Source organism: Crossiella sp. S99.2, from assembly GCF_023094165.1.
Lineage (GTDB): Bacteria > Actinomycetota > Actinomycetes > Mycobacteriales > Pseudonocardiaceae > Crossiella.
In genome coordinates, this window is the sequence record NZ_JALMDK010000018.1 from 115344 (window position 1) to 223194 (window position 107851).

Here is a 107851-nt window from a genome sequence, read left to right on the forward strand (position 1 = left end):
CTGCACCGCCCCGACGGCGCCGAACTGCCCGGCCTGCCGCTGCCGATCACCGGCATCAGCACCGAGGGCTGGCTGGCCGACCTCTTGGCCGGCAAGCTGTCCCTCGCACTGCGGCCGGTCGAGCTGCCGCCGGAATTCCACGGCGAACTGCGGGACTACCAGCGCCGCGGCGTGGCCTGGCTGGCGCTGATGGCCGAGGCCGGGATCGGCGTGTGCCTGGCCGACGACATGGGCCTGGGCAAGACCATCCAGGTGCTCGCCCTGGAAGCACTCGAACGCGCCAAGGGCGGAGACGGGCCGACGCTGCTGCTCTGCCCGGTCGCGGTGCTCGGCATGTGGCCGCGCGAGGCCGCCCGGTTCGCGCCGGGGCTGCGGGTGCGGGTGCACCACGGCCCGGCCCGCGACCTGGACTCGCTGCTCGGCGAGGCTGACTTGGTCGTCACTACCTACGCCACCGCCGCCCGCGATGTGGACGCGCTGTCCCGCGTCGACTGGGCCCGGCTGGTGCTGGATGAGGCGCAGACCGTGAAGAACCCGCGCACCGGGGCGGCCAGGGCGATCCGCCGGTTCACCGCCCGGCACCGGGTCGCGCTCACCGGCACGCCGATGGAGAACGGCGTCGCCGAGTTGTGGGCGCTGCTGGACGCGCTCAACCCCGGCCGGTTCGGGTCCCGCGAGGACTTCCGCGAACGCTTCGCCGCCCCGATCGAACTGCGCGGCGACCCGGTGGCCGCCGCCGAACTGCGCCGCCTCACCCGGCCCTATGTCCTGCGCAGGCTGAAAACCGATCCGGCCATCGCCCCCGAACTCCCGGCCAAGATCGAACTCACCGAGGAGTACCGCCTCACCAGGGAGCAGGGCACGCTCTACCGGACCATCGTCGAGGAGATGATGACCAAGATCCAGGACAGCCACGGCATCAACCGCCGGGGCAACGTGCTGGCCGCGATCACCAAGCTCAAACAGGTCTGCAACCACCCGGCGCACCTGCTGCACGACGGCTCGCCGCTGGGCCACCGCTCCGGCAAGGTCGCCCGCCTGGAAGAGCTGCTCACCGACGTGCTGGCCGCGGGCGACCGGGTGCTGTGCTTCACCCAGTTCACCGAGTTCGGCCGCCTGCTCACCCCGCATCTGGCCGACCGCCTGCGCACCGGGATCGCGCACCTGCACGGCGGCCAGTCCGCCCGGCACCGGGACGAGACGGTCCAGCGATTCCAGGCCGGCGAGGGCCCGCCGGTGCTGCTGGCCTCGCTCAAGGCGGGCGGTTCCGGGCTGACCCTGACCGCCGCCACGCATGTCTTCCACCTGGACCGCTGGTGGAATCCGGCGGTGGAGGCGCAGGCCACCGACCGGGCGTTCCGGATCGGCCAGCGCCGCACCGTGCAGGTCCGCAAATTCCTCTGCCCAGGCACCATCGAGGAACGCATCGACGCCCTGATGAACCGCAAACGCGACCTGGCCGACCTGGTGTCGGTGCCAGGGGAGAACTGGCTCACCGAGCTGTCCGACACCTCGCTGCGGGAGATGTTCCAGCTGGGCGAGGAGGCCACCGATGACTGACCCCGCGGACTGGGACGAACGACTGCGGCAAGCCCTGGAACCCTTGGGCGTCAACACTTTCCTGGCCGACCCCAGCTCCGGCTTCTGGTGCGACAAGGTCAGCGGCCTGACCGTCGGACCGGGCGTTGTCACCGCCCAGGTGCGCGCCACCCGCACCCGCGGTCACCAGACCCGGATCGCCGTCCCGGTGCACGGCAAACCCGCCTGGGCCGCCCTCACCCAGGCCCTGGCCGCGGACAGCCGACTGGCCACTGCCCTGCTCACCGGCGAGGTCCCGCTGACTGTCGAACCGGCCTGCGCCGGCGCTGGCCACCCGCTGCTGCCGGACTTCACGCAGGAGGCCGCGCTGGACTGCACCTGCCCGGCCCCGGCCACCCCGTGCGGCCACCTGCACGCCACCCTCTCCGTGTTCGCCAGGGCCGTGCAGGCCGACCCGTTCCGCCTGTTCGCCCTGCGTGGCCGGGACCGGGACACCCTGCTGACCGAACTCCGCTCCCGCCTGGGCGTGACCGGCCCACAGCCGCCGAAGGCCGCCGCCCCGCCGCTGACCGCGGTCCTGGACGACTTCTTCGACTGGCCCACCCCCGACGGCGCCGCCCCAGCCCCGACCCGCGGTGATCAACCCGGCCCGGTGCTCGACGAACTCCCGCCCCTGACCACCACGGTGGCCGGCGTCGGCCTGACCGACCTGCTCCGCCCGCTCTACCAGGCCCTGACCAGCGCGGACTGACTCAGTCCCGGCCGTCCAGGGGCAGCGCGAGCTGGTCCACCAGCCGCAGCGGCGGCGCCAGCCGCTGCCCACTGCCGCGCAGGCACCGTCGACAGGTCACCGGACGGGTGCTGGGGTGCATGTCCTCCAGCGCCCACCCGGCGACCCCGACGTGACAGGCCGGCCCGGGTAACTCCACCCCGGCCATCCATTTGCTCGGCGCCACCCCGTGCACCACCCGGGAGCGGCGGATGGTCAGGTTGCGTTCCTCGAACTGCCGCGCGGTGCGCACGGCGACCGCCTGGAGCACGGCGGTCAGCGGATCCAGGGCGGTCGGCGGAAGCTTCCGAGCTGCGGTCATACCCGAATCCTCGCACCCACCCCTGACAATTCCGGCCCTGTCCCACTTGGGCCAACTGGCACGCCCACTTCAGCCAAACCGGCGTACCAGTTGGCCCAACTCGCCGGAAGATCGGCGGGCCGGGCGAACTCAGCCGAGCAGGAGTTTCGCCGCCACCGTCGCCCCGTCCGGGCGGATCTCCCCCGCCACCGCCCGCGCCCGCTCCCGGACCCCGGCGGTCAGGGCCGTGGCCAGCGCGGCCGACAGCGAGTCGACGGTCGGCGCCGGTCCCGGGTGTGCCACCCCGATGCCCAGCTCGGCCACCCGGCTCGCCCAGTACGGCTGGTCCGCGATCTGCGGGACCACCACCTGCGGCGCACCGGCGCGCGCGGCCGTGGTCGTGGTGCCCGCGCCGCCGTGGTGCACGACCGCGGCCATCCGCTGGAAAAGCGCCTGCTGGTTGACCTCGCCGACCACGAAGCAGTCCGCGGCGTCGTCGACCGCGGCCAGGCCGGCCCAGCCACGGGCGAGCACGACCCGGCGCCCCTGCGCGCGGACCGCCGCGATCGCCACCTGGGCCATGTCCTTGGGCACGTAGGCGGCGATGCTGCCGAAGCCCACGTACACCGGCGGCTCACCGGCGTCCAGGAACTCCGTCAGCCCGGCCGGCAGCGGCCGGTCGTCGGGCAGCAGCCACGCCCCGGTCTGCACCAGGTCGAGGTCGGTCAGGCCGGCCGACGGGCACAGCGTCGGATCCGCCGCCAGCACCGGCCGGTCGGTGAAGACGTGGTCGCGCACGTTGTCCACCGGCGGCAGGCCGAGCCCCGCCCGGCGGCGGTTGAGCGCCGGGCCGTACAGGTCGTTCACCCGCTGAGCGTCCTGCTGCCAGAGTGCCCGGTTGTCGGTCTCCGCCGCCGGGGAAGGTGTGCCCGGCCGCACGCCCGGCCGGAAGTGCCGCGACGGCAGGCCGTAGAGCTGGAAGCAGGCGAACACGTAGCGGATGCCCAGCTGCTCGGCCACATCCCGCGCCCCGGCGGGCATCAGACCGCTCGCCAGCAGCACATCACACCCCTGCGCCGCGGTGCTGAGCGTGTCGAACCGGGCGTCGACCAGCTCGGCCGCGAACCGGAACGCGTCCGCCGCGGTCGGCGGCTTGTCCCCGGAGACCACCGGGCGCACCTCCGGACCCAGCGGCACCAGTGGCACCCCGGTCCGCGCCAGCAGCGCCGCGAAATCCGCATCCGGCGGCGCGCACACCCGCACCTCCGCGCCGAGTTCCCGCAACGCCACCGCGAGCCCGGCCAAGGGCTCGACATCCCCGCGCGATCCCACCGTCGTCAACAAGACACGCACTTCGCGATTCCCCATTTCCGCTGGTTCTTCCCTGTCGGCGGGTGAGTGTGCGGCACCCCCGGGGTCTTGCCGCAAGCCCCCCGGTCAGCTATAAGTTGAAAGGGGCAAGGAGAACTATCTCCTTGCCATCGCTGTTTCAGTCCACTGTGGACGGGTTCGCCGCTGCCGGCGACGGAACCACGCCGTCCAGGCCAGCAACGACCCGATCGTGGCCAGTTCGATCACCTGGCTCAGCCCCGCCATCACCTCCACCGGCAGCCGGTAGATCAGCACCGCCCGCAGCGCCGCGGTGGCGAGCAGCCCACCGCCCCCAGACCGCGGTGAGCATCAGGAACAGGCGGCGGAACCCGGGTTCGGTGCTGATCCGCCGGTCCCAGTCCTCGGTTCCGTTGTCCCGCAGGCGTTTGGCCAGGTGGAACAGGGCCGGTCGGGTGGTCAGGCAGGTGGCCAGGAAGACCAGTGCGATCAGCGCCGAGGTCAGTGGGTCGCGCAGCAGCACCAACCGGGGATCGCTGGTCAGCAGCGCGACGGCGAGGCCGAGCAGGCTGGTCGCCAGCATCAGGCCGACCAGCAGGTCGATCCGGCGACGCACGCCCAGCAGGTACCCGGCCCGCAGGGTCACCGCGGTGGCGCCGGCCAGCAGGCACACCAGGTTGTCGAAGCCGAGCAGGCGGCCGGTGTAGAAGGTGAGCGGGGACAGGCCGAGGTCCAGCACCAGTCCCAGCAACCAGGTCAGCCGGTGGCGGGTCATCGGGCGCACCACCGCACCGGCAGGCTGGCCAGGCCGAAGACCTGCGAGTCCGGTTTGCACCGCAACTCAGCCGGATCCACGGCCAGGCGCAGGTTCGGCAGCCGGGTGAGCAGCCGGGTGAAGGCGATCTCCAGTTCGGCGCGGGCCAGGTGCGCGCCAAGGCACTGGTGCGGTCCGTGGCCGAAGGCCAGGTGCTGCCGGGCCGGGCGATCCGGGTCGAACTCGTCCGGGCGGTCCAGGAACTCGAGGTCCCGGTTGGCGGACAGGCCGAGCGTGACCACGCCCTCCCCTGCCTTGATCAGCCTGCCACCCAGTTCGACATCGGCGACGGCGACCCGGGCGGCCACCGCGTCGGCGACCGAGTGGTACCGCAGCAGTTCCTCGACCACCGCGGGCATCCGGCCAGGGTCCCGGCGCAGTTCCGCGCACAACTCCGGTCGGCCGAGCAGGGTGAGCACGCCCAGCGAGATCATGTTCGCGGTGGTCTCGTGCCCGGCGACCAGCAGGATCAGGATCATGCCCACCGCACCCGGCCTGCTCAGCCTGCCCTCGGCCACCGGACCGGCAGCCAGCCTGCTGATCAGGTCCACGGCCGGTTCCCGTTGCCGTTGGGCGAACAGCGCGTCCAGGTACTCGAAGAGCTGCGCCATGGCCGTGCCGGATTCCGCGGCGGTGCTGGCGTTGCTGAGCGCGGTGCGGGTGCGGGACTCGAAGAACTCGTGCTCCGGGTAGGGCACGCCGAGCAACCGGCAGATCACCAGTGACGGCAACGGAAGCGCGAACGCGGGCACCAGATCCGCGGCCGGCTCGCCCGCGAGCAGCTGATCCAGCAGTGCGTCCACCACGCCCTCGATCTCCGGGCGCAGCGCGGCGACCCGGCGCACGGTGAACTCGGCGTTGAGCATCCGGCGATACACCCCGTGCTCGGGCGGATCGGTGTCCAGGAACGGGCGCCGCCGCTCCGGCGGGGCAGCGCCCGCGCGCAGCCGGGGGAAACCGGGCCGGGTGGCGTCGATGCTGAACCGCGGATCGGCCAGCACCGTGCGCATGTCCGCGTGCCTGCTGATCACCCAGACCCGGTCGCCACTGGGCAGGGTGGCCCGGCTGACCGGGTCGGTGGCGCGCAGCCGGGCGTATTCGGGTGGTTCGGCGAACGGGCAGCTGCGCGGGATCGGGAGTGTCATCGGCGCCTCACTCGGTGATGGTGTTGGGCGCCAACGACGTTAGGGACGAGCGGGGTGGAGTCGCCTCGGCGCACGGGTGGGACCCGGGCCCGGCGATCTCCACCCCGGGGTGGAGTCGGTTCCGGCTAGGCGGCGGCGCGGGCGCGCACGATGTACTGACCCATGCCGCCGCACCCGTTGGGGTTGGTGCGCTGGATGACGTAGCCGGGCGGGATCGGCGAGCCCAGGCAGATCCACTGCCCGTCCCGGGGCAGTTCGATGTAGCGGCCCATGCCACCGCAGCCGTTGCCGTTCAGCATGGTGATCACGTAGCCGTCCGGGATGGGCGAGCCCAGGCAGGTCCACTGCCCGTTGCGCGGCAGCTCGATGTACCGGCCCATGCCGCCACAGCCGTTCGGGTTCAGCATGGTGATCACGTACGGCACCGGCAGCGGTGAGCCCAGACAGGTCCACTGCCCGTTGCGAGCCGGTTCCAGGTACCAGGAACCGCCCCGGCTGCACCCGTTGGCGTTGAGCATCGTGATCACGTGCCCGTCCGGGATCGGCGAGCCCGCGCACACCCAGCCGGTGAACGCCGGCGCGGCCGCGGCGACCGGCGCCTTGGCCGGAGCGGCGGCGGCAGGCGCAACGGCAATTATGCCGCCAAAAGCGACCATTCCGGCGATCGAGGCAAGCATTGCAGCCATTCTCGACCAGCTGGACCTGATTTTCATCTAATCCGCTCCTCATGGGTGCCAGATGCGAATGAAAAGAACGACGAGGACGCCTTGAGCTGCACTGACGCTATCGGGAACGACCTCGATCGGGAAATACGCCGAACTGGCTAATCAAACAGCACACACAAGCGCGGCATCCATAAAATGCCCCACCCCGCCAGATGTTTTCGAACACTCCACTATCCGCGTCCCAACAGCGCCACTTGCCGAAGTAGACAGACCTGTCTATGGTCGATCGGGACTGAACAGACCTGTCTACTCAATCGGAGGTTCGGGCATGGCCCACACCTTGCCCCGGAGCGGGCGGCTGCCGGACTCGGCGGCGCTGTACCTGCTGGCCTCGCTGGTCGTGTCGCTGCTGGCCTCCTCCAGCGCACCTACCCCGCTGTACGCCCACTACCAGGAACAATGGGGTTTCTCGCCGATCACCACCACCGTCGTGTTCGGCGTGTACGCGGTGTCCGCGCTGGCCGCGCTGCTGGTGCTGGGCAAGCTGTCCGACCACCTGGGCCGGCGGCCGGTGCTGCTGGTGGCGCTGGTCGTGCAGGCCGCGGCGATGCTGGTCTTCGCCACCGCCGACGGGGTGGGCGCGCTGCTGGTCGCCAGGGTGATGCAGGGGGTGGCCATCGGGGCCTCGCTCGGCGCGCTGGGTGCGGGCATGCTCGACCTGGACGCCCGGCGCGGGCAGCTGGCCAACGCGGTCGCGCCCGGGATCGGCACCGCGGTCGGCGCGTTGTTCTCCGCCCTGCTGGTGCGCTACCTGCCCGCGCCCACCGAACTGGTCTACCTGGTGCTGCTGGCGGTGTTCCTGGTGCAGGGACTGGGAATCGCGCTGATGCGGGAGACGGTCAGCCGGGCGCCGGGCGCGCTGGCCAGCCTGCGCCCGGAGATCACCCTGCCCGCCGCGATGCGGCCGAGGGTGCTCACCGCGGCGCCGGTGCTGTTCGCGGTGTGGGCGCTGGCCGGGCTCTACGGCGCGCTGGGCCCGGCCCTGGTGGCCAAGCTCGGCGGTGGCGGCTCCCCGCTGCTGGGCGGGCTCGCGCTGTTCACCATGGCCGGAGCCGCCGCGCTGGCCACCGTGGTGCTGCGCAACCGCTCCCCCGAATTCACCATGCGCACCGGGGTGTTCGCGCTGATCATCGGCGTGGCGGTGACCCTGATCGCACTGCCGATCGGCACGCTGCCGCTGTTCTTCCTGGGCACCGCGATCGCCGGGGTCGGCTTCGGCGCCGGGCTCCAGGGCAGTCTGCGCACCTCGGTGCCCTTGGCGCGACCGCATGAGCGGGCCGGGGTGCTCTCGCTGCTGTTCGTGGTGTCCTACCTCGGATTCGGGCTGCCCGCGGTGGCCGCCGGGGTGCTGGTGGTGCACGGTCCCGGCCTGGTCGGCGCGACGCTGCTCTACGGCGGGGTGCTGATCGCACTGGGGGTGCTGGCCCTGGTGCGGCTGTTCACCCCGGCACCGACGGTGCCGGCGGGTGATCCCGAACCGGCGCTGTCCCGGTTGTAGCCTGGTTGTCCAGTCCGGAATCGAGGGAAGTGGTGGGAATGACGGCCAAGGTGTCCGCCCGCGAGCGGTTGCTGGCCGCCGCCGACGAGCTGTTCTACGCCGAGGGCGTGCGCTCGGTGGGCATCGACCGGGTGATCGAGCACGCCGGGGTCGCGAAAGCCTCGCTGTACAACACCTTCGGCAGCAAGGACGAGCTGATCCACGCCTACCTCAAGGGCAGGCAGGACAAGATATCCGGGCGCATCCTGGCCGCGGTCGAGGCCGCCGGGACCCCGCGCGAGCGGATCCTGGCGGTCTTCGACGCGCAGGCCAAGGCCTACGCCGACAGCGGTTTCCGCGGCTGCGCCTTCCACCGGGCCAGCGCGGAATCCCACCCCGACGACCGGGTGGAGCAGGCCACCAGGGAGTACCGCGCCTGGGTCCGCGACCTGTTCGCCGACCTCGCCGGGCAAGCGGGCGCCCGGGATCCGGCGGCCCTGGCCCACCAGCTGCACCTGCTCTACGACGGCACCGGCCACGCCACCCGCACCGACCGCGATTCCAGCGCCACCACGGCGGCCAGGGCCGCGGCCGCCGCCCTGCTCACCGCCGCTGTCGCCTGATTCGCCTGCGCGCACAACGCCTGACCGCTACCCTCTCGTGATGATCGAGAAGAAGACCCGGTCCCGGCGGCGCCGGTGGTGGGTGCTGGGCCCGATCCTGGTGCTGCTGGTCCCGATCCTGCTCTACGCGCCGTTCCTGGGCTGGGAGTACACCCGCCCACAGCCCGATCCCATTCCGGGCAGCGCCCAGGTGTCCACTTCGGCCGTGCCGTGGGTGGTGGTGATCGGCAACCCGAAGACCTACGCCGACTCCCCCAGCAACAAGCTCTGCGTCGGCACCCTGGTCGCACCCAAGGCCGTGGTCACCGCCGCGCACTGCCTGGGCCAGGCCACCCCGGCCGAGTTGACCATCACCGTCGGCCGGGACGACCTGCGTGGCACCGCGGGCCGGATCGTGCGGGTCGCCAACACCTGGCTGGATCCGGCCTACCCCAAGGGAATCGCCGAGGAGTCCTTTCTCGGCGGCGCCTTCGGCAAGGTCGCACTGGCCCCCGCCGACATCGGCCTGATCACCCTGGCCGAACCCCTGGACACCCCGGTGCTTCCGTTGGCCGATCCGGGCACCGGGCCGAAGGGCGGGGAAAGCGCCACCGTGTACGGCTGGCGCATGTCCCCCGCCGACGACCCCCTGCTGTGGCAGGCCCCGACCGCGGTGGCCGAGGACGCCGAATGCGTGCGGCGGGCCGCGGACAGCGTCCGCTTCATGCCACCACGCTGGTGGGGCCTGCGCTACGACCCCGATTCCTACCTGTGCGTGGGCGCGGACCGGGCAATCCGGTTGCGCGCCACCGACAGCGGCTCCCCGGTCGTGGTCGGCGGCCGACTGGCCGGGGTGGCCTCCTGGTCGGCCAGCGCCGCGCCGTCATCCCCGGACTACTACACCCGGGTGGCGAATTTCCAGCCCCAGCTGGCCACCCTCATCGCCGCGATCCGCTGAGTCCACAGTGGACGGACACTAAGCAAGCGCCCAGAAGAACCCACCCGCCCCGTGTTGGCCGTTGTGGACGGTGTGTTGGCCGAATGGCGTACCGGTTCGGCCAAGACTACGTACAACAACGGCCAACACGCCGGCGAGGTGTGGACCGGGCTTCTGGCCACTTGTTCAGACGGTGACGGTGGCGACGGGGTCCAGGCCGTTGTTCTTGGCGTAGGCGTTCTCCACCCCCAGCAGGATCTCCACGACCTCGAAGTAGTGATCCCAGAAAGGCGTGTCCCGCAAGGCTTCCACCAGCAGCTGGTACGCCTCGTGGTCCACGGCCTCCCAAGCCCAGATGTCAGTGACCCGTGCCGAGTAGAACTCGGTGTCGTAGAAGCGGGAACGCACGCCGCGCACCTTGTCGTTGACCGCGGGCAGGATCTCGGTGGTGAAGGCCGCCACTCGCTGCTCCACGGTCAGGTCGAGCCAGGCGCGGGTGGTCTTGACCAGCATGAAGGCGGTCAGGGTCGGTTCGAAGGTTTCGGTTGTCATGGCCACGACACTAGGAACTGCCCACCCCTGCGCGCCACGCAACTTTGGCAAGCCAGACTTGCGTATGATGCAATCATGCCCGAGCAGCTCGACCTGAACCTGTTGCGTGTCTTCGACGCGCTGCTCCAGGACGGCAGTGTCACCGCGGCCGCCGAGCGGCTGCACCTGTCCGTGCCCGCGGCCAGCCGGGCGCTGGGCCGGTTGCGGCGGGCCATGGGCGATCCGATCCTGGTGCGGGCCGGCCGTGGGCTGGCGCCGACCCCGTTCGCACTGCGCACCGCGCCGCGGGTGCGCGCACTGCTGGACGAGGCGGCGGCGCTGATCAGCACCGACCGGGAGTTCACGGTCGCCGGACTGCGGCGCACCTTCACCATCCGCGTCAACGACGGCATTGCCGCGGCCCTGATCACCGCGGCCACCTCCGCCGTCGCGCCCGGGGTGACCCTGCGGTTCGTCGCCGAGGGCACCGAGAGCGCCGAGGCGTTGCGGGACGGCTCGGTGGACCTGGACATCGGCGCGGGCGAGGTCACCACACCCGACCTGCGCGCCACCCCGCTCTACACCGAACGCCTGGTCGGCATCGTGCGCGCGGACAGCCCGCTGGGCCGGGCCCGCAAGCCCACCCTGAAACAGCTGTGCCGGCACCCGCATGTCTCGGCCTCCCGCCGCGGCCGGGCCCGCGGCCCGCTCGACGAGGCGCTGACTTCCGTTGGCCTGCAACGACATGTCGCCGCGGTGGTGCCCACCTCCACGGCCGCCGCGCTCCTGGTCGCGGCCAGTGCGCACGTCGGCCTGGTGCCGCAACGGCTGGCCGAGCAGTACGCGCACACCCTCGGCCTGCGCTGGTTCCCCATCCCCGCGGACCTGCCGGAGGTCGAGGTGCGGCTGTGCTGGCACGCCCGGCTGGACGCCGACCCGGCCCAGCACTGGCTACGCGAGACGATCAAGGACGCGCTGCGCTGAACTGCTCGATCGTGTGGTCGCGGAAACGTTGCGCGGCAACGGAAAGGTAGCTGTCCTGCCGCCAGGCCACACTGAGCACCCGGCGGCAGCCCGGATCGGTCACTTCCAGCCAGACCACGTTCGCGGGCAGGCCGATCCGGCGGCCGAAGGCAGGCACCAGCCCAATGCCGAACCCGGCGCCGATTAGGTGGAAGATCCCCTCGGGTTCCTCGCCCTCGCACACCACGTGCAGCTCCGCGCCCGCCTTGGCGAACAGCCGCTCGACCAGTGTGCGCTGCCAGTAGCCGGGCCGGGTGGTGATGAACGGCTCGCCGCTCAGCTCGGCCACGCCGATCCGCCCACGGCCGGCCAACCGGTGTCCGGCAGGCACGCACAGCAGCACCGGTTCATCGAGCAGAACCTGGGTGCGGATGTCCTTGCCGGGCAAGGGTTGCGACCCGAAACACAGATCGGCCTCGCCGGTGCGCAGCTGATCGGCCATGCCCGCGGCCGAGGACTGGAACAGCCGCACGTCCACCAGCGGGTGCCCGGCGACGAAGGTCCGCAGCACCTCGGTCAGCGGCAGCAGGGTTTCGGTGGCCACCGCGACGATGCCGCGGTCCAGCCCGGCCGCGTCGGCGAGTTCCTGCCGGGCGTCGTCCAGCTCGGCCAGCACCCGGTCGACCCGGCGCAGGAACGTGCTGCCGAAGCGGTTGAGCCGGATCCGGCGGCCGTGCCGGTCGAACAGCGGCACGCCGAGTTCCTGCTCCAGCCGGGCCAGGGTCCGGCTCAGCGAGGGCTGCGCGATCCGCAGCTGCTCGGCGGCCCGGCCGACGTGCTCCAGCCGGGCGAGGGTCTGGAAGTAGCGGAGTGCCAGAAGATCCACTGCTGATGCCTCGCCTGTTATGAACAGATAACCGATCTTGTCTTGGACAGCATAAGGCGGCCGATCCTAGGTTCGGTCCCGTGACCACAACCGTGACAACGCCGCCCCGCCGGGCGACCGGAACGCTGCTGGTGTGCCGGGTGCTGGTGAGCGCGCACACCGTCGCGATCATCGGCCAGCCGGTGTTCGCCGGCGGCTATCTGGCCGGGGACTTCGACATGCTCTGGCTGCACCGGTGGGGCGCGGACACGGTGTCCTACCTGGGTTACGCGCAACTGCTGGCCGCGCTGGTGCTCTGGCTGACCCGCGGGCCGCGCTGGCTGTTCTGGGTCAGCCTGCTCATCGCCGCCGGGGAGACCGGGCAGTACTTCGCCGGCCTGGCAGGCGCCCTGGACCTGCACCTGCCGCTGGGCGTCGCCCTGGTCACCGCGATGGCGCTGACCACGATCGCCGTGTGGCGCCCGGACATCCGGGCCACCCGATGAGCGGGCGGCTCCCCCGGCGCACGTTCCTGGGCCTGGCCGGTGGCGCGGGCGCGCTGCTCACCGCCGGGCTGATCGGGCCGAGGCTGCTGCGCGCGGACGCACCCGGCACGGGTGAGGTGTTGCACAGCCGGATTCCGCTGCCGGAGCCATTCCAGGTCCCACTCCCGATCCCGCGCGTGCTCAGTCCACAAAGGACAGCAGAGGCCGATCACCACACCATCACCCAGCGCGCGGCCACCGCCGAGATCCTGCCGGGCGTGCGGACCCCGATCTGGGGCTACGACGGGACTTTCCCCGGCCCGACCATCGAATCCCGCCGGAACCGGACCACGATTGTGCACCACCGCAACGAACTTCCCGTGCCCACCGTGGTCCACCTGCACGGCGGGCACACCCCCGCCGACTTCGACGGCTACCCCACCGATCTGGTGCTGCCGGTCACCGGCTGGTCCGGCGGGCACGGCCACCACATGGTCGACGCCCGAGCCCGGGTCACGCACGGCTCCCGCGACTACGTTTTCCCGCTGCGCCAACGGGCCGCGACGCTCTGGTACCACGACCACCGGATGGATTTCACCGGTCCCGCGGTGTACCGGGGCCTGGCCGGTTTCCACCTGGTCCGCGACGAGGAGGAGGACGCCCTCGGCCTGCCGGCCGGCGAGCGTGAACTGCCGCTGCTGATCGCCGATCGCGCCTTCGACGAGCACGGCGCGTTCGCCTATCCGTCCCTGGATCCGAGCCTGCGCAGCGTGCCCGGCGTCGAACCCGAGTACGTGGAGGGCGTGTTCGGCGACGTCATCCTGGTCAACGGCGCGCCATGGCCGGTGCACGAGGTGACCGCGACCCGCCACCGGCTGCGCCTGCTCAACGGCTCCAACGCCCGCCGCTACGACCTGGCTCTGGACCCACCCCCACCCGGCGGCGCGGGCTTCGTCCAGATCGGCAGCGATCAAGGACTCCTCGACGCGCCCCGCGCACACGACCACCTCCCGATCGCCCCGGCCGAACGCTACGACGTCATCGTGGACTTCGGCCGCTACCCGGTCGGCGCCCAGGTCACCCTGGTGAACCGCCTCGGCGCCGGCTCGACCGCGCTGATCATGCGTTTCGTGGTCACCCGAACCGCGCCGGAGGACAGCCGGATCCCGCCACGGCTCAGCGAAATCGCCCCGCTGCACCGGTCCCAGGCCGTCGCCATCCGCGATTTCTCCTTCACCGCGGGCCAGATCCACGGCAGGACCGGCTGGGTGATCGGCGGCGAACCCTTTGCGCCGGACCGGATGTCCGCCCGGCCGCGCCTCGGCGACGTGGAGATCTGGCGGTTCGTCGCCGATGTGCACCACCCGGTGCACCTGCACCTGGTCGGCTTCCAGATCCTCTCGCGCGGCAGCGGCCCGCCGGGGCCCTTCGACGGCGGCCTCAAGGACACCGTGGACCTGAGCCCCGGCCAGGCGGTGGAGGTGATCACCCGGTTCGAGGGTTATCGCGGGCGCTATGTCTTCCACTGCCACAACGCCGAACACGAGGACATGGCCATGATGGCCAACTTCGAGGTCCTCTAGCCAGGCAGCTCACCGGTGATCAGCAGGAACGGCGCGCGGTCACGTTCGGCGGTCCAGCTGCGCGAGCGCACCAGCCCCGGATCGGCCACCCCCGCCGCGTCCGCCAGCCGAGGCGTGCGCCGGGAGATGACCCGGAAACCCGCGCCGGTCAACAGATCCTGGTAGGTCGACTCCGGCCAGTGCACGTCCACGGTGCCGACCCAGCTGCCGTCGGTGCGGCGCACCTGGACCGGCAACGGCTCGCCAGCCGCGTAACTGTGGCCGGGCACGCCGCGACGGAATCCGCTGAACTCGCCGTTGGCCTGCGCCGGATTCGGGCCGAGCACGGTGAACCGCCCACCGGGCCGCAGCACCCGGCGGACCTCGGCGACCATCCGCTGCAGCCGGTCGAGTTCGGGCACGCAGATGAACATGAAGCAGGACATCGCCGCGTCCACCGAGTCATCCGGCAACGGCAGCAGATCGGCCACCGTGAGCCGGTAGTCGATCCGCGGATGGGGCTGCCGGGCAGCGATCTCCAGCATGGCCGCGGAGTAGTCCGTGGCCACCACCGAGACGCCGTGCCGGTCGGCGAACCACCTGGTCACCGTGCCCGGCCCGCAGCCAAGGTCCAGCAACCGGTTCCCGGCCCGCAGGCCGAGTTCGCCGGGCACGAACGGGTAGCCGAGCAGCCAGCACGCCCCGTCGTCCCAGGTGTCGTAGTCCTCGGCGAGGTCCTGGGTCGCCCAGCTCTGCGCGGCGTGGGTCACAAGGAGGTCAGGGCGGTAGTCACGGTGGTGATTCCCTTCGCGGACAATGTTGACCACTCACCGTGGCATCGATGATCGGCTCAGCGGTACAGCCGATCAGTGAAATCCGGGATCCACGAGCGGGTTTCAGCCGACCGTCACGGGGTGCCGCACCACCGCGCCGAACAGGTAGCCGAACCGGTTGAACGGCACCTCCCGGGGCTGGGTCGCGCCGGTGCTGTCGGTGGCCTCGGCCAGCAGTGTGTACGGGCCCGGCCGCTCCGGCCGCCAGGCGAAGGTCCACGGCAGCCACGCCTGGTCCCGGCTCAGTCGACGGGGATGCGCGGGTCGCCAGCTCGCGCCGCCGTCGGTGCTGATCCGGACCCCGCGCACCCGCCCGGCGCCCGACCAGGAACGCCCGGTCAGCAGGTGCGTCCGCCCCACGGCCAGCCGGGCCTCGCGCGGCAGCTCGAAGGCGCTCTTGGTGACCTGGTTGGTCAGCGGCGCGCTGCCCTCCTCCGGGTAGCTCGGGCCGAACAGGCGGTAGAACTGGGTGTTCCACGGCGAGAACAGCGGCCGGTCCGCCACCTCGATCTCGCCCACCCACTTGATGCTGGAGATCCCGGTCCAGTTCGGCACGATCAGCCGCACCGGGAATCCGTGGTCGGGCGGCAGCGGTTCGCCGTTCATCTCATACGCGAGCAGGGTGTCCTGCAACGCCTTGGCCACCGGCAGCGGTCGGCGCACCCGGCCCAGGTTGACTGGCCCTTCCACGAACTCCGGGTCCAGGCCGCTGGGCAGCACGTCCACCGCGGCCCCGGTCAGTCCGGCCCGTTCCAGCACCGTGGCCAGCCGCACGCCGCGCCAGCGGGCCACGCCGACACCGCCCAGCGTCCACGGGGTGCCGGGGGCGGGGGTGCCCTGCTGGGAGCCGTAGAAGCTACGGCCGTTGCCCGCGCACTCGACGAAGGCGGTGCTCGACTCGGCGGGCATCCCGAGCAGGTCCTCGTAGCTGAACTCGACCGGCCGGTCCCGGCCCGGCGCGCCGTGCAGGCCGGTGCCGAACAGCCGGAGCCGCCAGCTGCGCGCGTCGATCAGCGGGGTGCTGGTGTGGTTGCGCACGAAGAACCGGTCGGTGGGCACCAGGTGGCCCTGACCCCTCATGGCCTCCCAGCGCATCTCGGCATTGGTGCCGTGCGGGATGAACAGCTCGGGCGGCAACGGCTTGACGATGGTGACCCGGCGCTCGGCCGCGGCGGCCAGGGGGCCGGCGGGCGCGGACAACGCCGCGGCGGCACCCAGGCCGGCGGTCAGCCGGAGCAGTCCGCGGCGGGACAGACCCGCCAGCCGCTGCCGGTCGTAGGCCGTCTCGTCCGTCAGGTCGCGATAGGACATTGGCCCAGTATTGGCTGGTCCGGGGCCTGAAAAGGGTAGTTGCCTCCAGGGCTACCCGATCGAGCCGACTCCGGGGAGAAGTGCGAGATCCGTCGTGGCGCACAATCGGTGCACTGTGACGGCGAGGAACGGGGTGCGGGTGCGGCGGGTGGTCGAGGTGGTCGGCATCGGGGCGGGCGATCCCGGGCAGATCACGGTGGAGGCGGTGGACGCGCTGCGGCGCGCCGATGTGGTGTTCTTCCTGGACAAGGCCGGGCAGGCGCGCGAACTCTCGGACCTGCGCCAGGTCATCCTGGACACGCACGTGCCCGGCGGCGGGTACCGGGTGGCGCGGGTGGACGATCCGCAACGGCGGCGCGACGAGGACGGCTACGTCGAAGCGGTGGCGGACTGGCGGGCCCGGCGGATCGAGCTGTGCGCCCGGATGATCGCCGAGCACCTGGGTCCGGAGCAGACCGGGGCGTTCCTGGTCTGGGGCGATCCCGCGCTCTACGACAGCATTATCGCGGTGGTCGAGGGGGTGCTGGCCCACGGCGCGGACTTCGAAGTGCGGGTGCGGCCCGGCATCAGCAGCCTGTCCGCGCTGGCCGCCCGGCACCGGATCACCTTCAACCAGATCGCCGGTGCGGTGCAGATCACCACCGGACGTCGACTGGCCGACGGCTGGCCCGAGGGCGTCGACGACGTGCTGGTGATGCTGGACGCGCACAACACCTTCCTGAAACACCTGGACGAACCGGGCGCGACCATCCACTGGGGCGCCTACGTGGGCACCGCGGACGAGATCCTGATCGCCGGTCCGCTGGCCGAGGTCGCTGAACAGATCGTGGCCAGCAGGCAACGCGCCCGCGACGCCAAGGGTTGGATCATGGACAGCTATCTGCTGCGCCGTTCTGCCGGTGGGTCCTAAGGAAAATCCCAGATCCTGAGCGTTGCTCCCGCGGTGCGCTACGCTCGCGGGGCTGGTGGTTCGCCCGGCCGTGGAACGGCTTGGCGAGGCAAGAGGGAACCCGGTGCGAATCCGGGACTGCCCCGCAGCGGTGAACGGGAACGAAAGCCGTCATCAAGCACTGCGCGCGAGCGTGGGAAGCGACGGCCGGTAGGAGCGAGCACGGCGCCCGTGAGTCCGAAGACCTGCCACTGGTCCGTGAGCCCGCCGGGTTCGCGGTGGTCCGGAAGCCTCTCGGGTGGGCTTGTGCGGACGCGGCTTCGTGCCGCCCGCCGGCGTGCCCTGGGATCAATCCGGACTCCTGCACGCTCGCGAGGAGAGAGCTTGTGACCAGCGGTATCGGCGCCACCGTCCTGGGCTATCCGCGGATCGGTCCGCGCCGGGAACTCAAGCGCGCGGTGGAGCAGTACTGGGCGGGCCGCATCGGCCGCGACGCCCTGCTCGCCACCGCCAAGGAGTTGCGCACTTCCACCTGGCTGGAACTGCATGACGCGGGACTGGATTCGGTCCCCTCCAACACGTTCTCCTTCTACGACCAGGTGCTCGACACCGCCGCCCTGGTCGGCGCGGTCCCGGCACGCTTCCGCCAGGACCACGACCTGGACACCTACTTCGCCGCCGCGCGGGGCACCGACGAGGTGCCGCCGCTGGAGATGACGAAGTGGTTCGACACCAACTACCACTACCTGGTGCCCGAGATCGACCAGGACACCGTGTTCTTCCTGGCCGGCGGCAAGCCGATCGAGGAGTACCGGGAGGCCAAGGCGCTGGGGGTGGACACCCGCCCGGTGCTGCTCGGCCCGGTCACCTTCCTGTTGCTGGCCAAGGGCGCTGACCCGCTGGCCCGGCTGGACGACCTCCTTGCCGTCTACGTCGAGCTGCTCGGCGCGCTGGCCGCCGAGGGCGTGGCCTGGGTGCAGTTCGACGAGCCCGCCTTCGCCGCGGACCGCACCGAGGAGGAGCTGGCCGCGCTCGGCCGCGCCTACGACCGCCTCGCCGCGGTGCCGAACCGGCCGAAGCTGCTGGTCACCGGCTTCTACGGGTCACTGGGCCCGGCGCTGCCGGTGCTGGCCGGGACCGCGGTGGAGGCCATCGCGGTCGACCTGGTGGCCGGGAGCACCGAGGGCATCGCCAGCGTGCCGGCGTTGCAGGGCAAGACCCTGGTCGCCGGGGTGATCGACGGCCGCAACGTGTGGCGGGCGGACCTGCGTCAGGCGCTGGCCAAGGCGGTCTCGCTGGCGGGCGCGGCCAAGGAGGTCGTGGTCGGCACCTCGTCCACGCTGCTGCACGTGCCCTATGACCTGGACGCCGAGACCGGTCTGGAGCCGGCGGTCCGCTCGCGGCTGGCCTTCGCCCGGCAGAAGGTGCGCGAGGTCGTGCTGCTGGGCCGGGCGCTGCGTGAGGGCGCCACCGGCGAGTGGGCCGAGCAGGCCGTGCAGGCCACCGCCGAGCCGCGGCGCGATGACGCGGTGCGGGCCAAGGTGGCGGCCCTGCAGCCCGCGGACCGCCTGCGCGCGCCCTACGCCGAGCGCGCGGCCGCCCAGGACGCGTTGCTGGGCCTGCCGCCGCTGGCCACCACCACCATCGGTTCCTTCCCGCAGACCGGCGAGATCCGCACCGCGCGGGCCGGGCTGCGCACCGGGGACCTCACCCAGGCGCAGTACGACGAGCGGATGCGCGCCGAGATCGCCCGGGTGATCAAGCTCCAGGAGGACATCGGCCTGGACGTGCTGGTGCACGGTGAGCCCGAGCGCAACGACATGGTGCAGTACTTCGCCGAGCACCTGGACGGCTTCGCCACCACCGAACTCGGCTGGGTGCAGTCCTACGGCTCGCGCTGCGTGCGGCCGCCGATCATCCACGGCGACGTCACCCGGCCGAAGCCGATCACCGTGGACTGGGCCACCTACGCGCAGTCGCTGACTGGTAAGCCGGTCAAGGGCATGCTGACCGGCCCGGTGACCATCCTGGCCTGGTCCTTCGTCCGCGACGACCAGCCGCTGGGCCGGACCGCCGACCAGGTGGCGCTGGCGCTGCGGGAGGAGATCGCCGACCTGGAGGCCGCCGGCATCCGGATCATCCAGGTCGACGAGCCCGCGCTGCGCGAGCTGCTGCCGCTGCACGCGGCCGACCAGCCGGAGTACCTGGAGTGGTCGGTGGGCTCCTTCCAGCTCGCCGTCGCCGGGGCCGCGGTGGGCACCCAGATCCACACCCACCTGTGCTACTCGGAGTTCAGCGAGGTCATCGACGCCATCGACGGTCTCGGCGCGGACGTGACCACCATCGAGGCCGCCCGGTCCAAGATGGAGGTGCTGGAAGACCTGCGCGCCACCGGTTTCAGCCGCGGCGTCGGTCCGGGTGTCTACGACATTCACTCCCCGCGGGTGCCCGGCCAGGACGAGGTCACCGACCTGGTCGCGGCCGCGGCCGCCGCGGTGCCGCCCAAGCGGCTGTGGATCAACCCGGACTGCGGGCTGAAGACCCGCGGTTACGCCGAGGTCGAGCCCGCCCTGCGGCACCTGGTCACCGCGGCCCGCAAGGTCCGCGAAACCCTGGCCTGACAAGGAAAAGCGGGTGGTGCGCGGGGGAGACATCCCGCGCACCACCCGCCGCCGTGTTGGCCGTTGTCGTACGGTGTATTGGCCGTTGTGGACGGTGCGTTGGCCGACAGGCGTACCAGTTCGGCCAAGACTGGGTACAACAACGGCCAACACGCTGGTGCGGTGGGGCTAGACGGGTGGGGGCTGCACCGCGGCATCGCGCACGGCGAGGTGCGCGGCGTAGGCCGTGGTGGTGAAGAAGGACGGTGGCCACTCGGCCAGCGCGTTCGCGGTGAACAGCGCGCGCACCGCGTCCCGGCGTTCCGGCCGGATCTCCAGCAATTCCTTGTCCAGCATGGCCTGCACCAGTTCCTCGCTGACCATGCCGCCCTCGGCCAGCGGGGTGATGTGGTACAGCCACTGCCACACCTGGCAGCGCGCGATCTCGGCGGTGGCCGCGTCCTCCATCAGGCCCCCGATCGAGGCCGCCCCTGTCCCGTCCAGCCAGGCCTGGAAGTACTGCGCCGCAACGGAGATGTTGCCGCGCAGCCCGGCCTCGGTGACCCGGCCCGGGGTGTGGTCCACGGCCAGCAACTCGGTCGCGGTGACCGTGACGTCCAGGCGCTGCCGGTCCAGCTGGTCGGGCTGGTCGAACGCCTTCGCGCACACCGGGACCAGGCCGGGGTGGGCCACCCAGGAGCCGTCGAAGCCGTCCCCCGCTTCACGTTCCTTGTCCTCGCGCACCTTCTCCAGCACCATGGTGTTGGATTCGGCGTCCCGGCTGGGGATGAACGCGGCCATGCCGCCGATGGCGTGCGCGCCGCGTTCGTGGCAGGTGCGCACCAGCAGTTCAGTGTAGGCGCGCATGAACGGCACCGTCATGGTCACCTGGCCGCGGTCGGGCAGCACGAACTCCGGGCGGTGGCCGAAGTTCTTGATGACGCTGAAGATGTAGTCCCAGCGGCCCGCGTTGAGCCCGGCGCTGTGCTCGCGCAGCTCGTAGAGGATCTCCGCCATCTCGAAGGCCGCGGTGCTGGTCTCGATCAGCACGGTGGCCCGGATGGTGCCGGCCGGGATGCCGAGTTCCCTTTGGGCGTAAAGGAAAACGTCGTTCCACAGCCGGGCTTCGAGGTGGCTCTCCAGCTTGGGCAGGTAGAAGTACGGGCCGTGCCCGCGCTCGATCTGCCGCTGGCCGCAGTGGAAGAGGTAGAGGCCGAAGTCGAGCAGGCTGGCCGAGATCGGCCTGCCCTCCACCACCACGTGCTTGTCCACCAGGTGCCAGCCACGCGGCCGCACCACAATGGTGGCCACCTCTTCGGCCAGCGCGTAGTGCTTGCCGCCCTCGGCGGTGAAGTCGATCCGCCGCTCGATCGCGTCGATCAGGTTCAGCTGCCCGGTCACGATATTGGACCAGGTGGGCGCGGTGGCGTCCTCGAAATCGGCCATCCACACCTTCGCGCCGGAGTTGAGCGCGTTGATCGCCATCTTCCGCTCCGGCGGCCCGGTGATCTCCACCCGGCGGTCGCGCAGTCCCGGCGCGGGCGGTGCCACCCGCCAGGTCGGGTCCTCGCGGATGGCGCGGGTCTCCGGCAGGAAGTCGGGCAGCCCGCCCTCGGCGAAGAACTCCCGCCGTTCCCGCCGCGCGGCGAGCAGTTCGGCGCGGCGGCCGGCGAACCGGTCGTCCAGCCGCACCACGAACTCGATCGCCTCCGGGGTCAGGACCTCCTCGAACCGCTCGCCGCGCGGGCCGGTGAGCTGGACTCTGCTGGGCACGATGCCTCCTCTGCGGTCGCTGGGACGGGACTCAGGCGAACTGGGCGGCTTCGGTGGACTCGGCCAGCGCGGTGGTCGAGGCTGCCGGGTTGATCGCGGTGCTGACCAGGTCGAAGTAGCCGGTGCCGACCTCGCGCTGGTGCTTGGTCGCGGTGTAGCCCTCGGCCTCGGCGGCGAACTCGCGCTCCTGCAACTCCACGTAGGCGGTCATGCCGGTGGCCGCGTATCCCTTGGCCAGGTCGAACATGGAGTGGTTGAGCGCGTGGAAACCGGCCAGGGTGATGAACTGGAACTTGAAGCCCATGTGGCCGAGTTCGCGCTGGAACTTCGCGATGGTGGCGTCGTCCAGGTGCCGCCGCCAGTTGAAGGAGGGCGAGCAGTTGTAGGCCAGCAGCTGGTCCGGGTACTGCGACTTGATCGCCTCGGCGAAGCGGCGGGCCACCTCCAGGTCCGGAGTGCCGGTCTCCATCCACAGCAGGTCGGCGTGCGGGGCGTAAGCCAGACCGCGGGCGATGCAGGGCTCGATCCCGTTGCGCACCCGGTAAAAGCCCTCCGCGGTGCGCTCGCCGGTGACATAGGGCTGGTCCCGCTCGTCCACGTCACTGGTGATCAGGGTGGCGGCCTCGGCGTCGGTGCGGGCGATCACCAGCGTGGGCACGTCCGCGATGTCGGCGGCCAGCCGGGCGGAGGTCAGCGTGCGCACGTGCTGGCCGGTGGGGATGAGCACCTTGCCACCGAGGTGGCCGCACTTCTTCTCCGAGGCGAGCTGGTCCTCCCAGTGCACACCGGCCGCGCCGGCCGCGATCATGCCCTTCATCAGCTCGAAGGCGTTGAGCGGGCCGCCGAAACCGGCCTCGGCGTCGGCCACGATCGGGGCCAGCCAGTGCGGTGCGCCCGGCTCGTTCTCGGCGTGGCTGATCTGGTCGGCGCGCAGCAGCGCGTTGTTGATCCGGCGCACCACCTGCGGCACCGAGTTGGCCGGGTACAGGCTCTGGTCCGGGTAGGTCTGGCCGGACAGGTTGGCATCCGCGGCGACCTGCCAGCCGGAGAGGTAGATGGCCTTGAGCCCGGCCCGGACCTGCTGCACCGCCTGGTTGCCGGTCAGCGCGCCCAGGGAGTTGATGTAGTCCTCGGTGTGCAGCAGCTCCCACAGCCGCTGCGCGCCCAGCCGGGCCAGGGTGTGCTCCTCGACCACGCTGCCGCGCAGCCGGACCACGTCCTCGGCGGTGTGCGTGCGCTCGATACCGGCCCAGCGGGGGTCGGTGGCCCAGTTCTCCGCAATCTGCTTCGCGCTCAACATGGTCAGGACATTGGCAGGAATTCACCGCACCGGTCGAGACCCGCAACCTGCCAATTTCTGAAAATCTTCAACGGCGATTTTGCGAATCTTGCGAATTCGAGAATTAGCCACAATGCCCTAGGGTGGTCATCACTGGAGGTGCGGGATGGCCAAGACCTTCGTCGGCGGCAGGGTGCGCAGGCTCCGCGAGGAGCGCGGGCTGAACCAGGTCGACCTGGCCCGCTCGCTGGGCATCTCGCCGAGTTACCTCAACCAGATCGAGCACGACTCCCGGCCACTGACCGTGCCGGTGCTGCTCAAGATCACCGAGACCTTCGGTGTGGACGCCTCCTTCTTCGCCGCCCAGGACTCCGCCCGGCTGTTCGCCGAACTGCGCGAGGCCCTCTCCTCGACCGACGTTTCAGCCGATGACCTGCGGGAACTCGCCACCACCCGGCCTGAACTGGCCAAGGCGGTGATCGCGTTGCACCGGCGCAACCAGCACCTCGACGAGCAGCTCGGCCTGCTCGCCGGAGACCGCGCGGTCGAGTCGGTGATCGGCGCGCACGAGCGGGTCCGCGACTTCTTCTACACCTACGCCAACCACTTCCCTGACCTGGACGACGCGGCCGAGCAGGTGGCCGGGGTGATCGGCATCCGGCCCGGCGAGGTGCGGGCCGCGCTGACCGCCAGACTGGCCGACAAGCACGGTGTGCACGTGCGCACCATGGTGGGTGATGTAGCTCATAAGGGTTCGGCTGGTGAATTGCACCACTTTGATCCGGCCACCCGGACACTGAGTCTTTCGCTGAACATGCGACCGGGTCAGCAGGCTTTCCGGATGGCCACCCAAATCGCGTTACTGGAATTCGGCGACGCCCTCGATGCCATTGTCCGGGACAGCGCCGAGCCGGAAGGCCCGGTCCGCTCGCTGATCCGGGTCGGGCTGGCCCGCTACGCCGCGGCCGCGCTGGTCATGCCCTACCGCGCCTTCCATCAGACCGCGGAGCGGCTGCGCTACGACATCGAACTGCTGGCCGACCACTTCGCCATGGGCTTCGAGACCATCTGCCACCGGCTGACCACCCTGCAACGGCCCGGCGCGCGCGGGGTGCCGTTCTCCTTCGTGCGGGTGGACCGGGCAGGCAACGTGTCCAAACGCCAGTCCGCCACCGGTTTCCACTTCTCCAGGGCAGGCGGCACGTGTCCACTGTGGAGTGTCTACAGCGCGTTCTCCGCGCCGGGCCGGGTGATCACCCAGGTGGCCGCGATGCCGGATGGCCAGCGCTACTTCTGGGTGGCGCGCACGGTGTCCCGCAGCCGCGGCGGTTATGCCAGTCCCGGCAAGTCCTTCGCGGTCGGCCTGGGCTGCGAGATCCGGCACGCGGGGCGTCTGGTGTACTCGGCGGGCACCGACCTGGACGACGCGGCCGCGGCCACCCCGATCGGCCCCGGCTGCCAGACCTGCGACCGGCCGCTGTGCCCGCAACGCTCGTCCCCGCCGATCGGCAAACCGTTGCGGGTGGACGAGAATCGGAGCACGTTCGTGCCGTATCCACTGCAACCGTTCCGGGAGGGATCGCGGTGACTGAGCCACGAGGTGTGCTGGTGACGGGGGCGTCCCGGGGCATCGGCCGCGCGGTCGCACTGGCCTTCGCCCGCGCGGGCGAGCGGGTGGCCGTGCACAGCACCCGGGTCCACGAGGAGGCCGAAGCCACCCTGGCCGCCCTGCCCGGCACCGGCCACGCCCTGGTCACCGGCGACCTGGCCGATCCCGCTGCGGCGGCCCGGATCGCCGCCGACGCGATCGCGGCGCTGGGCCGGGTGGACGTCCTGGTCAACAACGCCGGCGTGGCCCCCACCGCCGAGAATCGCCACGCCCCAGCCGAAGTCGGGTACGAAGACTGGGTCGCCACCTGGCAGCACATGGTCCAGGTCAACCTGCTCGGCGCCGCCAACGTCACCTGGGCGGTGGCCCGCCACCTCATCGACCGCGGCGCCCCCGGCAGCATCGTCAACATCGGCTCCCGCGGCGCCTACCGCGGCGAACCCACCCACCCCGCCTACGCCGCCACCAAAGCCGCCCTGCACGCCCTGGGCCAGTCCCTGGCCATCGCCCTGGCCCCACACCACATCGCGGTGACCTCAGTGGCCCCCGGCTTCATCGCCACCGAACGCCAGCAAGCCAAACTCGCCGCCGCCACCGGCGAAGCCCTCCGCCAGGAAAGCCCTTTCGGCCGGGTCGGCACCCCCGAGGAAGTCGCCCACACCGTCCTCCACCTGGCCGACCCGGCATCGGCCTGGACCTCCGGCACCGTCATCGACCTCAACGGCGCCTCCCACCTCCGCCCCTGACCCGCTGGATTCCGGCCACAAGCGCTGCCAGGCAGCCTAGGATCCCCGCATGCAACCCGGCATGGTGATCGCGAACAGGTATCGGCTGGAGCGCGTCATCGGCGCGGGTGGCATGGGAGTCGTCTGGCAGGCGACTGACCTGGAGTTGCGCCGGGAGGTGGCGCTCAAGGTCGGCGAGAGCGAGCAGTTGCGCCGGGAGGCCCGGATCGGGGCCGGGCTTCAGCATCCGAATGTGATCGCCGTGCACGATGTGGCCGAGCAGGACGGCCAGCGCTGGCTGGTGCTGGAGTACCTGCCCTCCCGCAGCCTGGCCGAGATCCTGCACGCGGACGGTCCGGTGTCCGCGCGCTTGGCGGCCAGGATCGGCGGGCAGATCGCGGACGCGCTGGTGGCCATGCACGAGCGGAACATGGTGCACCGGGACATCACCCCGGCGAACGTGCTGGTCACCGCCGAGGGCGTGGCCAAGCTGACCGATCTGGGCATCGCGAGCTGGTCCCAGGTGACCCGCACCGGCAGCGCCCAGGTGGCTGGCACGGACGGGTTCCTGGCCCCGGAAGTGCTCGCCGGTGGGTTCGCCACGCCCGCGATCGACCTGTACGCGCTGGGCGCGACCCTGTCCGCCGCGGTCGAGGGGCTGCCCGCGACCGGGCCGGGCCGCGCGCTGACCAAGGTGCTGGCCGAGTTGACCAACCCGGATCCGCAGCTCCGCCCCTCCGCCGCGCGGGCCAGGGAGCTGTTCCGCAAGGCCGCCGCTGACCTGCCCCGCCGCCGGAAACTCCTGGTCACGGTCAGCGTCGGCCTGGTGGCGGTCACCGCGGCGGCCATCGCACTGGTGCCGGACTGGGGCGCCGTGCCGCAGCAGACCACCACCGCGGCCGCGGGTGCCACCCTGCCGGCCTTGAACGCGGCCTTCGTCGGCGACCCGCGCACCGTCGAAGCCTGCGGGCTGGTGGATCCCCGCGAGCTGGACCAGTTCGGCGCGACCAGGTTCGCGGCCGAGCGCGGGCCGTTCAACGCCTGCCTGCTGCACACCATGCTGCGCGCGAACCTGGAGGTGGATCTGTACGTCCGGCTGGAAACCGGTCCGGACGTCGACTCCTTCGAGGTGCCGCGGCCACCCGTGCCGGTCGCCACCGAACCGGTGCCGGTGCGCGAGGAGCCCAACGGCGATCAGTGCCGGCGGATCGTGTACCTGCCGGGCGGGTACCGGGTGGTGATCTCCGCCTGGCAGAACAAGCCCCCGCCGGAGCTGTGCCGGATGGCCGAGGCCCTGGTGCCGGGTGTGCTCGCCGCCTACCACCGCGGTCCGCTCCCCCGCCGCGTCACGCGGCCCGGATCCCTGGCCGCGCGCACCGCCTGCGACCTGCTGCCGGCCGAGAAGCTCACCGGTCCGTTCGGCACCAGCCAGATCACCCGCGAACCCGGCCTTGGCGGCTGGAGCTGCTTCTGGAAGGCGCCCGGCGACGACCCGGCGGTGCAGGTCAACTTCTACCGCACCGACCCGCCCGAGGACGGCCAGGTGCGCACGATCGCCGGTCACGAGGTGGTGCTGCTGCCGGAAGGGGCCGGGGACAACAAGTGCCTGGCCTCGATCACTGTCCGGCGCGACCCGATCGAGCGGATCGAGATCCTCTGGCGCAGTGCCCAGCCCTCGGCCCAGCGCTGCGCCGCGGTGACCGCGCTGGCCACCACGATCGCGGAAAGCCTGCGCTGACCCGAGCTGCCGGACCGGCAGTGCGGTGACCCCAGCCACTCGCGCCACGGTATACAGACGCCTGCATACGGTATACGTTTAAGTTCGACGGCGTGGCGAACGGAGGCTGGCGTCACATGTACACGGTCACCAACCCGGCAACGGGTGAACTGGTCGAGCAGATTGCCAACGCGTCCGATGAGGAGGTGCTGGCGGCCATCGAGCGAGTCCACCAGGGCTTCGCGGCGTGGCGGCGGCGGCCAGTGCGGGAACGGGCCGGCATCGTGCTGCGGGCGGCGGAACTCTTCGCCGAGCGGGCCGAGGAACTGGCCGCGATCATGACGCTGGAGATGGGCAAACGGGTCGGCGAGGGCCTCGGCGAGGTCGGCGTGGTCGTGGACATCTTCACCTACTACGGCGAACACGGGCCGAAACTGATCGAGGATGAGCCCCTCGCCATCCGCGGTGGCGAGGCGGTGATCTCCAAGGAGCCGCTGGGCGCGCTGCTGGGCGTGATGCCGTGGAACTTCCCCTGCTACCAGGTGGCGCGGTTCGTGGCGCCGAACCTGGTGCTGGGCAACACGATCCTGCTCAAACATGCCTCGATCTGCCCGCGGTCCGCGGTGGCCATCGAGGAGATCCTGCGCGCGGCGGGCGTCCCGGACGATGTCTACGTGAACACCTTCGCCGCCAGTCGGCAGGTGCCGGCGATCCTGGCCGATCCGCGGATCCAGGGCGTGTCGCTGACCGGCAGTGAGCAGGCCGGGATCTCGGTGGCCGCGGAGGCCGGGCGCAACCTGAAGAAGGCGGTGCTGGAGCTGGGCGGCGCCGATCCGCTGATCGTGCTGGACACCGCCGATCTGGACGAGACCGTGCGGGCCACCGCGACCGCCCGGATGCGCAACTGCGGGCAGTCCTGCAACGCGCCCAAGCGCATGATCGTGCTGGCCGACCTCTACGACGACTTCGTGGACCGGATCAGCAAGCGGGTGGCCGAGTTCTACCTCCCCGGCGACCCGGCCGACCCGGCGACCAAACTGCCACCGCTGGCCTCGGTCGCGGCGGCGGACGAGGTGGCCGGGCAGATCGAGAAGGCGGTCCAGCAGGGCGCGACGCTGCGTGCCGGTGGACACCGGGTGCCGGGGCCGGGGGCCTTCCTGGAGGCGACCGTGCTCACCGATGTGACACCGGAGATGGACGCCTACCGGGAGGAGATCTTCGGGCCGGTGGTGCTGGTGTTCAAGGCCGAGACCGAGGAGGAGGCGATCGCGATCGCCAACGACTCGCCGTTCGGGCTGGGCGCGAGCGTGTGGGGCACCGACCCGGTGCGGTTGCGCCGGGTCGCGGCGCGGATCGAGGCCGGCATGGTCTACCTGAACAGCGCGGGCGGCTCGCAGGCGGACCTGCCCTTCGGCGGCATCAAGCGCTCCGGCATGGGGCGCGAACTGGGGCCGGCCGGAATCGAGGAGTTCATGAACAAGAAGTCGCTCCGGCTGTAGTGCCAACGGTTCTCCGGCTCCGGTCGCCGACGTGGTCTCGTCGGCGACCGGAGCCGGAGTCATGTCCCGCAGATCGCGTGATCGACCAGCCGGTCGGCCGCCGCATCCTCGGCCCGGGTGCCGCCGTCCAGCGAGCGGGACACGATCACGCTGGTCCGGCCGTCCTCGGTGACCGCGTTGCCGGTGAGGAAACCGGAGGTGCCCCCGGCGTGCGACCAGACCCAGGTACCGCAGCCGAGTTGCTGCCGCGCCATGCCCAGCCCGAACTCGTACCCGGGCCTGCCCACCGGGACCGTGGTCTTCATCTTCGCCAGCTGGGCAGGCGGCAGCAGTCGCGCACCCAGCAGCGCCCGCCAGAACCGGCCGAGGTCCGCGGTGGTGGAGACGATCTCCGCGGCCGCGCCGACCCAGCCGAGGCTGATCTCGGTGCTGCGGAACAGGTTCCCGGTTCCGGTGTCCTTGGTGTAGCCCTCCGCGTGCGGCCGCGGCAGGTGCGGCGAGTCCCCCGGTAGCGAGGTGTGCCGCAGTCCCAGCGGCTCAATGATCCGCTGCCGCACCTCGGTCCGCCAGGACTGCCCGGTGACCTGCTGCACGATCATCCCGGCCAGCACGTAGTTCACGTTGGCGTACCCCCATGCCTTGCCGGGCTCGAAGAGCGGCGGGTTCCGGACACCGCGGGCCACCACCTCCTCCGGTGGCAGGCGCAGGAACTGGTGCGCGCGGAACCCCTGCTCGGTGGTCAGTTCCCCTTCCACCTGGTGCGGGTAGTCGTAGAGGCCGCTGTTGTGCTGCAACAACTGCCGGATACTGATCTTGTTCCCGTCGTTGCCGTTGCCCTGCACCAGGCCGGGCAACCACTGCTGCACACTGTCCACAAGGGACAGACGTCCTTCGGCTTCGAGCTGGAGCAGCACGACCGCGACGAAGGTCTTGGTGTTGCTGCCGATCCGGAAGTGCCCGTCCACCGGCACCGGCGCCCGCCGTCCCAGCACCGCGGTCCCACTGGCACCGGCGAAGCGGCCGGTCGGCGACACCACCCTGGCCTGCACGCCGACCGCACCCGCGTCCCGGATCGCGTCCAGGTCCTGCCGCAACACCGACCGCCCGTTCCCGGCGGCCTGTGCCGGACCGGCCGCCAGCGCCGCGGTCAGCACCGCGATCGCCAGCGCACTCCACTTCGTCCTGCCACGCATGAACAGTTCCACTCCCCTGCCTCGGTCAACGGCACCGACGGTAGGCGGCCGGCGTCGTCCGGTCGCTGCGGTGGACTGCCGTCTCCGGGGTGGGGACAGCCCTACCTACCGATCGGTCGGGACAGGTGCACGGGCTCCAGCGACCGCAGGAACTCCCTGGCGTCGAACAACTCCCCCGCGGTGACCGCGCCGACCGGCGTGACCGCGTCACTCAGCAGCCGGGCGACCGCACCGGCCGCCAGCGGTCCGCTGACCCCGTAGATGTCCTGCCCGGACGCGCTCGCCCGCCGCTGCTCGCCGTCCCGGCTGACCACCACGTCCATCTGGAAGGTCTGCGCGGACCGGCCCAGTTCGTCGACCGGGACCGGCGGCGGCGTGGCCGGATCCTTGATGTCGGCCAGCGCGCCAGTGCTGATGTGCACGGTGATCCGCGGCGTGCGCAGGTGGTGCGCGATGGTCACCTGGTCGGCGCTGGACATCTCGGTGAGCTGCTGCTCGCCGATCGGGTCCGGGAACGTCCAGTTCAGCGTGCTCCGGATGCTGGGCGGCGGGACGAACCGGCCATCGACGTAGACCACGTGGTTGCCCGCGTTGCGGGCGCCGGTGCGGCGGCTGCCCACGGTGGGCAGCCAGCTGTCCAGCGCGATGGCGATCTGCACGTCGTCGGCCTCGGTCCAGTCCGCCGCGGCCGCGGTGGCCAGCAGATCGCCGAGCCCGCCGTAGAAGGCCATCGCGGGCACCACCGCGACTCCGGCCCGCCGGGCCGGTTCGTCAAAGCGCGCCAGCAGGTCCAGGGTCACCGCCTGCTCGGCGGCGACGTCGACGTAGTGCGCGCCGGCCCGGATCGCGGCCTCGACCACCGGCACGGCGGTGTCGATGAACGGCCCGGCGCAGTTGACCACCGCCGCCACCCCGGCGAAGGCCCGGTCCAGCGAGTCCGGGTCGTCGACGTCGGCCACCAGCGGCGGCTGCGCGAGTCCCAGCGCCAGCAATCGTTCCCGGTCCCGGCCGACCGGGATCGGGGTAAAGCCCAGCTCGCTCAGCTGGGTCAGGACGAATTTCGCGGTGTGCCCGTAGGCCCCCATGACCGCGATCAGCTTGTTGTCGATGCTCACGGGACCAATCCTGATCGTCCGCCGCCTCGCGCACGAGTGTCTGATTCGACAACATCCGTACACTTTCGGACATGCGTTCCGTCGTACTGGCCCTCTATGAGGGAGCCATGCTGTTCGAGGCCGCCACCGCGATCGAGGTCTTCGGCGTCGATCACGGCGCCCTGGCCAGTCCCTGGTACGACTTCACCGTCTGCGGCCCGAAAGCGAGTCAGCTCGGCGCGGTGGCCCGGGTGCCCAGCAGCACCGGCTTCGCCCCGGTCCGCACCGCGCACACGGTGATCATCCCGGCCTACCACGACATCGACCGCGACCCACCCGCCGACATCGTCAACGCCCTGCGCGCCGCGCACGCCCGCGGCGCCCGCATCGTCTCGCTGTGCACCGGCTCCTTCGTGCTCGCCGCCGCCGGCCTGCTCGACGGCCGCCGGGTCACCACCCACTGGGCGCACGCCGAACAACTCGCCCGCCGCTACCCGGAGATCACCGTCGACGCCGAGGTCCTCTACGTCGACGACCACCCGTTCCTGTCCTCCGCGGGCAAGGCCGCCTGCATGGACCTGTCCCTGCACATCGTCCGCACCGACTACGGCGCGAGCACCGCCAACGCGCTGGCCCGCAGCCTGGTCGTGCCCCCGCACCGGGCAGGCGGCCAGGCCCAGTTCATCACCGCCCCCGCCCCACCCGACGGCACCCACCTGCAGGACCTGATGCGCTGGGCCACCGAACACCTCGACCAGCCCCTCACCGTCGGGGACCTGGCCGCCCGCGCCAGCATGAGCACCCGCAACCTGGCCCGCCACTTCATCGCCACCACCGGCAGCACCCCGCTGCGCTGGCTGCACAACCAGCGCGTGCACCGGGCACAGGAGCTGCTGGAGACGACGGACGCGAGCGTGGAGGCGATCGCGGAACGAACCGGAATGGGGACAGCGGCAACCCTGCGCAGACACTTCAACCAGACGGTCGGCGTCGCACCAGACACCTACCGCCGAACCTTCCGCGGCCGACAGAGCACGCCACATCCGGCCTAGGCAAGCCCCACCCACCACCGAGTTGGCCGTTCCGGACGGCGAGTTGGGCCAACTGGTACGCCCGTTTTGCCCAAGCGGGCGTACCAGTTGGCCCAAGTGGATCACGCCGCCGATTCGCCAGCAGCGTCGTCCTACGGTGTGTTGGCCGAGTGGGCGTACCAGTTCGGCCAACACCGTGTACGACAACGGCCAACACGCCGGTGTCCTCAGTGGACGGACGACATTCGGCGCCGTCCGGTCGGCGGTGCACCGCGGGCATTCGCCGCGCCACACTGGGATTCATGACCACTCACGTCTGGGACTACCTGCCGGAGTTCGAGCGCGAACGGGCCGACATCCTCGACGCGGTCGACACCGTCTTCCGCTCCGGCCAGCTGATCCTGGGTGCCAGCGTGCGCGGTTTCGAGCAGGAATTCGCCGCCTACCACGGCATAAAACACTGCGTGGCCCTGGACAACGGCACCAACGCGGTCACACTCGCCCTCCAGTCCCTCGGCGTCGGCCCCGGCGACGAGGTGATCACCGTCGCGAACACCGCCGCCCCCACGGTCGTCGCCATCGACGGCACCGGCGCCACACCGGTCTTCGTGGACGTCCGCCCCGCCGACTACCTGATGGACACCACCCAGGTAACCGAGGCGATCACCCCGCGTACCAAGGCAATCGTGCCCGTGCACCTGTACGGCCAATGCGTGGACCTGGCCCCACTCCGGGCACTCGCCGCCGAGCACGGCCTGCTGATCGTGGAGGACTGTGCCCAGTCCCACGGCGCCCGCCACCACGGCGAACTCGCGGGCTCACTCGGCGACGCGGCCGCGTTCTCCTTCTACCCCACCAAAGTCCTCGGCGCCTACGGTGACGGCGGCGCGGTGCTCACCAACAGTGCCACGGCGGACCGGAACCTGCGCCGATTGCGGTACTACGGCATGGAACACGGCTACTACGTGACCGAGGTCCCCGGCCACAACAGCCGACTCGACGAGGTGCAGGCGGAAATCCTGCGCCGCAAACTACGCCGCCTGGACGACTACATCGCGGCACGGCAACGGGTGGCCCGGCGGTACGAGGAAGCGCTCGCCGACCTCGCCGCACCGGGTGGACTGGAACTGCCCGCCGTCACCCCGGGCAACGAGCACGTGCACTACCTCTACGTCGTGCGCCACCCGCAGCGCGAAACGATCCTGGAACGCCTGCGGGAGCAGGACATCGCGCTCAACGTGAGTTACCGGTGGCCGGTGCACCTCATGTCCGGGTTCGCGCATCTGGGCTACGCCAAGGGATCCCTGCCGGTGACCGAGCGACTTGCCGGGGAGATCTTCTCGTTGCCGATGTACCCCTCGTTGCCCACCGGCTTGCAGGACAAGGTGATCGGCGCGTTGCGGGCGGTGCTCGGCTCGCTGTGAGCGCAAAAATGCGATAGCCGGGATAGTTTTTCCGGCAAGGACATGGGCGTCCGTTTTGGGGGATTGATCCCTCTGCCGGGTCTGGCTAGCGTGGGTTCATGCGTGCACCCGCGGAGCAGCCCGCGATCCAGGCAGTGGATCTGGTCAAGGAATTCGACGGGAAACGGGCCGTGGACGGGGTGAGCTTCGCGGTGCCACCGGGCCGGGTGCTCGGGCTGCTCGGGCCCAACGGGGCGGGCAAGACCACCACCGTGCGGATGATGACCACGTTGCTGCGGCCCACTTCGGGCACCGCGCGGATCGCCGGGTACGACGTGCTGACCCAGCCGGATGAGGTGCGCCGCCGGATGGGCGTGATCGCGCAGTCCACCACGGTGGACGAGATCCTCTCCGGCCGGGAGAACCTGCGCATGATCGGCAGCCTGTACGGCATCACCGGCAAACGGCTGGCGGCCCAGGTGGACGCGTTGCTGGCGCAGTTCCTGTTGACCGACGCGGCCGATCGCGCGGTCAAGACCTACTCCGGCGGGATGCGGCGGCGGCTGGACCTGGCCGCGGGCCTGCTCGCCTCGCCACCGGTGCTGTTCCTGGACGAGCCGACCACCGGACTGGACCCGCGCAGTCGCCTCGAACTCTGGGATGTGTTGCGGGAACTGGTCCGCGGCGGCACCACGCTGCTGCTCACCACCCAGTACCTGGAGGAGGTGGACCGGCTCGCGGACGAGATCGTGGTGATGGACCACGGCCGGATCGTGGCCACCGGCACGCCGCTCCAGCTCAAGGACCGGGCCGGGAGTTCCGCGCTGGAGGTGATCGTGGCCAATCAAGGTGATGTGGCCGCGGCGGCGGAACTGATCCGCACCCAGCGCGGCGAGGTCTTCCGGGACGAGGGCACCGGCAGGCTCACCGCCCCCGCCGAGAGCATCGACGACCTCATCCGGCTGGCCACCGCACTGGCCGAGCAGGGCATCGCGGTGGACGACATCGCGCTGGCCCGGCCCACCCTGGACGACGTCTTCCTCAGCCTGACCGGCCACCGCGCCGAACCGGTGGCCAGTCAGGCCGAACAGTGACCCACCCGCCGCCGAGTTGGCCCAAGTCGTACGCCGAGTTGGCCCTACTGGGCCTCCCAGTTGGGCCAACTCGACCGGGTCAGCGCTCGGTGCGGCGGTAGTAGGCGCGCAGCGACAGCGGCGCGAACACCGCGATGATCAGGGCGGACCAGAGCAGGATGGACAGGATCGGGTAGTGCAGCGGGAGTTGGGCGTCGGCCGGTGCCAACCCGCCATTGCCCCACAACTCCCGCAGGGACTGGACGAGTGACGACACCGGGTTCCACTCGGCGATGGCGCGGATCCAGGATGGCATCGGCTCGGTGGGCACGAAGGAGTTGGCCAGGAAGGTGAACGGGAACAGCGAGGCGAACAGCAGGCCCTCCACCGATTCCGCGGTCCGCATTACCGAGCCGACCAGGATGCCCACCCACACCATCGCGAAGCCGAACAGCAGCACCAGCGCGAAACCGGCCAGCCCGCTGAGCGGATCGGTGTTGACCCGCCAGCCGATGATCAGGCCGGTGATCGCCACGATGACCACCGCGATCGACTCGTGCGCCAGCCCGGTGACCGAACGGCCGACCAGCACCGCCGAGCGGGCGATCGGCAGGGAGCGGAATCGGTCGATGATGCCCTTCTCGATGTCCCCGGTGATGCCGGTGGCGACAATGAACGCGGCGAAGGCGATTGTCTGCGCAATGATTCCGGGCAGCATCCAGCCGCGGTAGTCGAATCCGCCGGGCACCGTGATGGAGGCGCCGAAGACGAAGGCGAACAACAGCACGAAGACAATCGGCTGGGCGGTGACATCGATCAGCATCTCCGGCATGCGCCGGGTGTGGGTCGCGCTGCGTTTGACCATGATGGCGATCTGCCGCGGATAGGACACCCGGAACGCGGCCGGGTCGAGCCGCGGGGTGTCGGCGGTGGGTGAGACGGTCGTCATCAATCCTCCCGATTGACTTCGTGCTGACGTGCGGACGCGCTGGTCAGAGCTGGACTCCCGCGCTGTTCACGACCGCGAGGAGGGTGCGCGCCGAGACGTTCACATAATGCGGGTGCTGGGCCAATGCGGTGAGCTGCCCCGGAGTTACCCAGAAAAATCCGGGTGGCGCGTCAACGTCTGCGTCGATCACGAGATACCTGCTCTCCGCATGGCGGAACCGGCCACCTTCCTCGGAGTGCACGGCCGCATACCGGACCTGTCCCAGCTCCGCCGATTGGACGATATCGAGAAATGCCGGCCGTTCACCAGGGGGTAGGTGCCGATAGTTCGCCGGGATGCATTGCACGGTGGGGCCGAGTTCGACGGTGGTGGCGAATCCGCCCTCCACCCTGGCCCTGGCCAACAGGTGCGGCACCCCGCTCAGCCGCCGGGTGAGGAAGGCGACCACGCCCCGCCCGACCGGCTCCAGCAAGGGCTGGGTCCAGGCGGGCACCTCGCGGTTGCTCGCCTCCACCGCGTAGGCCCTCACCCGGAAGTAGCGGCCGTGCTCGTGCTCGATCGCGTGCGTGTCCCGCCGCCAGCCCGCGACCCGCGCCAGCGGAATCAGGTCAGTGCGGACCTGGTGCCGGGATCGCTCGCGGCCGAACCAGGAACGCACCTGGGCGTCGGAGTGCAGGGCGGTACTGCCGGAGTGCACCGGCGCGCAGCCGAGCACGGTGCGGGCGTCCATGTTGACCACGTTGTCCCGCCGCAACAACTCGCCGAGCTGGCCCAGGGTCAGCCAGCGGAAGTCCTCGTGTGGCGGCACCTCGGCGGTGGTCTCCACGATCACGTTCTGGTTGGCCTTGCGCAGGAACCAGGCGCCGTGCTCGGACTGGAGCACATCGGTGACCACGGTGCCCGCGCGAGGCTGCCGGAAGTGCTCCAGGAACCGCACCGGCGCGCCCTGGTGCACCCGGGTGTAGTTGCTGCGGGTGGCCTGCACGGTCGGCGCCAGCTGCACCAGGTTCGGGTTGCCCGGCTCCATCTTGGCCTGGGTGAGGAAGTGCAGCACCCCGTCGAACTCCTTGACCAGGAAGCCGAGGATGCCGATCTCCGGCTGGTCGATGATCGGCTGCTGCCACTCCGGGAAGTGCCCCTGCTCGGTGCGCACGTGCAGTCCGGCGACCCGGAAGAACCGGCCGCTGCGGTGGCTCAGGTCGCCCGAACCGGGTTGGAAGGACCAGCCCTCCAGGGCGGCGAACGGGATCTCGCCGACCCGGTACCGGTTGGCCAGCACCCGGGCCCGCAGCCAGCCGCTGACCTCCTCGGTGCGCAGGCAGGCGCCCGCGCCGATGACCGCGGCGGACCGGGCCAGCCGCGCGGCCAGCCTGCCGTCCTCGCGCAGCTGCAAACCGGCCGCGGTCACCGCGATCTCCTTATCCCGTCAGGCTTTCCAGGTCGCGGATCAGTGCGTCGTCCACCGGCGGCAGGGCCAGTGCCTGGCGCTGGATCGCCTTGGCCCGGCGGCGGAACCCGGGTTCGGCGAGCACCCGCCGGCAGGCGTCGGCGACCTCACCGGGGGTCAGCGCGGTCCAGTCGAGCTTGATCGAGATGCCCAGGTCGGTGCAGCGCTGGGCCACGTCGAAGGCGTCGAACAGCAGGGGCACCGACACCATCGGCACGCCGTTGGCCAGCGCCATCCGCACCGTGGACGGGCCGGAGTGGGTCAGCACCAGGTCCGCGCAGCGCACCAGCAGCGCCTGCGGCACCCATTCGGCCAGGTGCACGTTGGGCGGCACCGCGTCCCGCGCGACCGGGGCGTCGGTCTCCCAGTCAGCCGCCTTGCCGGTGGACACGATCGCGGTGCAGTCCAGCTCACCGAGTCCGGCGATCACCGTGGACAGCGGTTTGGCGTACTCGGGCAGAGTGGCGGCCGCGGTGCCGAAACTGGCGTAGACCAAGGGTTTGTCCGGGTCCAGCTCGGTGATCCAGTCCGGCAGGTGCTGGCCGGGGCGGACCGCCTCGGGCCGGTAGTGCCGGATGTTCGGGATCGCGCTTTCCTCGGGCTGGAACTCCGCCGGGGCCAGATCCACGTGCAGGTGAGCGAAGGCGCGGCTGCCGTCGGGGTCCGGGGGCAGGTCGAGCTGGGCGCGCAGGTCGTTGAGCGCGGCGGTGACCCCGGGGACCAGGAACTTGTAGTTGTAGTCCAGCACGGCGACCGAGACGTGCGGCAGGCCGAGCTGCTCCGCGGCCAGGTAGCCGCCGAACTCGCAGGCATCCCTGATCACCAGGTCCGCCTCCCACTTCTGGATCACCTCGGCCACCTCGCGGGCCATGATCGCCGCGCCTTCGCCGCAGAACATCTCCACCATAAAGCGGGTGGTGAAATCCGCCATTTGGTCAGGGAGCACCGTCTCTTCGGCGGAATCGATGAACTCGCGGACCCAGTCCTGCCCAGCCGGGATGAACTCCAAACCCAGCTCGGAGGTGACCGGATTGCTGAAGCGTTCCGGTGCGCAGAGGGCGACCTGGTGCCCGCGCCGGGCAGCAGCGGCGGCAATCGGCGCGAGGCTCAGAATGTGGTCGTAGGCCGGTGGGGCAGTGCACAGAATACGCATGTCAGGGGGTCCCCTCGACGCGGGTGTAAATTAATTGCCGAACGGTCTTTGCCCCCAGACCTCGGCTGCCCCGAAGCTACAACCAGCGACGAGACGACGCAAGACATGCTTGCTCGGGCAATCAACCACCAATTAAGCTACACCAAGGTGATCAAGGACAATTGTCTATGATCCGCATACCGGTAACGCGGACGCAATGAGACCGGCTATTGACGCTCGTCCGATTTGACCGGTACGCTCGCCGGAGATTGCGACCCGTCGCCTATATGCGGCTGATTGTGCGTCGAGATATTGGTTATCTCGATCTGTCCGGAAGCATGTCGCCAGCGCGTGTTATGCCCTGGGGGTGTCCAGTTGCATGCCGAGCGCACATTAATATCGCCACTGGTTCGGCTGGGAAAGCGGCTGCGCCGGCGGGCGCTGCTCCTCGATCCACGCGAGGCCACCCTGGATTACCGTGGCTTCGCGGTGACCACGCAGGCCAAGCGCGAGCTGCTGGACACCGTCGGCCGGTCCTTCGTGCACGGCTACAACGCCGGGGTGGACGAACCCGATCCGCACCGGCTGGCCGAGCTGATCACCGCGGCCGTGCCCGCCGCGTACCAGGGCTTCGCCTTCGAGGGCGCGGCCATGTCCTACACCCTCCTGGACACCCTGCCGCCCGGCGGTGACCGGCTGGCCGCGCTGCTGGCCGGACCCGGGCGGCCGCACCGCTACCTGGTGCACTGCGGTGCGGGCTGGGCCTTCGCCCGGCTGCGGCTGCACCCCCGGCTGGACCGCACCGACGACACCCTGCTGGCCTGGCTGATGTTCGACGGTTTCGGCTTCCACCAGGCGTATTTCGCCGCCCCGCACAAGGTGCACGAACTCCGGCCGAGCCCGCGCTGGCGGGAGCAGCAGCGCCGGGTGTTCGACCAGGGCGTGGGCCGGGCGTTGTGGTTTGTCGAGGGCGCGGACGTGCGCCGGGTGGCCGGCCGGATCGGCGCCTTCGCCGGGAGCAGGCACGCCGATCTGTGGGCGGGCGCCGGACTCGCCGCCACCTACGCGGGCGGCGTGAGCGAGGAGGAGTACCGGCAGCTGGTCGAGCTGGCCGGTCCGTATCGCCCCGAACTGGCGCAGGGTTGCTGTGCGGCGGCGACCGCGCGGGTCACCGCGGGCCTGATCCCCGAGGGCGCCGAACGCGCCTGCGCCGTGCTGGCCGAACGCAGTGCCACCCAGGCGCACGAGCTGCTGCACGAACGACTCGCCGCCCTGTCCGGGCACGGCGAGACCCCGTCCTATCAGCAATGGCGCGCCAGCGTGCAGGACGTGTTCCGCGGTGCGCCCGTTCGAGAAGCGCGGGCCAAACGATGACTTTCCCCAACCGACGGCAGGTTCCCGGACTGGTCGCGGCCGTGGTGGTCGCGGCGCTGGCGGTGCAGACCGCGGCGCTGGCCGGCGGGCCGGGCGATGATCCCGGACTGCGCGGCCGGTTCGACTTCCAGCGGCAGCCGCTCACTTCTCAGGCGGTGGACGGCGTCCGGTTCGTGCGCGAGCTGCAGCCGGACTACAAACGGATCGAGGCGTGGGTTTCGGCCACCGGCTCGGCGGTCGCGCTCACCGACCTGGACGGCGCGGGCACCGCACGCGATGTCTGCCTGACCGACCCCCGCACCAACACCGTCACCCTCTCCCCCGCCCCTGGCACGCCACCGAGGTTCCAGCCGTTCACCCTGGAGGCCGGGCCGGTCCGGGACCGCACGATCGCGCCGATGGGTTGCCTGCCGGTGGATCTCAACGAGGACGGCCGGCTGGACCTGCTGACCTACTACTGGGGCCGCACGCCCATCGCCCACCTGCGCAAGGAATCCCAGACCGGGCTGAGCCCGGCCGCCTTCGCCGCGGTCGAGCTGCTGCCCGGCTCAACCGAACGCTGGGCGAGCAGTTCCGTGGTGGCCACCGATGTGGACGCGGACGGGCACCTGGACCTGGTGGTGGGCAACTACATGCCGGACGGCAACCGGCTGCTCGACCCCACGGTGGCACACGACGAGAAGATGGAGATGCACTCCTCGATGTCGGCCGCGGCCAACGGCGGTCGCAACCGGCTGCTGCGCTGGGCCGGGGCCAGCGGCGGGGACGCGCCGACGGTCCGGTTCGCCGACGACTCGGCCACGCTGCCGCAGGCCACCTCGTGGACCCTGGCGATCGGCGCGCACGACTTCGATCGCGATCAGCGGCCGGAGCTGTACTTCGCCAACGATTTCGGCCCGGATTACCTGCTGCGCAACGATTCCCGGCCGGGACAGGTCGCCTTCACCGTGCTGCGCGGCGAACAGGGCTTCGGCACGCCCAAGTCCAAGGTGATCGGCAACGACTCGTTCAAGGGCATGGGTGTGGCCTTCGACGACATGAACGGCGACGGGCACACCGACATCTTCGTCAGCAACCTCACCGCGCCGTTCGGCCTGCTGGAAACCCACTTCGCCTGGATCAACACCGGCCGCTGGTCACAGGACGCGCCAAGGGGAATCGCGCCGTTCGAGGACCGGGCCGACCAACTGCGGGTCTCCCGTAGCGGCTGGTCCTGGGACGCCAAGTTCGGCGATTTCGACGGCGACGGCACCCGGGAACTGGTGCAGGCCACCGGGTTCGTCACCGGCGAGACCAACCTGTGGCCGCAGGTGCAGGAACTGGCCATGGGCAACGACCTCATCCAGCGGCATGTCGGGCTGTGGCCGAATCTACCCGCGGGCGCTGATGTTTCCGGCAGGGAGCACAACGCCTTCTTCGTCCGCGGCCCCGGCACCGAGTGGACCAACGAGTCCGCCCGGCTCGGCATCGACGAACCCGGCGCGAGTCGCGGTATCGCCACCGGCGACGTGGACGGCGACGGACGGCTGGACTTCGCGGTGGCCAACCAGTACGCGGAAAGTTACCTGCACACCAACAAGTGCACCAACTGCGGCCGGATGCTCTCCTTGCAATTGCTGTTGCCGCCCAACGCTTCCTCGGGTTCGACCAAGGTCCTGCCCACCGGACCGGGCCAGCTGGGCTCCCCCGCCGCCGGCGCCACGGCGAGCCTGCGGCTGCCGGACGGCCGGGTGCTGCGGCAGGAGGTGGACGGCGGCAACGGGCACGCCAGCGTGAGCAGTCCGGTGCTGCACTTCGGCCTCGGCGGCATACCAGACAACACGGACCTGCCGGTCGAACTGGCCTGGCGGGACCGCACCGGAACGGTCCAGCGCGCCACCGTCACGGTGCGCCCCGGCCGCCACACCGTCGTACTGGGGGCGTCGTGAGCACACCGAGGGACCGGGACTCCATCCCGCCGTTACGCCGACACCTGCTGACCATCGCCTCCATCATTCCCCCGCCGGACAAGCGGATCTCGGCGCTGCGCCGGTTCGCCACCTCGATCACCATCTTCACCATCCTCGGCTACCTCTGGCTCGGCTTCGAGGCATCCGCCGCACAGATCGCCGTGTTACTCGGCACCGCCTACGCCCTCGAACTCGGCCTGGAATCGCTGGAGGCGTGGGCCAACGGGTTCCGGCCGCGTTTCCTCGGCGGCGGAGTGCTCGGGTTCGTCAACTTCATGCTGCCCACACACATCACCGCGCTCTCCCTCGGCCTGCTGATCTACACGGGCAACCTGCTGTGGCCCTACGCCTTCGCCGCGGCACTGGCCATCGGGTCCAAGTACATCCTGCGGGTGCGGATCAACGGGAAGCTACGGCACTTCCTCAACCCGTCCAACCTGGCCATCGCGGTAGCGCTGACCGTGTTCCCCACGGTGATCGGCCCGGCGCCGATGTACCACTTCACCGCGCACGTCTCCGGCGCGCTGGACTGGATCATCCCGCTGATCCTGGTCGCCTTCGGCACCCTGCTCAACGTCAAGCTCACCCGCAAGGGCCCGCTGATCGCGGCCTGGCTACTCGGCATGGCCGCCCAGGCGGTGCTGCGCGGACTGCTGTTCCCCGAGGAGAACTCGATCCTGTCCGGGCTCGGACTGATGACCGGCACCGCGTTCCTGTTGTTCACCAACTACATGATCACCGACCCCGGCACCTCGCCGACCGGGAAGTGGCAGCAGGTGGCCTTCGGGCTCGGCTCGGCCGCGGTCTACGGCGTGCTGGTCAGCTCCGGCGTGGTGTTCGGGCTGTTCTACTGCATCGCGATCGTGTGCGCGATCCGCGGCGCCTACCACTGGAGTCTGGACCTGTCCGCGCGATCGAAGGCCAAGGCAAGCGAACCGCTGAAGGTGGTGCAGGCGCCCAGCCGCAACGGCCGCGCGGGTGTGCTGGAGAAGACCGATGCCTGAGTCCATCGCGGTCATCGGGCTGGGCTGCCGCTATCCGGACGCGGACAGTCCGCGGGAGCTGTGGGAGAATGTCCTTGCCCAGCACCGTTCCTTCCGGCGCATACCACCGGAACGGTTGCCGCTGGCCGACTATCACCACACCGATCCGACCGCGCCGGACAAGTTCTACAGCCCGTACGCCGCGGTGCTGGCCGACTACGCCTTCGACCGGCTGCGGCACCGGGTCAGCGGCGCGACCTTCCGCGCGGTGGACACCACGCACTGGCTCGCGGTGGACGTGGCCGAACGCGCGCTCGCCGACGCGGGATTCGCTGCGCTGGCAGTGGATCCGGACCGGGTGGGCGTGGTCGTGGGCAACACGCTCACCGGCGAGTTCTCCCGCACCGCGGCCCTGCGGCTGCGCTGGCCGTACGTGCGCGGGCGGGTGGACGCGGTACTGCGCCGCGGCGGCTGGGCGCCCGACACCCGGGCGGAACTGCTGAGCGAGCTGGAAATCGAGTACAAGGCGCCGTTCGAGCCGATCGGCGAGGAATCCCTGGCCGGTGGGCTGTCCAACACCATCGCCGGCCGGGTCTGCAACACCTTCGACCTGCACGGCGGCGCCTGGACGGTGGACGCGGCCTGCGCCTCCTCACTGCTCGCGGTGATCAACGCCGCCGAGACACTGACCCGTGGCGATGTGGACGTCATGCTCGCCGGTGGCGTCGACCTGAGCCTGGATCCGTTCGAGCTGGTGGGTTTCGCCAAGGTCGGTGCACTGGCCCCGCGGCTGATGCGGGTCTATGACCAGGATTCCGAGGGCTTCTGGCCCGGCGAAGGCTGCGGATTCGCTGTGCTGGCAAGGGAAGAAGACGCCCGCCGGTGGGGTGCCAGGGTGTACGCGGTGCTGCGCGGCTGGGGCGTGTCCTCGGACGGACGCGGCAGCATCACCCGCCCCGAACAACGCGGCCAGGCCCTGGCAGTGCGCCGCGCCTATGCCAGGGCCGGGTACGGCAGCGACACCGTGGGCCTGTTCGAGGGCCACGGCACCGGCACCGCGGTCGGTGACGCGATCGAGTTGGCCACCCTCACCGAGGCCCGCCGCAGCGCCGATCCGGCCGCGTCCCCGGCGGTGATCGGCTCGATCAAGGCCAACATCGGGCACACCAAGGCCGCCGCCGGGATTGCCGGACTACTCAAGGCGATCATGGCCGTGCACGAGCGCACCCTGCCGCCGGTCACCGGCTGCGACACCCCGCACGAGCTGCTCACCGGCACCGATCCCCAACTCCGGGTGCTCCGCGAACCCGAGGCGTGGGCGCCGGAGTTGTTGCCCCGCGCGGGAATCAGCGCGATGGGGTTCGGCGGGGTGAACACCCACCTGACCCTGGAAGGCACGCCCACGCCACGGCGCAGCGTGCCAATGGCCCGGCAGCGGGTGCTCGCCCGCACCCCGCAGAGCGCCGAGATCATCCCGTTCGCCGCCCCCGATCTCCGTGTGCTGGCCGAGGACATCGACCGGCTGCGCGCGCAGACCGAGCACCTCAGCTTCGGCTCGTTGCGGGACCTGGCCATCCTGCGCTGCTCCACCACCAGGGCCGGACAGCCGGTGCGCGCGGCGATCGTGGCCGACACACCGTTCCGTTTGGACGATCAACTGGATCGGCTGCGGTCCTGGCTCAACGCGGGTCACACCCGGATCGACGCCGCCGCCGGGGTGTTTTTCGGGCAACCCCAACGGATCCCGCGCATCGGCTTCCTCTTCCCCGGCCAGGCAGCGCCGGTCTACCTCGGCGGCGGAGTGCTGCGCCGCCGCTTCGAGCAACTCGCCGAGCTGTACCCGGACGCACCGGGATCCGCCGTGGGCGACCGCACGGACACCGCGCTCGCGCAGCCCTCGATCGTGCGCGCCGCGCTGGCCGGGGCCGCTGCCCTGACGGAACTGGGCATCCACGCGGACGCGGTGCTCGGGCACAGCATTGGCGAGCTGGCCGCGCTGTGCTGGGCGGGCGCCACCGCCCCGCACAGCGCGGTGGACCTGGCCGCCGTACGTGGCCGCGCCACCGCCGAGCACTCCGCCAAGGGCGGTGCGATGGCCGAACTGGCCGCCGACGAGGACGTGGTGGCCCGGCTGGTGGACGACCTGCCAGTGACCATCGCGGCACTCAACGCGCCGGACCGGATCGTGCTCGCGGGCGCGGCCCCGGCGATCGAGGCCGCCTGCATCCGGGCCCGGGCCAGGGGATTCCGCGCCACCCGGCTGCCGGTCAGGCACGCCTTCCACTCCCCGCTGGTCGCCGAGGTGGCCCGGCAGTTCGCCACCGACCTCGCGGGTGTCGCCTTCGCTCCGGTGCGGCCCGGCATGATCTCCACCGTGCTCGGCGGCGAACTGCCCCCGAACATCAACCTCGCCGCCTATCTGGCCGGGCAGATCACCTCACCGGTGCGGTTCAGCGCCGCCCTGCACCAGCTCGCCGACCGCTGCGACCTGCTCCTGGAGGTAGGTCCCGGCGCACTGCTCACCGGACTGGCCACCGCGCAGGTCGATCTGCCGGTGGTGGCCACTGACTGCGGTGGCGAGGACATCCGCGGCTTCCTCACCGCGGTCGCCGCCGCGCACGTGCACGGCGCCGAGGTGGCCCTGGCCGGACTCGCCGCGGGCCGGGTGCAACGGACCGCCGATCCATTGCGCCGCCCCGGTTTCCTGGCCAACCCGTGCGAACTGGTCCCCGCGGACCTGCCTGGCGAGTCCGCCCCGATCCTGCTGCCGACACCTCGGTCCGCACCCGAAGAGTCCACTGTGGACACTGCGGGCGATCCGTTCACCGTGGTGCGCGCGCTGGTCGCCAAACACGTCGAACTGCCGGTGGACTCCCTGGAACCCACCCACCGGATGCTCGCCGACCTGCGGCTCAACTCGATCACCGTGGCCGAACTCGCCGGACTCGCCGCGCGGGCCCTCGGCGTGGCCCCGCCCGCGGTGCCCACCGACCTGGCCGACGCCTCCCTGGCCGAGTTCGCCGAGGTGCTCGCGCAGCAGCCACCCGCCGACGCCGAACTGGACACCCCGCCGCCGGGTGTCGCCCCCTGGGTCCGCACCTTCGGCGTGCGCTGGCAATCCATTGCGGCGGCCACCCGGGTACCGGAGATCACCTGGACCGTGCTGGCCGAGGACGGCGACCTGCTCGCCCCTGCCCTCGCCGCCGCCTTCCCGAACACCGCCGGGACCCCGGGTTTCCTCATCCACACCAGGGGCGCCCGCACCCACGAAGCCGCGCACTGGCTGGTAGACGCTGTGCAGCAGGCCATCCAGACCCCGGCCCGGATCGCCATCCTGCACCACGGCGAGGCCGGTGGCCTCGGCCGCTCCCTGGCCCTGGAACAGCCCGGCCGCCCGGTCCGCCTAATCGAGATCCCGGCCGCGCCCAGCGCCCAGGTACTGGCCCTGGCCCAGGCCGAAGCCGCCCAGGGCCACGGTTTCGCCGAACGCCGGATCGACCAGGCAGGCCACCTCACCGAACCCGTGCTCCGCCCGCACCCGGCCGGCCGCGTGCCCAAGGCCCCGCCGCTGACCGGCAACGACGTGCTGCTGGTCCCCGGCGGCGGGCGCGGCATCGGCGCGGAAAGCGCCCTCGCCCTGGTCGCGGACAACGACGCCGCGGTCGCCGTGCTCGGCCGCGCCGACCCCGCCGAGCACCCCGAGGTCGCGCTCACCCTGGACCGGCTGCGCGCCGGCGGGCGGCGGGTCCGCTACCTGCGCGCCGACGTCACCGACGCGGACGCGGTCAAACACGCCATCGACGAGATCGGCACCGACCTGGGCCCGGTCACCGCCGTGCTGCACGCCGCAGGCGCCAACCGGCCCTGCGGACTGTCCACATTGGACGCCCCCGCGGTCAGCGCCACCCTGGCGCCCAAGGTGGACGGCCTGCGCAACATCCTGGACGCGGTCGAACCCGGCTGTCTGCGCCTGGTCATCGGCTACGGTTCGATCATCGGCCGGATCGGCATGGCCGGCCAGGCCGACTACGCGCTGGCCAACGACTGGCTCGGCCTGGAGATCGCCGCCGCCGCGGAACGGTTGCCCGGCTGCCGGTTCCTGAACATCGAATGGTCGGTCTGGTCCGAGATCGGCATGGGCGCGCGGCTGGGCAGCGTGACCGCGCTCGCCACGGCCGGAGTGGACGCGATGCCACCGCAGACCGCCACCCGCGTGCTGCGCGAACTCCTTGCCACACCAGGAGAAGCCACCAGCGTGGTGGTCACCGGCCGGTTCGGATTCCCGCCGACAGCCAGCACCGGCGCACGCGAGTTACCGCTGACCCGGTTCCTGGAACGGCCGCGAGTGCACTACCCGGCGGTGGAACTGGTCTGCGACAGCGACCTCACCGTGCCCAGCGACCCGTACCTGGCCGATCACGCGCTGGCTGGAACCTGTTTGCTGCCAGGCGTTCTCGGCCTGGAGGCGATGGCTCAGGCGGCCACCGGACTGCGTGGCGGCGAGGTCACCGGGTTCACCGGGGTCGAGCTGACCCGGCCGGTCACCGTGCCCAGCGACGGCGGCCGGGTGCTGCGGGTGGCAGCCCTGGACCAGCCGGACGGCCGGATCGAGGTCGTGGTGCGCGCCGACGACACCGCCTACGCCGTCGACCACTTCCGCGCGCTGCTCACCGTGGCCCCGGAACTCCAGCCACACCAAGGTTTCGAGCCAGCGCCGACCGCCGGGCCACCGGTCGAACTCGACCTCGGCCGCGATGTCTACGACCGGCTGCTGTTCCACCACGACAACCTGCGCCGGGTCCGGGCCTACCGGGAACTGCGCGCCCGGCGGTGTGTGGTGGAGATCGACGCCCGCCCCGGCGACACCTGGTTCGGCGAGTTCCAGCCCCAGCACCTGCTGCTCGGCGATCCGGGCGCCAGGGACGCCTTCATCCATGCCCTGCAAGCCTGTGTGCCACACCGGCGCTGCCTGCCCGAACGGATCGACCGGATCACCCGCCACCGCCCACTGGCCGGCCGCCTCATCGTGGACGCGGTGGAAACCGGCCGGGACGCGGACACCATCACCGTTGACCTGGTCGTACGCGAACGCTCCGGCGCGATCTGCGAAACCTGGACCGGCCTGTCCCTGCGCGCCATCGGCCCCCTCGACACCCAGTCCCCCTGGCCGGCCGCCCTGCTCGGCCCCTACCTGGAACGCAGGCTGGACGACCTGCTCGGCCTGGGCCGGATCGGCCTCGGCGTGGCCACCGGCGACCGCGCACCCTCCGGCCTGGCCGCCGCCGCCCGCGCCGCCGGCCGGGACCTCGACCTCCGCCACCGCGCCGACGGCAAACCCCTCGCCCCCGGCACCGAGATCTCCCTTGCCCACCAAGGCGATCTGACCCTCGCGGTGGTCGCGGACAACCCACTCGGCTGCGACCTGGAAGCCGTCCGCCCGCGTACCCGGGAAGCCTGGACCGACCTGCTCGGCCCGGACCGGCTGCGGGTGGCCGAACAACTCGCCGAAGACCTCGACACCGCCGCCACCCGGCTCTGGTGCGTGCTCGAATGCACCCGCAAAATCGGCCGCACCCCCGGGATTCCCCTCCTGCGGTCCACCATCGACGACTGGGCACTGTTCACTGTGGACGGTCACCGCTGCGCCACCACCCTGCTCCGGGTACGCGGAATCGACCACCCGCTGATCTGCGCGGTACTCGAACCGGAGGCGCCGTGATGGACCTCCCCGCCTTCGAGCACCGGCACCTGGTGACCTTCGAGGAGACCAACGCGCTCGGCAACGTCTACTTCACCCATTACCTGCGCTGGCAAGGACAATGCCGCGAACTGTTCCTGCGCACCCGCGCACCCGAGGTGCTGGCCGAACTCGGCGAGCGCACCCTGCTGGTCACCACGCACTGCTCCTGCGACTACTACGCCGAACTGCACGCCTTCGACGAGGTGCTGATCCGGATGCGCGTCGGCGAGGTGACGCAGCACCGGCTCACCCTGCTCTTCGACTACCTGCGCGACGGCCAGCCGGTCGCCCGCGGCAGGCAGGGCCTGGCCTGGTTCACCCGGGACGGCGACCGGCCCCGGCCCCGGCCGGTGCCCGCCGCGCTGATCACCGCCGTGGCCGCGGCGGTGGCCGCCTACCAGCGCAACGGAATCCCGCCCGAAACTTCGCCGTCCGGCGGAGGTGCGCACAACCCGACAATGGAGGACAACGATGGTCACACGATTACGTGAGCGGACCACGACGAGCGTGGACGAGCGGATCGCCGCAGCCCTGACCCACATGCAGCCGCGGGTGCTGCTGGGCAACGGCCAGCTCGGCTACCGGACCACGGTGGAGACCACCATCGACGTGGTGCTCGGCGACGGCAGCGACCCCGCCGCCCCGCGCGAGCAGATCAAGCTCACCTCCCTGGAGAGCGAGATCGCGATCCCGGACCCCGTGCTGCTCAGCGACGGCAGCCTGCGGTTCGACTGGGAGACCTACCGTTTCATCACCACCGGGGTCAGCACCGTGCTCTTCGGCACGGACACCCCGATCCGGATCCTGATGGGCCGCGGCGTCGACCCGATGATCCGGCCCACGCTGGGTCACTGCCTGGTCCCGGCCGACATCACCTTCGGCTCGGTGCCGGTGCCGTGCGTCTCCGAGGTCAACCTGGTCGTGGAGACGCCGTTCGGGCGCCTGCACAACCGCGGTCCGGCGATCATGCGGGCCATGGTGACCTCGGTGCCGCCGATCGGCGAGGCGTTCATCCAGCAGGGCGTGGTCACGCTCTACAGCGAGGAAGGCGACGAGATCGCTACGAAGGAGGCGACCGCGAGCACGCTCACCGGGATCATCTCGTCCTGACCGGTGACCGAGGTCGGGCCACCGCCGGCCCGAAGATCGCGGGGCGGCCGGGCTGAGCAGCTGACGAGCTGACCGGTCTGACGCGCGATCGATCGGGAGGGCGGGTTCGCGCGTGCCAGCCTGCCCCGCGCCGCCCTCCCACCCGACGCCGAGTTGGCCCAAGTCGTACGCGTAGTTGGCCCAACTGGTCGTCCCACTTTGGCCAACTGGACGGTCCACACGTAGGGAGAGGCGGCACAGATGGAGAGCGAGACCTACGGCGAGGTGTTCGCCGAGGTGTTCGACTCGGTGTACGGCGACACCGCGCCCAAGGCCGAGATCGCCACCCTCGCCGAACTGGCCGGGCCGGGCCCCGTGCTGGAACTGGGGGTCGGCACCGGCCGGGTGGCCATCCCGCTGGCCGAGGCCGGACTGGAAGTGCACGGTCTGGACAACTCACCGCGGATGCTGGCCGCGCTGGCCGCCAAACCCGGCGGCGCGTCGATCCGGACGGTCACCGCGTTGCTGCCGGATATCCCGCTGTCCCAACGGTTCCGGCTGATCTCCTGCGTGGACAACACCTTGCTGCTGCTGCGCACCCAGGAACAGCAACTCCAGTGCGTCACCAACGCCGCCGCGCACCTGACCGAGGACGGCGTGCTGGTGCTGGAAACGTTGGGGCAACTGGATCCCAACGGGGCGGGCGCCGGGATCGTGCTCATCCACATGGGCAAGAACAGCGCGGTGCTCTGGGCCACCGAGGCAAACTCGGCCACCCAGCGGTTCAGCACCAGGGAGATCATCCTGGCCGACAACCAGGTCCGGGTGCTGCCCTTCCGCGGCAGGCTGGTCTCGCCTGCCGAACTGGACCTGATGGCGCGGCTGGCCGGCCTGCGGTTGCGCGCCCGGTGGGGTGGCTGGGGTCAGGAACCCTTCACCAGCGCCAGTTTCCTCGCGGTCTCGGTCTACGAGAAAGCCAAGCCCTAGCCCGCCGAGTTGGCCCAAGTCGTACGCCCGGTTGGCCCAACCGGGCGTCCCAGTTTGGCCAACTCGACGGCGGAGACGGAAAGGTTTCCGGTGAGCACCAGGCGGTACACGCTTCCGGTCGAGCAGACGAAGTGGTCGCTCTCGACCAGTTCCACCGTGGTCTTCGACTGGGACTACGACCCCAGCCAGGACCGGCTGCTCGGGCTCTACGAACGCGGCAAGGCCAAGCAGTGGGACGCCAACGAGCGGATCGACTGGTCGATCCCGTTCGACCCGACCTCGCCGGAACACGAACCCGACCACTACCTGCCGCTGTTCGGCTCGCCGGTCTTCGAGCGGATGACCCAGGCGGAGCGCAACGAGTACCGGCACCACGTCACCGCGTTCAACAACTCCATGTTCCTGCACGGCGAACAGGGCGCGCTGATCTGCGCGGCCCGGGTGGTGGAGACCGTGCCCGAGCTGGACGCCAAGTTCTACGCCGCCACCCAGGTGGTGGACGAGGCCCGGCACGTGGAGATCTTCTCCCGGCTGGTCCGGGAGAAGATCGAACTCGCCTACCCGATCTCGGCGCCGATGAAGGAACTGCTCACCTCGGTCCTGGAAGATCCGCGGCCGGACATCGTCCAGCTCGGCATGCAGGTGCTCATCGAGGGCCTGGCGCTGGCCGCGTTCGCGCTGGGCCGGGACTCCACCACGCACCCGCTGTTCCGCACCATCAACGCCTACGTCATGCAGGACGAGGCCCGGCACGTCGCCTTCGGCCGGATCGGGCTGCGTGATCTCTACCGGCAGCTGACCGCCAGGGAGATCGCCGAGCGGGAGGAGTTCGTGGTCGACGCCTGCCACCTGATGCGGGACCGGCTGATGGGCGAGGAGGTCTTCGAACGGCTCGGGCTGCCGGTGCGGGATTGTCTGGAGCACGTGGAGCAGTCGCCGTTCATGCGCGGGTTCCGGTCCCAGCTGTTCTCCCGGATCGTGCCCGCGGTGCAGGACATCGGCCTGTGCGGGCCGAAGGTGCGGCGAGCCTTCGAGGACATGGGCGTGCTCCAGTTCGAGGCGGTGGACCTGGACGCGACGCACGCTAGGGACGACCGGGTGGCCGATGAGGTGGAGGCCGCCGACGCCGCGCGGGTGGCCCAGGTGTCGGCGACGATCGAGGCAGGTGAGCAATAGGCCAGTTGTCTGAGTAAATGGCCAGGACGTGCGGATAAATTGTGTACACGAGTTGACTGAACAATGCGCACACGATCCGGCGAAGAGCCGATCACTGCTCGACCGGGATGTCCGTTTCGTGTAGGTTGAGCCGCGCCAAGTTTCACTCCTATCCACTGGAGGGCAGTTAATTGACGGCCGGAGACCAGAACATCGACAGCGTGCTCGCCGGCGTTGCGGTGGCTGATTTCGAAGCTGCGCAGTCCTGGTACTCGAAGCTTTTCGGACGTGAGCCCGACGTCGTGCCCACCGAGGGAATCGCGGAATGGCAGCTCGCGCCGAATGCCTGGGTGCAGCTCACCGAGAACCCGGACCGGGCGGGCAAGAGTTCGGTGGTGATCGGGGTCCGCGATCTCGCCGCACAGGTCAAGTCGGTCGAATCGGCCGGATTCACCCCGGGTGCAGTGGAGGAATACCCGGGCATCGTCAAGACGAGCACCATTTTCGACCCCGAGGGCAATGAAGTGACGTTTGTGGAGGAGTTGACCGAGTGAGTGAGGCGTCCAGCGAAGTCGCGGAAGTCCCGGTCCCGTCGATTCCGGCGGATCCGGTGTGGAACCCGATGTCGGACTACTCGTTCATGGCCGAGCACGGTGTGCGGATCGTATCGGGCTCGGGTGTCCGGGTACGCGATGATCAAGGCAACGAGTACCTCAGCGGAACCGCCGGACTGTGGAATGTGACCTGCGGGTTCGGCCATCCCGACATCCTGGACGCCATTACCAGCCAGCTGCAGAAACTCTCCTATGGCACGTTGTTCCTGTTCTCCCACGAGCCCGCCACTGCCCTCGCCCGCCGGCTGCTGTCGATCGCGCCGCCCGGCCTCACCCGGGTGCACTTCACCACCGGCGGCGCGAGCGCGGTGGAGACGGCGATGAAGGTGGTGCGCCGGTACTTCCGGCTGGTGGGACAGCCCGAACGACGGCTGATCGTGTCGCTGGACCGCTATTCCTGGCACGGCACGCTCTACGGCAGCATGAGCGTGACCGGCGAGGACATCGAACAGCGGGCCTACGGCGCCGATCTCAGCGGGGTGCGCAAGATCCCCACTCCGCGCACCGCCGACGATCCGCCCGGCGCGACCGCGCTGACCGCGTTCACCGAACTGGTCGACGCCGAGCGCGGGCGGATCGCCGCGGTCATCCTGGAACCGGTGCTGGCCTCCGGCGGGGTGATCCCGCTGCCGCCGGAGTACGTCGCCGGAGTCAGCGAACTGTGCCGGGACAACGGGATCCTGCTCATCGCCGATGAGGTGGCCACCGGTTTCGGCCGGACCGGGCGGATGTTCGGCGGCGAGCACTACGACCTGCGCCCGGATGTGGTGGTGCTGTCCAAGGGCATCAACAGCGGCTATCTACCACTGGGCGCGGCGCTGTTCAGTGAGCCGATCTTCGACGCCTTCCGGCGGGCCGGTTTGCCGTTGCTGCACGGGGAAACCCAGGGCGGCAACCCGGCGGCCTGCGCGGCCGCGATCGCCACCCTGGACGTGCTCGACCGCGAAGGACTGGTCGAGAACTCCCGCGTCGTCGGCCAGTACCTGCTCAACCGCCTGGAACCGCTGCGGTCGCGTCCGGCAGTGCGGGATGTCCGGGGCCGCGGCCTGATGATCGGCATCGAGCTGACTCCGCGTGGCGGCAAGGGTCCGGCGTCGATTCCGGAGGTGATGACCGAGGTGATCGGCTGCCGCCTGCGCGGTCTGCTGGTGCACCCGCTGCTGGCCAGTGGCGGCATCGGGCTGTTCCCGCCGCTGACACTGAGCATGGCCGAGGCCGATCAGGTGGCCGAGGTGCTCGACCAGGTCACGGCCGCCGGGTGAGCCGGTGCGCGCCGGGGAGCTGACACCGCGACTGGTGGTCGACGGCATCGCCGACGGCCCCGCACCACCGACCGGGTTCGCGGACACCGAGGAGACCTATGACCTGGTGGTGGCCGGGGCCGGGATCGCCGGTCTCGCGGCCGCCTACTTCTGGTTACGCGATATCCAGCCCGGAGCCCGGATCCTGTTGCTGGACCCGGCTTCCCAACTCGGCGGGCATGCCACCCGGCATGAGTACACTGTGGACGGTCACCGGCTGCTCGCCACCGGCGGTTCGCAAGCGCTCACCCGACCTAGCACCTACCCGGCCAGCGCCCGGGAGCTGTTGCGCGAACTGGGCATAAACACCGACCGCTTCCACGAAGCCTGTGATCCCAGGCACTACCGCCGGCACGGCGCGGGTGGCCTCGGCGTGTTCTTCCACCGCGAGCACTGGGAGCACGACCACCTCGCGGTGCTGCCACCCGGTACCAAGTGGACAGACGCCCTGGCTACCGCACCCATGCCGCCGGAAGCACGCCGCCAGCTCGGCGAACTCCTGGACCGCTGCCCGGACTGGCTCAGCGGCCGGGACCGCGCGGCCAAACTCGCCGCCCTGCGGGTCCGCACCTGCGCCCAGGTGCTCACCGACTTCGCCGACCTGCACCCTGCCGTGCACCAGTTCCTCTTACGTGCCACCGCCGTCGACTCCGGCCTGAACTTCGACCAGCATCCCGCCCTGGACGCCGCGCTGATCGGCTTCCCCGGCCTGTCCGGCCTGCGCATCGGCTACGACGGCGACCCCTGGCCCGGCTTGAGCAAGACCGGCAGGCAGTTCTGGTACAGCGAGGAAGCCCCGATCTACCGCTTCCCGGACGGCAACGCCACCATCGCCCGTGCACTGGCCCGCGCCCTGATCCCCACGCTGGCCCCGGCGGGCACCGTCGACGACCTGCTCTCAGCCACCCTGGATCTGTCTCAATTGGACAGTCCACAGCAGAATGTCCGGATCCGCTTGCACAGCAAGGTGGTCGAGGTCCGCAACACCCGCTCGGCGGTCTCTTTGGCACACACCGCGCACGGCGGCCACCACCGGGTCACCGCCAGGGCCGTGATCCTGGCCTCCTGGACCGCCGGCCTGCCCGCCATCGTGCCGGAGCTGTCCACCGCACAACGCTCCGCCGCGGCCGCCACCGGCCGCTACCCCCTGGCCTATGCCAACCTCGCCCTGCGCGACTGGAAACCCTGGCAGCGCCTGGGCATCAACCGCCTCACCCTGCCCTCGGGCCACTGGCAGCGCGGCGCCCTGGAATTCCCGGTCCACATTGGCGACCACCACCCCAGCCCCGACCCGGAACACCCGGTGCTGGCCAACTTCTTCGGCTGCTTCACCAACCCCGGCGTGCCCCCAGCGGTCGGCGCCGCCCAGGGCCGCCACTGGCTGATCAACCACGGCCCCGCCGAACTGGAAACCAGCCTGCTCGACACCCTGACCCGCATCCTCGGCCCAGCCGGATTCAACCCGGACCGCGATATCGCCGCCCTGACCGTCAACACCTGGCCACACGGCTACGCCCGCTACCTGACCCTGCCGCACGACGCCGACCGCTGGCCGGACGGCCCGGTCCCCGGCGACCTCCTCGCTCAGGGCGTCGGCCGGATCCGGATCGCGGGCGTGGACGTGGCCAACCACCCGTACCTGGACGGCGCCGTGGACACCGCGCACACCGCGGTGCACGAGCTGGCCAGGGTGGCCGGGCCGGGATCACGATGACCCCGGCCCGAGCCAGAACCCTTACACCCCAAGAACTTCCGCCGCCATCTGGGTACCCCGAACGCGGGCCTCGATCTTGGCGAAGGCGGTCTCCCGCGAGGTCGAGGTGTCATCGGCGAACGGCGCGAACCCGCAGTCGTCACAGGTGCCCAGCCGGTCCAGCGGGAGGTACTCGGCCGCCGTCAGCACGCGGTCCCGCACCTGTTCGGGGCTCTCCACCACCGGATCGATCGGATCGATCACGCCGACGAAGATCCGTTGGTTCGCTCCCGAGTGCTCGCGCACGATCTCCAACACCCGCCGCGGATCCGGCTCGCTGGCCAGTTGCAGGTAGAACGCGCCCGCGTGCAGCTGGAACAGCTTCGGCAACAGCTCGGCGTAGTCGACGTCCAGGCTGTGCACCGAATCCTGGTCGCCGCCGGGACAGGTGTGCACGCCGATCCGGGCCCGCTCCTCGACGGAAAACCGGTCCAGCACCTGGTTGTTCAAGGCGATGAAATCGTCCAGCACCCCACCGGAGGGATCCAGTTTGAGCGACAACCGCCCCTCGGTGAAGTCCAGCTGCACCGAGGCCGCACCCGCGTCCAGGCACTGCCGGATGTCCCGTTCCGCCTCATCGGCCAGTTCCGCCAGGAAGGCCTCCCGTGGATAGCCGTCGATCCCGTCCGCCGGGTAGAGCAAGCTCAGCGCCGAGGGCGCGATCACCGGCTGCTTCACCGGCAAATCGGTCAGCCCGAGCGCCTTGTTCAGGTAGGACACCGCGAACGCGCCATACCTGAACGGCCCGGCCGTCAACCGGGGCAGCTGCCGGGTGTGCCCGTCCGCGAACGGAATCACCGCCCCGTCCGGGGCCAGCGACAGCGCACCCCGCAACGGGTAGGTGGCGAAACTCGGCTTGCCCTGCTCGCCATCGGTCAGCACCGGCGAGCCGGTCTTCGCCAGCCGTTCCACGGTCTCCGCCAACGCCCGATCCACCAGAACGTCAAGCCCAGCCTGGTCAATCGTCCCCGCTGTCCACGCGGCCAGTCCGTCCTGTAGGTACTTCGGCCGCGGAATGCTGCCGATCGTCTCGGTGGGAATGGTCATGGTCGTCCTCCCGGAAAAGTGAGGCACCGCAACACAAGAAACCTAGCGAGCGCACCGCGGCTCCGGCTTCGCCCAAGCAGGGCAACAGAAGTACAGAGATCCCTGGCAAACGAAGGGAATCGTCCATGATCACGCCGGGTGCCACCGCGGGGCTGCCGACTGTCCCGTGCCGGATCTGTCGCGGCCAGGTCAGTGAATTCCTGAACCTGGGCCAGCATCCGCTCTCCGACGCCTTCCGCCACCCCGAGGACGACACCGAGGAGTTCTACTACCGCCTCGCGGTGGGACAGTGCGCGGACTGCACCATGACCCAGCTGATGGAGGAAGTGCCCAGGGAACGCATGTTCCACGAGTCCTATCCGTACCACTCCTCCGGCTCGGCCGTGATGCGCGCGCACTTCACCAGCCTCGCCCAGCACCTGCTGGACACCGAACTCACCGGCCCCGACCCGTTTGTGGTCGAACTGGGCTGCAACGACGGCGTCATGCTGCGTACCGTGCACTCGGCGGGCGTCCGGCACCTGGGCTTCGAGCCCTCCGGCGGGGTGGCCGCGCTCGCCGCCGGTCAGGGCATCCGCGTCCGCGCCGAGTTCTTCGAGGAGGCCACCGCGACCGCCGTTCGCGACACCGACGGCCCCGCCGACGTCATCTACGCCGCCAACACCATCTGCCATCTCCCCTACCTGGACTCGGTTCTGCGCGGCGTCGACACCCTGCTGGCCGAGCACGGCGTCTTCGTCTTCGAGGACCCGTACCTGGGCGACATCCTGGCCCGGACCGCCTTCGACCAGATCTACGACGAGCACTTCTACTACTTCACCGCCCGCTCGGTGCACGTCCTGGCCCACCGCTCCGGCCTGGAACTCGTTGACGTGCAACGCCTCCCGGTGCACGGCGGCGAACTCCGCTACACCCTGGCCCGCCCCGGCCGCCGCCCCGTCACCCCCGCCGTGGCCGAACTGCTCGCCGAGGAAGAACATCGCGGCCTGGCCGAACCCGCCACCCTGCACCGGTTCGCGGCCAACGTGTTGCGCACCAAGGAAAACCTGCTCGCCCTGCTGCACGACCTGCGCGCGCAGGGCCACACCGTGGTCGGCTACGGCGCCACCGCCAAGAGCGCCACGGTCACCAACTTCTGCGGCATCTCAACGGATCTGGTCGCCTACATCTGCGACACCACCCCGGCCAAACAGGGCCGCCTCTCCCCCGGCGCGCACCTGCCGGTCCGCCCGGCCGCGGCCTTCGCCGAGTACTATCCGGACTACGCGCTGCTGTTCGCCTGGAACCACGCCGAGGAGATCATGGCCAAGGAACAGGACTTCCACGCGGCCGGCGGCCGCTGGATCCACTACGTCCCCGAGGTGCGCCTGCGGTGACCGGCCACCGCGCGATCATCTTCGGCGGCACCGGCTTCGTCGGCAGTCACATCGCGGACAACCTGGCCGCGCACGGCTGGAGGGTCCTCACCACCGCCCGCGGCACCCCGTCCCCGGCCCACCCCTTCCACCCACTGGACCTCGCCGCCACCTCCCCTGCCGAACTGGCCGCGCTCCTGGACACGCACCGCCCCGACCTGGTGGTCAACGCCACCGGCAGCAGCTGGGGCCTGACCGACGACCAGATGTCCACCCGCTGCCTCACCCTGACCCGCCAACTGCTCGCAGCCCTGGCCCACTCCCAGCGCACGCCCCGGCTGGTGCACCTGGGCTCGGTCCTGGAGTACGGCCCCACGCCACCCGGAACAGCTGTCTCCAGCCAGGGCCCACCCCCGGAAACCGGCTACGGCACGGCCAAACTCGCCGCCAGCCAGGCCGTGATCGCCGCGCCCAACGCCGTGGTGCTGCGCCTGTCCAACGCCGTCGGCCCCCGCCTGCCCGAATCCAGCCTGCTGGGCAAGGTCGCCACCACCCTGATCCAGGCCGCGCAACGCCACGAACCAGCCCACCTGTCGCTGTCCCGCCTCACCGCGCACCGCGACTACCTCGACGTGCGCGACGCCGCCGAAGCCGTGCGTGCCGCGGCCACCGCCGACGTCTCCGGCGAGATCATCGACATCGGCCGCGGCACCGCCGTCCCGGTCCGGTCCCTGGTGGACCTGCTCATCGAGGTCGCCGGCATCCCGGCGGTGCTGACCGAACACGACAACGGTGACTGGCGGTCCACAATGGACTGGATCCAGGTGGACCCGTCCCGGGCCGCCGCCCTACTGCACTGGCAACCCCGGCACACCCTGCGCGACTCCATCCGCGCATTCTGGACCGCGACCGCTGGGCCCTCACTGACCGCGCTGGGCAGCAACCGTGGCGGTCACCGGGAACGTCCGTAGCCCACGGATCGCGCTGGTATCCCGTCGTTCCGGCGAACCGGCCTGCCGCAACAACGGCAGCCGCTCGGCCAAGGTCCGGAAGACGATCTCACCCTCGATCCGGGCCAGCCGGGCGCCGAGGCAGTAGTGGATCCCGCTGGCAAAGGCCAGGTGTTCCGGCCCGGCCTCCCGGGTGATGTCGAACCGCTCCGGCCGCTCGTACGCCTGCGGATCCCGGTTGCCCCCAGCGAGAATCGCCACCACGGTCTGCCCCGGCTTGATCGTCTGCCCGGCCAGCCGGACCTCGGTGTGCGCCACCCGCGAGGTGCTCTGCACCGGCGAGTCGTAGCGCAACGCCTCCTCCACCGCGGCCGCCGCCAGCTCCGGCTTCGCCCGCAACTGCGCCCACTGCTCCGGATGCGCCAGCAGCGCCCGCATCCCGTTGCCGATCAGGTTTACCGTGGTCTCAAACCCGGCCACCAGCAACAACAACGCGGTGCCGTGCAACTCCCGCGCGGTCATCTTCTCCTCACCCACGGCAGTCGCCAGCGTGCTGATCACATCGTCACCCGGCTCCACCGCACGTTCCCGCAACAGCCGGTCGAACAACGCCACCAGATGCTCGGTGACCGCGGTGACCTCCCTGGCCTGCCGCATCGAACTGACCCCGTTGAACCCCTCGATGATCACCTCCCCGTACTCGGCGAAGGCCCCCCGCTCGGCGTCCGGGATGCCCAGCAGATCGCTGATCACCGTGATCGGCAGCGGCGTGCCCAAGTCCTGCACGAGGTCGAAGGTCTCCCGCCCGGTCACCTTGTCCAGCAACGAGTCCACGATCGCCTGCACCCGGGGCCGGTACGCCTCCAGCCGCTTGGGATTGAACGCGGGCATGGCCAGGCGGCGCAACCGGGTGTGGTCCGGCGGATCCAGCTCCACGAACCCCGCCGGCGGCGCGGGCACCGGCGCCCCCAGTAAGCCGTCCTGCACACGCCCGTCCACCGTCCGCACCCCAAACCGCCGATCCCGCAACACCTGGTTGCACAGCGCGAACGAGCTGGTGGCCCAGGTGCCGCTGAGCCCCCGGTAGAGCGGCCCGCGCTGCCGGATCTGTTCGTACAGCGGATACGGATTGTCCCGCCACCGCGGATGTTCCAGCTGCACAACCAGATCACCCAGCTCGCTGAGCAGCCAGGTCGCGGCCCGCCCCGCCCGCAACTGCGACCGGAGCCAAAGCGAGGCGACTGCGCTTGAGTTGTTCATCGATTCCCTCTCATCCTGAACGGCTACCGCTACCTTGTTGGCAGGCCCCCATGCCGCGACCGCGTCGCCGCGGCCTCGACAGAGTGGGACACCAATGTCCCATTCTGGGACCCTATTGCCCCATTACAAGACATAGCTGCGTTCGTCATGGCACAACTTAGTACTACAATGGCACCATGACGAGCGACACTCGGGAGTCGAACACGCCGAGCCGGACGCGCGCGGCGATCCTGGACGCGGCCATCACCGTGCTGGCCCAGCGATCCGCCGCCTCCCTGGCCGAGATCGCCGACGCCGCCGAAGTCGGGCGCAGCACCCTGCAGCGGCACTTCCCGGAACGCTCCGACCTGATGGCCGCGATCTTCCAGCTTGCGGTGCACCGGGTGCGTGCCGCACTGGCCGGGGCAGCCCTGACCGAGGGCACTGCCGCACAGGCGTTGCGCCGCGCGGTGCACGCCTACCTCGAACTGCCCCCCGAACTGATCCGGGTGTGCGACGAAGCCGAGCAACGCGGCGAGGCCGACTGGCTGGACGCGGCCTTCGCCGAGGTCGAACAGCCGATGCTCGCGTTGCTCGCCCGCGCCCGCGCCGAGGGCCTGCTGGACTCCTCGCTCAGCCCAGAGTGGGTGTACAAGGCGTTGTGGTGGAATCTGCTCGCCGGGTTCGAGGCCGTCGGCGAGGGGCTGATGGACAAAGAGCAGGCCGCGGAGTCGGTCATCCGGCAGCTGGAGCGGGGTTTGCCCGAGTAGTGGGACGGACAGGAGACGCTGATGGGTTCGTTCGATGTGCCGCTGGAGGATGAACGCACCCAGCTCGAAGCGTTCATCGAGGACTACCGCAGTGCCATTGAGGCGACGCTCGACGACCTCACCGAGGAACAGGCCCGCCGCAGGCTCGTCCCGTCGGCGACCACCTTGCTCGGGCTGCTCAAGCACGTCACGTGGATGCAGCGGGTGTGGTTCGAGGAGTGCGTCGGCGGCACCTCCCGCCGGGACCTCGGCCTGGTGCGGAGTCCGGAGGAATCCTTCCAGCTCACCGAGGACGACACCATCGCCTCGGTCACGGCAGCCCACCGGGCGGCCTGCGCCACCGCCCGGACAACGGTCGCGGACCTGCCACTGGACACCGTCGCGACCGGCCATCGGACCGGACCGCGCACACTGCACTGGGTGTACCTGCAAGTACTGCGGGAGCTGGCCCACCATTGCGGCCACGCCGACATCCTGCGCGAACAACTACTCGCCACCTGAGCCCGTACCCAGATCCAATTCGGTTGTGCCTGGCGGTCCGCTGACCGATCCTGGAGCGTTCCGTCCAAGGTGGACAGACGAAGTGGACCGGATGGACGACCCGATGAGAACACCGATCTCCGTGCACCACGCGCGCCTGGACGGGCGGGACTGGCGGGTGATCCGGCCGGCCGGTTGGTTCGCGCACGCCGGCTTGTGGGATGAGGACTGGTGGCTGCGACTGCGCGTCGACCGCGGCTCGGCCCACCGGCTCGGGGTGCTGTGGCTACTGGCGGCCCGCTCCCGGCACACGATCATCCACGTACCGCTGCGCACCGGCGACCACCCGGTCAGGACCGATCCGCAGGGCAGGCGGATGGATCTCGTGCTGTCCCAGCACAGCCTGCAGTTGCGTGCCGCGCGCTGGCCCCGGCTGCGCGCCGCGCTGGACAAGGGCAAACCGGAGACAGCGCAGCTACCCGAGAGTGACCTGCCAGATCCGGCCGAGATCGGCTACGGGGCGCGACATCACCGGGAAAATCGCGATCTATTGAACGAGCAGGTGCACGCCGACACCGTGTTCCTGGCGGGCAGCGCGCCGGTCTTCCGACAGACCGCCTCCCGGTTCTTCGACCTCGCCCAGCTCACCCCGGAACCGGACGCCCACGTGTGTACTGAATTCCACTCGGGCGACGGCGTGCTGGGCAACGCGCGGGAGATCCACGTCGAGTACCACGCCGACTGGGCCCGGTCCTGACCCTGCTCAGAGCGCGGAGACGCCGTATGCAGGCCGAGGATCAGTCGCGGTTGCCGCTCCACTGGAGCCGTGCGCAGTCAGTTGGCGGCGAAGCGCTCGATGTCGTCGAGTGCGTCCTCCGTCCGCCAGTTCAGCCTGGTCGGCATCCTGCTCGGGCAGGCCAACGGTCCCTGGTCAGCTTTGCAGGAGTTCGGTCAGTTCAGTGATCGTAGGGTGGCGGTACAGCTCACGCAGCCGGATTTGCGGCAACCCGTTGGCGCGCATGGCCGCGCCCAGCCGGACCGCGAGCAGCGAGTTGCCGCCCAGGTCGAAGAAGTCGTCGTGGGGGCCTACCGGGTGGCCGAGGACTTCTTGCCAGATGGTGGCCAGGTGTTCGGTCAGGTTGGTGGGGTTGGCTGTTGCCCCGACGGGTTGCGGGGCGGGAGTGGGGAGTTGGGTGGGGTCGAGTTTTCCGTTGGGGGTCAGGGGAAGGGTTTCCAGGGCGGTGATCGTGGTGGGGAGCATGTGTTCTGGGAGCAGGGTGGCGGCTCGGGTTCGGGTGGCGGCGGTGTCTGTGGTGGCGGGGACGACGTAGGCCGCTAGGTGGGCGGTGGCGGGGTCGTCGGGGTTGGGTTGGTGCAGGATCACGGCTGCGGCGGTGATGGTGGGGTCTTCCAGGAGGACGTTGCGGATTTCGTCTAGTTCGATGCGGAAGCCGCGGAGTTTGATCTGGCTGTCGATGCGGCCCAGGTGTTCCAGCCGTCCGTCGGGGCGCAGGCGGCCCAGGTCGCCGCTGCGGTAGAGGCGGGTTCCGGTGTGCGGGTTGTGGCGGAAGCGTTGGGCGGTCAGGGTTTCCTGGTTCAGGTAGGCGGTGGCCACGCCTGCGCCGCCGACGCAGATTTCGCCGGGAACCCCGACGGGCTGCGGGTGGCCGTCGGGGTTGACGACCAGAAGGTGCCAGCCGGGGAGAGCTGGACCTACTGAACGCGACGCGTTGAGGGCCTCGTGGCGGGTGATGGTCTGGTGGGTGACGTGGACCGTGGTTTCGGTGATGCCGAACATGTTGACCACCCGGCAACGCGACTCGGGGTGGACATCGAACCAGGGCAACAACATCCGGGCGTCCAGGGGTTCGCCGCCGAAGATGACCAAGCGTGGGGTGACGGTGCGGTGGTCCACCTGGAGGAGCTGGGCGAAGGCGGAGGGGGTTTGGCTCAGCACCGTGACGGATTCCGCGGCGAGCAGGTCGGCGAAGCGGTCTGGTTCGCGGGAGACGAAGTAGGGGACGACGACGAGCCTGCCGCCGGTGAGCAAGCAGCCCCAGATCTCCCACACCGAGAAGTCGAAGGCGCTGGAGTGGAACCAGGTCCAGACGTCGTGCGGACCGAGGTCGTACTCGTCGCGGGTGGCGTCCAAGAGCGCGATCACGTTGCGGTGTGGGACGACCACGCCCTTGGGACGGCCGGTGGAGCCGGAGGTGTAGATCACGTAGGCCGGACTGTCCGGAGTGGACGGTCCGGAACCTGGTTGGGCGGTGGCGAGTTCGGCCGGGGTGACGGTGGGGCCGGGGAAGTCCTGGAGGTGGGTGATCACCAAGGGGAGGTTGGCGTCCTGGGTGGCGTGGGCCAGGCGTTCGGTGGGGTAGGCCGGGTCCATCGGGACGTAGGTGGCGCCTGCGGTGAGCACGCCGAGCAGGACGATCACCAGGTCCGCCGTGCGGTCCAGGCAGACGCCGATGCGGTCGCCGGGCACCACTCCCCTGGCTGCCAACCCGCCGGCGATGTGGGCGGCCCGGTCGACGAGTTCGCGGTAGGTCAGCTGCGTGGGGCCGTCGGTGATCGCGATGGCGTCCGGGGTGGTGGCGGCGACAGACTGGATGGCCTCGGGGATGGCGCGAGGTGTGGTGGTCAGGTCCGTTGCTGGGTGGCCGAGGGCGATGAGCTGTGGGAGTTCGGTGGCGGGTGGGAGTTGCGCGCCGGGGTTGCTGTGCAGGTGGTGCAGGTGGCGGAGGAACTGGCGGGCCTGGTGTTCGGACACCTCGGCGCGGTGGTGGGTGCAGCGCAGGTGGATCCCGGTGGCGTCCTGGTGCACGGAGATGGTGAGCGGATGGGTGGGGTGCTGGACGGGGAGGTGTTCGCCGGGGTGAATGGTGTGGTCGAAGAGGAAGGCGACCGCGGCCGGTTCCTGCGAACCGGGGGTGGCGATTTCTGGGGACTGGTCTGGGTTGTAGCGGTGTAGCAGGTCCTTCAGGGCGGTCAGCCAGCTTGGCTCGTCGCCGAGGTTGGTGAGTGGGATGTGTTGGGTGGCAATGCCTTCGCCCTCGCCCAGGCCCCACGGCGGGGGCGGGGCGGGGGCGGGTAGCGGTGGCGGCGGACTGACTTCGATCAGGTCCGCGGTGCCGTCGGTGTAGACCAGTTGCACGCAACGCGGGGTGCCGGCGGGGCGGGTGAGTTCCGCGGTGCGGCGGCGTTCGGCCAGTGGCGAATCCGCTGGTGCGGGCACGTTCTCGGTCCAGCGAGGGTGCGCTACCGGCGCGGGCAGGCGGGTTCTGGTGACGGGCACGGGGTTTCTCCTTGTCAGCGGGCGCTGAAGCCGCCGTCGACGGTGAGCACGGAGCCGGTGACCTGTCTCGACTCCGCGGATGCCAGGTAGACCACCGCGCCTGCCACGTCCTCGGGTTCGACCAGGGCGTTCATCGGCTGCGCGGCCAGGAAAGCGGACTCGTGCTCGGCGAGTGGGACATCGAGGGAGCGGGCGATCTCGGCGAGCATCCGGCCTTCCACCGCGGCGTCGTCGCGGACCGAGCCGGGGCAGACCGCGTTGACCCGGACCTTGGCGGGGGCCAGGTCCAGGGCGGCGGCCTTGGTGAGTCCGATCAGGCCGTGTTTGGCAGCCACGTATCCGGCGAAGTGCCGGTAGCCGACCAAGCCCGCGGTGGAGGCGATGTTGACGATGCTGCCCGAGCGCTGGGCGGCCATCGCGGCGCCGACCGCGCGGATCACCCGCCAGGCGCCGGAGAGGTCGACGTCGAGCATCAACGCCCACTCCTCCTCGGTGATCTCGTGCACCGGACGGCCGGAGGGCGCGGCGATACCAGCGTTGTTGACCACCACATCCAGGCGCTCGAACCGGTCCTGGGCCAGGGCCACCGCTGCTCGCACCTGGTCGCCGTCGCGCACATCCAGCGGGGTGGTGAGCACGGCGGCACCCTGCGCGCGGCACAGCGCGGCGGTGTGATCGAGCTGGCTGGTGGTGCCCAGCAGGTAAGGCACACCGGGCAGGTCCGCGCACACGTCGGTGAGCACCAGGTCCGCGCCCTCGCGCGCGCAGGCCAGCGCGGTGGCCCGGCCGAGGCCGCGAGCCGCACCGGTGATCAGCACGGCCTGGCCGGCGAGTCGGCCGCTCATCGGACCGCGGCGCGGACGCGGCCGAGCAGGTCGGGGGCGCTCGCGGTGAGGTACATGTGTCCGCCGGGCAGTTCGACCAGGTCGAACTCGCGGCTGGTCGCCTTGCCCCAGCCGGCCGCTTCCTCGGTGGTGACCAGGGTGTCGTCCAGCCCGCGCACCGCGGTGATCGGCACGTCCAGGGGGGTGTCGGCCAGCGGCTGGTAGTTCTCGTGCATGGCCACGTCCGCGCGCAGGGTGGGCAGGATCATCTCCCGCATCTCCGGGTCTTCCAGGGCGGCGTGCCGGTAGCCGGCGAACTCCTCCACCCGGGTCAGGAAGTCCTCATCGGACAGTCCGGTGGCGCGGTGCTGGCGCTGGTCGGCCGGTTCCGGGGAGCCGCTGGCGAACAGCCGGACCACGTCGATGCCTTGTTCCGCAACGAGTTTCCGGGCCAGCTCGAAAGCCAGCACCGCACCGAGGCTGTGTCCGAACAGCGCGACCCGCCTGCGGTCGCCGAGCAGTTTCCGGGTCTGGGCCAGCAATCCGTCGGTGGCCGCGGCCACGTTGTCGTACGGGGTCTCGTCGATGAGCCGTTCCCGGCCGGGCAGTTGCAGCGGCACGATGCTCAGTTCGGCGCCCGCGTGCGCGGCCCACGGGCGGTAGAAGGACGCGCCCGCGCCCGCGAACGGCAGGCACAGCAGGGCAATGGGGTCGGGAGTGCTCATGACGCCTCTCTTGGTCAGCCGCGGGTGCGGTTGCGGTAGCGCCACGTGGACAACGTGGCGAAAACAGTGATCAGGCCGAGCGTGCACAGCAGCCCGTAGCCGATCGGGTGTTCGGCGGCCCAGCCGGTCTGGGGCGGGAAGTTGGGTGGCGCGGCGTTGCCGAACAGCTCGCGCAGCGCGTTGGCCAGTGCGCTGACCGGGCTCCACGCGGCGATGTCAGCCAGCGGTCCCGGCAGCGTGGCACTGGCCACAAAGCCTGAGGACACAAAGGAAACCGGGAACATCCACAGCAACCCGAAGCTGCCCGCGACCTGGGCGTTGGGGGTGACCAGGGCGATGAACGCGCCGATCCAGGACAGCGCGAAGGCATACAGCAGCACCAGCAGGAACGCGGCCAGCACGCTGAGCACGCCGGTGTGCGGGCGCCAGCCGATGGCCAGTCCGGTGATCGTGGTGACCGCGACCCCGCCGACCACCATCACCAGATCCGCGCTGGTACGGCCCAGCAGCAAGGCGAGCCGGGAGATCGGCAGTGCGCGGAAGCGGTCCACCATGCCGGTCTGCAGGTCCTGGGCCAGGCCGATGGTGGTGAAGGAGGCGCTGAAGGTGACGGTCTGGGCGAGCAGGCCGGGCAGCATGAACTCGCGGTAGGCGTCCCCGCCCAGGCTGCCGCCGAAGACGTAGCCGATGAGCAGCGCGAACAGCACCGGTTCGACCAGGCCGGAGAGGATCAGGGCCGGGGTGCGGCGCAGGTGCAACAGGTTGCGGCGGGCCAGGTCAGCGCTTTCCAGCGCCACCAGCGGCAGCCCGGTCACCGGGTGCCCACCGGGTTGCGCGCGGTCAGGCGCAGGAAGACCTCGTCGAGAGTCGGACGGCTCAGCGCGAGGTCGAGTACCTCGATCTCGTTGCCGCGCAGCATCTCCAGCGCCCTGGCCAGGGCGGCGGGGCCGTCCTGCGCCGCGGCTTCGACCCGGCGGGCCCGACGGTCCACTGTGGCCGGTTGGCCGCCGGCTTCGGTGGCGATGCGCGCGGCCAGGTCCAGATCCTGTTCGTGCGCGAGGCCGATGACGAGTTTGCTGGCGCCGGTGGCGCGTTTGAGTTCGTCGCTGGTGCCCTCGGCGATGATCCGGCCGTGGTCGATCACCGCGATCCGGTCGGCCAGCCGGTCCGCCTCCTCCAGGTACTGGGTGGTGAGCACGACCGTGGTGCCGCCGTCGGCCAGGGTGGTGATCGACTCCCAGGTGTCCAGCCTGGCTTCCGGGTCCAGGCCGGTGGTGGGCTCGTCCAGGATGACCAGGCCGGGGTTGCCGACCAGCGCGGCGGCCAGGTCCAGTCGCCTGCGCATGCCGCCGGAGTAGGTGCCGGACAGGCGCCGTCCCGCACTGGTGAGCCGGAAGCGCTCCAGCAGTTCGGTGGCGGTGCTCCTGGCGGCGGCGCGGCGCTGGCCGCGCAGCTTGGCGATCAGTTCAAGGTTCTCGAAGCCGGTCAGCTTGTCGTCGACCGTGGAGTATTGACCGGCCAGGCCGAGCACCCGCCGGACCGCCTCCGGCTCGCGCCGGACGTCGTGACCGAGGACCCGGACCTCACCTGCGTCCGCGCGTAACAGAGTGGCCAGCACTCGCACAAGTGTCGTCTTTCCTGCCCCATTGGGCCCAAGCAGGCTGAAAACCTTTCCAGCCGCAATGGATAGGGTAACGCCGGACAACGCGGGCGTAGTCCGGAATGCTTTTAGAACTCCTTTAAGCACCACTGCCGACTCGATAGCGGGGTTCACGTTTGTCCAATTTGTCGCTTGTGACAAAAAGCTGACAAGACCACAACATTGCCCTTCACGCTGGGTAACCGTGAGGTACACACCACTTCCCTTCACCATGAAGGAAACTTTGACCAGCGGTTTGTACCACAGCAGCCGGTCACGCTACGCACCTGACTTACGGGATATTTACTAGAACATACGCGGAGTGCCCTCCCTCACACCCGCTTGGATGACAAAGATTTCCAAACTTGCGAAACCGCTCTCACGAAGTGCATCGTAGACACCCGGAGGTCCTGAAGCATGGACGAAAAGTCGCAGAGTAAAGACTTGGTATCCGCCCTGCAAAGTCGCACAGAGAATGCGCCCGAACACGTAGCGGTGACGTTCGTGGCCGATGTCGATGACCCCATGGGTCACATCGGGCTCACCTACGCGCAGCTCGATGAGCGGGCCCGGCGACTGGCGGTCTGGCTGGCCGGCCGGTTCGCCCCTGGCGACCGGGCGCTGCTGCTGTTCAACGCGGGCGTGGAGTTCGGCGTGGCCTTCTACGGCTGCCTGTACGCCGGCCTGGTCGCCGTGCCCTGCCCGCGCCCCGGCCGCTACCGGCACGAACGGCACCGCACCGCGGGCATCGCCAGGGACGCCGACGTCGCGGTGCTGCTCACCGACTCGGCCACGCTGGACTCGGTGGAGAAGTGGACCGCCGAGGAGGGCCTGTCCGCGCTGCCGGTGGGCGTCACCGACACCGTCGAGGCCGATCCTGGCGACTGGCGCAGGCCCGCGCTGAGCACGGACAGCCTGGCGCTGTTGCAGTACACCTCCGGCTCCACCGGCAGCCCCAAGGGCGTGATGGTCGGCCACGGCAACCTGCTGGACAACGCGGAGAGCATCCGGACCACCTTCGGCCTGGACCGGCAATCCCGTTGGGGCGGCTGGATTCCGCTCTACCACGACATGGGCCTGATCGGGCACCTGATCACCGGCACGCTGTGCGGCACCGGGTTCGTCCAGCTCGACCCGACCGCGTTCCTGCGCCGCCCGCACCACTGGCTCAAGGTGCTGGACCGCTTCGACGTCAACGCCACCGCCTCCCCCGACTTCGGCTACGACCAGTGCAGCCGCCGGGTCACCGACGAACAGCTGGCCGAACTGGACCTCTCCCGGTTGCGCGCGGCGATCAACGGCTCCGAGCCGGTGCGCTCGGCCACCCTGGACCGCTTCATCGACCGCTTCGGTCCGGCCGGGTTCCGCCCGCGGTCGATGCTGCCCACCTACGGCCTGGCCGAGGCCACCCTGCTGGCCACCGGAACCCACGGCAGGCCACCACACGCGGTCCCGGTGGACGTGCCCGCGCTGGAACAGGGCGAACTGCGCGCCGCCGCACCGGGTGTGCCCGCGCGGGACCTGGTCGGCTGCGGTATCTCCTGCGGTTTCGACGTGCTGGTGGTCGATCCGCACACCCGGGAGGTCCGCCCGGACGGCCGGATCGGTGAGATCTGGCTGGGCGGGCACACCGTGGCCCAGGGCTACTGGCGCAACCGGCAGGCCACCGAGGCCACCTTCGACGCGCACACCGCCGACGGCCGCGGGCCCTACCTGCGCACCGGCGATCTGGGCGGCTGGCTGGCAGGCGACCTGTTCGTCACCGGGCGGCACAAGGACACCATGGTGGTGCACGGCCGCAACATCCACCCGCAGGACGTCGAACACGAGGTCCGCGACCAGCACGAGGAACTCGCCGGACTGCACAGCGTGGCGTTCACTGTGGACGGTGCCGGCGGCGAAGTCGTGGTGCTGGTGCAGGAGATCCGCGGCAGCCACTCCCCCGAGCAGCTCGGCGCGATCGCCGAGGCCGCCACCCAGACCATCGCCCGCGAGTTCGGCGTGCCGGTGGGCGGGGTGGTGCTGGTCCGGCCCGGCGCGGTGCTGCGCACCACCAGCGGCAAGGTCCGCCGCTCGGATATGCGCCGCAACTACCTGGCCGGCCTGCTGGAGCCCTTGCACAGCAACGAGGACCCGCTGCTCGCCGGCACCAGGCAACGGCGCACCGAACTGCGGGACTGGCTGATCACGCGGGTGGCCACCTACCTGCGCCGCCGGCCCGCCGACATCGACCCGGCCCGGCCGCTGGCCGAGTACGGGCTGGATTCGGTGACCACGCTGGCCATCACCACCGACGTCGAGGACCGCTACGACCTGGTGGTGGACCCCGCACTGGCCTGGACCCACCCCACCGCGGACGCCCTCACCACCGCGCTGGCCACCCTGATCGAGGAGAAGACCCGCCAGTGAGCGCACGCCTGCCCCTGACCCCGGCCCAGCACGGTGTGTGGGTCGCGCAGCAACTCGCCCCGGCGAGCCCGCTGTTCACCTGCGCCGTGTACCTCGACATCCCCGGCGCCGTCGCGGAATCCGCGCTACGCCAGGCAATCTCGCGCGCGGTCGCGGAGACCGAGGCGCTGCGGGTGCGCTTCACCGCCGACGGCGAGCAGGTCAGCCAGCAGGTCGACCCGGACATCCGGGGAGAGCTGACCGTGCTCGACGTCGACGGCGAAGCGGCCGCGCGGGCCTGGGTGCAGGCGGACCGGGCGCGGGCGGCGGATCCGCTGGGTGACGGGCCGCTGTTCGAGCACGCGCTGCTGAAACTGGGTCAGGGCAGGCACTGGCTGTACTTCCGCTACCACCACCTCCTGCTGGACGGCTACGGGCTCACGCTCTACGCCCGCCGCCTGCTGGAGCTGCACAACGCCCTCGCCGAGGGTGTCGAAGCACCCGCTTCGACCTTCGGCACGCTGTCCGAACTGGTGCACGAGGAAAGCGCATACCAGGTTGGGGCGCGGGCACAACGTGACCGTTCCCACTGGCTGGCCGAGTTCGCCGATCTGCCCGAATCCACCGAGTTGGGTGAGGGTCCGGCCGGGCTCGCGCCGAGCACCCTGGAGGTCACCGGCGAACTCCCGGCCGCGCTGGCGCAGGGCCGCTGGTCGGTGCCGTTGATCGCGGCCACCGCCGCGCACGCACACCGGCACACCGGCGCGAGTGAGGTGCTGGTGCGGGTGTTCCTGGCCGCCCGGCTCACCCCTGTCGCCCTGGCCACACCCGCGATGCTGGTCAACGATCTACCGCTGCGACTGTCCGTTCGGCCAGGGATGAGCTTCGCCGAACTGGCCGCGCAGACCGAGGCCCGGCTCGCCCAGGCCACCCGGCACCAGCGGTTCCCCGGCGATCTGCTGCGCCGTGAGCTGGCCGACGGGCTGTCCGGGCCCGAGGTGAACGTGCTGTCCTTCACCTCCGACCAGCTGCGTTTCGGCGGGATCGACGCGGTGCTGCGACCCGTTTCGGCTGGTCCGGTGCGGGATCTGACCATCAACGCCTACACCGGCGATGGCGCGGTGCGGCTGCTGCTGCACGGCCACCCCGAGCGGTTCACCGCCGATTCCCTTACCCGGCATCGTGATCGCCTCACCCGGCTGCTCACCGCGGTGGCCGTCGACCCGAACACCCCGATCGGCGCGTTGGAGCTGACCAGCCCGGCCGAACACGCCGCCCTGGCCACCTGGAACAACACCGCTACCGAACCGGCCACCCGGTCGCTGGTGCGGATGTTCGAGGACCAGGACCCGGCCGCGATCGCCGTGGTCACCGAGTGGGAAACGCTGACCTACGGCGAACTGAACACCCGCGCGAACCGGCTGGCACACGACCTGATCGCACACGGGGCGGGCCCGGAAACCCCGGTCGCCGTGCTGCTGGAACGTTCGGTCGACTTCGTGGTGGCCGCCTGGGCGGTGCTCAAGGCAGGTGCGGTCTACGTGCCGGTGGACCCGGACTACCCGGCCGAGCGGGTGCTGTTCCTGTTGGAGGACTCCGGCGCCAAGCTGGTGGTGTCCACAGTGGACGCGCCAGAATCCCCTGCGCACAACCCCGGTGTACGCGTGCACGGCGACGGCGCGGCCTACCTGATCTACACCTCCGGCTCCACCGGCACGCCCAAGGGCGCGGTGATCACCCACGCCGGCATCACGAACATGCTGGACTGGGCGCAGCGGGAGTACCCGCTCGGCCCCGGTGACCGGATGCTGCTCAAGGCGCCCAACGGGTTCGACGTGTCCGTGTACGAGCTGCTGTGGCCGCTCACCAGTGGCGCGGCCGTGGTCATCGCCCGGCCTGGCGGGCACGAGGACCCGGCCTACCTGGCCGAGCTGATCCGCGAGCAGCGGGTCAGCACCTGCGAGTTCGTGCCCGCGCTGCTGGCGCTCTACCTGGACGAGCACACCACCGCCCCGGCGCTGGGCATGGTCACCGCCGGTGGCGAGGCACTGCCGCCCGGACTGGTCGAACGCTTCGCCCAGGTCTGCCCGGACACGGTGCTGCTCAACACCTACGGCCCCGCCGAGACCGCGGTCAACGCCACCTGGTGGCAGGCCGTGCCCGGCGAGCCGGTGGCCATCGGCCGCCCACTGCCTAACACCCGCGCGCACGTGCTGGACGCCGCGCTGGCCCCCGCCGCGATCGGCGCGGTGGGCGAGCTGTACCTGGCCGGCGTGCAGGTCGGCCGTGGCTACCTGGACCGGCCGGGACTCACCGCCGAACGCTTTGTGGCCGATCCGTATGGTCCGGCCGGGACCCGGATGTACCGCACCGGCGACCTGGCCCGCCGCCGCGCGGACGGACTCCTGGAGTTCGCCGGACGGGCCGACGCCCAGGTCAAGATCAACGGTCAGCGGGTGGAGCCCGGCGAGGTGGCCGCACTGCTGTCCACCGCGCCCGGGGTGGTGCAGGCCGACGTCGTGGTGCGCACCTCCGAGGCCGGGGTCAAACAGCTCATCGCCTACGTGGTCGGCGGCGAGGGCGATCTGCGAGCCTGGCTGACCGAACGCGCGCCCGCGCACCTGGTGCCCGCGGTGGTCGTGCCACTGACCGAGATCCCGTTGACCCCCAACGGCAAGGTCGACCGGCGCGCGCTGCCCGCACCCGAGATCGCGCCGGTGACCGCACCGCGCACCGAGACCGAACGCCTGCTGTGCCAGGTACTGGGCGAACTGCTCGGCGCCGAGGTCGGCGCGGACACGCACTTCCTCGCCCAGGGCGGGGACAGCATCATCGCCATCCAACTGGTCGGTAGGCTGCGCGCGCACGGCATCGAACTCACGCCCCGGCAGGTCTTCGCGCACCCGGTGCTGACCGACCTCGCCGCCGCGGCCACCCTGGTCGCCGAGTCCACAGTGGACGAACCGGTCGGCGAGCTGGTCCCGACCCCGATCATGCGCTGGCTGCTCACCCGCGGCGCGCCGATCCAGGACTACGCGCAGACCCTGGAACTGTCCGCCCCGAACCTGACCGAAGCCGACTTCCTGGCCGCGTTGCAGCTGGTGCTGGACCGGCACGACGCGTTGCGCCTGCGCCTGGACGGCGACCGGCTGATCGTGCGCCCGGTCGGCTCGGTGCGGGCTCCCGACTGCCTGACCGATCGGTTGGATCCGGCAGCTGGCATCGTGCTGCGCGCCGAACTGACCGGCGGGACGCTCATCCTGTCCCTGCACCACCTGGTGGTCGACGGGGTGTCCTGGCGGGTGCTGCTGCCCGACCTGGCCGAGGCCCTGACCGCGATCCGCGAAGATCGCCCCGCCCGGCTGTCCGTGCCCGGGATCTCCCTGCGCACCTGGGCAAACTCACTGCCCGCCCGCGCGAGCGAACCCGCTGTGCACGCGGAACTCAGCAGCTGGCAAGAGGTCCTAGACACTGAGCCGCTGGACCTCGGTGCTGGGGACGGCCTGCGCTCGGTGGACATCGAACTGGACGCCGCCACCACCGCTCGCCTGCTCACCGACCTGCCCGCCGCCTACCGCGCGGATGGTGACGACGTGCTGCTGGCCGGACTCGCCGCCGCGATCGGCCGCCCGGTCACAGTGGAACTGGAGGGTCACGGCCGCCTCGGCGCGGGCCTGGCCACCACGGTCGGCTGGTTCACCACCGCACACCCCGTGCGCCTGGACCCCGGCCCGCTGAACTGGGCCGACCTGGCCGCGGGCAACGTGGAAGCGGGCCGGGTGCTGCGCGCCGTCAAGGAGTCGGTGCGCGCGATTCCCGGTGACGGCCTGGGCTTCGGCCTGCTGCGCTGGCTCAACCCGGAGACCGGGCCACTGCTGGCCGCCCTGCCCGAACCGGCGGTGAGCCTCAACTACCTCGGCCGCCTCGACGGTGCCGCGCTCGGCTGGCCGCTGGCCGGATCACCCTTGCAGGACAACACCACCGACCCGGCGTTCCTGCCGAAACTGGAGATCAACGCCTACCTGCGCGAGGCCGAGGACGGGCTGCGGCTGACCGCCCGCTGGTCCAGCGCGAGCTTCGACGCCGACCGGGTCGCCGAGCTGGCCCATCGCTGGCGGGCAGCGCTGATCGGCTTGTCCCGGCACGCCGGCAGTGGCCTGACCCCCTCGGATGTGCCCCTGGTCGCCATCGGCCAGGCCGAACTGGACGAGCTGTGCGCGGCGGCCGGCGACGTGGCCGACGTGCTACCCCTGGCCCCGTTGCAGCAGGGCCTGCTCACCCACTCCCTGCACACCACCGGCGCCGACCCGTACGTGGCCCAGCTCGTGCTCGACATCGAGGGCGACCTCGACCTGACCGCGCTACGCACCGCGGTCGACCGGCTGCTGGCCCGGCACCCCAACCTGCGCGCCGGATTCCACACCCGCGGCGACGCCGACCCGGTCCAGGTGGTGCCCGCCACGATCACCGAGCACTGGGCCGAACACACCACCGACGAAGCCGGGGTGGCCGAGTTCCTGGCCGCGGACCGGGCCCGTGGGTTCGACCTGCGCCGCCCGCCGCTGCTGCGCTTCACCGCGCTGAGCCTTGGCCCGGAACGCACCCGGCTGGTCTTCACCCACCACCACCTGCTCCTCGACGGCTGGTCGCTGCCCCCGCTACTGGCCGAGCTGTTCGCCTTGTACCGCGGCGAAAACCCGCCCGTCGGCACGCCCTACCGCGAGTTCCTGTCCTGGCTGGCCGACCGCGACCGCGCCGAGGTGACCCGGCTCTGGCAGGCCGAGCTGTCTGGTGTCTCCCCCACCGTGCTGGCCCCCGACGCCACGCCGGACACCCCGCGCAGCACCGAGATCCGCCTGGATGCCGAGCAGACCGCCGCGTTGCTCGCCACCACCCGCGCCGCCGGACTCACCCTCGGCGCACTCGCCCAGGCCCTGTGGGGCTTGGTGCTGGCCGGACTCACCGGCGCCGACGATGTGGTCTTCGGCGCACCGGTCGCCGGTCGCCCGCCCGAGTTGCCGGGTGTGGACCGGATGATCGGCCTGTTCATCAACACCCTGCCGGTGCGGGTCAAGCTCGCCGAGGGCGAGAGCCTGGCCGGGCTGACCGCGCGGGTGCAGGAACAGCAGGCCCGCCTGGGCGAACAACACACCGTGCGGCTGGCCGACCTGTGGCAGACCGAGCTGTTCGACACCATCCTGGCCTTCGAGAACTACCCGATGCCCGAACGCCTGGACACCGCCGGGCTGCGGCTTGCGGTCACCGCCAACACCGAGGACACCCACTACCCGCTCACCGTCTCGGTCTTCCCCGGCGAACAACTCCGCATCACCCTGGACACCGCGGTTCTCAGTGCCGAAGCCCTGGCCACCGTCGCCGGAAAGCTGCGCGCGCTGTTCGAGTCAGCCGCGTCCACTGTGGACACTCCGGTCACCGCGGTGTTCTCCGAACAGGAACGCGCGCTGGTACTCGGTGATCGGCAGCAGACCGAACTGGCCTACTTCGCCGCCCGCTCCACCGGCCGGGCCCCGCGCACCCCGCGTGAGGAACTGTTGTGCGCCATGGTCGCCGAGGTGCTCAGCCTGGACTCGATCACCATCGACGACGAGTTCTTCGAGCTGGGCGGCACCTCGATGGTGATGATCCGGCTGGCGCACCGGGTACGCGCGGAGTTCGACGTCGAGCTGTCCCTGCGTGACTTCTTCGCCGCCCCCACCGTGGCCGAGTTGGCCGATCGGCTGGATTCCCTTGCCCCACAAAAGCAGGGGCTCACCGCTCGGGAACGCCCGGACCGGGTGCCGCTGTCCTTCGCCCAGGAACGCATGTGGTTCCTGCAACGTCTCCAGGGCGGCGGCAGCTACACCATTCCGATCGCCCTCCAGCTCACCGGCCCACTGGACGTGCCCGCGCTGCACGGCGCACTCACCGACCTGGTCGACCGGCACGAAGCCCTGCGCACCATCTACCCCGAGGACGCCGAGGGCCCGCACCAGGTGGTGCTGCCGGTCGGCACCCCGCTGCCCTTCGAGGTGGTGCGCACCGGCACCCCCGATCTGGACGCGGCCGGCGCGTATCCCTTTGACCTGACCAGGGAAACCCCGCTGCGGGTCACCCTGTTCGAGCTGGGCGAGCAGGAGCACACGCTGTTCCTGGCGCTACACCACATCGCCACCGACGGCGCCTCACTGACCCCACTCGCGCACGACCTGTCTGCTGCCTACGCCGCCCGGCTCCGCGGCGAAGACGCGAACCTGGCCGCGCTGCCGGTGCAGTACGCCGACTTCGCGCTGTGGCAGAAGGAAACCCAGGCCGAGGAACTGGCCAAGCAGCTCGGCTACTGGAAGCAGAACCTGGCCTCGCTACCCAAGGAAGTCACCTTCCCGGCCGACCGTCCGCGCCCGGCCGCACCCACCTACGAGGGCTCGCACGTGGAGTTCCTCATCGGCCACGAGCTGTACGACCGGGTGGTCGAACTCGCCGGGCAGACCCGTACCACACCGTTCATGGTGCTGCAGGCCGTGGTCGCGTTGCTGCTGACCAAACTCGGCGCCGGCGAGGACATCCCGCTGGGCGGCATCACCGGCGACCGCCCCGACCCGATCCTGGACGAGGTCGTCGGCGTCTTCATCAACACGATCATCTACCGGATCAGCACCGCGGGCGATCCGAGTTTCACCGAACTGCTGCACCGGGTGCGCGAGACCGGGCTGTCCGCCTATGCCAACCGCGATGTGCCGTTCGAGAAGCTGGTCGAGGAGCTGAACCCGGAGCGGGCCCGCACCCGGCACGTGTTCTTCCAGGTGATGGTGGCCTGGCTGGACCTCACCGACGCCGACATCGTGCTGCCGCACATCCAGGTCGAACCCGGCCCGGTGACCAGCGGCACCTCCAAGTTCGACGTGCACTTCGACTGCCACGTGCACCCCGACGGCCTGCTGTGCCGCCTGGAGTACGCCACCGACCTCTACGACCACGCGACCGCGCACCGCTTCGCCGAGCGCTTCACCCGGATCCTGGCCGCGGTCACCGCCGACCCGGCCACCCGTGTGTCCACTGTGGACGTGCTCTCCGCCGAAGAACGCACCCGGGTGCTGGAATCCTTCAACAGCACCGGGATCACCCTGCCGCCGGAGAACTTCGTCGACCTGATGGAGGCCCAGGACCCCGCACTGGAAGCCGTGGCGTGCGAGGGCGAGCGGGTGACCTACGGCGAGTTCAACGCCAGGGTCAACCAGCTCGCACACTCGCTGATCCGGCGCGGTATCGGCCCGGAGTCCCGGATCGCGGTGATGCTGCCCTACTCGGTGGACCTGGTGGTCGCGCTGTGGGCGATCATCAAGGCGGGCGCGGCCTACATCCCGGTGGACACCGGCTATCCCCTGGAGCGCATCAACTACATCCTGGAAGACTCCGGTGCGGCCCTGCTGATGGCCGAACGCGACCTCGACGGCTTCGAGCGCCTCCCGGTCACCGCGCCTGGTGAGTCCACGGACAACCCCGGCGTGCGCGCCTACCCGGACAGCCCCTCCTACATCATCTACACCTCCGGTTCCACCGGCCGTCCCAAGGGCACGCTCAACACCTATCTCGGTATGGACAACCGGTTCTTCTGGATGCAGGAGGACATCGGCCTCGGCCCGGCCGACCGGGTGTTGCAGGCCACGCCGACCGGGTTCGACGTGTCGGTGTGGGAGGTGTTCTGGACGCTGTCCCGCGGCGCGACCCTGGTGGTGCCCAAGCCCGGCGGGCACCGCGACCCGGTCTACATGTCCCGGCTGATGCACGCCGAATCGGTGACCGTGGCGCACCTGGGCGCCTCCCGGCTGGCCGCCTTCCTGGCCGAGGCACAACTGCCCGCCTCGGTGCGCGCCATCGAATCCGGCGACGAGGTGATGCCGGCCGAGCTGATCCGGCGCTTCCACCGCGAGTCCAAGAACCCGGATGTGTGGCTCACCAACGCCTACGGGCCCACCGAGGCCGCCATCGACGTCACCCGCTGGCCCACCCCGGCCGAACCCGGCACGGTGCTGATCGGCCCGCCGGTGCGCAACACCACCGCCTATGTGCTGGACGCCGCGCTGAACCCGGTGGCGCCAGGGGTGTTCGGCGAGCTGTACATCGGCGGCCTGCAACTGGCCCGCGGCTACCTGGACCGCTCCGGGCTGACCGCGGAACGCTTCGTGGCCAACCCCTACGGCCCGCCCGGCGACCGCATCTACCGCACCGGCGACCTGGCCCGCTGGACCGAATCCGGCGAGCTGGAGTACCAGGGCCGGGCCGATGACCAGGTGAAGCTGCGTGGGCAGCGGATCGAACTGGGCGAGGTCGAGTCCGCGATGACCAGCTTCCCCGGCGTGGCCAGGGCCGCGGTCGCGGTGCACCAGCAGCGCCTGGTCGGCTACGTCATCCCGGCCGGGCCGGTGGATCACGAGCAGTTGCGGGCACACCTGGCCGCGCGGCTGCCGGAGTACATGGTGCCGCCGCTGGTGGTGGAGCTGGACGTGTTCCCGGCGCTGCCCAGCGGCAAGCTGGACCGCTCCGCGCTGCCCGCCCCGGACTTCGCACCCCTGACCGGCCGCCGACCGCGGACTGTCCGCGAGGAGGTGCTCTGCCAGATCTTCGCCGAGGTCACCGGGGTGCCCGAGGTGTTCCTGGACGACGACTTCTTCGCCCTCGGCGGGCATTCGCTCTCGGTGGCCCGGCTGGCCAGTCGGATCCGCGCGGTGCTGGGCGCGGAGATCGAGCTGGCGGTGCTCTTCGACGCCACCACTCCGGCCAAGGTCGCCGCCCGCCTGGACGGCGTCACAGCCCACCGCCCGCGGCTGAGTGCCCGGGAACGCGGCGACCGGCTGCCGCTCTCGCACGCCCAGGAACGCCTGTGGTTCCTGCACCGCTTCGAGGGCCCCTCGGCCACCTACAACCTGCCGGTGGCACTGCGCCTGTTCGGCGTGCTCGACGTGGTCGCGCTGGATGCGGCAATCGCCGATGTGGCGCAACGGCATGAGGCCCTGCGCACGATCTTCGCCGAGGACGCCGACGGCCCGCACCAGGTGATCCTGGATGCGGTGCCGCCACTGGCCACCGTTGCGGTGCAAGGCGATCTGGACGCGACGCTGGCCGAGGCCGTGCAGGTGCACTTCGACCTGGCGGTGGAACCGCCGCTGCGTGCCACGCTGTTCGACCTCGACGCGGGTGAGTACGTGCTGTTGCTGGTGCTGCACCACATCGCGGGCGACGCGTTCTCGATGGAACCCCTGGCCGGTGACCTGATCATCGCCTATACCGCCCGGGTCGGCGGCAGCGCGCCGGAGTGGGCGCCGCTGCCGGTGCAGTACGCGGATTACGCTGTGTGGCAACGGGAACTGCTTGGGTCGGCCAGCGATCCGGACAGTGAGCTGAGCCGTCAGGTCGGCTACTGGAAGCAGGCCCTCGCCGGTTTGCCCGAGCAGCTCGCGCTGCCCACCGACCGGCCGCGACCGCCGGTGTCCAGTCACCGGGGTGGCATGGTCGAGTTCCAGGTGCCCACCGAAGTCCACAGTGGACTGTCCGAACTGGCCAGGAGCAACCAGGCCACGCTGTTCATGGTGGTGCAGGCCGCGCTGGTCACCCTGCTGCACCGGCTGGGCGCCGGGGACGATGTGGTGATCGGCTCGCCGGTGGCCAACCGGGGTGAGGACGCGGTGGCCGGACTGGTGGGCTTCTTCGTCAACAACCTGGTGCTGCGCACCGACCTGTCCGGCGACCCGGCCTTCACCGAGGTGCTGGCCAGGGTGCGGGCGGCGGGTCTGGCCGCGTACGCGCACCAGGACGTGCCGTTCGAGCGGGTGGTGGAGGCGGTCAACCCGGCCCGCTCGACCGCCCGGCACCCGCTGTTCCAGGTCAACCTGAACTGGGTGGACGCCGAGGCGCGCGCGGTCTACCAACGCGCCAACGAACTGCCCGGCCTGACCGGTCAGGTGCTCGAACTGACCTCGGACACCGCCAAGTTCGACCTGTCCTTCTTCCTCAGCGAACTGCCCGAGGGCGGCCTGGCCTGTGCCCTGGAGTTCGCCGCCGACCTGTTCGACCGCGGTACCGCCGAGCGGATCGCACACCGGCTCACCGACCTGTTCACCGCCGTGCTGCAGTCTCCCGACCGACCGGTAGGTAGTTTGTCGGTGCTGACCGAGGGCGAACAGCAGCAGCTGCTGGTGGAGTGGAACAACACCGCACACGAGCTGCCCACCGCAACCTTCACCGAGCTGTTCGCCGCCCAGGTCGCCCGCACCCCAGAAGCCACCGCGGTGGTCTTCGAGGGCACGGCGCTGAGTTACGCGGAACTGGACCGCCAGGCCAACCACCTGGCCCGACGGCTGATCGCACTGGGCGCGGGTCCGGAGCGGTTTGTCGGCGTGCTGCTGCCGGTGTCTGAGCAGGTCCTGGTCACCGTGCTCGCCGTGCTCAAGACCGGCGCCGCCTACCTGCCGATGGCCGCGGGCACGCCGACCGAGCGGTTGGTTTTCATGCTCGACGACATCGCGCCGGTGGCCGTGGTGAGCACCCCGGAACTGGCCGGGCCCGCCGGGGACATCCCGGTGCTGGTGCCCGACGGCGCCGAGTCCGCCGACCCGGTCACACCCACGAGCACCCCGGGCAACGCCGCGTTCGTGATCTACACCTCCGGCTCCACCGGCACGCCCAAGGCGGTGCTGGTCGAACACGGCTCCCTGGTCGCCTACCTGTCCTGGGCCACCCACGAGTACGAGAGCCTGCGCGAGCACTCGCTGGTGCACTCCCCGCTCTCCTTCGACCTCACCGTCACCGGCCTGGTCGGCCCGCTGCTGCACGGCGGCCGGGTGGAACTGGTGCGGTGGCACGAAACCGGGCCGGACAGCACCGTGGGCGTGGCCAAGCCCGCCTTCGTCAAGGCCACCCCGAGCCACCTCCAGCTGCTCGACGTGGTCGGCGAGGACTACTCGCCGAGCGGTCAGCTGGTGCTCGGCGGTGAATCACTGCTCGGTGACGCCCTCGACGCCTGGCGGGCCGGGCATCCCGGGGTCACCGTGCTCAACGAGTACGGGCCGACCGAGACCACGGTGGGCTGCACGGTCTTCCGGATCGAACCGGGTGATGCACTGCCCTCCGGCGTGATCACCATCGGCACGCCGGTGTGGAACACCCGGATCCTGGTGCTGGACCACCGGCTCCAGCTCGCGCCGGTGGGCACCGCCGGTGAGCTGTACGTGGCCGGATCGCTGGTCACCCGCGGCTACCAGAACCGGCCGGGGCTCACCTCGGCCCGATTCGTGGCCAACCCGTTCGCCCCCGGCGAGCGGATGTACCGCACCGGCGACCTGGCCCGGTGGACCGAGTCGGGGCGCCTCGAATTCCTGAGCCGGGTGGACGACCAGGTCAAGATCCGCGGTTTCCGGATCGAGCTGGGCGAGGTCGAGGCCGTGCTCGGCGCGGTGCCCGGGGTGACCCAGGCCGCCGTGGTGGTGCGCGAGGACCAGCCCGGCGACAAACGACTGGTCGCCTACGTGGTGGGCACGGCCGGGCTCGACGAACTGCGCGCCGAGGCCACCCGGGTGCTGCCGGACTACATGGTGCCCTCCGCGTTCGTGGAGCTGGAGGTGTTGCCGCGCACCGGGAACGGCAAGCTGGACCGCCGGGCCCTGCCCGCACCCCAGCACACCGAGACCGGCCGAGTCGCCGCCGAGGGCGTGGAAAGCCAGGTCGCGGCGCTGTTCACCGACCTGCTCGGGGTGCCGGAAGCCTTCGCCGACACCGATTTCTTCACCCTGGGCGGGCACTCGATGCTGGTGGCCCGCCTGGTCAACCAGGTCCGCGCCGGGTTCGGTGTGGAAATCTCGATCAAGGACGTGTTCGAGAACTCCACCGTCGCCGGGATCGCCCGGCTCGTCGCGGCCGGCCGGGACGCCCGGCCCGCGCTGCGCCGACGCGAACGCCCGGAGCGGGTGCCGCTGTCCCCGGCCCAGCGCCGGATGTGGTTCCTGGACCGCCTGGACGGGCCGTCCGCCACCTACACCATCCCGATCTCGCTGAAACTGTCCGGCGAACTGGACGTGTCCGCATTGCGGGCGGCCTTCGCCGATGTGGTGACCCGGCACGAATCCCTGCGCACGATCGTGGCCGAGGACGGCGACGAGGTCTACCAGGTGGTGACCGACCGCGCGCCCGAGTTCACCGTCATCGAGGTTGATCCGTCCACTGTGGACGATGAGGTGGCGCGGGCGGCGCAGGGTTCGTTCGCACTGGACCGGGAGCTGCCCGCGCGGGCGGTGCTGTTGCGGGTCGGCGCGACCGAGCACGTGTTGCTGGTGCTGCTGCACCACATCGCCGCGGACGGCGGTTCGATGCCGGTGCTGGCCGCGGACCTGGCCACCGCCTACGCCGCCCGGTTGGCCGGCCACGCGCCGGAGTGGGCGCCGCTGCCAGTGCAGTACGCGGACTACGTGCTGTGGCAACGGGACTTCGCCGAAGACCAGCTCGGCTTCTGGACCAAGGCGCTGGCCGGGATCCCGGACGAGATCAGCCTGCCCGCCGACCGGCCGCGGCCCGCCGCACCGAGTCATCGGGGTGGCGCGGTCCCGCTCACCGTGCCCGCCGACCTGCGTGCCCGGCTCGCCGCGGTGGCCCGCGCGCACGGCGCGAGTGAGTTCATGGGTTTGCAGGCCGCCTTCGCCGCTCTGCTGTCCCGGCTCGGCGCCGGGCCGGACGTGGTGCTGGGCAGCCCGGTGGCCGAACGGCCGGACGCCGCACTGGAGGGCCTGGTCGGCCTGTTCGTCAACACCCTGGTGCTGCGCACCGACCTGTCCGGCACCCCGTCCTTCACCGAACTGCTGGGCCGGGTGCGCGCCTTCGACGTGGCCGCCTACGCCAGGGCCGACGTGCCGTTCGAGCAGCTCGTGGAGGCACTCAACCCGGTGCGCTCGCGGGCCCGGCACCCGCTGTTCCAGGTGATGCTGACCCTCAACGCACAACAGGCCGCCCCCAGCCTGCCCGGCCTGTACACCACCATCGGCGACCTGCCCCTGGACCGGGCCAAGTTCGAACTGTCCCTCGCACTGTCCGATGAGGACGGTTCCTGGACCGGCGTGCTGGAGTACGCCACCGACCTGTTCGACGCCGCCACCGTCGAGGCCATCGGCGCCCGCTTCCTGCGCCTGGTCGAGCAGGTGACCGCCACGCCGGAACAGCCGGTGCACGCCGTGGACCTGCTCACCCCGGCTGAGCGCACGGAACTCCTGGTTACCCGCAACGCCACCGCCAAGGCCCGGCCGGAAACCCTGCTGCCACAGCGGCTCGAGGAACAGGCCGCGACCACACCGGAAGCGGTGGCGGTGCTCGACGGCACGCACTCGCTGAGCTACGCCGAGCTGAACCTCCGGGCCAACCAGCTCGCCCGGCACCTGCGTGCTCAGGGAGTCGGTGCGGGTTCGGTGGTCCCGGTGGTGCTCCCCCGGTCGGCCGAGTTGATGGTGGCACTGCTCGCGGTGCTCAAGTCCGGCGCGGCCTACCTGCCCATCGACCACACCTACCCAGCCGAGCGGATCAACCTGCTGGTCACCGATTCCGGCGCGGACCTGGTGATCACCGCGTCCACCTTCCACAGTGGACTGTCCGAGCTGCCCGGCGAGAACCTGGACCTGGCCATCGATCCGCGGTCGGCCGCCTACCTGATCTACACCTCCGGTTCGACCGGACGCCCCAAGGCCGTGGTGATCGAACACGCCGCGCTGGCCGCCTACCTCAGCGAGGCCGAGGCCATGTACCCGGCGGCCTCCGGCGAGGCGCTGGTGCACTCCTCGGTGGCCTTCGACATGCCGGTCACGACACTGTTCACCCCGCTGATCACCGGCGGTCGCGTCCGTTTCGGCGCACTCGACGAGCACACCACCCGGCCGGACCTGCTCAAGGTCACCCCCAGCCACCTGCGCCTGCTGGACACCCTGCCCGCACCGGCATCCGACGCGTACAACCTGATCATCGGCGGCGAAGCCCTCGACGGCGAGGTGGTGCAGCGCTGGCGGGACAAGCATCCGGACGCCGTGATCACCAACGAGTACGGGCCCACCGAGGCCACCGTGGGCTGCGTGGTCTTCCACCTGCACCCGGGTGAGCCGCAGATCACCGGCCCGGTCCCGATCGGCCGCCCGATCGGCAACGCCCGGGTCTACGTGCTCGACGAGCACCTCCGGCCGGTGCCCGCCGGCGTGTGGGGCGAGCTGTACCTGGCCGGGGCCGGACTGGCCCGCGGCTACCACGACCGGCCCGCGCTGACCGCCGAACGCTTCCTGGCCAACCCCTTTGACACCAACGGAACGCGGATGTACCGCACCGGCGACCGGGTCCGCTGGAACACGGCCGGAGACCTCGAATACGCCGGGCGGGTGGATGAGCAGGTCAAGGTCCGCGGCTTCCGGATCGAGCCGGGCGAGATCGAGTCCGCACTGTCCGCTGTGGACGGTGTCGCCCAGGCCGCCGTGATCGTCCGCGAGGACCGTCTGGTCGCCTACCTGGTTCCCGCTCGCGCGGAGCTGTCCACTGAGGACGTCCGGTCGACGCTGGCCGCCACACTTCCCGCACACCTGGTGCCGTCGGCGTTCGTCACGCTCGACGAGATCCCGTTGAACCCCAACGGCAAACTCGACCGCCGCGCCCTACCCGAACCAGGCCGGGAACAGGGCGGACGAGCGCCGGAGGGCCTGGCCGAGCAGACCCTGGCCGCGTTGTTCGCCGAGGTGCTGGGCCTGGACTCGATCTCGGCCGAGGAGGACTTCTTCGCCGCCGGTGGGCAGTCGCTGCTGGCCGGGGTGCTGGTCAACCGGATCCGCGCAGTGCTCGGGGTGCGGGTGGAACTGCGTCAGCTCTTCGACTCGCCCACGGTGGCCGGACTGGCCGCGCAGCTGGACTCTGTGCCCCGGCATGAGCGATTCGCATTGCAGCCAAGGCCGGAGCGGCTGCCGCTGTCCTTTGGCCAGGAACGACTGTGGTTCCTGCACGGCCTGGACGGCCCCTCCGACACCTACAACGTGCCGGTCGCCCTGCGCCTGACCGGCGTGGTGGACGTGCCCGCGCTCCACCAGGCACTGGCTGATCTCTCCATGCGGCACGAAACCCTGCGCACGATCTTCGCCACCGACGGCCGTGGCAGCAGGCAGATTGTGCTCGCCGATGGCCACCCAGCCCTGGAAGTCCGCGAGGTCTCGCCCGAGGCCGTGGAGGACGCGCTGGCCGAGGCCGCCGGATACCGGTTCGACCTGGCGACCGAGGTTCCGTTCCGCGGTTGGCTGTTCCAGCTCGGCGCCAAGGAATCCGTGCTGGTCCTGGTGCTGCACCACATCGCGGGCGACGCGGTGTCCATGGCCACCCTGGCCGCCGACCTGAGCACCGCCTACACCGCCCGCGTCGCCGGGCAATCCCCGCGCTGGGCGCCACTGCCGGTGCAGTACGCCGACTACGCGGTCTGGCAGCGCGAGGTGCTCGGCAACGGCGAACTGTCCCGGCAGCTCGGCCACTGGGTGGACACCCTGGCCGACGCTCCGGCGCAGATCGCACTGCCGACGGACCGGCCACGCCCGGCGGTGGCCAGTCACCGCGGCGACTCGGTCGCCTTCACCGTCCCTGCCGAGCTGCGCGGTGCGCTGACCCGGCTGGCCCAACAGCACGGGGCCACGCTGTTCATGGTGCTGCACGCCGCGTTCAGCACCCTGTTGTCCCGGCACGGCGCCGGTACCGACGTGGTGCTCGGCACCCCGGTCGCGGGCCGCACGGACGCGGCCGCGCAGCACCTGGTCGGCCTGTTCGTCAACACGCTGGTGCTGCGCGCCGACCTGTCCGGCGACCCGTCGTTCCGCGAGTTGCTGGGCCGGGTCCGGGGCACCGACCTGGCTGCCTACGCGCACCAGGACGTGCCGTTCGAGCACCTGGTGGAGGCACTCAACCCGGAACGCTCTACCGCCCAGCAGCCCCTGGTGCAGGTGACCATCATGCTGGACAACACCGGCCAACTGCCCGCCCTCCGGCTGCCCGGCCTGACCGCCGAACCCGAGCCGGTCACCTCCGCCTCGGCCAAGTTCGACCTCTCACTGTCCTTTGCAGACGGACACGACGGCGCGCTGGCCGGTGCGCTGGAATTCGCCACCGACCTCTTCGACCGCGATACCGCCGCCACCCTCACCGACCGGCTGCAGCGAGTACTGACCGAGGTGGTCACCGCCCCGGAGCTGCCACTCAGCAAGATCAACCTGCTCGCGGAGTCCGATCGGCAGCACCTGCTGACCACCTGGAACGGCGCCCCGCAGGAGATCCCGGCGGCCACCGTGATCGAGCTGTTCGACGCCCAGGTGGCAGCCAACCCGGACGCGGTGGCCGTGGTCGAGGCCGGGAAGTCCACCAGCTACGCCGAACTGGACGTCCAGGCCCGCCGGGTCGCCGCGCACCTGCGGGCACACGGTGTCGGCCCGGAAACCGCGGTGGCCCTCTGGCTGGAGCGGTCCCTGGACCTGGTGGTCGCCACCCTCGCGGTACTGCGGGCCGGCGGCGCGTACGTACCACTGGACCCGAGGCATTCGCCGACCTGGCTGAGCCGCATCCTGAACGACACCGGCGCCCTGCTGGTGCTCACCCACGACGCCGCCGGACCCGGCCTCCCCGAGAACCGGCCGGTGCTCAACCTCGCCGATCTGTCCGAAGTGGACACTGTCGCGGATGTCCCTGCGCACCCCGCGCAACTCGCGTACGTCATGTACACCTCGGGTTCCACCGGCACACCCAAGGGCATCGCGGTGTCCCAGCGGGACATCGTGGCCCTGGCCACCGACGAATGCTGGCGCGGCGGGGCGCACGAGCGGGTGCTGCTGCGTTCCCCGCACGCCTTCGACGCCGCCACCTACGAACTGTGGGTGCCGCTGCTCAACGGCGGCCGGATCGTGGTCTCCCCACCCGGTGAGCTGGACCTGACCGCACTGCGGCGGCTGCTGGTCGCCGAGCAGGTGACCGCGTTGTTCCTGACCACCGCGCTGTTCAACGTCATCGCCGAAGAGGACCCCTCCGTCTTCGGCACCGTCCGGCAGGTCTGGACCGGAGGCGAGCAGGTCTCCCCCGCCGCGTTCCGCCGGGTGCTCGCCGCGGGCGGCCCGGAACTGGTGCACGTCTACGGGCCCACCGAGACCACCACCTTCGCCACCTTCCACCGGGTCCGGGACCTGGTGCCCGGCGCGACCATCCCGATCGGCCGGGCGATGACCGGGATGCGGGCCTACGTGCTCGACGACCGGCTCAGCCTGGTCCCGCCGGGTGTGCCGGGCGAGCTGTACCTCGGTGGTGCGGGGGTGGCCCGTGGCTACGTCGGGCAGCCCATCGCCAGTGCGGAGCGGTTTGTCGCCGACCCGTTCACTCCCGGCGGCCGGATGTACCGCACCGGCGATGTGCTGCGGTACAACGCAACGGGGCAGCTGGAGTTCGTGGGCCGGGCCGACACCCAGGTCAAGATCCGCGGCTTCCGGATCGAACCCGGCGAGATCGAATCGGTGCTCACCGGCGCCGAGGACATCGCCCAGGCGGCGGTCGTGGTCCGCGAGGACGCGCAGGGCGAACGCCAACTGCTCGCCTACGTCGTGCCCGCCCCCGGACACCAACTCGACCGCGTCAAAATCGGCACCCGGCTCGCCGCCTCGGTACCGCGCTACATGGTCCCGTCCGGCATCGTGGTCCTGGACAGTTTGCCGTTGACCCCCAACGGAAAGCTCGACCACCGGGCGCTGCCGGTGCCAGCCGGACCGGTCGCCGCCCCGGGTCGCGGACCGCGCTCGCCGCGCGAGGAAATTCTCAGCCGCCTGTTCGCCGAGGTGCTCGGCGTGCCGTCGGTGGGCACCGCGGACAACTTCTTCGAGCTGGGCGGACACTCGCTGCGGGTGACCAGGCTGGTCAGCCGGGTGCGCGCGGTGCTGGGCGTGGAACTGCCGGTGCGCGACGTGTTCGAGGCGCCCACCATCGCCGGACTGGCGGCCAGGCTGGACCGGATGGCCCAGGCCCGCCCCGGCATCACCGCGGGCGATCGGCCCACCCGGATCCCACTGTCCTTCGCCCAGAAGCGACTGTGGTTCCTGCACCGGTTCGAAGGCCCGTCCCCGGCCTACAACATCCCCCTCGCGCTGCGGCTGACCGGCAGCCCGGACACCGGCGCGCTCACCGCCGCCCTCGCCGATGTGGTGGCCCGGCACGAAAGTCTGCGCACCGTGCTCGGCGAGGACGAGGCCGGGGCCTACCAGGTGGTGCTGCCCGCGGGCGAGGCCAAGCCACGCCTGGAGATCACCGACGTCCCGGCCACGGAACTGGCCGAGCACCTGGACGCCACCGCCACCTACACCTTCGACCTGGCCACCGAGATCCCGGTGCGGGCCTGGGTGCTGCGGCAGTCCGAACGGGAGTCGGTGTTCCTGTTGCTGGTGCACCACATCGCCGCGGACGCCGAATCCCTGCGCCCACTGGCCGCTGATCTGGCCACCGCGTACCAGGCCAGACTGTTCGGACACCGTCCAGAGTGGACAGAACTGCCGGTGCAGTACGCCGACTACGCGCTCTGGCAGGACCAGCTCCTCGACAGCTTCAGCGGCGAACTCCTGGACTTCTGGACCACCGCACTCGCCGGTGCGCCCGAGGAGCTGAACCTGCCCGCCGACCGGCCCCGGTCCACCCTGTCCACCGGCGCGGGCGCCGCGGTGCCACTGCGGATCGACCCGGCCCTGCACCGACGGCTGGCCGAACTCGCCGAAGCGCACGGCGTCACCGTGTTCATGGTGCTGCAGGCCGGACTCGCCGCCCTGCTGGACCGCCTCGGCGCCGGATCGGACCTGCCGATCGGCACCCCGACCGCGGGCCGGGTGGACCAGGCCCTGGACGGCCTGATCGGGTTCTTCCTCAACACGCTGGTCCTGCGCACCAACACCGCGGGGTCGCCGAGCTTCGCCGAACTGCTCGGCCGGGTCCGGCGCACCGACCTGGACGCCTATGAGCACCAGGACCTGCCGTTCGAGCGCCTGGTCGAAACGCTCAATCCGGCGCGGTCGACCGGCAGGCACCCGCTGTTCCAGGTGATGCTGTCCTTCCGCAACAACGCCCAGGCCGACCTGGAACTGCCCGGCCTGCGGATCGAACCGGTCGACGCGCAACTGCCCGCGGCCAAGTTCGACCTGTCCTTCAGCCTCACCGAACTGTTCGATGTGGACGGTGAGCCGGACGGCATCGAGGGCGAACTCCAGTACGCCACCGCGCTCTTCGACTCCGGCACCGCCAGCGGACTCGCCGAACGCCTGGTGCGCGTGCTCGATCAAGCCAGCAGCACACCCGAAACCTCGATCACCGAGCTGGACGTGCTACTGCCCGCCGAGCCGGAGCTGGTCCTGAACACCTGGAACCGCACCAAATCGGACCGCCCGGCCGCCACCCTGGTCACCCTGTTCGAGGCCGCGGCCACCGAACACGCCGAGGCCACCGCAGTCATCGACGGCGAAGTCACGATCAGCTATGCCGAGCTGAACCGGCGAGCCAACCAACTGGCACACCTGCTGATCGAGGAGGGTGTTCGCCCGGAATCCGTGGTGGCCCTGGCCTTGCCGCGCTCCCTGGACCTGATCGTCGCCGCGCACGCGGTGGCCAAGGCCGGAGCCGCCTACACCCCGGTCGACCTGGACAACCCACCGGAACGGGCGGCCAGGATGATCGCGGACGCGGGAGCGGTGCTCGTGCTCACCACCTCGGGCACCGACATCCCGGGCCTGGCCTTGGACGACCCGGCCACCGCGCACCGACTCGCCGAATCCCCGGCCACCAACCCGGAAATCACGCTCCAGCCGGAGAACGCGGCCTACGTCATGTTCACCTCCGGCTCCACCGGCCGCCCCAAGGGCGTCGTGGTCTCACACGCCTCGGTGGTGAACCACCTCGGCTGGCTGCAATCCGAATACCGGCTCGGCCCGGACGACCGGGTGCTGCAGAAGACCCCCATCGGCTTCACCGTGTCGGTGTGGGAACTGTTCTGGCCGTTGCAGTCCGGCGCCACCACGGTGATCGCCGCACCCGGCGGCCACCGCGATCCCGAGTATCTGGCGGACATGGTTTCCCAGCACGGAATCACGACTGTCCACTTTGTACCGTCCATGCTGGAACTGCTGCTCGCCGAAATCGACCCGGCGCGACTGCACGGACTGCGGCGGATCTTCGTCGGCGGTGAGGCGCTCAGCCGCGACCTGCACGACCGGTTCACCGCCGCCTTCGGCATCCCGCTGTACTACAAGTACGGCTCCACCGAGGTCACCTGCGACGCCACCTTCTGGGACCCGGCAACGGACCCCGGCAGCCGGGCACTGGTCACCATCGGACGGCCCATCGACAACACCCGCGTGCACGTCCTGGACGCCGCTCTGCGGCCGGTCCCGCCGGGCGTGCCCGGAGAGCTGTACGTGGCCGGGGCGCAGGTCTCCCGCGGCTACGCCGGCCAGCCCGGCCTGACCGCCGAACGGTTCATCGCCGACCCGTTCACCCCCGGCGGACGGCTCTACCGCACCGGCGACCTGGTCCGCTGGGACGCCGAGGGACGGCTGCACTTCGTCGGCCGGGCCGACGCCCAGCTCAAGGTGCGCGGCATCCGGGTGGAACCGGGCGAGATCGAACTGGCCCTCACCGATCTGTCCACAGTGGACCGTGCGGTGGTGCTGGCCCGGAACGACCTGCTCGCCGCCTACGTCACCGGCACCGCCGAACCCGGCGACCTGCGCCGGGCGCTGGCCGCCCGGCTGCCCGCGCACCTGGTGCCCTCGGCGATCGTGGTGCTGCCGGAATTCCCGGTCACCGCCAACGGCAAGCTCGACCTCGCCGCTCTGCCCGAACCCGAACGCGAGGTCTACTTCGGGCGGCCACCGGCCACCGCGGACGAACACGTGCTGTGCGGACTGTTCGCCGATGTGCTCGGCCTGCCCGAGGTCGGCGTGGACGAGGACTTCTTCGCCCTCGGCGGCCACTCCATGCTGGCCACCCGCCTGCTCAGCCGGATCCGCGGCAAACTGGGCGGCTCGGCGCGCACGCTGACCGTACGCAGCCTGTTCGAGTCACCCACGGTCGCCGGACTCGCCACCCGGCTGCGCGCGGGCAGCGAATCCGAACCCCTGGCCATGCTGCTGCCGCTACGGCCCGGCGGCACCGGCACCCCGCTGTTCTGCGTGCACCCCCTCGGTGGCATGAGCTGGAGCTATGTCCAGCTCAGCCGACACCTGCCCGCCCGCTACCCGGTCTACGGCTTGCAGGCCGCCGGACTCGACGGCACCGGCAAGCTCGCGGGCAGCATCACCGAGATGGCCGCCCAGTACGTGGCCCGGCTGCGTCAAATCCAGCCAACGGGTCCCTACCGACTGGTCGGTTGGAGCTTCGGCGGCCTGGTCGCGCACGAGATGGCCGTGCAACTGCGCGAGACCGGGGCCGAGGTCGAACTGCTCGCGGTGCTCGACACCTACCCCCGCGACCGGCACACGCCACCGCGCTCGGAAACCGAACTCCTGGACGGCGTGGAAGTCCCCGCCGAACTCGACGGCCTGCCGCCGCACCGCATCGAGTCGGTCAAGGCGGTGTTCGTCAACAACAACGAGCTGGCCGGACGTCACCTGCCCCGGACCTACGACGGCGATCTGGTGTTCTGCCAGGCCACCCGGCTCGACCCGGGCGAGACCCGCCGCGAACCGGACCTGTGGCAGCCGCACGTCACCGGGGCCATCGCGGTGCACCCGATCGAGGCCAGCCACAACGACCTGCTCGACAGCCGTCCCGCCACCGCGGTGGGCGACCTGCTGACCCGGCTGCTGGGCGAACTGGAAAGGAACTGAGATGACCAACCCCTTCGAGAATCCCGACGGCGTGTACCGGGTCCTGGTCAACGCCGAGAACCAGCACTCGCTGTGGCCGGACTTCGTGGCCATCCCGGACGGCTGGCACAGCGTGTTCGGCCCGGACACCCGCCCCGCCTGCCTGGACTACGTCGAACGCGAGTGGACCGACCTGCGTCCGCAGAGCTTGATCGAGGCGATGGGCCAGTGACCAGCACCGAAACGCGCAACCCCGAGCTAGCCGAGGCGGAGCTGGCCGGGTTTGGCACGGTCGCCGCCGGTCTGCTGGCCCGCGCGGGCGACCGGGTGGACGATCCGGCCTGGGTGGCCCAGGCCCGCCGACTGTGGGAGGACACCCCGGCCGATCTGCGCAGCCGAGTCCGGGAATTCCGCCGCCACTCCGGCCCGGACGGCCGCCTGCTGCTCACCGGGCTGCCGGTCGGCCCGGTGCCGCCCACCCCGTCGGTACCCGGTTCCGTGCAACGGGATCCGGCACCCGGCGCGGCGGTGCTGCTGCTGATCGCCAGCGGCCTGGGCGATCCGGCCTCCTTCGCCGCGGAGAAATCCGGGGCTCTCGTCCAGGACGTCGTGCCGGTGCCCGGTCAGGAGGAGTTCCAGGGCAACGCGGGCTCGGTGGAGCTGACCTTCCACACCGAGAACGCCTTCCACCCGCACCGCCCGGACTACGTGCTGCTGCTGTGCCTGCGCGCCGACCACGAGGGCATCGCCGAACTGCGCACCTGCTGCACCCGGCGCATCCTGCCCGAACTCTCCGACCGCTCCCGGGAGGCCCTGGGCCGGGCCGAGTTCGTCACCGAGGCCCCGCCGTCCTTTGGTGGCACCGGCGACGGTGTGGTGCACGCCGTCCTCAGCGGCGATCCGGCCGACCCCGACCTGTGCTTCGACGAGGCCGCCACCCGGGCACTCACCGAGTCCGGCCGGATCGCACTGGCCGAGCTGAGCCAGGTCATCCGGCGCACCTACGACGGCGTGCGGCTACGGCCCGGCGATCTGGCCATTGTGGACAATCGGGTCACCCTGCACGGCCGCTCGGAGTTCACCCCGCGCTATGACGGGCAGGACCGCTGGTTGCAGCGCACCTTCTCCTTCACCGACCTGCGCCGCTCCCGCGATCACCGCCCGGCCGACGGAAATGTGCTGGTGAAGTGACGACCACCCGGACGCTCGTCGCACCAGCCGCGCTGGCCGAGCTGGACCTGGCCGACCCCCGGCTACACGCCGAGCAGGACCTCGGCGAGGTCTGGCGCACGCTGCGCCGCCGGGAACCTGTGCACCGGCACCGACCGATCGGTAGGGCGCCCGGTTTCTGGGTGGTCACCCGCTTCGCCGACGCGGCCGAGGTCTACCTGGACACCGACCGGTTCAGCTCCGCGAATGGGAACGTGCTGGCCACCCTGTTGCAGGGCGGGGACTCCGCCAGCGGCGTGATGGCCGCGGTCACCGACGGTCCCCGGCACCGGGACCTGCGCAGCGTGCTGCTCAAGGCGTTCTCCCCCCGGGTGCTCGCCGGCGTCGTCCAGGCCGTCGAGGAGAACAGCCGGGCCCTGGTCAGCGCGGCACTCGACCAGGAGGTCTGCGATTTCGCCGTGGACGTGGCCGGCAAACTGCCGATCACGGTGATCTGCGACCTGCTCGGCGTGCCCCCGGAAGACCGGGAATTCCTGTTGGGACTGACCACAACCGCGCTCAGCTCGGACACCGCCGAGCAGTCGCCGTTCGAGATCTGGCAGGCCCGCAACGACATCCTCAGCTACTTCGGCAAACTCGCCGAACAGCGGCGGAAAAACCCGGGCACGGACGCGGTGAGCGTGCTGGTCACCGGCACCGTCGGCGGCCAGCCGCTGACCCAGGACGAGGTGGTGGCCAACTGCTACAGCCTCATCCTCGGCGGCGACGAGACCAGCAGACTGTCCATGATCGGCGCGGTGCTCGCCTTCCTCGAACACCCTGACCAGTGGGCGGCACTGAAATCCGGTGCGGTCACGGTGGAATCGGCCGCGGACGAGGTGCTGCGCTGGACCACCCCGGCCATCCACTTCGGCCGGACCGCGACCCAGGACACCACGCTCAACGGCGTCCGGATCGCCAAGGACGAGATCGTCACCGTCTGGAACGCCTCGGCCAACCGGGACGAGGCCCGCTTCGCCGACCCGGATCGCTTCGACCTGGGCCGCACCCCCAACAAGCACCTGTCCTTCGGCCACGGCCCGCACTACTGCGTTGGCGCCTACCTGGGCAAAGCGGAGATCACCGCCATGCTCACCGCCTTGCGCGACCAGGTGAACGTCATCGAACCGGCGGGGCCCGCCCTGCCCATCTACTCGAACATGCTCAGCGGCTACCGAAGTCTCCCGGTGCGCCTCACCAGGTGAGTACCGGCCGCACCCGCACGAACAAGGAGTACCGCCAATGCCCGAGTCCGACCTCAGCACCGTGTTCGAGCGCCACGAGTCCGCGGTGCGCAGCTACTGCCGCAGTTTCCCGGCCGTCTTCGAGCGGGCGCAGGGCGCGTACCTGTGGGACCGCGACGGAACGCGCTACACCGACCTGCTGTGCGGCGCGGGCGCGCTGAACTACGGGCACAACCCACCCGAGATGGTGGCCAGGGTCGTGGCCTACCTGACCGGCGGCGGACCAGTGCAGTCCCTTGACCTCTACACCACCGCCAAGGCCGATTTCCTGGCCCGCTTCCACGAGGTCGTGCTCGCGCCGCGCGGGATGGCCGACCACGTCCTCCAGTTCCCCGGCCCGGCGGGCACCCTCGCGGTGGAGGCGGCGCTCAAACTGGCCCGCAAAATCACCGGGCGTAGCAACGTGATCAGCTTCGCGCACGGCTTCCACGGGGTGTCGCTGGGTTCGCTGGCCACCACCGCCAACCCGCTGCTGCGGGGCGCGGCCGGGGTGCCACTGCGCGATGTCACCGTGCTGCCCTATGACGATTCCGCGTTCGCGCTGGCCGAACAGGCCGAGCCACCCGCGGCGTTCATCCTGGAAACCGTGCAGGGCGAGGGCGGCCTCAATGTGGCCGGCCGGGCCTGGCTGGCCAGCCTGCGCAGGCTGGCGGATTCCGTTGGCGCGCTGGTGATCGTGGACGACATCCAGGCCGGCTGCGGGCGCACCGGCACCTTCTTCAGCTTCGACGGCTACCCGGAACTGCGGCCGGACCTGGTGTGCCTGTCCAAATCGTTGAGCGGCATGGGTTTGCCGATGGCTGCGCTGCTGATCCGGCGCGAGTACGACCGCTGGGCGCCCGGTGAGCACAACGGCACCTTCCGCGGCCACAACCTGGCCTTCGTGGCCGGCAACGCGGCCCTGGACCTGTGGGCGGGCAACGAGTTCCCCGCGCACGCGCTGACCATGGCCGAGGACATCCGGGCCAGCCTCGCCGGTGTGGTGGCCGCCCTGCCCGCGGGCACCGCGGAGGTCGCCGGGCGCGGCGCGATGAGCGGACTGCGCTTCACCAGCACCGCGCTGGTCGAACACATCCGGTCGAACCTGTTCCACGCCAACGTGATCGCCGAGAGCAGCGGGGACGGCCAGGTGCTGAAGTTCCTGCCGCCGCTGACCATGTCCCGCTCCGAGTGGAGCACCGTGGCCGACACCATCGGCTCGGTCGTCACCGACGTCGCCACCCTCGACGTCGCCGTCTGAAAGGCTGCACACCGATGAGCGAAACCGTGGTCGACGTCCTGGGCATCGGCTTCGGCCCCGGCGGCATCGCGCTGGCCGCCGCGCTGACGGAGGAGGCGCCGGAGCTGTCCTGCCTGTTCCTGGAAGCGCGCGCGGAACCGGCCTGGCAGCCGGGCATGCTGCTGTCCGGGTCGGACACCCAGCACCACCCCAGCCGCGACCTGGCCGCCCTGCGCGACCCGCGCAGCCGCTACACCTTCCTCAACTACCTGCACGAGACCGGCCGCCTGCTCGATTTCCTCAACGTGCCAACACAGTTCCCGCTGCGCAAGGACTACGCCCGGTACGTGCGCTGGGTGGCCGAACAGCTCAGCGAGGTGGTCGCCTACGACCGCCGGGTCGGCGCGATCGAGACCGACGGCGAGCACTACCTGGTCACCACCACCAGCGGCGACACCTACCGTGGCCGCAGCCTGGTCTACGGCACCGGCCGCACCCCGCACATCCCCGAGGTGTTCACCCCGCACCTGGGCCCGCAGGTCTGCCACAGCAACGACTACCAGTGGCGAGTAGCCGAAGCGCGGGCCCGGCTGGGACGCCCGCTGACGGTGGCGGTCATCGGCGCCAGCCAGAGCGCGGCCGAGATCGCCCTGGACCTGCACAGCGGTTCTCAGGACCGGATCCTGGCGGTGATGCGGAGTTTCGGCTACCGGCAGAAGGACCACAGCCCGTTCTCCGAACAGGCGTACTTCCCGGAGTTCACCGACTACTACTTCCACGCCGACAAGTCCGGCAAGGCCCGCCTGGACCACCAGCTGCGCCCCAGCAATTACTCCACAGTGGACCTAGACGTGCTGGAATCCTTGTACGTGCGCCGCTACGAGGACACCATCGACGGCCAGACCCGGCTGGAACTGCACGGCAACAACGAGATCACCGCGGTCAGCCGGGACGACTCGGGGGTGCGCCTGTCCCTGCACGAGGTCATCACCGGCGCGGACACCGTGCTCTCGGCCGACCTGGTGGTGCTGGGCACCGGTTTCCGCGACCTCGGCCCGGCCGGACATCAGGAACGTCATCCCGCACTGCTCGCCCCGATCGCCCCCGCACTGGCCACCGACGCCGACGGGGTGCTGCTGGTGCGGCGGGACTACCGGGTGCCCGGCGAGGTGCCGCCGCTGTTCCTCAACGGGTTGTGCGAGCACAGCCACGGACTCGGCGACGCGGGCTCGTTCAGCCTGCTGTCACTGCGGGCCCGCACGTTGCTGGCAGGCATCCGGCAAGCGGTGGCCGACCGGGTGCCCGCGACGGCCGCCTAGTGAGCCCAGCCCCGGCTACCGGGGTCGCTTGACCTTGATCAGCTCGGCCACCATCCCGGGCGAGCGCGAGATCACCTGCTGGGCCACGTCGGAGAGGAACTGATTGGTGTTGCGGGCGTGATCGCGCATCAGCGCGAACCCGTCCGCGATATCGATCTGCAGCCGTTCGCTCAGGATCCCCTTCGCCTGCTCGATCACGATCCGGCTGTTGAGCGCGGTCTGCAACTGCTCGGCGACCATCTCGCTGTGCCGCAGCGCGCGCACCTGCAGGATGCTGATCGTGGCCACGTTGGCGAAGGATTGCGCCAGCGCGATCGTCTCGGCCGGGATGCCGCCCGCCGTGCTGCCGAACAGGTTCAGCGCGCCGATGATCTCCTCGCGCAACCGCATCGGCACCGCCTGCACCGTGGCGAAGCCCTGCTCGGCCGCTGCGACGCTGAACCGAGGCCAGCGCCGCGGCTCCGCGCCCAGATCCGGGCAGCCCACCGGCGTTCCGCTGCGGAAGCAGTCCAGGCAGGGCCCTTCCTCATCCTGCAACTGGAACAGCTCCAGCAGCCGGGCCTGGTCGGTGGAAGCGGCCACCAGGTTCAGCGCGCCCCGCTGGTCCACCAGCAGGATGCCCGCCGCGTCCACCTCCAGCAGTTCGACACAGCGCTCGGTCAGGGTGTGCAGGAAGTCGATGGTGTCGAACCCCAGTACGAGGGTGTCCGACAGTTCGACGAATGTCTGCGCGACCCGCCGGTCCAACATCGGGCTCACCTCAGTTTCTCGTTGGTGTCCGGGGTGAATCTCAGTCTGCGCGCCACCACATCGGCCGCCACCTCGGACAGCCGGCGGTCGGTGCGGTAGGCATGCGCCCGCAATCGCAGGAATGCCTGGTCCAGATCGGTGTCCAGCTGCACCGACACCATGCCGGTGGCCTGGTGCACCACCGCCCAGCGGCTCTCCGGCTCGGTGTGCGGCAACTCGGCAGCCGCAGCCTCCAGGGCCGAGGACCGGCTGAGCAGCAGCGTGGTCGCGGTGTCCGCGCACACCAGCGCGTCCGCCAGTTGGGGTGCGGAGAGCGGGCCGTCGACCTCCCGGCAGATCTCCAGTGCGCCCAGCACGATCGCCCCCAGCGTCAACGGAACCACGAACACCGCGGCCACCCCGACCGCCACCGCCGCCGGGGCGAAGGCAGGCCAGCGCCGGGCGCTGCCGGGGCTGGCCAGGTGCGGCACGAACACCGGATGGTGCTGCCGCATGACCTCGGCCACCGGCCCCTCCCCCAGAGTGGCCCGCAGCTCAGCCATCTCTTCCCCCACCGATCCGACTACCTCAACGGGTTCCACCGCGCCGGCCAGATAAACCGCCACCCCGGACGCGGTCAACCCGCGCCGGCAGGCAAGACAGACATGGCGGACGTTGACCGGCTGCCGATCAGTCCTGGCGATCTCGTCAATCACCGCCAGGATGCCCCGGCGCCGGTCCGTGCCCACGTCGGTCACCTCTCGACACCTGCGATCCTGGCTACTACACGTTAGCCCTCCCCTGGCGAATGCGTGCACTTCACCCACCTGCCGATCGTTACAACAGGTAACTGGCACTATGCTCAGTGCTCCCACCTCACCGCCCCAGACCCCGGCGGCACCACTACCGCGTGAACGGAAGTGCTGCTGTGCCCTGGGACTGCTCCACGCTGGCCTTCGCTGAGTTGCTCACCCGTATCCAGGACCGTGAATGGGCGGCCATGGTGGAGCTGCACACCCAGTTCGGCGAGGAGGTGTTCCATGCCTGCCACGCCATCACCGACGACGCACTGGCCGCCGAGCTGATCACCATCGACGTGTTCGTGCAGGTCTGGGACCAGCCCGAAGCGCTCACCGGCCCGGCCGCGCCGGCGAACCCGGACGCGCTCGGCCGCGCCATGGTGGCGCAGGCCCGCAACTGGGCCGTGCTCTGGTGTGTCGAGGAGCAGCCGGCGGAATCCGACCTGGATGTGGTGAAGCCGCCCGTGGCGTACGGGCGGCTCCCCTCCTGACCGGGTAGTGCCTGAGCTGTCGCGGAGCCGGACTACCCGATGCAGCTGGGGTCCGGGCACAAAAGGACCCCGGCTCGCACAATCTGCGGCACCGGGGTCCAGGGTTGCCTGACTCAAGGTACGCCCGCACCTGCCCGGCACGTACCGCCGTACGCCGATCGCGGCACCACTGGATGCGCTGGACCCGGTGCGGGCGCGCGTGGGCGAGCCCGTGCACTTCAGGTGAATGAGGAAAGGGGAATCCCGCTCCTTTCCATTTTCAACTTATAGCGCACCGGGGGGCTTGTGGCAAGGCCCCGGTCATGCCGCAGAATCACCCGCCGTAGCCAGGATCTGCGGAAATGGGAGCTGCCTAATGCGCGTGTTGTTGTCGACCTATGGTTCACGCGGGGACGTCGAGCCGGTGCTGGGGCTCGCGGTGCGCCTGCGCGAACTCGGCGCACAGGTGCGGGTGTGCGCGCCGCCGGACTTCGCCGAGCGGGTGGCGGGCGCCGGAGTCGAGATGGTGCCGGTCGGCCTGTCCGCGAGCGAGCTGACCAAGGCCAGGCCGCCGGTGTCGGAGTTCCCCCGGTTCGCTGCCGAACTGATCGGCCACCAGTTCAAGGGCGTGCTGGACGCGGCGCGGGACTGTGACGCGATGGTGGTCACCGGCATGCTGCCGATGATCGCCGGCGCGCTGTCGGTGGCGGAGAAGCTGGGCATCTACGCGGCCTCGGTGGTCTTCCAGAAGCTCAGCCTGCCCTCGCCGCACCACCGGCCGATGGCCTACCCGGGCCACCCGTTCCCGCCGGAGGTGACCGACAACCGGGAGCTGTGGAAACTCAACGCGCAGACCGTGAACAAGCTGTTCGGGGACGCGCTCAACACCAACCGGGAGGCCAACGGCCTGGCCCCGGTGGCCAACGTGCAGGACTACCTGCATGGCGACCAGCAGTGGCTGGCGACCGACCAGGTGCTGGACCCGTGGCTGCCGACGCCCGAGCTGGACGTGGTGCAGACCGGCGCCTGGATCCTGCCGCACGAAAGCCCGCTGCCCGCCGACCTGGAGGCGTTCCTGGCCGCCGGTCCGCCGCCGGTGTACGTGGGCTTCGGCAGCATGCCGATGCACGCCGCCACCGACGTCGCCCAGGTGGCCATCGACGCGGTGCGCGCGCTGGGTCACCGGGTGGTCGTGCTGCGTGGCTGGGCCGGACTGGACCTGATCGACGACCGGGCGGAATGCTTCGCCGTCGGCGAGGTCAACCAGCAGGCCCTCTTCCCCAGGATGGCCGCCATCGTGCACCACGGCGGCGCGGGCACCACCACCACGGCGAGCCGCTCCGGCGCACCTCAGGTGGTCCTTCCGCAGCTCGCTGACCAGCCCTATTGGGCCGGGCGGGTGGCCGAGCTGGGCATTGGCGCGGCACACGACGGTCCGGCGCCGACCGTCGAATCGCTGACCGCCGGGCTGCGCATCGCGCTGGCCCCCGAGACCCGGGACCGGGCGCTGGCGGTCGCGGGCACGATCCGCACCGACGGGGCGCTGGTGGCCGCGGAACTACTGCTTGAGACCATCAAGTCGCACAAGGCACGGGCTTGACAAAGGGTGGACAATAAAAAATCGGCGTGTGCTCCATAAATGGGAGAACTCGCCGAACCTGGTACCAGTTTAAACGCGATGAGGGGCCTGTGTCAAATCAGGAGTACGAAGCGGAATTGCGGTCCGAACGGAACTACGTGGCCGGGCTCTACACGCGGCTCGACGCGGCCCGTGAGCGAGTGGAGGCCGAGTACACCGCGGCGCTCGGCGGCACCGGCGGCACCCCGATGGAACGGGACGTCCAGGTGCGCGCCTCGGCCAAGGAGCTGAAGCGGCTGCACTTCGGCGACAACGGGCTGTGCTTCGGCAGGCTGGACACCCTGACCGGCGAGCACTCCTACATCGGCCGGATCGGCCTGTTCGACGAGGACAACGAGTACCAGCCGGTGCTGCTGGACTGGCGGGCGCCGGCCTCCCAGGCGTTCTACATCGCCACCGCGGCCAGCCCGGAGAACATGCGCAGGCGCCGCCAGTTCCACACCCGCGGCCGCCGGGTGCTCGATTTCACCGATGAGGTGCTCGGCCGCCCGGACGGGGACGCCCGCGGTGACGCGGCCCTGCTCGCGGCGGTGAACGCGCCGCGCGGTGAGGGCATGCGCGACATCGTGGCGACCATCCAGGCCGAGCAGGACGAGATCATCCGGCTGGACCACCCCGGGGTGCTGGTGATCGAGGGCGGTCCCGGCACCGGCAAGACCGTGGTCGCGCTGCACCGGGTCGCCTACCTGCTCTACACCCAGCGGGAGCGGATGGAGCGGCACGGCGTGCTCGTGGTCGGGCCCAATCCGGCCTTCCTCAACCACATCAGCCGGGTGCTGCCCTCACTCGGCGAGTCCGATGTGGTGTTCATGACCACCGGCGATCTGGTGCCCGGCCGGCACATCACCGCCGAGGACGGCCCGGAAGCCGCGCGGCTCAAGGGATCGCTGAAGATCCTGGACGTGCTCGCGGCCGCGATCGCCGACCGGCAGGAGCTGCCCGAGGAGCCGCTGCCGGTCGAACTGGAGGACGTCACGGTGCGGATCGACACCGCCACCGCGGAGTGGGCCAGGGAGGAGGCCCGGGCGACCGGGTTGCCGCACAACGAGGCCAGGGCCAAGTTCACCGAGATCATCAGCTACGTGCTCACCGAGCGGGCCATCGCCCGGATCGGCAAGGGCTGGCTCACCAGGGAGGACAAGGTCGCCTGGGAGAGCATGCGCAAGGACCTGATGCTCGAACTGGGCAAGCACGAGGGCTTCGCCGCGGCACTGGACGCGCTCTGGCCGCTGCTGACCCCGGAAACCCTGCTGGGGCAACTGTTCTCCTCGCCCGAGCGGCTGCGGCTGGCCGGTGCGGACCCGGTGCTGTGGCGGGCCGACGGCGAGGCGTGGACGGTCTCGGACGTGCCGCTGCTGGACGAACTGGTCGACCTGCTGGGCACCGACAAGGCCGATGAGGCCGCCGCGGAACGCCGACGCAAGGCCGACGCCGAGTACGCCAAGGGCGTGCTGGACATCATGACCGGCCGCGAGGACTCGATGGACGACGAGGACCACCTCTACGCCACCGACCTGCTCTACGCCGAGGACCTGGCCGAGCGGTTCGAGGAGCGGGACACCAGGGAACTGGCCGAACGGGCCGCCGCGGACCGGGACTGGACCTACCGGCACATCGTGGTCGACGAGGCCCAGGAACTGTCCGAAATGGACTGGCGGATCCTGATGCGGCACTGCCCCGGCCGGTCCTTCACCGTGGTGGGCGACCTCGCCCAGCGCCGGTCGGAAGCCGGTGCCCGGTCCTGGGGCGAGATGCTGGAGCCGTACGTGCCGGGCCGCTGGGTGTACCGGTCGCTGACGGTGAACTACCGCACCCCGGCGGAGATCATGTCCGTCGCGGCCGCGGTGCTCGCCGACTTCGCGCCGAGTGTGCAGCCGCCGGAGTCGGTGCGGGCCTGCGGGGTCCAGCCCTGGTCCCGGCAGGTCGGCGCGGACGAACTGGCCGCCGCCATCGAGGAGTTCGTCCGGGAGGAAGCCGGTCGCGAGGGCACCAGCATCGTGATCGGGCCGCCGGGGTTGCCGGGTGTGGTGCCCGCTTCGGAGACCAAGGGCCTGGAGTTCGACGCGGTGCTGGTGGTGGAACCGGAACGGATCCTCGCCGACGGCCCGCGGGGCGCGGCCGAACTCTACGTCGCGCTCACCCGCGCCACCCAGCGCCTCGGCGTGCTGCACCAGGGCCCGCTGCCGCAGGCCCTGGCCGGACTCGACCCCGCCGGGACACCGGTCCCGGCCGGGAGTCCGCGACTGGTGTAGCGCCGCACGCTGACCGTCACCGACAGCCGGTGGCGGTCAGCGGAACCGGCCGCCGTCGAGTTCCCAGCGCTGGGTGTCCGGGTCCAGCCACTCCAGCAGACCGACCCCCGCGGACGCGCCGAGGTTGACGGTGAGCAGCGCGGTGACGCTGTCCGCGTTGCCGCGCCGGGCCGCCGCCATCATGATGTCGTGCGCGATGGCCGGCCGGGTTTCCGGTGGCACCACAAGCAAAACCAGCCGTTGCCTGCCGCGCCCGGTCACCGTCACCGTGTCCGGCTGCTGTGCCCGGAACCCCTCCACCCGGACGCTGCGGGTGTGCACCGGCAGCCGGCGCGCGGTCGGCTGCCACATGGTCAGGTTGAAGGTCACCCGCTCCACCCGGCCCAGCCGGATGGTGAGCACCGGCAGCAGCTTGGTCAGTTCGGCGGCCAGGTCCCTGGTCCGCGGCCACCACGCGCCGTCCACATATCCGGTGACGCGGGCCTGGGGCTTGAGCCGCAGCCGAGGGGCGTTTCCCGGCGGCTCGATCGAGGCGGGGACCAGCGGGGCGGCAGAGGGTGCGTGCGGGCTCGACATCATGTCGATGGTCCCGTTCCCGGCCGTGAACCCGGCCGAACTGGGAATCCTCGGGGACGACGCGGGCTTGACCGCTCGCGTTCGAGATGCTCCCGACCTCAACAACACTACGCCCCTTGTCCAGTGCGACAAGGGGCGTAGTCCGCAGGTGAGCGCTACTTGAGGAAGCCCAGGGACACCTGGGCGGCGATCACGGTCGCGCCCGCCTCCGTGGCGCAGGCGGCCTTGAGGTGCCGCATGACCTCGGTCTGGTTGGTGAGCTGGATCGCCAGCGCCCGGCCGTCCACCGGACCATCGCTGAGTTCGATCTTGCCGCTCGGCTGCGTGCCCTTGAGCTTGATCGCCGCGCTCAGGGTGCTCTTCTGCTCCGAACTGCCATCGGCCAGCAGCCAGGTGAACGCGAGATCGAACTTGGCCGAGACCTCCCCGCAGGTGCCGTCAGCGCTACCGGCCTCCGGCATGGTGATCTCCGCGCCCACGATCCGCTGGTCGTCGGTCACCTCCGGCCGGGTGTCGGTGCAGGCCGCGGTGGTGGCGTCCATGGTCAGCTCGACTTTCGCCGATTCGTCCGTGGTCAGTCCGGCGGAGGCGCGGGCGATGGCCGCGGTGGTGCAGACCAGGTCGGGCTCGGCCGGAGCAGCCTGCGCCGGGGCGCCGAGCAGGGTGAGGGAGACGGCGATCAGTGGGACGGACAGTCGCGAGATGCGTGAATGGCCCATGCCTCGACCCTCGACGGGCTGCCCGGACCCGGCAACCCGGGTCACGCCGGTTCAGTAGAACGTGTGAGCAGCCCCCGGCGAGGCGCACCACCACTGGCGCGCGGGCGTTTGGTTGACTGGGATCATGCTCGACATCAGCGCGCTGACCTGGGCCACGACCATCGGACTGATCATCGCCCTGCTCGCGATCGACCTGATCCTGGCGGCTGTGCGGCCGCACAAGGTCGGGTTCCGCGAGGCTACCGCGTGGTCGGTGTTCTACATCCTGGTCGCGATCGCCTTCGGCGTCTGGTTCGCCTGGCAGTACGGCGGGCAGTTCGGCACCGAGTACTTCGCCGGGTACATCGTGGAGAAGAGCCTCTCGGTCGACAACCTGTTCGTGTTCGTGATCATCATGACCACCTTCGCGGTGCCCGAGGAGCACCAGCACAAGGTGCTCACCTTCGGCATCGTGCTCGCGCTGATCATGCGCGCGATCTTCATCGCCCTCGGCGCGACCCTGTTGTCCTTGTTCTCCTTCATGTTCCTGCTCTTCGGGCTGCTGCTGATCTTCACCGCGGTGCAGTTGTTCCGGCACCGCGACGAGGACCCCGACGTCGAGAACAACATCATGGTCCGCACCGCCCGCCGCCTGTTCCCCACCACCGACACCTACGTCGGCGGCAAGCTGTTCACCAAGGTCGACGGCCGTCGTCTGGCCACGCCGCTGTTCGTGGTGCTGCTGGCCATCGGCAGCGTGGACTTGTTGTTCGCGCTGGACTCCATCCCGGCGGTCTTCGGCGTCACCGAGGCGCCCTACATCGTCTTCACCGCCAACGCCTTCGCCCTGCTCGGCCTGCGCGCGCTGTACTTCCTGGTGAAGGGCCTGCTGGACCGGCTGGTCTACCTCTCCACCGGGCTGGCGCTGATCCTGGCCTTCATCGGCGTCAAGCTGATCCTGCACTGGGCGCACGTGGACATCGACCCCCGGGTGCCGGAGATCTCCACCGCGGTCAGCCTCACCGTGATCATCGGCGTGCTGGTCGTGGTCACGGTGGCCAGCCTGGTCAAGACCCGCAACGACCCCACGGCCAAGGCGCACCCGGGTTCGCTGCGGGCCACCCGCGACCCGGAGGACCCGGCCTGATCAGCTGCCCGCCGCGGTGGCCGCGCGTTTGAGGGTGCGGATCACCGGCGCGGTCTCCAGGTGCTCGATCCCCTCGATCCGGCCGACCTGTTCGGTCAGGTAGGTGTAGAGCACGTCGACGTCCCGGCACACCACCTTGGCCAGCAGGTTGCTCGGTCCGGTGGTGATCGCGGCGAGCGCCACTTCCGGTTGCCCCGCAAGGGCTTGCGCCACGGTCACCAGGTGCGCTGGCCGCACGGACAACCACAGGATAGTCTGGGCGTGGAAGCCGAGCACGGTGGCGTCCATGTCGATGTCCAGGTAGAGGATTCCGTTGCCGCGCAACTGGTTTACCCGGCGGCGCACGGTCGGTTCGGACCAGCCGGTGCGCGCGGCGAGATCGGCGTAGGTGACCCGGCCGTCCTGACGTAGCGCGGTCAGCAGCTGCTCATCGCCATCAATGTCCACTTCGGACGGTGCGGGCTGGAAAACCGGTGTCAGCCGGGCGATCTGGTCCTCGGTGAGCACCCGCGCGCGGCCGTGCCAGCCGACCGGGCCGCCGACGAAGGAGCGCAGCAGGCAGTGCGCGGACACCGACTCCACCCGCGGCGTCTTCGGGAGTTGTTGCAGCAGCAGGGCTTCCGGGGCGTGCTGACCCGGCGCGCGGATCACGCAGGCGATCTCGGTGCCGCCGGAGGTGAGCTGCACCCAGGAGGTGTCCGGCCGCCGGGCCAGCGCCTGCGCCACCGGCAGCGCCGCGTCCGGGGTGCAGCGCAGCCGGACGAACCACTCCACCTGGCCGAGGCGGCGCGCGTCGGTCATGCCGACCACCCGCAGCACCCCGCCGGAGCGCAGCCTGCGATACCGCCTGGCCACGGTCTGCTGCGAGGTGCCGAGCACCGCCGCGACCTGGTTGAACGGCGCCCGGCCGTCCACGTGCAGGGCGTGGATCAGTGCGCGGTCGAGATCGTCGAGCGTCACATTCCCGATCCTAAACCCGCCGCGATGGAATTATCCGTCAGTAACATCCGCACACGCGGTCAAGGGAGTCGCTGGAACCTAGCTTCGCGGACATGACAAGTCCGACCTACCGCTGGCGCTGGCCCGCGCTCGCCGCCCTGCTACTCGCCGAGGCGATGAACCTGTTCGACAGCACCGTGTTGCCCGTGACCGGTCCCGCGATCCGCGCGGACCTCGCGGTCGGCGAGAGCACGCTGCAATGGCTGACCACCGGCTACACCCTGCCGTTCGCGCTACTGCTGATCACCGGCGGCCGGCTCGGCGACATCCTCGGCCGCAGAAGGGTTTTTGTCGCCGGGGTGCTCGTCTTCGCACTGGCCTCCGCGGTGTGCGCGGGCGCGCCGAGTGCGGCGGTGCTGCTCACCGGCCGGGTGGTGCAGGGCGCGAGCGCGGCGCTGATCATCCCGCAGACCTTCGGCCTGATCCGGGCCATGTTCACCGGCGCCGAGGTGGCCAAGGCGCTGGGCACGATCGGCCCGGTGATGGCGCTGTCCGCGCTGTGCGGCCCGGTGGCCGGTGGCCTGCTCACCGACGCGAACCTGTTCGGCCTGGGCTGGCGGCCGGTGTTCCTGATCAACCTGCCCCTCGGCCTGGCCGTGCTGGCCATCGCGCCGCTGATCCGCGAGGACCGCTCACCGGCCCGGCCACGACTGGACATCAGCGGCACCCTGCTGGCCGCACTCGGGCTCGGGCTGCTGGTGTTCCCGTTGGTAGAAGGCAACAACAGCGCCTGGACCTGGCCCTGTCTGGCACTCGGCCTCACGACCCTGATCGTCTTCGGCTGGCACCAGCGCGGCCGGACCAACCCGCTGGTCGAGCCGGGTCTGTTCCGTGGCAAGGTGTTTCCCGCCTCGCTGGCCGGTTCACTGCTGTTCTTCGCGGTGCTCAACGGTCTGCTGTTCGTGCTCGCGCTGCACCTCCAGCTCACCCAGGGCCAGACCCCGTCCAGCGCCGCGTTCACGCTGCTGCCGTGGTCGGCCGGGCTGGCGATCGGCTCGTGGACCGCGGGCGCGCTGCTGGTGCCCCGCTTCGGCCCCAAGGTGATGCGCCTCGGCCTCGGTCTGGTGCTGGTGGGCCTGGCCGGGCTCGCGATCTCCCTCACGGCGGTGCCGTTGCTGATCACCGGGATCGGCCTGGGTGTGTTCACCGTGCCGTTCTTCGGCAACGCCCTCGCCGGGGTCACCGCGCACGAGACGGGCTCGGCCGCCGGACTGCTCAACGCGGTGCAACAACTCGGCGCGACCATCGGCGTCGCCCTGCTGGGCACCGTGTTCTTCGGTGCCGGCGCGCATCTGGTGGTGCTCATCGCGATCGGACTGATCGCCGCCGTGCTGGCGCTCACCCGCGCGATGCTCCCGGCCGCGAGGACGAACCTCGCGGCCGGGCGCTGAACACGCGGAAGTGCCCCTGACCCGCCCTCACCGCTGCCGGGAACCTGCACGTGGTGGTGAACTGTGCCGTGTGCACGGTCACTTGTGCGTGGTGCTGGGCTGCGTTGTCCACCGGGGAATCGAACCCCGAGCGCTGCCCACCGCGCTACCACAGGTGATCGGTTATACCGCCGATCGTCGGTTCGTGCCCGCCTTCCCGGAACCGGCTACCTGCTTTTTCCGCGCACTCAGTCCAGCAGGTCAACCTCCCAGTTGGCCCGCTGGATGCCCACATCCACCTCGCGCAGCTCCCGCGCCACCCGGTCCGCCTCGGCCCGCACCTCGGACACGGGCAGCGCGGGCAGCTGGCGGAGTTCGGAACGCAACTGGCGGAAGTTCTGGTTGCGGCCCGCGGCCGCGTCGGCGGCCGAGACCAGCACGCTGTGCCGCAGCCGCAGGATGTCCCGGCGCGCCAAGGCATCGGTGACCGTGCCCGCGCCCAGCCGGGCGGTGGCGTTGGTGCGGTTGATCCGGCGGATCAGCTCCTCCAGCTCGGACAGCGCCGCGTCCGCCTCGGTCAGCAGGGCGGCGGCATCCTCCCCCGGATCCTCACCCTCCTGGTAGCGCGCGTTCGCCACAATCCGCGAACGCAGCTGCTCAACCCGCTTACTGGCCTCGGCGCGCAACGCCAACGCCTCCGCGAGCTTCATCTCCCCACTCATGCCACTGACGCTAGCAACCGGGGTCCACCGAGTTTCCGTCCACTCAGGACCGTTCGCGGCCGGCGCGGGCGAGTTCGGCCCAGCGGAACTGGGCCAGCTCAGCGTCGACCAGCACCAGAGTGGCGTGCAGCCATAGCCCACCCACCATCGAGTTGGCCGTTCCGGACGGCGAGTTGGCCGTTATGGGCGGCGAGTTGGCCGTTCCGGACGGCGAGTTGGCCGAACGGGCGTACCGGCGACTCGGCGGCGTGACCCGCACCCTGACCACTTGGGCCAACTGGTACGCCCGCTTGGGCAAAACCGGCGTACCAGTTGGCCCAACTCGCCGGAAGATCGGCAC

Annotated in this window: 74 protein-coding genes and 1 riboswitch (1 of these 75 running past the window's edge); of the genes, 45 read left to right on the top strand and 29 right to left on the bottom strand. The window is 70.7% G+C overall.

Features of this window, described 5'->3' with window-relative positions; all coding sequences use genetic code 11:
• A protein-coding gene (locus tag MZC64_RS42525) for a DEAD/DEAH box helicase (RefSeq protein WP_247765164.1) crosses the window boundary here: on the top strand, positions 1-1560 show its 3' portion. 1500 nt of this gene lie to the left of the window's left edge; the window shows 1560 of its 3060 coding nt (coding positions 1501-3060); its start codon lies off the left edge, out of view; it ends in the stop codon at positions 1558-1560.
• On the top strand, positions 1553-2290 hold the full coding sequence (locus MZC64_RS42530; RefSeq protein WP_247765165.1) for a hypothetical protein: 738 nt from the start codon (positions 1553-1555) through the stop codon (positions 2288-2290). Before MZC64_RS42525 ends, MZC64_RS42530 begins: the two co-directional genes overlap by 8 nt.
• A 1-nt stretch (position 2291) precedes the next feature.
• Here the strand turns inward: MZC64_RS42530 and MZC64_RS42535 are convergent, their stop codons facing one another.
• The 5 genes from MZC64_RS42535 to MZC64_RS42555 form a co-directional block, all read right to left on the bottom strand.
• Positions 2292-2630 carry a hypothetical protein gene (locus MZC64_RS42535; RefSeq protein WP_247765166.1) on the bottom strand — a complete coding sequence of 113 codons (339 nt, stop codon included), beginning with the start codon at positions 2628-2630 and terminating at the stop codon, positions 2292-2294.
• A gap of 129 nt (positions 2631-2759) precedes the next feature.
• On the bottom strand, positions 2760-3962 hold the full coding sequence (locus MZC64_RS42540; protein WP_247765167.1) for a glycosyltransferase: 1203 nt from the start codon (positions 3960-3962) through the stop codon (positions 2760-2762).
• A gap of 136 nt (positions 3963-4098) precedes the next feature.
• Entirely contained in the window at positions 4099-4713 is a 615-nt protein-coding gene (locus MZC64_RS42545) for a VC0807 family protein (RefSeq protein WP_247765168.1), read from the bottom strand.
• Complete coding sequence (locus tag MZC64_RS42550; protein ID WP_247765169.1) at positions 4710-5897, bottom strand: cytochrome P450; 1188 nt, start codon at positions 5895-5897, stop codon at positions 4710-4712. Before MZC64_RS42550 ends, MZC64_RS42545 begins: the two co-directional genes overlap by 4 nt.
• Before the next feature lie 125 nt (positions 5898-6022).
• On the bottom strand, positions 6023-6574 hold the full coding sequence (locus MZC64_RS42555) for a hypothetical protein (protein ID WP_247797784.1): 552 nt from the start codon (positions 6572-6574) through the stop codon (positions 6023-6025).
• Positions 6575-6890: 316 nt separating this feature from the next.
• Here MZC64_RS42555 and MZC64_RS42560 point away from each other — a divergent pair, with 316 nt between their 5' ends.
• Genes MZC64_RS42560 through MZC64_RS42570 form a run of 3 tightly spaced genes read left to right on the top strand, consistent with a single transcriptional unit; the run spans position 6891 to position 9659 of the window.
• Positions 6891-8120: an MFS transporter gene (locus tag MZC64_RS42560; protein ID WP_247765171.1), complete on the top strand. Its 1230-nt coding sequence runs from the start codon at positions 6891-6893 to the stop codon at positions 8118-8120.
• Positions 8121-8158: 38 nt separating this feature from the next.
• On the top strand, positions 8159-8722 hold the full coding sequence (locus tag MZC64_RS42565) for a TetR/AcrR family transcriptional regulator (protein WP_247765172.1): 564 nt from the start codon (positions 8159-8161) through the stop codon (positions 8720-8722).
• 40 nt (positions 8723-8762) lie between these two features.
• Positions 8763-9659, top strand: coding sequence for a trypsin-like serine protease (locus tag MZC64_RS42570; RefSeq protein ID WP_247765173.1), 897 nt, complete (start codon positions 8763-8765; stop codon positions 9657-9659).
• A gap of 165 nt (positions 9660-9824) precedes the next feature.
• Here the strand turns inward: MZC64_RS42570 and MZC64_RS42575 are convergent, their stop codons facing one another.
• Positions 9825-10190: a darcynin family protein gene (locus MZC64_RS42575; RefSeq protein ID WP_247765174.1), complete on the bottom strand. Its 366-nt coding sequence runs from the start codon at positions 10188-10190 to the stop codon at positions 9825-9827.
• Between the two features lie 75 nt (positions 10191-10265).
• Between MZC64_RS42575 and MZC64_RS42580 the strand changes: the two genes are divergently transcribed.
• The gene (locus tag MZC64_RS42580; protein WP_247765175.1) at positions 10266-11153 is read left to right on the top strand and encodes a LysR family transcriptional regulator; all 888 of its coding nucleotides are present in this window, start codon (positions 10266-10268) and stop codon (positions 11151-11153) included.
• Here MZC64_RS42580 and MZC64_RS42585 read toward each other — a convergent pair.
• A complete protein-coding gene (locus tag MZC64_RS42585) occupies positions 11134-12018 on the bottom strand; it encodes a LysR family transcriptional regulator (RefSeq protein WP_247765176.1) in 885 nt (294 codons plus the stop codon). The genes MZC64_RS42580 and MZC64_RS42585 overlap by 20 nt on opposite strands.
• 80 nt (positions 12019-12098) lie before the next feature.
• Here MZC64_RS42585 and MZC64_RS42590 point away from each other — a divergent pair, with 80 nt between their 5' ends.
• Entirely contained in the window at positions 12099-12503 is a 405-nt protein-coding gene (locus MZC64_RS42590; protein WP_247765177.1) for a hypothetical protein, read from the top strand.
• Entirely contained in the window at positions 12500-14065 is a 1566-nt protein-coding gene (locus MZC64_RS42595) for a multicopper oxidase family protein (RefSeq protein WP_247765178.1), read from the top strand. Before MZC64_RS42590 ends, MZC64_RS42595 begins: the two co-directional genes overlap by 4 nt.
• On the opposite strand, the gene MZC64_RS42600 is transcribed toward MZC64_RS42595, so the two are convergent.
• The gene (locus tag MZC64_RS42600) at positions 14062-14814 is read right to left on the bottom strand and encodes a class I SAM-dependent methyltransferase (protein ID WP_247765179.1); all 753 of its coding nucleotides are present in this window, start codon (positions 14812-14814) and stop codon (positions 14062-14064) included. The genes MZC64_RS42595 and MZC64_RS42600 overlap by 4 nt on opposite strands.
• Positions 14815-14940: 126 nt before the next feature.
• Complete coding sequence (locus MZC64_RS42605; RefSeq protein ID WP_247765180.1) at positions 14941-16188, bottom strand: sulfite oxidase; 1248 nt, start codon at positions 16186-16188, stop codon at positions 14941-14943.
• A 115-nt stretch (positions 16189-16303) separates the two neighbouring features.
• On the opposite strand from MZC64_RS42605, the gene cobF reads away from it, so the two are divergent.
• Both cobF and metE read left to right on the top strand, forming a co-directional pair.
• The gene (gene cobF, locus MZC64_RS42610; RefSeq protein ID WP_247765181.1) at positions 16304-17098 is read left to right on the top strand and encodes a precorrin-6A synthase (deacetylating); all 795 of its coding nucleotides are present in this window, start codon (positions 16304-16306) and stop codon (positions 17096-17098) included.
• Between the two features lie 39 nt (positions 17099-17137).
• A riboswitch (cobalamin riboswitch) is annotated at positions 17138-17345 on the top strand.
• A gap of 118 nt (positions 17346-17463) precedes the next feature.
• Positions 17464-19698: a 5-methyltetrahydropteroyltriglutamate--homocysteine S-methyltransferase gene (metE, locus tag MZC64_RS42615; protein ID WP_247765182.1), complete on the top strand. Its 2235-nt coding sequence runs from the start codon at positions 17464-17466 to the stop codon at positions 19696-19698.
• Between the two features lie 168 nt (positions 19699-19866).
• Here the strand turns inward: metE and aceB are convergent, their stop codons facing one another.
• Both aceB and aceA read right to left on the bottom strand, forming a co-directional pair.
• Positions 19867-21450, bottom strand: a complete 1584-nt coding sequence (gene aceB, locus MZC64_RS42620) for a malate synthase A (RefSeq protein ID WP_247765183.1) — start codon at positions 21448-21450, stop codon at positions 19867-19869.
• Between the two features lie 31 nt (positions 21451-21481).
• Positions 21482-22750, bottom strand: a complete 1269-nt coding sequence (gene aceA / locus MZC64_RS42625) for an isocitrate lyase (protein ID WP_247765184.1) — start codon at positions 22748-22750, stop codon at positions 21482-21484.
• Positions 22751-22895: 145 nt separating this feature from the next.
• On the opposite strand from aceA, the gene MZC64_RS42630 reads away from it, so the two are divergent.
• The 4 genes from MZC64_RS42630 to MZC64_RS42645 all read left to right on the top strand — a co-directional run bounded on the left by MZC64_RS42630 (position 22896) and on the right by MZC64_RS42645 (position 28279).
• Entirely contained in the window at positions 22896-24317 is a 1422-nt protein-coding gene (locus MZC64_RS42630) for a short-chain fatty acyl-CoA regulator family protein (protein WP_247765185.1), read from the top strand.
• A gap of 20 nt (positions 24318-24337) precedes the next feature.
• On the top strand, positions 24338-25084 hold the full coding sequence (locus MZC64_RS42635) for an SDR family oxidoreductase (RefSeq protein ID WP_247765186.1): 747 nt from the start codon (positions 24338-24340) through the stop codon (positions 25082-25084).
• 49 nt (positions 25085-25133) lie between these two features.
• Entirely contained in the window at positions 25134-26801 is a 1668-nt protein-coding gene (locus MZC64_RS42640; RefSeq protein WP_247765187.1) for a serine/threonine-protein kinase, read from the top strand.
• Positions 26802-26917: 116 nt separating this feature from the next.
• A complete protein-coding gene (locus tag MZC64_RS42645) occupies positions 26918-28279 on the top strand; it encodes an NAD-dependent succinate-semialdehyde dehydrogenase (protein WP_247765188.1) in 1362 nt (453 codons plus the stop codon).
• A 59-nt stretch (positions 28280-28338) separates the two neighbouring features.
• Here MZC64_RS42645 and MZC64_RS42650 read toward each other — a convergent pair whose 3' ends face one another.
• Together MZC64_RS42650 and MZC64_RS42655 are read right to left on the bottom strand one after the other, a co-directional pair.
• Positions 28339-29472 (bottom strand): serine hydrolase, encoded by a 1134-nt coding sequence (locus MZC64_RS42650; protein ID WP_247765189.1) that lies wholly within the window; start codon positions 29470-29472, stop codon positions 28339-28341.
• A gap of 101 nt (positions 29473-29573) precedes the next feature.
• Complete coding sequence (locus MZC64_RS42655) at positions 29574-30587, bottom strand: saccharopine dehydrogenase NADP-binding domain-containing protein (RefSeq protein ID WP_247765190.1); 1014 nt, start codon at positions 30585-30587, stop codon at positions 29574-29576.
• Positions 30588-30658: 71 nt separating this feature from the next.
• Between MZC64_RS42655 and MZC64_RS42660 the strand changes: the two genes are divergently transcribed.
• The 3 genes from MZC64_RS42660 to MZC64_RS42670 all read left to right on the top strand — a co-directional run bounded on the left by MZC64_RS42660 (position 30659) and on the right by MZC64_RS42670 (position 34094).
• Complete coding sequence (locus MZC64_RS42660; protein WP_247765191.1) at positions 30659-31618, top strand: helix-turn-helix domain-containing protein; 960 nt, start codon at positions 30659-30661, stop codon at positions 31616-31618.
• Positions 31619-31899: 281 nt separating this feature from the next.
• Complete coding sequence (locus MZC64_RS42665; RefSeq protein WP_247765192.1) at positions 31900-33021, top strand: DegT/DnrJ/EryC1/StrS aminotransferase family protein; 1122 nt, start codon at positions 31900-31902, stop codon at positions 33019-33021.
• Positions 33022-33119: 98 nt separating this feature from the next.
• Entirely contained in the window at positions 33120-34094 is a 975-nt protein-coding gene (locus MZC64_RS42670) for an ATP-binding cassette domain-containing protein (RefSeq protein WP_247765193.1), read from the top strand.
• A 79-nt stretch (positions 34095-34173) separates the two neighbouring features.
• On the opposite strand, the gene MZC64_RS42675 is transcribed toward MZC64_RS42670, so the two are convergent.
• From MZC64_RS42675 to MZC64_RS42685, 3 genes are read right to left on the bottom strand one after another with little or no spacing between them, the layout of a single operon-like run.
• Positions 34174-35022 carry an ABC transporter permease gene (locus MZC64_RS42675; protein ID WP_247765194.1) on the bottom strand — a complete coding sequence of 283 codons (849 nt, stop codon included), beginning with the start codon at positions 35020-35022 and terminating at the stop codon, positions 34174-34176.
• Between the two features lie 43 nt (positions 35023-35065).
• The gene (locus MZC64_RS42680) at positions 35066-36430 is read right to left on the bottom strand and encodes an NDP-hexose 2,3-dehydratase family protein (RefSeq protein WP_247765195.1); all 1365 of its coding nucleotides are present in this window, start codon (positions 36428-36430) and stop codon (positions 35066-35068) included.
• Between the two features lie 10 nt (positions 36431-36440).
• Entirely contained in the window at positions 36441-37622 is a 1182-nt protein-coding gene (locus MZC64_RS42685; RefSeq protein ID WP_247765196.1) for a glycosyltransferase, read from the bottom strand.
• 354 nt (positions 37623-37976) lie between these two features.
• Between MZC64_RS42685 and MZC64_RS42690 the strand changes: the two genes are divergently transcribed.
• The 11 genes from MZC64_RS42690 (at position 37977) to MZC64_RS42740 (ending at position 54507) form a co-directional block, all read left to right on the top strand.
• The gene (locus MZC64_RS42690; protein WP_247765197.1) at positions 37977-38975 is read left to right on the top strand and encodes a DUF1702 family protein; all 999 of its coding nucleotides are present in this window, start codon (positions 37977-37979) and stop codon (positions 38973-38975) included.
• Positions 38972-40903: a CRTAC1 family protein gene (locus MZC64_RS42695; RefSeq protein WP_247765198.1), complete on the top strand. Its 1932-nt coding sequence runs from the start codon at positions 38972-38974 to the stop codon at positions 40901-40903. Before MZC64_RS42690 ends, MZC64_RS42695 begins: the two co-directional genes overlap by 4 nt.
• A complete protein-coding gene (locus MZC64_RS42700; protein ID WP_247765199.1) occupies positions 40900-41928 on the top strand; it encodes an enediyne biosynthesis protein in 1029 nt (342 codons plus the stop codon). The genes MZC64_RS42695 and MZC64_RS42700 overlap by 4 nt, the downstream gene beginning before the upstream one ends.
• Positions 41921-47626, top strand: a complete 5706-nt coding sequence (locus tag MZC64_RS42705) for an SDR family NAD(P)-dependent oxidoreductase (RefSeq protein WP_247765200.1) — start codon at positions 41921-41923, stop codon at positions 47624-47626. The genes MZC64_RS42700 and MZC64_RS42705 overlap by 8 nt, the downstream gene beginning before the upstream one ends.
• Positions 47626-48138, top strand: a complete 513-nt coding sequence (locus tag MZC64_RS42710) for a thioesterase family protein (protein ID WP_247765240.1) — start codon at positions 47626-47628, stop codon at positions 48136-48138. Before MZC64_RS42705 ends, MZC64_RS42710 begins: the two co-directional genes overlap by 1 nt.
• A complete protein-coding gene (locus MZC64_RS42715; protein ID WP_247765201.1) occupies positions 48119-48757 on the top strand; it encodes a hypothetical protein in 639 nt (212 codons plus the stop codon). Before MZC64_RS42710 ends, MZC64_RS42715 begins: the two co-directional genes overlap by 20 nt.
• Before the next feature lie 240 nt (positions 48758-48997).
• Positions 48998-49723: a class I SAM-dependent methyltransferase gene (locus tag MZC64_RS42720; RefSeq protein ID WP_247765202.1), complete on the top strand. Its 726-nt coding sequence runs from the start codon at positions 48998-49000 to the stop codon at positions 49721-49723.
• Between the two features lie 90 nt (positions 49724-49813).
• Positions 49814-50899: a diiron oxygenase gene (locus tag MZC64_RS42725; protein WP_247765203.1), complete on the top strand. Its 1086-nt coding sequence runs from the start codon at positions 49814-49816 to the stop codon at positions 50897-50899.
• A gap of 170 nt (positions 50900-51069) precedes the next feature.
• Positions 51070-51432, top strand: a complete 363-nt coding sequence (locus MZC64_RS42730) for a VOC family protein (RefSeq protein WP_247765204.1) — start codon at positions 51070-51072, stop codon at positions 51430-51432.
• Positions 51429-52754 (top strand): aminotransferase class III-fold pyridoxal phosphate-dependent enzyme, encoded by a 1326-nt coding sequence (locus MZC64_RS42735; RefSeq protein WP_247765205.1) that lies wholly within the window; start codon positions 51429-51431, stop codon positions 52752-52754. Before MZC64_RS42730 ends, MZC64_RS42735 begins: the two co-directional genes overlap by 4 nt.
• A gap of 4 nt (positions 52755-52758) precedes the next feature.
• Positions 52759-54507 carry an NAD(P)-binding protein gene (locus tag MZC64_RS42740; protein WP_247765206.1) on the top strand — a complete coding sequence of 583 codons (1749 nt, stop codon included), beginning with the start codon at positions 52759-52761 and terminating at the stop codon, positions 54505-54507.
• Positions 54508-54528: 21 nt separating this feature from the next.
• On the opposite strand, the gene MZC64_RS42745 is transcribed toward MZC64_RS42740, so the two are convergent.
• Complete coding sequence (locus tag MZC64_RS42745) at positions 54529-55593, bottom strand: cobalamin-independent methionine synthase II family protein (RefSeq protein WP_247765207.1); 1065 nt, start codon at positions 55591-55593, stop codon at positions 54529-54531.
• Between the two features lie 125 nt (positions 55594-55718).
• Between MZC64_RS42745 and MZC64_RS42750 the strand changes: the two genes are divergently transcribed.
• Together MZC64_RS42750 and MZC64_RS42755 are read left to right on the top strand one after the other, a co-directional pair.
• The gene (locus tag MZC64_RS42750; RefSeq protein WP_247765208.1) at positions 55719-56969 is read left to right on the top strand and encodes a class I SAM-dependent methyltransferase; all 1251 of its coding nucleotides are present in this window, start codon (positions 55719-55721) and stop codon (positions 56967-56969) included.
• Positions 56966-57919 (top strand): NAD(P)-dependent oxidoreductase, encoded by a 954-nt coding sequence (locus MZC64_RS42755; RefSeq protein ID WP_247765209.1) that lies wholly within the window; start codon positions 56966-56968, stop codon positions 57917-57919. The genes MZC64_RS42750 and MZC64_RS42755 overlap by 4 nt, the downstream gene beginning before the upstream one ends.
• On the opposite strand, the gene MZC64_RS42760 is transcribed toward MZC64_RS42755, so the two are convergent.
• Complete coding sequence (locus MZC64_RS42760; RefSeq protein WP_247765210.1) at positions 57869-59158, bottom strand: cytochrome P450; 1290 nt, start codon at positions 59156-59158, stop codon at positions 57869-57871. The two genes, MZC64_RS42755 and MZC64_RS42760, sit on opposite strands and share 51 nt — an antisense overlap.
• Positions 59159-59334: 176 nt before the next feature.
• Here MZC64_RS42760 and MZC64_RS42765 point away from each other — a divergent pair, with 176 nt between their 5' ends.
• From MZC64_RS42765 to MZC64_RS42775, 3 genes are all read left to right on the top strand, one after another.
• Positions 59335-59907 (top strand): TetR/AcrR family transcriptional regulator, encoded by a 573-nt coding sequence (locus MZC64_RS42765; protein ID WP_247765211.1) that lies wholly within the window; start codon positions 59335-59337, stop codon positions 59905-59907.
• Positions 59908-59928: 21 nt separating this feature from the next.
• Entirely contained in the window at positions 59929-60408 is a 480-nt protein-coding gene (locus MZC64_RS42770) for a DinB family protein (protein ID WP_247765212.1), read from the top strand.
• A 103-nt stretch (positions 60409-60511) separates the two neighbouring features.
• A complete protein-coding gene (locus MZC64_RS42775; protein WP_247765213.1) occupies positions 60512-61144 on the top strand; it encodes a hypothetical protein in 633 nt (210 codons plus the stop codon).
• 174 nt (positions 61145-61318) lie between these two features.
• Here the strand turns inward: MZC64_RS42775 and MZC64_RS42780 are convergent, their stop codons facing one another.
• From MZC64_RS42780 to MZC64_RS42800, 5 genes are read right to left on the bottom strand one after another with little or no spacing between them, the layout of a single operon-like run.
• Complete coding sequence (locus MZC64_RS42780; protein ID WP_247765214.1) at positions 61319-63685, bottom strand: non-ribosomal peptide synthetase; 2367 nt, start codon at positions 63683-63685, stop codon at positions 61319-61321.
• Positions 63686-63699: 14 nt separating this feature from the next.
• Entirely contained in the window at positions 63700-64530 is an 831-nt protein-coding gene (locus MZC64_RS42785; protein WP_247765215.1) for an SDR family oxidoreductase, read from the bottom strand.
• Entirely contained in the window at positions 64527-65234 is a 708-nt protein-coding gene (locus MZC64_RS42790; RefSeq protein ID WP_247765216.1) for a thioesterase II family protein, read from the bottom strand. Before MZC64_RS42790 ends, MZC64_RS42785 begins: the two co-directional genes overlap by 4 nt.
• Positions 65235-65248: 14 nt before the next feature.
• The gene (locus MZC64_RS42795; RefSeq protein WP_247765217.1) at positions 65249-66049 is read right to left on the bottom strand and encodes an ABC transporter permease; all 801 of its coding nucleotides are present in this window, start codon (positions 66047-66049) and stop codon (positions 65249-65251) included.
• A complete protein-coding gene (locus tag MZC64_RS42800; RefSeq protein WP_247765241.1) occupies positions 66046-66996 on the bottom strand; it encodes an ATP-binding cassette domain-containing protein in 951 nt (316 codons plus the stop codon). Before MZC64_RS42800 ends, MZC64_RS42795 begins: the two co-directional genes overlap by 4 nt.
• A 294-nt stretch (positions 66997-67290) precedes the next feature.
• Here MZC64_RS42800 and MZC64_RS42805 point away from each other — a divergent pair, with 294 nt between their 5' ends.
• Genes MZC64_RS42805 through MZC64_RS42835 form a run of 7 tightly spaced genes read left to right on the top strand, consistent with a single transcriptional unit; the run spans position 67291 to position 96109 of the window.
• On the top strand, positions 67291-69282 hold the full coding sequence (locus MZC64_RS42805) for an AMP-binding protein (protein WP_282106779.1): 1992 nt from the start codon (positions 67291-67293) through the stop codon (positions 69280-69282).
• Positions 69279-91139 carry a non-ribosomal peptide synthase/polyketide synthase gene (locus MZC64_RS42810; RefSeq protein WP_247765219.1) on the top strand — a complete coding sequence of 7287 codons (21861 nt, stop codon included), beginning with the start codon at positions 69279-69281 and terminating at the stop codon, positions 91137-91139. The genes MZC64_RS42805 and MZC64_RS42810 overlap by 4 nt, the downstream gene beginning before the upstream one ends.
• Before the next feature lies 1 nt (position 91140).
• A complete protein-coding gene (locus MZC64_RS42815; RefSeq protein ID WP_247765220.1) occupies positions 91141-91350 on the top strand; it encodes an MbtH family protein in 210 nt (69 codons plus the stop codon).
• Positions 91347-92309, top strand: coding sequence for a TauD/TfdA family dioxygenase (locus tag MZC64_RS42820; protein ID WP_247765221.1), 963 nt, complete (start codon positions 91347-91349; stop codon positions 92307-92309). Before MZC64_RS42815 ends, MZC64_RS42820 begins: the two co-directional genes overlap by 4 nt.
• Positions 92306-93532, top strand: coding sequence for a cytochrome P450 (locus tag MZC64_RS42825; protein WP_247765222.1), 1227 nt, complete (start codon positions 92306-92308; stop codon positions 93530-93532). The genes MZC64_RS42820 and MZC64_RS42825 overlap by 4 nt, the downstream gene beginning before the upstream one ends.
• A gap of 37 nt (positions 93533-93569) precedes the next feature.
• Positions 93570-94811, top strand: coding sequence for a diaminobutyrate--2-oxoglutarate transaminase (locus MZC64_RS42830; protein ID WP_247765223.1), 1242 nt, complete (start codon positions 93570-93572; stop codon positions 94809-94811).
• A 14-nt stretch (positions 94812-94825) separates the two neighbouring features.
• Complete coding sequence (locus tag MZC64_RS42835; RefSeq protein ID WP_247765224.1) at positions 94826-96109, top strand: SidA/IucD/PvdA family monooxygenase; 1284 nt, start codon at positions 94826-94828, stop codon at positions 96107-96109.
• Between the two features lie 15 nt (positions 96110-96124).
• On the opposite strand, the gene MZC64_RS42840 is transcribed toward MZC64_RS42835, so the two are convergent.
• The gene (locus MZC64_RS42840) at positions 96125-96859 is read right to left on the bottom strand and encodes a GAF and ANTAR domain-containing protein (protein WP_247765242.1); all 735 of its coding nucleotides are present in this window, start codon (positions 96857-96859) and stop codon (positions 96125-96127) included.
• Between the two features lie 5 nt (positions 96860-96864).
• Positions 96865-97587 (bottom strand): ANTAR domain-containing protein, encoded by a 723-nt coding sequence (locus MZC64_RS42845; protein WP_247765225.1) that lies wholly within the window; start codon positions 97585-97587, stop codon positions 96865-96867.
• Positions 97588-97766: 179 nt separating this feature from the next.
• Between MZC64_RS42845 and MZC64_RS42850 the strand changes: the two genes are divergently transcribed.
• The 3 genes from MZC64_RS42850 to helR all read left to right on the top strand — a co-directional run bounded on the left by MZC64_RS42850 (position 97767) and on the right by helR (position 101999).
• On the top strand, positions 97767-98129 hold the full coding sequence (locus MZC64_RS42850; protein ID WP_247765226.1) for a hypothetical protein: 363 nt from the start codon (positions 97767-97769) through the stop codon (positions 98127-98129).
• Between the two features lie 355 nt (positions 98130-98484).
• Positions 98485-99708 carry a glycosyltransferase gene (locus MZC64_RS42855; RefSeq protein ID WP_247765227.1) on the top strand — a complete coding sequence of 408 codons (1224 nt, stop codon included), beginning with the start codon at positions 98485-98487 and terminating at the stop codon, positions 99706-99708.
• Between the two features lie 89 nt (positions 99709-99797).
• Entirely contained in the window at positions 99798-101999 is a 2202-nt protein-coding gene (gene helR / locus MZC64_RS42860; protein WP_247765228.1) for an RNA polymerase recycling motor ATPase HelR, read from the top strand.
• Between the two features lie 36 nt (positions 102000-102035).
• Here the strand turns inward: helR and MZC64_RS42865 are convergent, their stop codons facing one another.
• Both MZC64_RS42865 and MZC64_RS42870 read right to left on the bottom strand, forming a co-directional pair.
• Positions 102036-102575, bottom strand: a complete 540-nt coding sequence (locus MZC64_RS42865) for a DUF5994 family protein (RefSeq protein WP_247765229.1) — start codon at positions 102573-102575, stop codon at positions 102036-102038.
• Between the two features lie 155 nt (positions 102576-102730).
• A complete protein-coding gene (locus MZC64_RS42870) occupies positions 102731-103294 on the bottom strand; it encodes a hypothetical protein (protein WP_247765230.1) in 564 nt (187 codons plus the stop codon).
• Between the two features lie 124 nt (positions 103295-103418).
• On the opposite strand from MZC64_RS42870, the gene MZC64_RS42875 reads away from it, so the two are divergent.
• Positions 103419-104420 (top strand): TerC family protein, encoded by a 1002-nt coding sequence (locus MZC64_RS42875; protein WP_247765231.1) that lies wholly within the window; start codon positions 103419-103421, stop codon positions 104418-104420.
• On the opposite strand, the gene MZC64_RS42880 is transcribed toward MZC64_RS42875, so the two are convergent.
• Positions 104421-105380: an Lrp/AsnC family transcriptional regulator gene (locus MZC64_RS42880; RefSeq protein ID WP_247765232.1), complete on the bottom strand. Its 960-nt coding sequence runs from the start codon at positions 105378-105380 to the stop codon at positions 104421-104423. It abuts the gene before it with no gap.
• A gap of 92 nt (positions 105381-105472) precedes the next feature.
• On the opposite strand from MZC64_RS42880, the gene MZC64_RS42885 reads away from it, so the two are divergent.
• Positions 105473-106810, top strand: coding sequence for an MFS transporter (locus tag MZC64_RS42885; RefSeq protein ID WP_247765233.1), 1338 nt, complete (start codon positions 105473-105475; stop codon positions 106808-106810).
• A gap of 227 nt (positions 106811-107037) precedes the next feature.
• On the opposite strand, the gene MZC64_RS42890 is transcribed toward MZC64_RS42885, so the two are convergent.
• A complete protein-coding gene (locus MZC64_RS42890) occupies positions 107038-107511 on the bottom strand; it encodes a DIP1984 family protein (RefSeq protein ID WP_247765234.1) in 474 nt (157 codons plus the stop codon).
• Positions 107512-107851: the final 340 nt, after the last annotated feature.

Bases quoted from the DNA above. Each gene is read 5' to 3' on its own strand.
- MZC64_RS42885 (WP_247765233.1), top strand. From the start codon at position 105,473: ATGACAAGTCCGACCTACCGCTGGCGCTGGCCCGCGCTCGCCGCCCTG.
- MZC64_RS42855 (WP_247765227.1), top strand. From the start codon at position 98,485: ATGCGCGTGTTGTTGTCGACCTATGGTTCACGCGGGGACGTCGAGCCG.
- MZC64_RS42575 (WP_247765174.1), bottom strand. From the start codon at position 10,190: ATGACAACCGAAACCTTCGAACCGACCCTGACCGCCTTCATGCTGGTC.
- MZC64_RS42535 (WP_247765166.1), bottom strand. From the start codon at position 2,630: ATGACCGCAGCTCGGAAGCTTCCGCCGACCGCCCTGGATCCGCTGACC.
- MZC64_RS42835 (WP_247765224.1), top strand. From the start codon at position 94,826: ATGAGCGAAACCGTGGTCGACGTCCTGGGCATCGGCTTCGGCCCCGGC.
- MZC64_RS42605 (WP_247765180.1), bottom strand. From the start codon at position 16,188: ATGTCCTATCGCGACCTGACGGACGAGACGGCCTACGACCGGCAGCGG.
- MZC64_RS42675 (WP_247765194.1), bottom strand. From the start codon at position 35,022: ATGACGACCGTCTCACCCACCGCCGACACCCCGCGGCTCGACCCGGCC.
- MZC64_RS42870 (WP_247765230.1), bottom strand. From the start codon at position 103,294: ATGGGCCATTCACGCATCTCGCGACTGTCCGTCCCACTGATCGCCGTC.
- MZC64_RS42550 (WP_247765169.1), bottom strand. From the start codon at position 5,897: ATGACACTCCCGATCCCGCGCAGCTGCCCGTTCGCCGAACCACCCGAA.
- MZC64_RS42785 (WP_247765215.1), bottom strand. From the start codon at position 64,530: ATGAGCGGCCGACTCGCCGGCCAGGCCGTGCTGATCACCGGTGCGGCT.
- MZC64_RS42705 (WP_247765200.1), top strand. From the start codon at position 41,921: ATGCCTGAGTCCATCGCGGTCATCGGGCTGGGCTGCCGCTATCCGGAC.
- MZC64_RS42720 (WP_247765202.1), top strand. From the start codon at position 48,998: ATGGAGAGCGAGACCTACGGCGAGGTGTTCGCCGAGGTGTTCGACTCG.
- MZC64_RS42710 (WP_247765240.1), top strand. From the start codon at position 47,626: ATGGACCTCCCCGCCTTCGAGCACCGGCACCTGGTGACCTTCGAGGAG.
- MZC64_RS42790 (WP_247765216.1), bottom strand. From the start codon at position 65,234: ATGAGCACTCCCGACCCCATTGCCCTGCTGTGCCTGCCGTTCGCGGGC.
- MZC64_RS42760 (WP_247765210.1), bottom strand. From the start codon at position 59,158: ATGAACAACTCAAGCGCAGTCGCCTCGCTTTGGCTCCGGTCGCAGTTG.
- MZC64_RS42660 (WP_247765191.1), top strand. From the start codon at position 30,659: ATGCGTTCCGTCGTACTGGCCCTCTATGAGGGAGCCATGCTGTTCGAG.
- MZC64_RS42745 (WP_247765207.1), bottom strand. From the start codon at position 55,593: ATGACCATTCCCACCGAGACGATCGGCAGCATTCCGCGGCCGAAGTAC.
- MZC64_RS42770 (WP_247765212.1), top strand. From the start codon at position 59,929: ATGGGTTCGTTCGATGTGCCGCTGGAGGATGAACGCACCCAGCTCGAA.
- MZC64_RS42775 (WP_247765213.1), top strand. From the start codon at position 60,512: ATGAGAACACCGATCTCCGTGCACCACGCGCGCCTGGACGGGCGGGAC.
- MZC64_RS42570 (WP_247765173.1), top strand. From the start codon at position 8,763: ATGATCGAGAAGAAGACCCGGTCCCGGCGGCGCCGGTGGTGGGTGCTG.
- MZC64_RS42645 (WP_247765188.1), top strand. From the start codon at position 26,918: ATGTACACGGTCACCAACCCGGCAACGGGTGAACTGGTCGAGCAGATT.
- MZC64_RS42840 (WP_247765242.1), bottom strand. From the start codon at position 96,859: ATGTTGGACCGGCGGGTCGCGCAGACATTCGTCGAACTGTCGGACACC.
- MZC64_RS42695 (WP_247765198.1), top strand. From the start codon at position 38,972: ATGACTTTCCCCAACCGACGGCAGGTTCCCGGACTGGTCGCGGCCGTG.
- MZC64_RS42565 (WP_247765172.1), top strand. From the start codon at position 8,159: ATGACGGCCAAGGTGTCCGCCCGCGAGCGGTTGCTGGCCGCCGCCGAC.
- MZC64_RS42815 (WP_247765220.1), top strand. From the start codon at position 91,141: ATGACCAACCCCTTCGAGAATCCCGACGGCGTGTACCGGGTCCTGGTC.
- MZC64_RS42555 (WP_247797784.1), bottom strand. From the start codon at position 6,574: ATGCTTGCCTCGATCGCCGGAATGGTCGCTTTTGGCGGCATAATTGCC.
- MZC64_RS42875 (WP_247765231.1), top strand. From the start codon at position 103,419: ATGCTCGACATCAGCGCGCTGACCTGGGCCACGACCATCGGACTGATC.
- MZC64_RS42765 (WP_247765211.1), top strand. From the start codon at position 59,335: ATGACGAGCGACACTCGGGAGTCGAACACGCCGAGCCGGACGCGCGCG.
- MZC64_RS42890 (WP_247765234.1), bottom strand. From the start codon at position 107,511: ATGAGTGGGGAGATGAAGCTCGCGGAGGCGTTGGCGTTGCGCGCCGAG.
- MZC64_RS42545 (WP_247765168.1), bottom strand. From the start codon at position 4,713: ATGACCCGCCACCGGCTGACCTGGTTGCTGGGACTGGTGCTGGACCTC.
- MZC64_RS42685 (WP_247765196.1), bottom strand. From the start codon at position 37,622: ATGCGTATTCTGTGCACTGCCCCACCGGCCTACGACCACATTCTGAGC.
- MZC64_RS42865 (WP_247765229.1), bottom strand. From the start codon at position 102,575: ATGTCGAGCCCGCACGCACCCTCTGCCGCCCCGCTGGTCCCCGCCTCG.
- MZC64_RS42805 (WP_282106779.1), top strand. From the start codon at position 67,291: ATGGACGAAAAGTCGCAGAGTAAAGACTTGGTATCCGCCCTGCAAAGT.
- MZC64_RS42830 (WP_247765223.1), top strand. From the start codon at position 93,570: ATGCCCGAGTCCGACCTCAGCACCGTGTTCGAGCGCCACGAGTCCGCG.
- MZC64_RS42665 (WP_247765192.1), top strand. From the start codon at position 31,900: ATGACCACTCACGTCTGGGACTACCTGCCGGAGTTCGAGCGCGAACGG.
- MZC64_RS42650 (WP_247765189.1), bottom strand. From the start codon at position 29,472: ATGCGTGGCAGGACGAAGTGGAGTGCGCTGGCGATCGCGGTGCTGACC.
- MZC64_RS42640 (WP_247765187.1), top strand. From the start codon at position 25,134: ATGCAACCCGGCATGGTGATCGCGAACAGGTATCGGCTGGAGCGCGTC.
- MZC64_RS42530 (WP_247765165.1), top strand. From the start codon at position 1,553: ATGACTGACCCCGCGGACTGGGACGAACGACTGCGGCAAGCCCTGGAA.
- MZC64_RS42715 (WP_247765201.1), top strand. From the start codon at position 48,119: ATGGTCACACGATTACGTGAGCGGACCACGACGAGCGTGGACGAGCGG.
- aceA (WP_247765184.1), bottom strand. From the start codon at position 22,750: ATGTTGAGCGCGAAGCAGATTGCGGAGAACTGGGCCACCGACCCCCGC.
- MZC64_RS42630 (WP_247765185.1), top strand. From the start codon at position 22,896: ATGGCCAAGACCTTCGTCGGCGGCAGGGTGCGCAGGCTCCGCGAGGAG.
- MZC64_RS42560 (WP_247765171.1), top strand. From the start codon at position 6,891: ATGGCCCACACCTTGCCCCGGAGCGGGCGGCTGCCGGACTCGGCGGCG.
- MZC64_RS42580 (WP_247765175.1), top strand. From the start codon at position 10,266: ATGCCCGAGCAGCTCGACCTGAACCTGTTGCGTGTCTTCGACGCGCTG.
- MZC64_RS42670 (WP_247765193.1), top strand. From the start codon at position 33,120: ATGCGTGCACCCGCGGAGCAGCCCGCGATCCAGGCAGTGGATCTGGTC.
- MZC64_RS42750 (WP_247765208.1), top strand. From the start codon at position 55,719: ATGATCACGCCGGGTGCCACCGCGGGGCTGCCGACTGTCCCGTGCCGG.
- MZC64_RS42595 (WP_247765178.1), top strand. From the start codon at position 12,500: ATGAGCGGGCGGCTCCCCCGGCGCACGTTCCTGGGCCTGGCCGGTGGC.